This is a genomic window from Paenibacillus sp. LK1, assembly GCF_002750415.1.
Classification (GTDB): domain Bacteria; phylum Bacillota; class Bacilli; order Paenibacillales; family Paenibacillaceae; genus Paenibacillus; species Paenibacillus taichungensis.
The window spans coordinates 57,672-173,014 of the sequence record NZ_PEII01000003.1; the positions used below are offsets into that span (position 1 = coordinate 57,672).

Genomic DNA, 115,343 nt, shown 5'->3' on the forward strand with positions numbered 1-115,343 from the left:
TTCGATCTTTTTGCGCATCTCAACCAGAGGCGCTTCATATGGCAACTCACCCGCCATTTAGACCCCTCCTTTTTCACTATGCATGTCTAGAAGCTTGCCAAGGGTGGCTCGAAGTTCTTTGCGATGGACCACCATGTCCAGCTGGCCGTGCTGCAAATTAAATTCTGCCGTCTGGAAATCATCAGGCAGTTTCTGACGGATTGTCTGCTCAATGACGATTCTACCGGCGAAGCCAAATACAGCTCCCGGCTCAGCAATGATGATATCACCAAGGCTCGCAAAACTGGCCGAAACTCCACCTGTCGTCGGATCGGTGATGACCGAAATATATAACCCACCCTGTTCATCCAAACGGGACAAAGCCGCGCTTGTTTTTGCCATTTGCATAAGGCTAAGAATACTCTCTTGCATCCGGGCACCCCCAGATGTTGAGAAAATGATCAAAGGCAAGCGTTTCTCTGTTGCATGCTCAATCGCACGAGTAATTTTCTCCCCTACTACCGAACCCATACTGCCTGTGAAGAAGTCGAAGCTCATGACAGCAACAACCACAGGCAAACCTTCTATGGTTCCCTCACCCGTAATGACAGCTTCCTTCAGTCCAGACTTCAGGCGCTGTTGTTCCAGTTTGTTGCTATATCCAGGGAAGTCGAGCGGATCAACCGAGATCATATCAGCGTCATGCTCCACAAACCCTTGCTCATCTAGAACCATAGCAATACGTTCCATTGCGTTCAACCGCATATGGTAACCGCAAGCCGGACATACTTTTAAATTTTTTTCCAATTCCTTGCTATATTGAATCGTGCCGCATTTGCTGCACTTGTTCATAAGCCCTTCAGGTATTTCCCGTTTTGGACGTTCTCCAGCTTCCTGACCTTCGCCACGAAGCGCACGCTCGGAAGGTATGGTGGCGTACTTCCGTTTTTTTTGGAATATATCTTTGAACACAACTACACCTCTCCAGCCGTTGATTTGATGGCCGCAACCTGCAGTCCGTTGCATGTAGCAACTTCATCCGCGCGCTGCGGTAAACCGCTTACGACCCATACGCTGCCATGGGCCTTGTCCAGCATTCACAACAAAAAAATCCGCCGGTATAAGGCAAGGATCAGCGGCTTCTGTCAGCACGATTGATGTTACCTGCAATAACCGAAAGATTGTTGCGCCGATGTTTGAATCTGTCTTGGTAGGGTCTCTGGGAGCAATCTGGTCGGTCCTTGTCCTAACAAAAAAAGAAGGAAGGACAGCAGCATACAATACATGCAAGTCGATTCCTCACTCCGCTTACGCGGTCAGTCCCTTATGTACCATTGGTACTTCTTCATCTGCCAAGGCACGTCTGATATCGAATGAATCAGGAATGCAGAATCGAATTCAGCACTTCCTGAACCTCTTCCAATTCCCCTGAAGGGACGCGAATCTCAAATTGCTGCTTGGATAAACTGATGGGACGGGTCTGTACCAGAAAACCTTCTTCCGAAAGCTTGGTCTTAATCTTGTCCGCAACCTTTGCTGTCGGTGCAATGTAAATCACCGTCCACATGCCATGTCCGCCCCCTAAGCTAATGTTCAGAGCCCGTATATTGGACTAATGATAACATACCTCACTTTTTTTCTGCAAGGAAGGGTTCGGGACCTTTGGGGAGAAAACGAGATCTATAGGGACATTTGTCCCGCGAGGATAACCGATATGGTGATGCAATGATCCTAGGACTTTCCTTTTCAAAAAAGGGATTTCAGGCCGCTCAGGGCAGCAACAGCCACCCTGGATGACCTTCCATTGAACAAACAAAAGATACCAAATGAATGAAAACACAAATGAAGAAAATCAGATATCCGATGGATATTTCTTGGCTTTAATATTTTTGTGAGCAATTCGGGCAGAAGCAGCAGCGGCGAGCCCGGCAACCAGGTCGTCCAGAAAAACATGTATAGCTGGTCCTGCTTCATTCAGATCATGAATGACACCAATCTTTTCTTTATCCAGATAACCAAAACTGGTTAAACCGATCATACCATACACATGGGTAATGCCAAGAGCAAGAGTCTCGTCCACTCCATACAGGGATTCATCCGCCTCCATAATTGCCTGCAAAGGTTGCGGCAAAAGGCGTTTCTCAGCAAGCTCGTCGAGGGCTATACCTGTGTATAGCGTATATTGCACCTCACGTTTCTGCAGTACCGATTTTACACTCGTGACACAGTCATCCATAGTCAGTTCCGGGTGGTACCCTTTTTGCAGACGATATACAATTTCCGCGATTGCATCAATCTGTACACCCCGCCGGGCCAGCATGGCTTCTACGATTTCATATGACATATCTCGACCTCCCGCATCGCTCCCCCGAGGACCCCCAGGTCCTTCGGTGTTCTCAAGTGTATGCGGCAAACTCGCAAAATGTTCATAAAAAATGCGAAACGCGCATTCGCTTTAGCAGTCTGCTTATCCTATAAATTATGTAAAAAGATTCACATATTACATGCTTGTGTTCAATATCTCCTTCCCCTTCATTCTCGATGTAATTTGGTAAAATAAATACAAAAACCTGCTCGGCATTTGGCCGAACAGGCTTCATCTTGGGAATAAGAGGGGTTTCTCAAAGTCATGAACATGGCCTGGGATACCTTTTTAGTTTTATTCGATTCGGACCAAACGAAATCAACGCACGCGATTAACTCCAATTTATCACAAAACTGCGGTTTAACAATCACAGAGATGTTTTTTCGTCATTCTATAGGTCGTGCCACAGTTTTGTACCGGAGTGACGTTACTGAAGTTCGTTAAACTTTGCGTTTTACGATCATCCGCCTGTTAAGGCGCGGTAGTTTCGTTAGAGCTTTGAATCAAGAAAACAATTACGTGCATGTAAACCAATTATTTTATTTTGACCGTACCCTCACCCAGCATCTTCTCCATCTCGGAGAACAAAGAGGGCGAAGGTTTGATCCGGTAGGCATCACTCAATGCGAGCAGCTTCTGCTGCTGTTCATAGAAGAGCACCGTCGCAACCGGACCCGAATGCTGCTGAAGCAATAGTTTCAATCGGGCCAGGAGCTCTGGATTCTCCGCCTGCGGAGTGATCTTCACGAACACTCGCTGCTCCATCACTCGCGGCCCACGACTCTGCTCCGTGCCGCCAGCGGCCTCATCAGCCCGGCGAGCCACGGAAGCAGCCCCATTAGCATCGGCCGCTCCAGATCCACCCGCAGCGCTGTGCGACGCTGACGGGCCTTGGCTTCCGCTGCTACGTGCAGCTCCAGCATTCACGCCTGCACTGCTGCGCTGTGCTCCGGCTCCCGCGCCAGCCGCCTGCCGTGGTGGAGCCGCCGGGCGCGAAGCACTGCCGCTGCCGGGCTTACCGCGCCGTTCGCGGCTGCGCAGCTGCTGTTCCAGTGCCGCCGATGACAACGGCGCCACTTCCTCAGCCAGCAGCTTGAACCCTTCGTCCTGCTGCTGCACCTTGGCGCGCACGACGAGCAGTTCACCTTTCCCGACATGCTGCTGGCTGCGCCGCCATACTTCGGGAAAGAGAACCACTTCACAGCGTTCGATCTGGTCTTCCAGCTCCATGAACGCCATAGCCTTGCCCTGTTTCGTCGTAATCGACTTCACAGACACAACCATACCGGCTGCGACGGCCATCGTATCGTCAGCCGCTTCCGTCAGTTCCATAATGCGATCTGCGCCGCTGGATTCAAGCACATCTTCGTAATCATCCAGTGGATGACCAGACAGATACAAACCTAACAGCTCACGCTCCAGCTCCAACTGCTGGCTCCCGGAATAAGGCGGAATTTCGGGATATTCAATCTCCCAGTTCGGCGTCTCGACAAAATCAAACAATTGAATTTGCAGATCCTCGCGTTCCTTGCGCCATTTCAGAGCGGCTTCCACGGTCTCATCCAGCATCGCCAGTAATTGGGCACGGTGCCCAGGCAATGTGTCAAAGGCTCCCGCCTGAATAAGCGATTCAATTACACGTTTGTTGCATACACGCAAATCGACGCGACGACAAAAATCGAGCAGGCTGTCGAACGGTCTTTCCTGCCGTACAATCATGATACTCTCCATCGCCTGGGTACCTACATTTTTCACCGCAGCCAGACCAAAACGTATCGCCCCGGTTGCTGTATCTGCATCAGAGTTCTGATTCGACAATCCATCTTTCTCCTGTACAGCGGACATTCCATGCTGTTCGGAATGCGAGGACTCCTCTTCCCCAGTCCCATGCAGGCGTTCTGCTGTAGAAACAGTCACTACGCCAGAATTATTTCGATCTTCGGACTGCTCTTGCACTGTCGTCGCTGCCTGCCACTCATATGCACCACTACCGTCTTCGTCTGGTTCGGGACCCGGGTCATCCGGCAGAGGTGCTTCACCGTACTCTGCTTGTCCGGAATAATGATCATCATGTACAGCACGTTCCACCGTAGAACCTGCTGTACCGTTCTCACCACTTTCTCCCCCTAAACGTTGGGTTTCTGCCGCTTGTCCAGCCCTAGTTCTGCTAGATGATGCAAGCACAGGTGTAAACAGAATGCCGCTCTCATTCACATCCGGTGGAAGCACTTCAATATTCATGCGTCTGCATTCCACAACGTACTCCGCTACTTTACGGTGACTGCCCATAACGGCTGTTAACATGGATGCCATAAAATGAATGGGATAATGTGCTTTCAGATAAGCCGTCTGGAAAGCAAGCACGCCATACGCAGCGGCATGAGCACGCGGGAAACCATAGTTGGCAAACTTGACGATCATGTCATAGACCAGGTCTGCCTCCGCTTCAGTGTAACCTTGCTTAAGACTGCCCTGAACAAAATGCCCACGTTCGAGATCCAGTACTTCCCGTTTCTTCTTGGAAACCGCTCTACGAAGCAAATCCGCTTCACCAAGAGAGAAGCCTGCCATCCGGGAAGCAATCTGCATAATTTGTTCCTGATATACAATGATGCCATACGTATCCTTGAGAATGGACTCCAAATCCGCATGTGGATAATCCACTTCGATCTGTCCGTGTTTGCCCTGAATGTATTTGGATATGAACTCCATCGGGCCCGGACGATACAAGGCCAGTACGGAAATAATATCTTCAAATACACTCGGCTTCAGCTCCTTCAGGACACGACGCACTCCTGCGGATTCGAGCTGGAATATACCCATCGTGTCACCTCGACCAAGCATCTCATACGTGAGTGCATCATCGTCCGGAATATGACGAAAATCCGGAATTTCGCCATTTTCACCAATCCAGCGCAGACATCGTTCAATAATTGAAAGGGTACGCAGACCGAGGAAGTCCATTTTGAGCAGTCCAATAGACTCCAGGTTTTCCATGGAATATTGCGTTAGGGCCGTTCCCTCACTGCCCTCCTGAAGCGGAACAGCATCCGTCAGCGGATCACGGGAGATGACAACCCCCGCCGCATGCGTGGAAGCATGACGAGGCATGCCTTCCACCTTCATAGCCATATCGAGCAATTCACGTGTTTTCGGCTTGGTCTCATACAAAGCCTTCAGTTCAGGGGTGGCTTCCATTGCCCGCTGAATGTTAATACCAAGCTGCGCAGGAATCAGCTTCGCTGCCTTGTCCACCTCGCCGTAAGGCACATTCAGTGCACGTCCAACGTCCCGAACAGCAGCACGGGCAGCCATCGTACCAAAGGTAATAATTTGGGCGACATGGGCTTTGCCGTATTTTTTCGCAACATACTCAATGACTTCGTCCCGACGTTCATCGCTGAAGTCGATATCAATATCCGGCATGGAGATCCGCTCCGGATTCAAAAACCGCTCGAAGAGCAGGTTATATTTCATGGGATCAACGTCTGTAATACGCAAGGTGTAGGCAACCAGACTACCTGCCGAGGAGCCACGACCCGGTCCGGTGACAATTCCCTGCTGGTGAGAATAGGCGATAAAATCCCATACGATCAGGAAATAATCCGAGAATCCCATACTGTCTATAACCCGGAGCTCATAATCCAGCCGCTGTTCAAGTTCGGCTCTGAGCTCCATATCCGTCCAACGTGATGATTCACTATAGCGCTCTTCCATTCCCTCTTCGCACAGCTGGCGCAGATAGGCAGAAGGAGTTTTCCCTTCAGGAAGCGGTCTATATTCCGGCAAAATGGATTTACCGAACTCCAGCTTCAACTCACACGACTCCGCGATGCGAACCGTATTCGCCAAAGCCTCGGGCACATGGGGGAACAAACGCGCCATTTCTTTTTCACTCTTAAGATAGAGCTGATTGGTTCCGATGCGCAGCCGATTCTCGTCATCTACCGTTTTTCCTGTTCCGATGCAGATCAACACATCCTGAAGCTCGGCGTCCTCTTCGGACAGATAGTGCGCATCATTGGTCGCCACCAGTGGAATATCAAGCTCTGCTGCCAGACGGATCAGTTGGGGGTTCACTCTTTTTTGCTCAGATAGCCCGTGATCCTGCAGTTCCAGATAGAAATCGGCACCAAAAATATGTTTGTAACGTAGCGCCGCACGCTTCGCCTCTTCTTCGCGTCCATGCAGCAAATGCTGGGGAACCTCGCCTCCCAGACAAGCACTTAAACAGATGATACCCTCGTGATGGGCAGCCAGACTCTCCATATCAATACGTGGTTTGTAATGGAAGCCTTCCAAATGACCGATGGAGCATAGTTTCATCAGATTGCGATAACCCGTCATATTTTTGGCCAGTAAAATCAGATGATGGATCGGCTGATCCTTCCGGCTTCCCCGCTCTTTGCGAGACCCGGCAGTCATATAAGCCTCACATCCAATGATCGGCTTAATTCCCCGCTCGATGCATGCTTTATAGAAAGGAATAGCACCATACATTACACCGTGGTCGGTCAATGCCAGCGTAGTCATTCCAAGATCCGCGGCTTTATTCACGAGATCCGGTATACGCGCAGCGCCGTCCAGCAAACTATATTCACTGTGAACGTGCAAATGCACAAAAGAACTCATGTTTTTTTCTTCCTTTCGCCATGGATAGTCGCATCAACCTTCTTGAATCAGGTTACAGCACTATCTTCTTCTATCCGTATTTTTCATCCTTCGGTTCAGACCGAAAGTTGCTTTCTGTTTTCATGTAAAATGCTCTATTAATGAAATGAATGAAAATATAAGGATTCATCCTATTGAAGAGTGTTTTATTATTCTATTTTATCATAACGTTCGGGGGCACGCCCATACAATAGAAGTACAAGCCGCTCCCCCTGTTACGGACCGAAGACAGGAGGTGTGCTGCTGGGTCTGAAAGGGGTGTTGCCGGATGAGCACATTTTTGTCCAAAGCTATTCTTGATTTCTTCATTGCGTTTGGGATCGTGCTGGGCGGCGCGATGATTGGAGGTATTGGAGCGGTGGTCTCTCTCCAGCCTCCGACACAGACGATGCTTGACGTCGCTGGGAAAATAAAAATTTGGGCGCTCGCGGCGGCCGTTGGCGGTACAATCGATCCGATGCGGGTGATCGAAAGCAACGTGCTGGACGGCAATCTGTCTCCGGCAGTCAAACAAATTTTGTATTTAATATCCGCATTTATGGGCGCCCACATGGGCACCGAACTGGTGAAATGGGTATGTGGTGGAGGACGGGGTTAGCATGACTCCAGAACAGCGCCCATGAGAATCCCGCCTTTTGCACGTTACCGCCCGCTTATGCGCATGACTGCTGTCTTTGTTCTGGGAATGATCGCCGGTTGTGTCGTGTACAACGGTGTATTTCACTTGAGTTACAACGAGTTGTGGCTCAACAATCAGGAGTTGCAGCTTCAGCTGCATCAGAATGAGGAGGATATTAAAACGCTGAAAAAATACAGTAAACGCCAAACCGTCATTAAGGAAATCAAGGTCCGTGCAGAAGATTCTGACAAAGGTCCGGACGAGGCCTCCCTGAAAGTGATGTTACAGAAACTGGGCGATGAACTTGAGGTGCTCCGGGGCCGCGACGTATTCAACATCGATGAGTACAGCAAAATGACGCGCATCATGCTGAACCAAAAAGTGTACACGGTCAGAGAAAAGGAATATACCGTTCAGGTGAAAACAATGCTGGTGATGGAAGGTGTGCTGCAAGTTTGGGTACAGATTCGGATGCACGTTCCGGCTTAGAAATAGATGATAGCCCCGGAAAAAAACTGCCCTTGCCCTCTGCCTGCATGGTACAATAAGGGCAGTAAATGCTTTCCAGAAAAGGAGCTGCGTCTTTGTGTTCATCGATGTACTCAAATATGTCCTAATCGCCATCTTTGCCCTGGCCATGGTCTGTTCAGCTCTGAACAGCATTCGTTCGCGCAGAACCACTGATCCCATCGCGACAGGTCTTTATCGCTCATGGACCAACGTCTGGATGGGTAGCATGCTGATTATTCTTTCCCTCATCCTGATGTTTGTGTTTACCGGTTCTACGCTATCCGTCGTTGTGGAAGCGCTATTTCTAATTATGGGAGCGTACAATCTGTTCGCCGGTTTACGTAACCGCAGTTACTATGCCCGCCTTCAGCAGCATGCAGACGGTGGAACTGGCAAGACATCCGGACAATCTGCCTGAGGCATTAGCAGGATCTCATTGCGTTTTGCCAAAAAGAGAGTATCCTCATCTATCGAACAAGCCTGAACCACGTTGATTTCGGGGTACAGTGCGCTATTTCGATAAGAGGATACTCTCTTTTTTCAGAACTTATGATATTTTTCGAATCCAGGATTTCTCGCTTTTCTAGGCATGGTCAATGGATTGCAGGGTCATCACCGCTTTGCATACAACATTCCCATCACGGGAAATGACAATATCCATTTTGCAGGTCCGGCGACTTGTCTCCAGAATAATGGGACGAACCAGAATCTGATCTTCAATCTGTACCGGACGAACAAAATACGTTGTTACATTATCCACCATATGGTCGTTACCTGTAACGTCCCATGCGGCACGCCGTCCCGCCTGTGTCATCACATTCAACAGAACACCTTCCGAGATCGTACCGAGGTCTGTCGCCATCTGTGGAATGATGAATCCGTGGAAAAACAATTCGTTCTGCTCTCCGCGCTCTTCCGCAAACCCGTTCCAGATCAGATGATCAAACGTCTCTCCAAGCTGTGGCTGCTTCTGTGCATCACGCATCGCCTGCAGCACTTCCTTACGTGTGACGGATGCAATCAGTTTACGATTCCGATCCACAATTGGTAGGAAGTCAATACCCTCCCACGTCATGATCTGTGCAGCCGAAGCCAGTGAGGTTTGCAGCGAAGCTGTGATTGGGCGACGTACGACACACTTCTCAATACTCTGATCCTCTTTTAACTCGCTCACATCTTTGAGACTTACGATACCGATAACCCGGTTCCATTCATCTACTACCGGAAAGCGATGCTCTCCCGTTTCGGAGACCAGCAGATGAAAATCCGCGGCTGAACTGGTCACCTTTAGCACCTGAAGACGTGGCTTTTGACCGATAATGTCCTCCACCAACATAATCTTTTTCTTAATCAGTCGATCGAAGATCGCACGGTTAATCATTGAAGCTACTGTAAACGTGTCATGTCTGGAGGAAATGATGGGAAGACCCAACTCATCAGCCATCACTCTCACTTCACGGCTTGTACCGAAGCCACCTGTAATTAATACACCTGCGCCCTGTTCGAGTGCGAGGGAATGTGCATTGTCCCGGTTACCAACAATCAACAGGCTTCCCGCGTCAATGTATCGGGCCATGGCCTGCTCTTTCATCGCACCGATCACGTACTTGTGAAGCGGTTTGGCCAGACCGTCACTTCCACCCAGCACATGACCTTCGACGATGGTTACCACATCGGCAAAAGTCAGCTGCTCGGTCATACCGCGAGGTCTTTTCTCGATCCGCACTGTTCCAATTCGTTCCTTGGTCACGACCAGGCCGAAGTTCTCTGCCTCTTTTACTGCACGATACGCTGTTCCTTCGCTTACGCCCAATTCCCGCGCCAGTCCACGCACCGATATTTTGCTGCCTACCTTCAGTTGTTCAATATGTTGAAGCAATTGTTCGTGCTTCGTCACGTTTTCTTCCTGTCCGTCCATCTGTACCACCCCCGAAGATGCATCTGTACTATTCTGTATCTATTATAACACGACCTTAGGAAAATAACCCCATTCTACGCACCATTCTCCTAAAGATCCGCGCTACATTGATCAGAATAATCGGAACAGCTAATTACGGGTATAAAAAAAGACCGGTCCCTTTCATACCAAAGGGAATCCGGCCTTACTTAGACAGATAGAACCATCTCTATCACCATGTCATCTGTGTTCCAAACCTTATACAGATTTGCTCTGCTCCTGCTTGTCCACCAGTTTCATCTCCCACTGCCGCAGCTTTGCTCGCCGAACAGCTTCCAGTGCACGCTTCTTCTCTTCATCCACACCAAGAATAAAATGTAGATGTGCACCAATGATTAATAAGGAGAACAGCACCCATACGATGCCAAAAATATTAACCCAGTCCATTCCACCAGCAAAGGAAATCCGCGGCAACGCAATGACTAGCATCGACAACGCGATAAGCAGATAGATCACATGTTTTGCTTTCTTCAACCTTTTCACCATTCACAGCTCCTTCGTTCTTGATCGACTCTATATGTCTAGTCTATGAACGATAAGGAGCTAATATGAGAGGTTCAGGCAAAAAAACGGGACAAGGTTTTCGGTTTAGGCTTCAGCGCCACCGTACAGATGACCCAGGCTGTCTGCAATAATTTTGTTCACGTCTTCGATAATAACGCTCAGGCGACGTTCAGCGTCAAACAGACGACGGATATTCAGGTTCAGGCTCAGTACCTCAAACAGTTTCTCCATTTTCTCCATTTCGTCCGGTGCAGGCATATCCCCACTCATCATACGTTGTTGCAATTCCATCTGTTGATCACGAAAATTATCCAGCATAGCCTTTGCTTCTGGGTCTGCTTCAATCAGCTTCATCGCAGAAGTAATTTCTTCCACCTCGCTGCTTTCTCTCAGTGCTTTGGCCAAATCATTGGCTTTGTCATAAATGTTCACTATAATTCCTCCTCAAATTGGGTTGTTCTTCTGTTATCCATTCGTATTCATTCGCATTCTCATCGCAACGTTCACCCGTGTTAATACACGTATTTCACTTCCGTCAAACAAAGATTGCGGAAACATGCCATCCATTACCTATCGGGCATCAAATGCATTTAATCCAAATGGGTCAATCACCAAGGGTTATATGTCCTCATATGATGAAGCACATGCCATGTTCAGATGCCGTTCAACTTCGAGATCAGACATCAAGTTGCCGCCCGGAAGGAGATCCGTGATGTCCACTAAAAAAGTAACGATTCAGGTTACCGGCTCGGGCATCCTGCAGGACGACGTCATCATGCTGGGCGAAGGGGTGCTCAAAGCACTTAAAATCCCTTCAGGCCGACCGCTTCAGTTACAATTCGGCTCTTTCCGCCGTGAGGTCACCGTCATCCCTGTTCCTAGGTATGACGGTCTGCGCATCAATCAGACGGTAGCCAGCAAGACCGGCCTTGTTCCCCGTTCGGTCCTGAGGATATCTTATCGTTCAGCCAGCCGCACGCTGCGCCTCGGACCTTACATCAGTGTATTAGTTAGCCAGGATTACCCCGATCAGCCCGATCGGCCCTTTGGCTCCATCACGATGTTCTGTCAAGAACTGGTGAACGCCTGCCGGAAGCAGGGCGCCTATGTATCCTTTTTCACACCGGAGGATATTGGAGCGGTAACGGGTTATATGAAAGGCTGGGTGTATGATGACGGCTGGAAAAAGACCGTTCTGCCTATAGCAGACGTCGTCAATAACCGGCTGACGTCCCGTAAGCTTGAGAACAAACCTAGCGTACAGCATTTTATGAAAGAAGTAAAATCGCTCTACGGTACACAAACCTTCAATGAAAAGTTTCTGGACAAAAATGAAGTATTCGATGCTTTGAAGTCCATTTCAACACTGAAGAAAGTGCTACCCGAATCCCATTTGCTCAAAGCTTCCGCCACACTCAAAACGATGTGCAATCGATATCCGGTTGTCTTTCTGAAACCGGTTCGTGGGTCGCTTGGCAAAGGTATCATCCGGGTCTCCCGTCAAAGCGACGGCAGCTTCCTCACCCTCGCTACAAGCGTTGGGGGTACCCGAAAACAAACGTATGCTTCACTGGATAAACTGTATGCCAGTCTGTCCGGGAAAATGAAAACAACGCGCTACCAGATCCAACAGGGTCTTTCCCTGATTGATAACAGCGGCAGACCCGTAGACTTCCGTGCGCTTGTGCAAAAAAACCGTACGGGCAAATGGAGTGTCACTTCCATCGTCGCACGTATTGCAGGCGGCAGTCACTATGTATCCAACTTGGCACGAGGTGGAAGTCTCAGCACCGTCAAGGAAGCTGTAGCCAAAACCCAATTGTCCGGATCAGCCAAAGCTTCTGCTTATGCAGGATTGCATACGGCGGCGCTGGATATCGCCAAAGGCATTGAAGGTGCCATCCCCGCTCATTTCGGCGAACTCGGCATCGATTTGGCCTTGGACACCAATGGAAGGGTCTGGCTTCTTGAAGTGAACTCCAAACCATCCAAGAACGATAATACGCCACTTAGCGAGAGTAAAATCCGGCCTTCGGTCAAAGCGATGCTGGAATACTCCACCTATCTGGCCGGATTCTGAAGAGTCATCCATTAGAGGAGGTGCAGCGGAATGTTCCTGCAACATCAGACAAACACAGTTGCTATCCTGGTTCGGGCAACAGAAGGCTCGCCTCCTTTCGTAGATGAACTCTTCTGTCGTCGTCTCAGTTTGGAAAGCCATCGTTACGGCCTAAATATCATTGTGCTGGCCGTATCGAATAACCCTAGCGTGTCTCGTCTCACGCAGGGCTATGTATTCGACAGAGGTGAATGGAACATCGTGCCTCTTCCTGCTGTAGACCTGATCATGGACCGCTGTCTACTGCCACTTCCCAGAACATTCAAACAACAGCTTCAGCAGCTAGCATCCTCAGGAAACGGACACCCTGCCCGTTACTGGTCTGCTTCTTTACCTGGTAAATGGAAGGTATATCGCGCCTTGTCTACTGATATAAGACTTCGTGCTCTTCTTGCTCCTACGACACTTCTTAAGTCGGATACCCTATGGGAGCAATGGCTGGAGCGCTGGCCGAAAGGTATTTTCTTTAAACCTGTATCGGGCACCCATGGTAAGGATACGTTTCGCCTCTATCGTGAAGATTGCCACACCTCCTGGATTATGGAGGGCAGAAATACTCGCAATGAATTGATACACCGTACATTTGAGCATCGCCAGGATGTCTCTGCCTGGCTGGATTCACACAAGGCCAGTAAAAAGATGATCTTACAGCCTTACCTGGAACTAAGTCATCATGAACGACCGTTCGACATTAGGGCCTTGGTGCAAAAAAATGGGCGAGGACACTGGTCTCTAACCGGATGTATGGTACGGGAAGGACCGGCTGGCTCACTCACTTCCAATTTGCATGGAGGGGGAAAAGCATACCCCGTGCATCCTTATCTACTGGAACGATATGGGAGCAAGCAATCCAACGCTCTGCTCGAGACGATCAGGCAGGCTGCTGCCCGCATCCCTACCCTGTTGGAGGGCCGATTTGGCAGACTGGCCGAACTGGGCCTTGATTTTGGAGCAGATGTTGATGGTCGCCTTTGGCTGCTTGAAGTGAACTCCAGGCCGGGACGCTCCTCATTCGCAGAGGCGGGTGACCCCCGTATGCACAGTCTGACCTACGCCCGGCCGCTTGCCTATGCCCGTTATTTGCTGCAACAACATGTTCTCACGGACGTGAAGCGTCCAACGAAAATGCCGAATACATCCAGCACAGCTGGCCTGAAACCCATCCCGATTCACGGCGGTTGAGGCACGCAGCGCCCCGCTTGCCATGGAGCCGAAGGATCTTTTCAGGATAGGAGGATAAATCATGAGTTTGACCTTTTGCAATCTGCATTTCACACAGCAGCCGGATAAAGTGGTTTATGTATCCAACGCATTAATGAAAAGCCTAAATCTATCCGGCAAAAAAACGATTCATCTGCGGTTTGGCCGTGACCGGGTGCCCGCAACCATCAAACCAATCAAAAAGGCTGGCAAACATCTCTATCTCGCTTCGGGCATACGTAATCTGATGAACGTTCCGAAACGGGGTAGCATCTACCTCCGCAACTTGCAGAACGATGAAGTCCAGTTGGGTCCACTGATCGGCGTGCTGTCTGACGGACCTTCGTCTGGCTCCAACCCGTTTGGTTCCCGTACCGGTTTTATCAAACAACTGCTCCGAGAAGGCAGCCGTAAATCCTATATTTATGCGTTCACTCCAAGAGATATCAACTGGCAGAACGAAACAGTGTCCGGTTTTTTCCTTAACGACAATGGAAGCTTCAGCCGCAAAACCGTACCTCTGCCCGATGTCGTGTATAACCGATTACCCAGCCGTCGCTCTGACTTCTCACCGGCGATCAACCAGCTGCGGGAGCGATTTATCCGACGCAAGATCCCTTTCTTCAATTGGAGTTTCTTCAACAAGTCAGATATTTATAAACTGCTGGAGAACGACCCGGCGGCAGGACGTTATATTCCTGAATCCATCACCAACCCGACGGTAGAACAGATGAAAGAAATGCTGGAACGCCATCAGTTTGTCTATTACAAACCAACAGCAGGAAGTCTGGGCAACGGGATCTATCGATTGACCTATTCGCCCAAACGTGGATATTTCGCCCGTTATCGTAAAAAAGGCGGCAACGCCCTGCTTCGTTTTGGTTCATTCAACAGCCTGATGCGCATGCTTCAAGGCAGACACGGCAAACAACTTCGCGGTTATGTCGTTCAACAGGGTATCCGGCTCATTGAGATTGACGAATGTCCGATTGATTTTCGTTTTCACATGCATAAAAATGGAAACAACCAATGGGTCGTCGTTGGCATCGGCGCCAAAAAAGCTGGTCGCGGCAGTGTAACCACCCATATTAAAAACGGCGGCTCCCTGATGACACCCGAGCAGGCTCTCAAGCGGAACTTTGGTGACCGCTCTGGAGAAGTGCTTCAGCATGCCAAATCTGTCGCAATAACACTGGCCCAGGCGATTGAAACCCAGCACCAGCATCTAATTGGTGAGATTGGCTTTGATCTGGGCATTGATCAGGAGGAACATGTATGGATGTTCGAAGCGAACGCCAAACCCGGCCGCTCCATTTTCCGTCACCCTTCGCTGCGGCTGGAAGGAAAATCATCGGTGGAGCACATCCTGGAACATTGCCTGTATTTGAGCAAATTCCGGAAGAAAGACGGCATTTGATGAGCTTGCAGGATGATTTTAGACCCGTTATTGCTGTCTTGACCATGCATGATGATCGTCGGATGTTCAGAGGAAACCAGCAAAACTTCTTAGATATTGTACAAACGGGCGAAAATATGGGATATGTGGTGTACGTCGTGACTGTACGAGATTTAAATGTGAGCGGCCCCACTGTGAAAGGGTACACGTACAACAATGGGATTGGGAGATGGACTTCACAGTCCTTCCCCCTTCCCCATGTACTCTACAATCGGATTCCCAATCGGGAAGATGAACGCAAACCTTCAGTACAGCGAAAAATTGAAGAGTGCATGCATTCCGGAATCGAACTATACAACCCGTTTTTCTTCAATAAATGGAATTTGTTCGAATGGCTCAAGAAATCCAAGTCTACCCAGCAGCTGATTCCCTATACTCGCCGAATGCGAACAGCAACCGCTTTGGGGACGGTCCTTCGATCGTATCCTTATCTGTATCTGAAACCAGAAAGCGGCAAAGCCGGCAAAGGAATCATGATGCTCAAGTTTCAGGAAAAAGAACGTCTCCCTTACCGGCTTAAAATACAGAGTACCCGAAAAAGCACAACGTACAAAGCCGCTACCCTTTCCAAATTATGGGCAAGAATTCGTAAGGAGACCGGACACACGCCTTATATCATGCAACAGGGTATTGAGCTGGCTTCGTCCCGGAAGCGTCCATTCGATCTACGTGTACTTGTGCAGAAAAACGGTAAAGGACAGTGGAGCGTAACAGGGGTCGGGGCCCGGCTCGCCGGCTCTCGAAGCATTACGACCCATGTGCCGCGTGGCGGTAGTGTAGAGGACCCTGAAAAGCTGCTTACCGACCTTTTCGGAGAAGAAATGTCGAATACATTGATGAAGCGGGTGAAATCCACTTCATTGTTGATCGCGCGTCAAGTGGAACGAGGTTCAGGGCATACGCTTGGTGAAATGTCCATGGACCTGGGCATTGACGATCTGGGCGAGATCTGGTTCTTTGAAGCGAATGCGAAGCCGATGAAGTTCGATGAACCGCAGATTCGACGTAGGTCATTGGAACGCATTTTTCAGTACAGCGCCTACCTTGCCCGCCAATCGAAACGATGATGAACAGGAATAACAGCAAAAGAAGGTGATTGTTTGTGTCCTCACCTGTTCTGGGCATTATGACGTTGTACTTAAATGAACATCGCGCTCTGGAAGAACGGAGCATATACCGCAGAATGATCCTTGAAGGGCGCAAGCGGGGACTCGATATCTATGTGTTCACACCTGCCGATGTACACTCAGGAGGCAAACAGATTGAGGCTATGGTCTTTCATTCGGAAAAAGGCTGGTCCCGGGAATGGCGTTCATTCCCGGACATGATCTTCGATCGCTGCCGTATACAGCGCAATCGCAGATTCCAGCAACTGCTTGCCTTTCGGGAAAAGTATGGACATCTGCTTTTTCTAAACCGTCCTCTGCGCAATAAATGGACCATTCATCAAACGCTCTCGGCCAAATCAGCCTTCCGTGAACATCTGCCAGATACCGTTCTGTTTCAGGATATGTCCGATGTGAATCGTATGCTGAAAGCCTCCTCCCTCATCTATCTGAAACCCATCAATGGAACCGGAGGGCGCGGAATTCTTCGCATCGAACGCAGTGGCAGCGAGGCCAATACGGTTCTTGTACAGGGACGGGACCAGAAGCGACGGATCATCACCCCACGCAAAGTCCATCTGTCACGCTTGGGTTCACTGCTACAGCATTGGAATATGAAAGATAAATACCTCGTTCAACAGGGCATTCAGCTTCAGCTTCCGAATGGCCGGGTTCATGATTATCGAATGCTAGTCCAGAAGAATGGTGAAGGGCAGTGGGAATTAACTGGATGCGCTGGACGTATGGGTGCGGAGAAAAGTGTTACCTCTAATCTGCATGGCGGTGGCCAGGCCATTGCGATGCACAAATTGATGAAACAGTGGATTACTGATGAGAAGGAACGGGCTGAGATCAACACCACTGCCGAGAAATTCGGGATTGACGTTGCTTCATTTCTGGAGAGTACCTATGGCACCTTGTGTGAGTTGGCTCTGGATCTGGCGATTGACAAGAGTGGACGTATCTATCTGCTCGAAGTGAATCCAAAACCTGCACGTGAAGTATTTGCCCGCATTGGAGAGAAAGATACTTATTCCAAGGCAATCACTCAACCACTGGAGTACGCTCTATGGGTGTACCACAACCATCCAAGTGCGAATCGTCCCCCTCGTGGCGTAAAGGTAACCAAACCAGTCAAACGCGTAAAAGGTAAGTCTGCCACCCTCAAAAGGACCAGAAGATCCCGGTTATGACCGTCAGACTTCATTAGTAGTGAACCAACTTCTCCTTGAACCAAAAAAATGACCATCCAACATCCGAATGGATTTAGGGTGGTCATTTTTTTCTATTCTGCTTCCCGATATAAACGAAGCAGTTCCGTAAAATCAGAGATTAGTACATCTGATCCTGCAAGTTCTTCATCTCGTCCGAACCCTGCATAAGCACAGCCGATGACGGTCTGTTTGTTCATTTTACCTGCTTCCACATCCGAAGAGCGGTCCCCGACCATCCATGCATCCTGAATCCGATGCTTCTCAAGCAGAATCTGAACCAAGTTAACTTTGGAAGGGGTCTTGTACTGTCCTGCACTATAGACACCTTCAAAGAGCGGCATGATCTCATGGGCAAAGGCCACACCTTTAACATAGTCCTCCAGCCCGTTGCTGGCGACAAACAACCGAACACCTTGTTCTTTCAATGCTTCCAGCGTCTCTTTTACATGTGGGTACAGCTGCGAGCTTCCCCCATCCAGCCCTTCAATCTCCAACTGAAGCAGCAGTTCATCTGCACGTCGATGGGCCGCAACTGAAGCTTCAGGCATAACCACTTTCCATATATCTTCTAGCAACATCCCCAGGCTTCCCAGCATTCGTTCTTCAGGAGGAGTCTCTCCCTCAAAATGCCCTTCAGCCCGCAATGTATCAAACAACTGATGATAGGCTGGCAACAACAGTGTTTCCGTCTGAAACAAAGTACCATCCATATCAAAAATCATTGCTTCCGGTTTACGTAATACCGTCTCTTTTGTCATGTCCAATGTTCCTTTCGGATTGGGATATGTATTCGGAATCGTTCCCCTTCCATGATAAACATAAACGTTTGGCAGTGTAAACCGTGCAATGTAAAACATCTGTGTCATCAACGTTATACAAAATCTACAAACATTATACTTAAATTAAACAAACTATATACAATTTAACTTTCATTAAGTATAATACTGAAAATAGTTCTTTAGACACCACATCTAAAGAACTAAAATAGCTCTCATCCAAGTTTTTTCGACAAATACATATACCCCAAGGAGAGGCATAACAAACATGAAAAAGCACAGAACCTTCAAAATTTTTTATAAGATTGGTTTGGGCTATTTGCTCGTACTCGCTGTTTTGGCGGGTTGCATTCTTTTGATCCAGAACAGTACCAGCAAACTTCAAAGCGAATTGGATTTTCTCGTGGATCACGATATGAATGTACACGCCCTGACTTATGAGATTGAAAAGAACATGGTCGATATGGAAACAGGCCAACGAGGCTACGTTATTACAGGGCAGGAAAATTATCTTGATCCGTATACCCATGGAAAAGAACAGATGGTTGTACTTAAGGATCAACTTGCTACTTTGATCTCGGACAACCCCTCACAGTTGAAGCTATTGGAAGATATACATAAGACCATGGAACACTGGATTCAAATCGCAGGAGAACCGGTTGTTACGCTGCGCCAGGCCAATGACCTACCTTCGATCCGACAATTTTTCACAACAGATCCCGGTAAACAGGATATGGACCAAATTCGGCAATCTCTGATTACATTCCGTACCAATGAACTGGCTCTGACTGAAACCCGTACAGAAGAACTGAAACAGAAAAACAAGGTGCTCAACTGGGAGTTGTACGGAGCATTGGTCCTTGTTGCCTTAATCTCAGTCATCGCTGCCTTAGTCCTGTCCCGGTCCATTGTAAGAAACATCCGTGCAGTTACACATGCACTGAATGATATCGGCTCCTCCAATGGTGATCTGACCTTGCGAATTGCTACTCCGATGAAAGACGAGACACGAGAATTGGCTGAAGCTGCCAATACCATGCTCTTGGGTCTGCAACAAATGATGCTCGACATTCAAAGTAATGCCACCATTCTGAGCACAGCCTCTGATCGACTGGATAAAGGCGTTTCTGACAATCACATCGCAGGAAAAGAAGTGGCCACTGCCATGGAGCGAGTCGCTGAGGGTGCTGATGAACAAGTTGCCCTTACCCAGACCATGGTCGCTGCCATGGAACAATCGCTCATCGGACTTAATCGAGTAGCGGCTTCAACTGCTGACGTGGCTGAACGTGCCGTGCGCACCGAATCCATTGCCGTTGATGGACAACAGCGTATCGATAATGCCGTAGGGAAAATAACGTTCATTGAACAATCCTTCTTGTCTGTGCAGGAAGCGATTAACGAAATCTCCGAAATGTCTGATCAAGTTATTAACATTGCCGATTCCATGTCAGGGATCGCAAGACAAACGAATCTGCTCGCGCTCAATGCAGGAATTGAAGCTGCTCGTGCGGGGGAACATGGACGTGGATTTGCTGTCGTTGCCTCTGAAATCCGTAATCTGGCAGATCAAAGTGCCACATCAGCGAAAGAAATTACAAACATATTGGAAACCGTTGTTTCCGGAGTCCAAAACACAGCGCAGGTTGTGGACGAAAGTACACTCCATGTCAACGAAGGATTACGGACGATTGAAGATGCAGGGCATGCATTCACAAATATTACCCAGCATATTCATGATCTCAGCGGTGAAGTTCAGGACGTATCCGCTGTTGTAGAACAACTGACATCCGGCAGTGAAACGGTGATGAAGTCCATTAACGAAGTATCCGCCGTAGTTGAAGATACCGCATCAGCGACGGAAGAGGTATCCGCTATGACCGAAGAACAACTTGCTTCTCTACAGGAAATGACAGACACCTCCAAGCAGTTAAACGAAATGTCCGATGCGCTTGATCAACTGGTTAACCGATTCAAATTGTCTTGATCTTATGGATAGATCCAGATAACACAAAGAAGCAGGTCCCTACTCTACAGGGATCTGCTTCTTTTATTCAAAAAGAAAGAACATTTAACACGAACCCTCTTCTAGCTCAGTACCTTATTGGATCAGGATTGATCCGAATTACGCAGCGCTTCAAGGACAAGCTGTGCATGATAACCATCGTTGAAATCGTATATTTGGGCAGGTTGGCTTTGAATACGGGCGATGACGTGTTTAAGTACAGGCAACTGGCTTAAGGATTCATTAACTTCGACGGGAACAAGTGGCTCTCCGATGCGTCCATTCCATAGTTGATCCCAGTTTTCCAAGGCAATTGTTCCTTCAGTACCGTAGACCACCATAGATACACGCTCTTCACCTGCAAAATGAGCAATCCCATTTAACTGGATTCGGGTTCCATCCTCCAGCTCCATCGCAGCCTGAACCTCATGTTCACATTCAACTGTATTTTGAGGAAATTGAACCTGACTATTAATCACGCGGATAGCACCAAACACTTTTTGGATCATATGAATCCAGTGAATCCCCACTTCAAGAATAAATCCGCCCTGCTCGCGGCTGGTAATCCAGGTATTTTGCTGCCACGCTCGAGGCCACTGAGGGAATTGCAGGATCAGATCAATTTTGCGAATCTCGCCAATCGTTTCCTGACGAATCAACTCTTGCAGCTTCACCACTGATGGTTCATGCGGCATGGAGAAATGGATTGCATGTACTACACCGGCCTTCTCGGCTGCCTTCAGCATTGCTCTGGCTTCCTCCACGCTGTTTGCCAGTGGTTTCTCACAGAATACATGAATCTTGCGCTTTAGTGCCTCCATAACGACGGCATAGTGATATTTAGGCGGGACCGCAATGTACAGCAGATCAACCGCATGTGTGTCTAGTAATTGCTTGAAATCTGTATACGTCTTCGTCTCTGGATGAGAGGAAGCAAACGAGGTCAAATTTTCCTCACTGGCATCGCATACCGCTACAATCTCTACTATTTCGGATAGTTCTACCTGTGTTGCCTGATGTATCATATGTAATCCCATTTTGCCCAGCCCAATTACAGCCATTTTTATCATTGTCATTCAACTCACTCCCATCGAATTTCAGTATAACAGAAAGCTTAACATTGCCAATCTTTGCACGGATGCGAAATGAAAAGCATATGATCTTCATTGGATACATATAAAACAAATACATCATATTCTACTTTATTTTACATTTTATTCTATAAATCTTGTTCATAGGTAAATTGTTGCAGGAATATATAACCAATTTATTTTCTCTTATAGGGTAAGACATTAAGCGCTTCCAACCTAAGAATCAGGAACTTATACTCATAAAATCGGTTGACAAAAAACCACAAAAAAAGCTACTCTTCCTATTAACAAGGATTTATTTCCTTTTACAACCTTAGACAACGACATACATCCCAAAAATGGAACTTGACCTATGGGTCCAAAAACCTATTTTGTGAAGCGAGGTGTCCCGCATGAGAACAGTTGCGGACTATTTGGCAGAAGCTCTGCGTAATTTAGGCGTTACTCATGTCTTTGGTATTATCGGAAAATCTATATGTCCTGCTGTCCTGAAAATGGTTGATTACGGTTTGGAATTCATTCCAGGTCGCCATGAGTCCAGTTCAGGCTTTGCCGCATCGGGCTATGCCCTCCAAACAGGAAAACTGGGTGTGGCCTTCGCCACTTCTGGTCCAGGCGGAACCAACTTACTCACCGCTGCTGCCCATGCAAAGGCCAATAATTTGCCCGTCCTGTTTATTACAGGTCATCAATCCATTCAGGAATTGGGGCTTCCGCAATGTCAGGACTCCTCTTCCTACTTGGCTGATTTGGCGGAAATGTTTCGTCCTGCCACCCTGTTCAGCAAGCTCGTGGAGCGCGGTGATCATTTCAGCACCATATTGAATCACGCCCTTTCCATTGCACTCGGTCCCAACAAAGGTCCGGTCCATCTCTGTCTTCCGTTTGATGTACAAACTGAACAGCTCGCTGATTTCCGGGTGGTCATCCCGGAGCCAGAACCCCTGATTAGCGTATCCAACCTGAATCGTATCCTTCCCTTACTTCAACAGTCCAGTCATCCTTTAATTATTGCAGGCAAAGGTGTCAGCCGCGCCAGAGCCCATGATGAATTGCTCCATTTTGCTGAACATTTCAATATTCCTGTCATTACTTCTCCAGGAGGAAAAGGTGCCATTGCCTGGGATCATCCCCTATATCATGGGCCCTGCGGTGTTGGCGGCTTCCCTCATGCAGATGAACTGCTGAATCAAAGTGATCTTTATATCGTACTCGGTTCACGTCTGAGTGATATGACAATCTGTAATTTGAAACCTGCAAACCACCCTGCACATCTGATTCAATTCGATGCTGATCCTACATTCGTTGGTAAAATACTTAACGCTCAAACCTTACATATCACCGGCGACCTGAAGGACAACCTGCAGTTTTTGCTAGGCACACTGACAGAACGTCCTGTTGTTCCAAGAGAAACGACCACTGTGGATTACACCGTACCTCTCCCGGATCTGCCGCATCTGTCCTTGGCTTCCATCTTGGAAGAAATGAGTGAACTGCTTCCATATGATCATAAGCTGTTGGTGGATGATGGCAGTCATGGTTTTCATGCGGTTCAACGGTATAAAGTCAAGAAACCCGGCAGCTTTGTGTTTGACGCCTACTTTGCCTGCATGGGCAATGCCATAGGTATGGCTATTGGGGCCAAGACTGCCGCACCGGAAGAAACCATTGTATGCATTACAGGTGACGGATGCTTTATGATGCTTGGAACCGAGATTAACACCGCTGTATGCAACAATCTGCCGGTCATCTTCATCGTTGTAAACAATAAACAGCTGGATATGGCACTGAAAGGCATGGAAAAAACAACAGGTCGAATTGATGGCACTTTATTTGAGGTTCCCGTGGATGCGGCAAAGTTTGCCGAGTCGCTCGGCGCTGTTGCTTTTCGGGCAGAAACACGGGCTGAGTTCACCTCAGCTCTCCAGGCCGCGCAGCAACTGAACCAAGTTACTGTCATTGAGCTTCTTACCGATCGCGACGAGATCCCACCCACGGCTCACCGTACCGTGACTTTGAATTAGGAGGAACATAGCATGAGTGAACAAGTGACTCAAGGATTGGAGCGTTTTGCAAAACTTTCCGGTGAATATGGTGCAAAAGCACTGGCACCGATTAAGGATCAGTTCCCTGAGCTCGCCGAGTTTATTATGGGAACAGCTTACGGGGATATTTTTCAGCGTACAACCATCACCGATCAATGGAAGGAAGTTGCGATTATCTCCTCACTGATCTCACAGGGGCAGTATGAGCAGTTGGGGGTTCATTATACGATGGCGTTAAGTGTCGGTGTAACCGTGGATCAGCTCAAAGGAATTTTGCTGCATCTGGCACCTTGTGTTGGCGCCCCACGAATCATCAGTGCTTTTAATATATTGCTCACTACACTGGATGAAATCCAATAATTCACTCTTCTACATTTTTATACACGATTCGACTTTTTTATTGATCTTATTACATCTCTACCTTTATAATATGGTTAAATTATCCTTCGAATCAGCTACATCTCAGAAGCAGTCAGCGAGGGCCTCAAGGCCTATGTCTTGGTTAGCAGGATAGCCTTAACTCATTTAAAGGAGAGAGAACAATCATGGGAAGTTTTATACTGAAAACTGACGTTCCGAACAAGGTGTTGAACATTGAACTGGAGGGCTCTTTCTCTCAAGAAGACGGTTTACGTTCCATCTCGGCATATCAGGATACGATCGCTCCGATTAACACCAAGGAGTATGAGCTGAATATTGATTGCAAAAAGTTGAATGTTACTGCTCCGGAAATTGTGCCTCTTCTCGAGGGCTGCCTGCAAATGTTCAAAAAAGATGAATATAAAAAAGTGGTGTTGACGCTTGAGAATAATGCCATTCTGAAAATGCAGCTGTCCCGTCTTGGACGGTCTGTCGGATTGGACAATCTTGAGATCATCTCCACGGTAACGACATAATAAACCAGGCGGACATGCTGAGGGTTCACCCATCCGCTCAAGAGGAGAATGAAGATGGCTGGAATTCGTATTGTAGATATCGATATCTATCATCCAACGAACAAGGTGGGCAATAACTTTTATATTGAACATTTTGATGCAAGAGGTGTAGATATTCGGGGATTGTTAAAGGCACTTGGGCGTGATACACGTTACAAAATTGACAACGATGATGAAAACTCACTAAGCATGGCCTTTGAGGCCGCCAGTAATTTGCTCGAAAAGACCGGACTCACCGGTGCAGACATCGATCTCATTGCTTATGCAAGTCAAACGCCGGAATACATCTTTCCTACGAATTCCTTAATGATTCATCGCCTGATTAACGGGGCATCCCATACCATCTGCATTGACAGCAATGCCAACTGTGCGGGCATGACCGCAGCCTTTGAACAAGTTAGCCGTCAGATGCTGGGCAATCCCAGAATTCGTCGTGCTTTGATTATTGGCTCGGATTACATCGCTCCTCACGCCAGTCCAGACGATCCTGTGTACTTCGCGAATTTTGGGGACGCAGCAGCAGCTGTTATTGTTGAACGGGACGAGCAGGCAGTCGGTTTTATTGACTCGATTTACCAGACTGATACCTGTGTGTACGGCAATTCTCTCTTCCCGGCACAAGGTCTTGCAAAACTAGGCCAAACCGGTGTTGACGCAGGTGCCTTCCATGTAAAATTCATACCGTTTGATGATTCCATCTGTGTAGGCGCTGCCTCTGATTCGATTCGAACTTTGCTAAGTCGTAATGAAATCGGTGCAGATGAGATCAAAGCCGCTTGTTTCTCCCAATTATCCATTGGCAATATACGTGCTGTATCCGAGAACATTGGCATTGGCGAAGATATTGCCGTCTACATTGGAGACGAATTCGGATACACCTCAACCAGCAGTCCGTTTATTGCATTGCATCGAGCCATAACATCCGGCCAAATTCAGCGTGGTGATAAAGTGCTGTTCTGGACCGTTGGCGCTGGGTGGCAAAATGTTGCCATGGTCGTTGAATACTGAGAGTTTGACACGGAACCCCAAAAAGCAGGGCAGCCTTTTTTAATAAAAAAGGACGGTCCTGTTTTTTTATTATTTTTTTGAGATGATAACTTTTACTGGATACATCCCATTACCCTTACCTCAAAACCAATGAGGAGCATGATCTGAACAATTCCTTTCATCGCAAAAACCGCTCTCTTGACAGAGAACGGCAATGAGAACAATATGTTGTCCTTTTCAGAAAATCTTCTTCGTCTCCCGATCATCCTTCAGAATCTCGACTGCCTCACGAAAACGCAAGGAATGCACAATCTCCCGTTCCCTCAGAAACTTGAGACTATCCTGTAGATCAACGTCATCCGTAAGATCAATCAACCACTGATATGTAGCCCGTGCCTTCTCTTCCGCTGCAATATCCTCGTACAAATCCGCGATAGGATCTCCCTTCGAGGCAATATAGGCTGCTGTAAATGGCACACCGGAAGAATTCGTATAAAACAGTGCAGAGTCACGCTGTGCGTAGTTTGGACCAAGCCCCGCTGCTTCCAGTTGCTCCACCGATGCATCTTTTGTCAATTTATATATCATCGTTGCAATCATTTCCAAGTGAGCGAATTCCTCGGTTCCTATATCATTCAACAGCCCGATAATCTTGTCCGGAATCGTATACCGCTGGTTCAAATACCGCAGGGCAGCCGCCAGTTCTCCGTCTGCGCCCCCATACTGTTCCGCCAGCAATTTCGCCATATGAGGATCACATTTGCTAACCCGAACGGGATATTGCAATTTTTTCTCATACACCCACATGCAGACGCCTCCTCTATAAAATCATATTCAACCTGTTACGATCCCTCGAGCTCCTAGCCTGGAACGTCTGCAAGGAAACCCGAGGCTGTTATCTCATACTTGCCAAGGCCATGGCGTCTGGGACCATTCCCACGGATATTTGGAGAAAGCATGCCCAAAATTCATCAGAGGTCCGTACAATTGCTGAAACTCATGCGCCACCCTCATCCGCTCCTGGCTGAATTTGTTGTATTGCTCGATGCTTTGATAGTCGCCCGGGTGGGTGTCCAGATACAGATTCAACTCAACCAATACAAAATCGAGTGCCTGAAGTTCCTCCAGCAGCTCATAGTATTTTGCATCACAGGCTTTAGGTGCTTCAGGTTCCATCTACTTCCACCTTCCTTCCCTTCGAGCTCGCAGGTGTATAAGGACTGTATAAAGCAGGCCACAACGTTCCAACTCTTAAGGCTTCTGCGGGACTGAACTGCGGCCAGCCCATCGGCTGAAATGGGATAAACAATTGCGGAGGAACTAGGTACGTCCGAATCGTCTTCGGTGGACATGGATCAAACGGCCCCACAAAAGGGGCGTAAGCACGAAGCTGCGGATCTGACACAGAACAACGCCTCCTCCATCACTGATTTGGTACATTCGACATCGCTTCATTCCAAGCTTTCATTTCCCGTCTCTATAACCATATGTCGCTGTCCCCCAAGTTAATCCCATATTTAGCTGAACGCAAAAAAAGACCTTCGAACGACTTACCCCGCTGGGCAGTGTCCAAAGGTCACTTCATTTGATATGGAGGCTATGTGCCCAATGATTATTTCATCAATACTCAGTCCCTGTCACGTTCACGATCATCCTGCATCGAACCTGGTTCCTGTTCTCCTATTTCGACCTTATTTTCTTCAGGATCAGGTCGCTTATATACCTTCACTCTGGTAATTCGGAGACGGGTGGATTCTTCCACTTCAAAGACATAACCGTTTTGCTCCCGTGTTTTACCTTTGACCACGCTGCCTTCCAATTCCTTGAACAGCCAGCCGCCAATCGTATCGACTTCCTCATCCTCAATGACAGCACCGGTCCATTCATGAACCTCTTCAATCAGGGAGCGACCATCAATGGAAAAGGCTTCTCCACTGCGCTCCATATGCGGACGTTCGTCTTCGAACTCATCATACAGATCGCCAACGATCTCTTCCAAAATCTCTTCAGCAGTCAGCAAGCCGGCTGTACCGCCATATTCGTCGACCACCAGTGTCATCTGGGAGTGCTTTTTCTGCATCAGACGAAGTACATGACTGATCTCCATCGATTCAGGAACATTCAGAATCGGACGAACAAGCGCAGCCAGATCATGCTGCTGGTCAGGTTCAGCAAGAAGCAGATCGGTAATGTGGATAAATCCGATAATCTCATCCTTATCCTCAACAGCCACAGGATAACGGGAATGCTTCGTTGCATTAATGATTTTCAGGTTTTCTTCCAGCGACATATGAGTATACAGACAGTCCATATCCGTACGTGGCAGCATAATTTCACGTGCCAGCATATCCGAGAAATCAAAGATGTTATCCATCAGTTTGATTTCATCCTTATCGATGACGCCACTTTTCGCACTTTGCTTCATCAAAATTCGAAGCTCATCTTCCGAATGGGCCTCTCCTTCGCTGGCGGGTTCAATGCCTGCCAATCGCAGCAGTGCATTGGCTGACGCGTTCAGTACCCAGATGAATGGGAAGAAAATTTTATAAAATAACAGCAACGGTGCCGATAGCAGCAAAGCCACTCCGTCTGTTTTTTGGATTGCCAGAGATTTGGGCGCAAGCTCACCCAGCACAATGTGCAAAAACGTAATGATACAGAAACCGATGATGACCGATACCGTGGATATAAGTCCTGTATCTGCTACACCAAGCTTGAACATCAGAGGCTCGACCAGTAATTCGGAAATGGCCGGTTCACCGAGCCAACCAAGCCCCAGCGATGTCAACGTGATTCCGAACTGGGTTGCCGATAGATAGGCATCCAATTTACCATTCACCTTCAGGGCATAACCAGCCAACTTATTCCCTTCACTCTGTAATTGAGTGAGGCGTGTTTGTCTAACTTTGACCAGAGAAAATTCCGCTGCGACAAATACGCCATTCAAAAATACGAGCAGAAACACACAGACCAGATTAAATACCAACTGCCCAAGATGAAATTCGGTATGAATACCCAAGTCGAAACTCCCCTTTTCTATCTATTTCAGGAATACACCTGGAATATCAACGTGTAATTGCTTTTCTCGATTTGAAATCCACACCTTTATAATACATATCTGCCACTAGCAGATTCGGACCGCAGCAAGAAGCAGCATCACAATGACAGTTCACTGTCTGATTCAAGGGATGTTCAGCTGACCACTCATGGAATACATCATCCAGCTTCCGGTCACGAATGTTGCCAAACGCCGGGATGTCGGCAAAATCGGTCACATACACGTTCCCGGTGAACATGTTGACGTTAACGCGGTTACGACCGTCGGGATCATTACGAACCGTGACTTTAGGCTCGCTATACAGGCGGTTAATCAGTTCACGATCCTGCTCTGCTGCACTGCATGCGAAGAACGGAAGTGTACCAAACAGCATCCACATATCCTTGTCACGCGCATCCAACAAACGATGAATAGCCGCTCTCATATGATCAAGGGAAAGTACCGGCAGCGAAGAAGCAAAATTCGAATTATACATCGGATGCACTTCATGACGGACACAGCCCATCTCACGGATCAATTGATGAATGCCCTCAAGCTTGTCATGGGTACGGAAATTAATCATGGACTCCGCAGAGATAAACATGCCCGCTTCACTGAGTTTACGGGAATTTTCAATCATTTTCTCATACATCTTCACCGCGACTTCCCGCTTTACAGGTCTACCACTGTTGGCAAACCCGACTTGGTGAAAATCATCGGCATTCAGATAATTGAATGAGATATGCATTACGTCCAGATAAGGCAGAAGTTGCTCATAGCGACGGTAATCCAGCGTCAGATTCGAGTTGATCTGGGAACGAATGCCCCGTTCCTTGGCATATTTGAGGAGCGGAATGATCATCTCGTCCACGGTCTTCTGGCTAAAGCTCGGCTCACCACCCGTCAGACTAATCGTCTGTAGGTGCTCAACCTCATCCAGCCTTTTAAGCATCAAAGGCAGCGGAAGCGCAGGTGCTTCGCGCATCGTTAACATATCTCCTACCGCACAATGCTCGCAGCGCATATTGCACAGATGAGTCACGGTCATTTCTACACTGGTCAGCACATGGCGTCCATATGTACGCAAAGAGCCGATCGGATCCCAAGGATCATTAGTCGGCGATAAAGGCATCGGTTCTACCGATCCTGAGTTTAGCATGGTCATTGTTCTTCACCTTATTCCTTTTATTAACCTAAAAAGTTTTATTTACAACATACCCCGTCTTCAACTTTTGGAGTTATCTTTAATCATAGCACAATTTCCTGTGCTCTGGCATGAGCATGCTCTGTCCATTACATGACAAAAAACGCCCGTGTAATATCAGGCCGGCTCGGTCCTGATATTACAATATGAGCGTTACCCATTATCCATTGACGTCAGGTTATCAAAATAATTCGCCACGTACTGAAGCTGGCGTAGCGTCTTCCACACCCTCAACGCCTGTAATCATAACAGACAACGCTGTGGACAGATCGATCTCGTAGGGTGCACTTAATGTCTGGCCGTCCGCATCCTTGAGAACACGAATGCGTGGTCTTTGCGGAACGCGCGTATGGATGTCTGCAACAACCCCGACCTCCCCTGTACTCAGCGTGACGGAGATACCTAAGGGATAAATGGCTACGCAATCACGGAATTTCTCCAGCATTCGCTGTTCATATAAAGTCCCTGAACCCGTGTATAATACTTCCACAGCTTGATGTGGCAGCAAAGCTTGTTTGTATACCCGATTGGTTGTCATCGCATCATACGAGTCGGCAAGGGCCAGCCATTTGGCGTACTCATGAATCTCTTTGTCTTTCAAACCAAAAGGATAGCCGCTACCATCAATCCGTTCATGGTGTTGTAATGCGCAATGGGCAGCAAGGAGCGGTATACCCGGTTCATCTTTGAGAATACGATGTCCATATGTAGTATGCTGCTGTATGATTTTAAATTCCTCATCGCTCAATTTGGCCGGCTTGTGCAGAATTTCTGGAGCAATCTGCGTTTTACCGATATCATGCAACAGAGCTCCTAGTCCAATCTCCATTAACTGCTGCCGAGTATAGCCTGATGCCACACCAAGAACCAGCGTATACACACATACATTAAGAGAATGATTATACAGATCAAAATCACTGGCGTTCATATCCATCAGCATAATCATCGCTTCCTTTTGACTGCCAATGTCCTCCAGAATCGTATTCATTAATCCGCTAAGTGCTTTTCCGAAGTGTGGGATTCGGCTTTTGGTTTTGAGACCCGACATGCTCTGAAACTGCTGTTTGATCTCGACTAGCGCTCTGCGCCTAGTCTCTTCCTGCAGCATATCCGGAATAATGATATCCTCTGTTGCTGCATCCGATATATACACATATCCAATCCCCAGGTCCTTTAGACGTCCAATCAACCGACTGGTCAGCTCTACTCCCTCACTGAGCAGCACCAAACCCTCTTCACTATAAATTCGTTTCCCCAGCTTCATGCCAGGCTGCAATAGGTTTATATGTACTAAACGCACAGCCTATCCTCTCCCGCTCCGTAGATGTAATTTCCACTAGCCGCCGCTTCAGCAGAAGGCAAGTAACTTGTTAGATTTCATGCCAACGGGACCGCAGGCTGTCATCCAGCGCCCCTGGCCTTTTTAGTTCCGATTCGAGCAGATCACGTATGAATTCAGGAAGTCGATACGCTGTATCCGTTCCAAGAGCAAGGGACGTATAACCTACGTTAAACGTAAACATGTCGAGTGTTCCTACCACATATTCTTGTTCATCACGCATCGGCTCGCCCCCAATATATATGCCACGAATTTTCTCGTATGGAGGCGAATGGGGATCATACTCCACATCCATTCCATCCATGCACAATGTTCCTAAAATCTCACCGCGAAATCCAAATCCGATAATCGGTTTACGTGAAAACTCAGACAACAGGGACTGCTCCAGAGCTTCCCGAATTTGAATTCCATTCAAGCATATTGTACAGGCATTAATGGGAGATGGACATAGGGAATGTAACATTCCCTTTGTGATATTCCCCTGCGGAAGATCTCCAAGAAGCTGCCCCGCGTTAACCAGAGACAGCTGTGCTCCAGTGAATTGACGAACTGCTTGGGCAAGCAAAGACGCAAACGGAGACTCATGATCGTAATCAATGGTCAGCGTCCTATCCGTAATAACGGCTGTTTGGCCCAGCGAACGCTCAGCTTCCGTCCGGTGTGTATCTATAGCCAGCGACACGCTTTCTTCGAGCAACATGTTCTGGACTGGAACACAGCCGCTGCTCACCAGTGTAAGTTCATTCGCTTCATACTCCCGCTCCAGTACCACCTTACCCAGCCACTGGCCAAACTTTCCTGCCGCTCCAAGCACCGTCTGACCAATGACTAAAGGTTCTTCCAGTATATGATGTGTATGACCGCCCAGAATGACATTGATGCCCTGAATCTGTTCGGCCAATCTGCGATCTGTGGAAAGCCCCAGATGGGACAAGATAACGACTACATCCACCTGAGAACGTAAAGCTCCAACTTGCTCACGCAGCGTCTCTACTGGGTCCAATACATCCCAACCCAACAATTCATAAAAGGCAGTAAAGGGTGCTGTAGCACCAAGCAAACCGATGCGAAATGGCCCCTTCTCCAATATGTGAGAGGATTTCATCCAGACTGGTGGCAGGCCCGTAGCCTGATCCACAACATTTCCACAAACAACAGGGCACAGAAGTCCAGAATATGACTGCGTCAGTTGTTCGGGTGTAAATGTTAGTCCTTCGTTGTTCCCGATCGTTATCGCATCATAACCTGTCAGATTAATGATATCCACGTTGGACGCCCCTAGGGTTCCCTCCGTCTCAACTGCCATCCGGTCCATATGATCTCCGATATCCACGACCAGAAATTCTCCAGCCTGTTCTTTCTCATGTCCAATCATGGCGGCGATGGAGCTCATGGAGCCAAAATGACTATGGATGTCATTGGTGTGTAGAATCGTTAATGTTTGCGCCTTCTTGGTGCTCATCACACCGCCTCCCTCTTATCGTCGATAACGTACATTCCTCTAATGGATAAGCATAACATTTTCCGCGTCGTTATGATATATTTATAGGGTTTAGAGATTAAAAAGAGGTGAGTAATTTCCATGAAATTAACAATTCAACTATTTGCAGGAATCGCTGAACGTCTGGGCACATCCCTGCTTGAATATGAATACCCCGGAACGGATCCAACTCCTGTGCAATTAAAAGAAAAACTGGGCCTTGCTTATCCTGAAGCGGCAGATCAAATACGTGTTTCTTTTCTGGCAGTAAACCAGCAGTATGCTTCTGCCGATATTATAATCAAGGCTCAGGATGAACTTGCCTTAATTCCCCCTGTGTCGGGAGGAGATGGTACCCATTTGAATGGTGACGGACATCGTTCATCCCATCCTGAGCATCGTACGGATGATGGATTATTCCTGATCACCCAGTCCCCACTGTCCGTGGAAGCTACAACGGAGCTTGTCATCACTGCAAACCATGGAGCAGCCCTTACCTTTGTTGGCACCACCCGTGAAATGACCGGACAGCAACGAACGGTTCATCTTGAATATGAGGCCTATGTACCTATGGCACTTTCTCAGATGGCAGCTATCGGTAATGAAATTACTGAACGCTGGCCAGGCGTAAAATGTGCGATTAGCCATCGGATTGGGAAGGTAGACGTAGCAGAGATCAGCGTCGTTATTGCCGTTTCCTCCCCTCATCGCAGTGACTGTTACGACGCAAGCCGTTACGCGATTGAAAGACTCAAACAGAATGTGCCCATCTGGAAAAAAGAAATATGGGAAGATGGTTCCGAGTGGAAAGGTCATCAATTAGGACCCTGGAACCCCACAGACAATTAATTAACTAGTCATTCGACCTGTCCAAAAGGTGATGAAATTAGTAAATAAGTCGTTGTCAACCCATTTTTTTCTTGTTATTATAATCATATATGTCGATATTAGTCGAGGAAAAGGTGGTTTATACGTGAGAGTGCATGTTACTGATCTTAAAACTGGCGACCTGTTAAAAAATGATGTGTACAACAGTTCGGGTCTCCACATGCTGATGAAAGGTTCCACACTCAGCGACGATGATATTGCCAAGCTGCTGCAGCACGGAATCGATTACGCAGATGTAGAACATACAACATCTGACCTACACTCTGATGCACAAACCTTACCTTCCGATCAAACCCGTCTGTTAACTAACCTGTTTAACGATACGATCAAAGGTACAGAATCTCTATTTGAACAAGCCATGGAGAAGGGTTTTATTGATGAGACTCAGGTCGATGAAATTTTGATAACCTTAACGGGACAACTTGAAAAACAAAAGGACGTTGTCTCCTTGCTGCTGATGCTTGACGGAGATAACGACTACACCTACAACCATTCCTTACAAGTCGGAATGCTCGCTTTTTATATTGCCGGCTGGATGGGATACAATCCTGAGGAGTGCCTAACTGTAGCCAAAGCAGGATATCTTCACGATATTGGCAAGTCCAAGATTCCTTCTGAAATTTTACATAAGCCGGGCAAATTAACGCCCGAAGAATTCGAAGAAATGAAGAAACATACGTTATATGGTTATGAGATTGTTAAAGAGTCCACTCAGGACGAAATCCTTGCAACCGTTGCCCTCCAGCATCATGAGCGCGAGGATGGAAGCGGCTACCCTCATGGACTGAAAGGTGACGAGATACATCCATTTGCCCGTATAACGGCTGTAGCCGATGTTTACAGCGCGATGACGACCACTCGGGTGTATCAGACCAAGCAAGAACTAATCTCCGTGCTATGCGAATTGTACAGCCTCAGTTTCGGTCAGTTGAATGCTGAAGTTACGCAGGAACTCATCAAACATATGCTACCCAATTTTATTGGCAAAAGGGTTCTGCTCACGACCGGCGAAACCGGTCTGATTGTCTTGAACAACCCTGCGGATTACTTCCGCCCACTCGTTCAGACCTCTACAGCCTTCATTGATTTAGCAAAGGAAAGAGATGTAGCTATCGTTGAAATTTATATCCAGTAAGCATTAGCATTCAGTTATGCACAGCAGCAGTTAGATTAATCAAATTCAAGAGAGAACATGTCACGTTTACATGCTTTACATGTAAACAAAGGGAAGCCGTTAAGGCTTCCCTTTGTTTTATTATTAATCTTTCATTCCGATTAAACGCAGAATGCTTTAGTGATGATAACCAACAGAATGAACAGTACCAAAATCGCACCTGTGTTAGTGAACATATTGTATCCGCCTACGCCGCCTACGTTGCCACCACAGCCATATCCAACTTCGCTCATGTGATTGCCTCCTCTTCATCAGGTATACCCTAACATATGACGTTTGCGTATGGATGAACCGGGCGAACTGGCAACATTCAATAAATAGTTATCTGCCTGCTTTGCCTGTTAACTTGAGGAAGCGGAAGAGACCTTAATGCCCTTCTCCTTGCGATACATGATGACAAGCAATCTCCAAAAGTCATAACTACCTGTTTCGTTATTTATATACGATTGGTAATAATGATAAGCTTCCTCAGCCCAGGACGGACAAGCCATACTTGAAATGTTTTTCTGCTGCTGGATCCAGGCCGACTGGGATTCCAGCATCTTCTCCATCGCTGTTAACCGCTCTCTTTCCTCCGTCGTCATTGGGGTTCCCTCCTGTCCTTCAACCGTCGAACTATATTCAGATTGCAAGTAGATTCCTGGATCAACAACACCATTCTCACTAGCCGTGTATCCATACGAAGGGGAGCTCGTTTTGCGTACCTCATAATGCACATGCGGACCCGTGCTTTCACCTGTACTTCCCTGATTGCCAAGAAGCTGCCCTTGTTTTACTTGCTGTCCAACTTTCACTGCAATTCGGGAAAGGTGAGCATAACAATGTAAGTAGCCCCTATGATCCTGTACCGCAACCGTAAGCCCGTAGCCGCCGAATCCTGAGCCTGTAGCACCTTCCGAAGCAAAGCGTACAGTCCCGTCCATAAATGCATGGATGGGGCCATTCCATGGCTCTGTGACGAGATCGATTCCGCGATGAAATGTCTGGCCGCCAGAAATAGGATGGATTCGGTAGCCAAATGAACTTGTAATCCGATATCCCTTAAACGGATTTATGCTCATGTATTCACATCCTTTTCTATCATTAGATGCTTAAATCTAGTAAATGGCTTGTGCTATTGATCCTATTTTATTACAAATAAACCCAGATAGAGCATTCAAGTATGTTTTTTACTGCAATAAAAAAAGATCGAGGGATAAACTCCCTCGATCTTTCTTGATGCTGTATATAGATCACGTGAAACTGATTCAGCATAACTTCGCCACAATCAAAATCGACGTTTTCGAAACGTGCTAGGGCAGGTGGATTAACCAATAGACCCTTCCATTTCAAACTTGATCAATCTGTTCATCTCTACCGCATATTCCATCGGCAGTTCCTTCGTGAACGGTTCAATAAAGCCCATGATGATCATCTGTGTTGCTTCTGCATCAGTCAAACCACGACTCATCAGGTAGAAGAGTTGATCTTCGGACACTTTGGATACCGTAGCTTCATGCTCCAGCATGATGTTATCATTCATGATTTCATTGTAAGGAATGGTATCGGATGTGGACTCATTATCCAGAATGAGTGTATCACATTTGATATTGGATTTTGCACCTTCCGCTTGGCGACCAAAGGAAGCCAGACCACGATAGGTTACTTTACCACCATGTTTACTGATCGACTTGGATACAATTGTTGATGTTGTATCTGGAGCCAAGTGAATCATTTTCGCACCTGCATCCTGATGCTGATTTTTACCAGCTACAGCGATGGACAGAACCGAACCTTTAGCTCCGCGGCCTTTCAGTACAACTGCTGGATATTTCATCGTCAGTTTGGAACCGATGTTGCCATCGACCCATTCCATCGTTGCATTTTCTTCAGCAACGGCACGTTTAGTAACCAGGTTGTAGATGTTTGGTGCCCAGTTTTGAATCGTTGTGTAACGAACACGGGCATTTTTCTTACAGATGATCTCAACAACCGCACTATGCAGTGAGTTCGTGCTGTAGATTGGAGCTGTACAACCCTCTACATAGTGAACGAAGCTGTCTTCGTCCGCAATGATGAGTGTACGCTCGAATTGTCCCATATTTTCGGAGTTAATCCGGAAGTAGGCTTGCAGAGGCACTTCACATTTTACGCCTTTAGGCACGTAGATGAAGCTTCCTCCGGACCATACCGCACTATTCAATGCAGCAAATTTGTTATCTGCTGGTGGAATAACGGTTGCGAAATATTCACGCAGGATTTCCGGATGCTCTCTAAGTGCAGTATCCGTATCCATGAAGATTACGCCCTGATCTTCCAATTCTTTTTGCATGTTATGGTAAACAACTTCGGACTCATATTGAGCCGATACACCTGCGAGGAATTTTTGTTCCGCTTCAGGGATACCCAGTTTATCAAAAGTTTCCTTGATTTCGGAAGGTACCTCTTCCCATGTTTTCCCTTGTTTTTCAGAAGGACGAACATAGTACTGAATATCGTTGAAATCCAATCCGTCGAGATCTCCGCCCCATTTAGGCATCGGCATTTTTTCGAATTGTTTCAGGGATTTCAAACGGAATTCCAACATCCATTCCGGTTCGTTCTTGATTTTGGAAATCTCCGTAACGACTTCTGCAGTCAGACCTTTACCGGTTTGAAAGATGGATTTGTGTTCGTCGCGAAAACCATATTTATACTCTTCCATTTCTGGTGCTTTTTTAGCCATCTTGCTCTACCTCCCTATCGTTATTGTACATTGTCCTCTTCGTCAATTCCTTTGCGTAGTGCATTCCAGGCCAATGTGGCACATTTGATGCGTGCAGGGAACTTGTTCACACCGGATAGGGCTTCGAGATCTTCATAATCGTCGAAATCGACTTCTTCCCCTTTCATCAGTGAGGAGAAACGGTTAGCCATGTCGAGTGCCTGATCCATCGTTTTGCCTTTGACTGCCTCCGTCATCATTGATGCCGAGGACATGCTGATGGAACAACCTTCCCCCGTATACTTGGCTTCCTGAACGATTCCGTCTTTCAGCAAAAGTTGCAGTGAAATCCGGTCGCCGCACGTTGGATTGTTCAAATTCACCGTGACAGCTTCATTATCAAACGTTCCGCGGTTCCGCGGGTTTTTGTAGTGGTCCATTATGACACGCCGGTACAGATCATCAAGTTGCATCGCCAAAATACTCCTTTGTCTGGATTAAGGCGCTGACAAGCCGGTCCACATCTTGTTCGTTATTGTATAGATAGAAACTGGCACGAGCTGTTGAACTGACTTCAAGCCAGCGCATCAGCGGTTGGCAGCAGTGGTGTCCGGCACGAATGGCTACGCCACTCGCATCCAGCACAGTTGCCACATCATGCGGGTGTACATCACCGAGGTTAAATGTAACCACTCCAACATGACGCTTGGCTGGTCCATAAATGGTCAGTCCGTCAATCTCGGCCATACGTTCCGTTGCATAAGCTGCCAGCACACTTTCATGATGAGCAATCTCATCCATGCCAATCTGCTCCAGGAAATCGATAGCAGCGCCCAATCCAACCGCACCTGCGATAATCGGCGTTCCGCCTTCAAATTTCCAAGGAAGCTCTTTCCAATTGGATTCATAGAGACCCACATCATCAATCATTTCACCGCCGAACTCAACCGGCTCCATGGACTCCAGCAGCGCCTTTTTGCCGTAAAGTGCACCGATCCCGGTTGGTCCGCACATTTTATGGCCGGATAATGCGTAGAAATCACAGTCCAGATCCTGCACATCCACCTTCATGTGCGGTGTGCTCTGTGCGCCATCCACAACAATGACAGCACCTTTGCGGTGTGCAATTTCAGCGATTTGTTTTACCGGATGAACAACACCCATAACATTGGATACATAAGCGATTGCTACAATTTTAGTATTGTTCGTAATCGTCTTCTCCACATCAGCCAAATCAATGTTGCCATCCGGCTGAAGCGGAATGTATTTCAGTGTCGCACCTGTTTCTTTGGCTACCTGCTGCCATGGAATCAGATTGCTATGGTGTTCCATCTGCGTAATAACAATTTCGTCGCCTTCTTTGCAAACTGAGCGTCCGTAGGACGAAGCCACCAAATTCAGAGCGGTCGTTGTCCCACGGGTAAAAATAATCTCCTGTGTGCGGCGTGCGTTGATAAACTTGGCAACCTTTTCACGTGCGCCTTCATAAGCATCCGTTGCACGGCTTCCAAGCGTATGAACACCACGATGCACATTGGAGTTCTCATATTCATAATAATGTTTAATCGCTTCGATTACAGCCAGCGGCTTCTGGGAAGTCGCTGCGTTATCTAGGTATACGAGCGGGTGTCCGTTGATTTCCTGGTGGAGGATCGGGAACTGCTCGCGGATAGCCGGGTTCATTGTCCCAGTTTCCGTTCGATGAGAGACTGCAATTGGGTACGCAGTGCTTCCAGAGGAATATCCGCCACCACCGGAGCCAGGAAGCCGTAAATGATCAGGCGTTCCGCATCCGTACGGTTAATCCCGCGCGACATCAAGTAATGAATTTGCTCCACATTGACTTGACCTACAGAAGCCGCGTGACCTGCTGTTACATCATCCTCATCAATGAGAAGGATTGGGTTGGCGTCTCCACGTGCTTTCGGGCTCAGCATCAGTACTTTCTCTGTTTGCTGTCCGTCCGCTTTGGTAGCACCTTTCTCAATCTTCGTGATTCCGTTAATGATCGCAGAAGCCTCTTCACGCATAACTGCACGTGTAATCATCTGACTTGGCGTGTTTTTGCCAAAGTGACGAGCTTCTGTTGTGTAGTTCAGTTTTTGGGAACCGGAACCTACTGCGATCACTTTGGAATCGGAGCTTGAGCCGTTCCCTTTAAGAACCGTCATCGTGTTGCTTGCAGTATCACCGTTGTTCATCTCACCAACAATCCACTCGATCGAACCGTCGTTCTCCACCACTGCACGGCGGAAAGATACGTCAGTAACACTTGTGCTCAGTTGGTGAACTGATGCGAAACGGACTTTGGCACCAGCTTTCACGAATACTTCCACAACACCGTTATGGAACACAGGTGAAGACAGTTCGCCAGATACATAGTTATCCACATAAGTAACGGAGCTGTTGGACTCAGCAACGACAAGCACGTGTGGTGCAAATGTTGCAGTAGCATCATCTGTGAGCAGTACCGCTTGCAGCGGAACTTCAATCTCTACGTTTTTCGGAACATAAAGGAATACCCCACCGTTCCAAAGTGCTGCATGCAGTGCAGCAAGGGAATGCTCATCTGCTTTTACAGCCGTATTCAGATATGGTTTTACCAAATCGCTATGTTCGCGAACTGCTGTAGCCAGATCTGTGAAGATAACTCCTTTTGCTGCAAGATCAGCAGACAACTTGGAATATACCGTACCGGAATTACGCTGGATAACCAGACTGCCTTCCGCTTGGTCCTTAACCAGATCTTTAATGGAAGCTGGTACTTCCTCAAGGGAAGCAATCGCTTCACTAGCTTTGTATGTGCCGTACTCGCTGACATTCCAGCGTTCGATTTTTTGTTTTTCCAGTTTAGGAAGCGCAAGCCCACTTGCTAGCTTAAGGGCTTCGAGACGCTGCTCGGTCAACCAGCCGGGTTCATTGTTGCTTTCCGACAAGGCGCGAAGCGCTTCAGATTCAACCGGAAGAATTGTTTGTGTAGTCATTGATTATCCTCCTCCGTTTTGTCTTTACGCTTGACCTACAGTTTCGTCTGTGATTCCCAGCTCTTCCTTAACCCAGTCATATCCTTCAGCTTCCAGACGGTGTGCCAGTTCAGGTCCGCCAGACTTCACGATACGACCTTGCATCATTACGTGTACATAGTCAGGCGTAATGTAGTTCAACAGGCGTTGGTAGTGAGTGATGATCAGGAAGCCGCGATCTTCGCTCTTCATTGCGTTTACACCGTTTGCCACAATTTTCAGAGCATCGATATCCAGACCGGAGTCAATTTCATCGAGTACTACGATTTTTGGATCAAGCAGCATCATTTGCAGAATCTCGTTCCGTTTTTTCTCACCACCGGAGAAACCTTCATTCAGGTAACGGTGAGCAAATTCAGGATTCATATCAAGTTCTTTCATTTTACCTTCCATTTGGCGAATAAACTTGATCAGGGAGATCTCGTTACCTTCACCACGACGTGCGTTGATTGCGCTACGCAGGAAGTCGGAATTCGTTACACCAGCAATTTCACTCGGGTATTGCATAGCCAGGAACAGACCTGCACGAGCACGCTCGTCTACAGCCATATCCAGTACATCTTCACCGTCAAGTGTAATCGTACCGTCTGTTACTTCATATTTAGGGTGCCCCATAAGTGCTGAAGCCAGTGTTGATTTACCAGTTCCGTTAGGACCCATGATTGCGTGGATTTCTCCACCTTTCATTTCCAGGTTGATGCCTTTCAGGATTTCCTTACCTTCAATCGTCGCTTTCAGACCTTCAATGACGAAATTCGTAGCCATGTGTATTGTTTCCCTCCATTGATTAAATTGATGTTTACTGTCGAAAACGAAAAAGCACCTATTAATATCTGAACAGGGCTTCCCCTGAATTTCTCCTGTACTCCAATCTCCAAAGCAAGAATCACTTTAGAATAATTCTAAACTGATTCTCAATGATTATCAAGTCATTTCCTAAGAACTCTTGTCCCTTACAGGAAACATTATTCTATCTGATTCTATAATAAAAGCCAGATTGAATCAAATGACAAAACTTCTTCGTCATAAATAGACAGTGAGAAAAATCACAGGAATTCAACCTTTTATCAAATCTGCTCCTCTCAATCGAAAAAGGACCTATCCATATCATGGACAAGTCCTTCCGATAAATAACATTACATTTTGAGCGTCTCGTTAATCTTCTGTACCTGTTCGTCAAAATCCGCAACGTCCACCACCGGCGTCATTTCGCGCGGCACCGGACCATTCGGAATGGAAATCCAAGAACGGCATCCGTTGTATTCAGGTAATACGGGAATTTCCATCGGTTCCTTCAAACGGTACACTCGGAGTATCAATACGTGGAGTGGATCTTTGCGTTTCCACTTTAGGCGGTCTTCGGCAAAATCAGCAGTCCACATATGAAAGTCTAGAAGTCGATCCAGCATCTCCTGATCCTTGATCTCCAAATCCTGTGCCACTTCAGCATATGCTGTGAGACGGATCGTAGAGGCTTCAGGCACCCATTCGGCCAATGATTCCTCAACATAGAAATGATCAGAGGACTTTATCAGTTCTTTACGCTGATGTTCATAAGTCGGATACAGATAGAACGCTGGACTTTTCAACTCAAAACGTCGGGTTTCCTCCACAATCCCGCCTTTGCGCATTACCATAATCTGGCGACCCGTTTCCAGCGCTTTGATTGCGGAGGCCCATTCTTTTAATGCCGGTATCGTTGTGCCTATCATAAAGTTCTCCTCCCAAGTCAGTCTTGTCAGCAGTATAGACGCTCGGCGTCGTCCTGACAACGTGAAAGGTAGGATAGAGTAACTTTATGGTTTATAAGCCAACGAACTCGTAAACGAGAATGGAATTAGCCCAAGAAAGAGCGCAACATCCACATATGTTTCTCCAGATCAGCCTTGAAACCTGTCAGCATATCAGAAGTTGGTTGGTCTTCTGCAGCGTCTGCCACTTCAATACCTTCCTGGTACTCGTTCGACAATGTAGCAAAATCCTCGATTAGATTCTGTACCATTGTGTTGGCATCTTCGCCACCAGCAGCCTCTTGAATGGAGGACAGCTCAAGATATTCTTTCATCGTAGCTGCCGGGCTACCTTTCAGGGTTAGAATACGTTCAGCGATTTCATCCATTTGTACAGTCACTTCATTGTAGAATTCTTCGAATTTTACGTGCAGTGTGAAAAAGTTAGGTCCTTTTACATACCAGTGATAATTATGGATTTTAACATACAGGACGTTCAGGTTTGCCACCTGACGATTAAGTACTTGTTCCACCGATTTTGCTTGATCTGTTTTGTTTTTTGTAGCCATCTTAATCCCATCCTTTTATTATAAAATTAGTCTGACATTCACTATAAGCAGGGTATCCTGCCGTAAATGACAGAGATTTAACATTTCGGCACCACCAAGTGGTGGGGAGCCTTGTCGGCGGCATTTCTATCAACCGTCCGGCCTATTTGTTTTTACCCGTACACCGGAAGTTCGAAACAAGACCGGTATAGTTTGTCTCAAAAAAAGGGTACAAAATCACAGTTATTTCCGATATACTGACATATACCAAGCAAAGAAGTGGGTTTTCCTGTTTCTTCATATATATGGAGGTGGCATTCTTGTCCCAATATCACCCTTTTACACCCCAGGATGCAATCGAACTGGCCAAAACTTTACCGGGTACGTTTGCGGCAGATGCGAATCTGGAATGTCGTGAGATCGGTGACGGCAATCTGAATTTGGTCTTCCATATCACGGATCAGAACTCCGATAAAAGTATCATTATCAAACAAGCTCTTCCTTATGCGAAAGTGGTCGGAGAATCATGGCCATTGTCTCTGGTGCGTGCCAGAATTGAACGGGAAATTCTACAGGAAGAGTATCGTCTATGTCCGGGAATGGTACCGGAAGTGTACCATTATGATGATGATCTCGCCTTAACCGTGATGGAAGACTTGAGCGATCATGTGATTATGCGTAAAGGCCTCATCGATGGCGGAACATATCCTCTTTTTGCACAACATATCGGGGAGTTCATGGCAAGAACGCTGTTTTTCACTTCAGATCTTGGTATGAACCAGCAGCTGAAGAAAGAAAAACAGGGAAGATTCGTCAATCCGGATCAATGTAAAATAACCGAAGATCTGATCTTTGATGAACCCTATCGCATTGCGGAGAAAAATAATTATGAGGCTGCCATTGAAGACGAAGCGGAAGCACTTCGTACAGATGGAGAACTCCATCTTGAAGTGGCTTTGCTGCGCGAGAAATTTCTCACCCATGGTCAAGCTCTACTTCATGGTGATTTACACACAGGCAGTATTTTTGTCACAGCTGAATCCACGAAAGTCATTGATCCCGAATTTGCCTATTTCGGTCCAATGGGATTTGATGTAGGAGCCGTGCTTGCCAATCTGCTACTCCACTACGCCTCGCTGCCAGGTCGAATCCAGGATCAGACGGCTCTTCATGAACGTGAAACGATATTGCTGGATATGGTTCGCGACGTATGGACTGAATTCGAATCCCGTTTCCGCAGCCTGTGGGCTTCAGATCTGGTTGATCCTATGGCTAAGGCGCCTGGATACGAAGATCTTTATGTACAACAATTATTCAGAGATTCTGCTGGCTTTGCGGGCGCGAAAATGGTCCGCCGTATTGTCGGACTTGCGCATGTCGCAGATATCGATACGATTGAAGATGCAACACAACGCGAACGTGCTCAGCGCAAAGCGCTGGCAATCGGTAAAGCACTCATCAAGCGTAATCGCAATCTGAATACCATTGGTGAACTTTTAGATACAGTAGCTACTGCGGTTACTTCTATTAAAGCCTAACTCAAAGAATGATACGGCTTAACTCAAGGAACGGAGGAACACCCATGACAACCCCTGAACATCAGCCTCTGTCCTCCCTTATATGGAAACAGGACAAGCTTGAAATGCTTGACCAGCGTCTGCTGCCTGAAACAATTCTGATGCTGAAACTGTACACGCCCGAAGAGGTATGGGAATCCATACACTCGATGAAAGTACGCGGTGCTCCGGCGATCGGGATTGCTGCTGCATTTGGTGTCGTGCTCGGTGCCAAGGCATATGACGGACTTGCCGTACAAGGCTGGCTCGATCATGTAAAATCCATCTGTGCTCATCTTGCCACTTCCCGTCCAACGGCTGTGAACCTGTTCTGGGCATTGGATCGTATGATGCAAAAAGCCAGTGACCTCGCTGAATCCGGTGCAAGCATCGAAGATAGCAATGCTGCTCTAGAAGCGGAAGCACTTTTGATTCAAAAAGAAGACGAAGAAGTGTGCCGCCTTATCGGTGAAAATGCTCTTCCTTTGTTCGCAGACGGTATGGGTGTGCTCACACACTGTAATGCAGGCGGACTTGCAACCGCGAAATACGGAACGGCGACTGCACCGATGTACCTCGCTCATGAGCGTGGCATCAACCTGAAAGTATTCGCAGACGAAACGCGCCCTGTCCTTCAGGGTGCACGCCTTACGGCCTTCGAACTCCAGCAAGCCGGTATTGACGTTACTCTGATCTGCGACAACATGGCTGGCATGGTGATGTCCAAAGGCTGGATTCAGGCAGTTATCGTGGGTACAGACCGCGTCGCTGCCAATGGGGATGTAGCTAATAAAATCGGAACTTACAGCGTAGCGGTCCTGGCCAAAGCGCACAACATTCCTTTCTATGTTGCCAGCCCACTGTCCACCATTGACCTGTCTACGCCATCCGGAGATCTCATTCCGATTGAGGAACGTGCTGCGGAGGAAGTAACCGAAGGATTTGGCAAACGTACGGCACCACAAGGTGTGAAAGTATTCAACCCGGCGTTTGATGTTACACCTAACGAATATGTAACGGCCATTATTACGGAAAAAGGCGTCGTTCGCGCTCCTTTCAAAGAGAATCTGGCTGCCTTGTTCGCCAAGGATGAAGCTTAATTAATAGAAGTAAGTTTGATTGTTTGATATAGGATTGGTACATGTAAATTAAAGAAAGGGCTCCCCAGTAGGGGAGCCTTTTTAATCGTCTAATATTCAGGGATTAGATCATCTTGAGCAATGCTTCTACACCCGTCATGCCAACCGTAATACCCATGGCTTCGGCTTCCGTTGTCACCGACTCCATTGGTGCATGCAGCAGCTGTTCCAATGTGCGCACGCCAACCGCCCGAGCTGCAATAATCTTGCGATCCCCAAGCTTCTCATTAAGTAATCCCACATCGAGTGCTCCGCACATGATATATCCTTTGGATGTATTAATCGTCAATAATGTCGTTTTAGGCAGCTTTACCTCTACCCCGACCAGAACATGTTCTCCAACCACAATCGGCTCCATCGTCACCATAATTTCCCGATACACCTCCTCTTTCACAGGTCACGATAATTGTATGCCTCATTCTGGATAGCCGTGTGGACACCTGCCGTGTTTTGAGAAAATGTAAGTTATTTACGGATGAAATGAGTGTATTGCTTCTACAATGAGTGTTAAACGAGAAACGCAAAAAAAGAGGGCACTAGGCCCTCTTGTTTGACTTTATTTTGATTATAAAATGTAGAAATAAGCTTGATTCCCAGGTCCTTTCACAACCACTGTGGATGTTAAATCACTCGCATCTCGTTTACGAATACTTGTAATCGAACTTAATTCCTCATTCGCAATTACTCTTGGATGGATATAACCAGCCAGATCCGGTTTGGAAACCGTAATTTCATTCTCCATATCAAAGATCTGTCTCACATCAACAGTCGATTGTATGTCCTTCCATTCATACACATAAAGGGTACACTCCAGGTATTCTCTTTCTTTAACGATAATGTGGCCATCCAGAACATCCACATATTTGACCTCAATACTCGAAACCACATCAGGTTTGGAAACAGACAGTTTCCCGGGTTGTTCTTCAAAATTCGGAACTTCAATAATGCTTGCTATACCTGCATTGGCTGAAGCTCTTACGTTGATCTCACTGTTTATATCAGGTGTAGACACGGCTAAATTCGAAATCCAGACTTCTTCATATAACTGTGAAATGGTTAGTTCACTAGCCAGAGTCATCTGTCTATCGACAGTAATCACTGAAGATATTTCAGGATGAGAAACGGTAATTCCCATCTCTTTTTCTTCGTTGCGACTTACTCTAACAGCTACCAAGCTTTCTTTATCTGCGACTGTGCGTATGGCGGTAATGATTTCGGAATTGAGCTCTGGATTCGAAACGGCAACCCATGACTCTTTCTCCTTCACCATATTTTCAGCTACCGAGATCGTCACCATCAGTTCTGCATTCAACCGCTTGGCTACAATCAGGTCTACATCCAGGTTTGGATGACTAACAGATATAACCTCAGGTAAATCATGATGTACATGGTCTTGATATCTGTGAACATACAACTCTGACGTTAGCCACTCAAGGCCAATATCACTGTGTACAGTTAACGTTGAAGCGACTTCTGTCCGACCTGTGCCATAAATAAAAACGTCACTTTCTATTTCGGTTCGACCGATCGAATAGATTTGAGAAGTGATATATTTAATTTGTAAAATCGGTGGTTTGGATGACTCACGAGTGTTGAAATAAATAAGTGTGGCATCACTTGATTGAATAATCAATCCCATATTCGGAACGCTATGCTCTCTCCACATCTTCAGCAATTCCATCATATCAAACTCAACACAACGTTCAGTTGTATTGAGAATATAACTAGATGATAAAAGTTGAGTTGAATGTGGTCTGTTCGCATACGTTATGCCGTATTCAAGCCATAATGTATTAGGCTGATGTAGTTCAATACGTGCATCAGGTGCCAGACTCCCCGTGTAATACAATTTCAACTTGGCTTCTTCAAGATATAATAGATCAGGTATTCTGGCATCCAGATCACCAAAACTTACGAAGGATTCAAACTGCTCTATTTCATCTCTACCAATCATCATACGCTGCGTGTCACCAAAGTTGAGTGTCTGCAAGTGAGGCTGACTTCGCGTTGTCGCATCGGCAATCGGCTCTAGTTTCATTACGACACGCGGTGCTTCCAATAACTCATATTTACCATGTGCACGGTTATGTGGACGAACGGAGAGCATACCTTCAAGATCTATTTTAGATGCTGCTTGGATGGATGAATCCAAATCTCCTTGCCCTCTGTACATGATAGAAAGATAATTGGTCATCTCGTCTGTACGTCTGACGCGGACAGATACGCTTGAAGACACATCAGAAGTTAATCTTGTCGCAGCTGTTAACGATGCAGATAATTCTTCGTCTATCTGATTGTATAGAATATACTTTGCAGCAAAACGATTTTCTGGACTTTTAATATGTATATAACTATCTAATAGAGTCTCCCCGTTTAGAATTTTACTCACTTCCTGTCTCATTGTATTGAGAGCTACACCCGGTCTGCGGTGACCTTCATCTCAAAATTACCATTAGGATTAGGCTTCGCATGGATATCAGTTGCAATTCGAATATAAAAATCAATGCTCTCATCAGGCTGAGTTAGACCGTATATCAGATAGTCGATCGGAAGAAAAGGATTAGCCTGTCTGGATAATTGGACTTCTACACCCTCGGTTTCAAATTTCTTATCCATCTCCAGGTAAACATTATCTACGGCATATCCAAGCAGATTTTTAATTCTAACTTTCTTCGTTAATGTCGTCTGTCCAGCGATGATCACACCATAATCAAGTTGCTTCAAAATACCGCCAAATGTATCGGACAGAAAGTCTCCCGACTCATCCATAAACATTAATCCAGAATATGATCCTATAAATTTGGTTTCCCAATAGTCGATGACGCCCCAGTAATCCTGGAACTCAACCTTCAACGTATTTTCGGCACCAAAATTAACTTTCCTCTCGTCAATGCCAATATCGATATTAAACGGCGAGGACATTAATCGAGTGAAATCCCCTTCCTCTGGATAATATGGTTTACCGTTCAATAACACGCGATATTTGACTTTACCCTGATCTGCATCGTCCAGCACACCCTTTAGCTTGTTACCAGAGAAGATTACGTTGACCGTAGCTGTAGTATTCAGGAGTTGCAGAGACATATCTTTGAACTCGACTCCATTACGGGGCGAGTCCATCACCATCATAACTTCATCCAACGCATAGATATTTTCATAGTGAATACTACTGTCAAAGTAATAGGCAAGTCGAGTTAAACCAGTCAGGTCTTTCTCCGGGATAGAGTTAAGTGTGTCTAGACTCATTCCCTTTCTCATGAACAGGGTTAAGTTCGTAATATCCACATCGAACCACTTATTGAAACGATACGTCTTCCATGTTTGCCCGGAGTCGAACGATGCAGCCATTTTCAATATGCCCTCACCAGAGGTTGGAACTACTTTCGTAGCAATAATTTTTTTATATCTCCATACAAAGCAATATCAGATGGTTGCACAATTAATTGTTCGAAAGGCAACGCATTGTACGTTAACATCATGTCGCTATTTCCTGCAATAACGTCTTCATCATTCGTCCACGTAACCACGTCAAAATCTCCCTCAAGTTCATCCAATGGGGAGTAGTTTGCAGTGATATTTAATTCGGATGATGTTTTGGATGGGTCATCTGTGTAATACAAGACATCGACACTATCCCCTAGTTCGTCATATAGGGTAAAAGGTTCAGTTTCGATTGTGATCGTTGATTCTGTTTGATTGGGATTGTCGGTGTATTCAATGATTTTGATTTCTTTATCTTCCCACTCTTCCGCGAGGGTGAATGGATCGGTTTCAATTGTGACTACTGATTCTCTTGCTGTTGGGTCATCAGTGTAATAAAGCACTTCTATTTCTTTATCTTCCCATTCTTCAGCGAGAGTAAAGGGTTTGGTTTCAATATTGAAGGACATTTCTGTTTTTGTTGGATCGTCATTGTAATAGCAAAATTCAACTTCCCCTTGTAGCTGTGCCCAAGCGGATTCTGGGATAACTGAAATATCATCCATACCATTTTCTAAGTATTCTTTCTCTGTGGGATTTCCCCCTAATATAGCGATCACAATAAATTCACTCCCATTATAACTCTTGAATTTTAGGTTGTTGTAAACAAAATATCTATGGTCATAAACCATACCAAACATCTCCATGTTGTGTATGCCGACATACCCAGTATCTCCGTTATTTTGTGTTATATTGATTCTATATCTTTTATAATAGTTAGAATTCAAGAAAGAAAACTCCCGTTTTATGTTGGCATTCCAACCCGTTTGCGAACTAATAGTGTCAAGAATAATCCAAACACCATTGTCGCTCAAACCCTCAAAAGTCCAACTCCTCGGCGCGCGACTCTCGTACCCTTTATAAATTTCTAATGAATACTTTTGAATAATCATCGGTTCAGAAAATTCATAAGACAACCATCCCTTTACTTGTTGGACTAACCAATGATCCGTTGTAGTTTGATCTGATCTATTAAAAGCTCTATAAGGTTCTCTTTCACTAAAATTCCCACTTGCACTAGCAACACCAGCAGGAGAAGTGTTAGAAGTCATAATTGGTATAATATTTTCTGATTTCAAGTGCATATTTAAGGTCAACTCCTCTTCTCTAAATTCTAGATCAAACATTTCATTTGCTTATGTGATTGATGCTTTCTTGATTGGTATTTTAGCTGTATCTATTTTTTGCTTAAAGACTTTACCTGTTCCGAGTAACTGACTAGTTTGATTTACATAATTTTTAAAAACAGTTTCGTTTTCTAAATCAATCAATTTAGCTTTATTCATACCGAACCTTATAAAAATATCTTCTGTTTTATTAGGTAAGATATTAACTCGATCAAAAAGGTTATGTGTAACTTTTAGATTATTTGAATACACTTCAAACTCGATAAAAGACACATAGTCAACATTGCCTGCATATGCACTCAGTCTTTGTATTTTCACAAATGAAGTTTTTTTAGATGGAAATTGAACACTCGACCAATCCGACTCTGTAGGTACTTTATTATAGTCAACTGAGGCATCGCTTAAAGTCGTTTGAAATGTACTCCCATCGGAGAAAGATAACTCACAATCTTTAATACGAGGAATCACATTGTTGTTATAATTTAATCTATATTGTAGGAATTTCACTTTGTTTATCTCGATAGCATAAGGGAACTCAATCATAAACCATGCTTTGGTATCATTCAAAGCAGAAGACCATCTACTTCCATTTGTATTATCTGTTAATATGAATCCAGAAATTGCGTTCTCCGCAGTGAAATTAATATTAGCAATTGTGCTTGCGCTTGCTTTCATAGTTAATTTTCCAATGGAATATAGGTGATCTCCTGATGAAATCAAGAATTTATCATAATATAATAGTTCAAACATCTCCATCATACCAATAGCTATACGTGCATAACCATTGTTACTTGTCATATTAAGCCGATATATTTTCAATAGCTTAGGTGATGAAATTTCAAACTCATTCGAAGTTGTCCATGTAGTTATGCTACTCCTCGTGTCTAATACAGTCCAGTTAGTACCATCGTTGGAACCTTCGAAAGTCCAAGCTTTTGGCATTCCTGTAGCAGTCCATGCGGTTAATCTATACTTACTTATAGTTTTAGGACTTGGAAATTCATAAGACAACCATCCAGATGTAGTGTTGTTCGTGGCAAAATACGTGCTTGTATTTCTATTAAATGCTCTCCAAGCTTCTGTAGAAGAAGGGTTGTACTCGCTACTCGCACTTGCAATACCGCTAGGTGCAGTAGCAGATGTCATAATAGGTATTGCATTCTCTGTAGATATATATCCCATAATTTATCTCTCCTTTCAAAAACAAATAGAACACACCATATAGATGTGTTCTTGAAGCTAACCCAATATAATCTTATTTGCTCGATGCTTAGACCTGTCTATTTTTTGTTTGAAGACTTTACCTGAACCTATAGTTGTATAATTTTGTTCAACAAAAGCTCTTTTTATCATACTTACAGATAGATCAATTACAGTTGATTTTTCCATTCCATGGCTAATGAAATTTGCTTCTTTTTTCACCGATACCGTTTTTAGTGATTGATTAATTGTTTCATATATTTCAATTTCGCCAATATATAGACTTGCATCACCATTATTATCTGTAACATTCAATCTATAATGTCTGTATGTGACAGGTTTAGATAGTTTAAATGACCTTCTTTCAGCCGCTACCCAACCAGTAACATTAACCTGCGTGTCTAATACAGTCCAGTTAGTACCATCATTAGAACCTTCGAATGTCCAGTTCTTTGCCATTTGACTTGGTATACTAGTTCCCATTTGGTTTCTCACATGAAGTGCATAGTCGGTAACGTATTGAGGAGTTACTAAATCAATAGATATCCACCCGATTTTCCCCCCACTAAGCCAAGAATCAGCTTCATTCGCCGCCGATCCGTAATTACTTGTAAAAGCCTTGTATGCAGAATATGCAATGTGTCCAACAGATGAAGCTTTTGCAATGTATGGTGCAGGAGTAGTGTCTGAGGTCATTTTAGGTGTTTTACTTATAATGGAAGATGGAATAATTCTATTGACTCCATCTTCCGTAGAAATCATGAATTTATCAAAATAAGCGACTCCAAACATTTTCAATTCATTTATCACAACTTGTGGCCCACCATTGTTAGCTGTCCAGTTTAACCTATACATCTTGAATCTTTTAGCTTTGCTGTAATCAATAATATACTCTTTATCTGTGTTTACAGTTGTCCATGTTTGATTGATTTGCGTATCTAATACAGTCCAATTCATTCCGTCATCCGATCCTTCAAATGTCCAATTCTTTGGCATGTGGGGAAAATAAGTTGCAGATAAACTCCTAACAATGTACTTTCCAATCCTAACAGGATTCACAAACTCATATCCAATATGTCCGACACTACCATTTCCACTGACGTAACCATAAACATCAGAGTTATCAAATGCCTTATCTGCATTATTTCCTGAAGTAGCATAACTGCTAGAAAAAGCCCTGCCACTTGGAGTGGTCATTGATGTCATAATTGGAATCAGATTATCGGTATAAGTATACATGCAATCATCTCCTTTCGAAAATAAATAGAACACACCATATAGATGTGTTCTTCGTAAATTTAGCCAAGTGTGATTTTATCTACTCGGCGTTTTGACATATCGATTGTGTGTTCAAAGGTCTTGCTCGACCCTAATGGCAAGTTCATTTTGATTACATCTTTAACCTTATCAACCACTCCATTAAATGATATATCGCCTTTCATGCCATATTGGATAATGTCATTTTCATCGCTTGTATCTATAACATACATTGTCTGATTCTTTTTTTGAAATATTTCCATTTCATTCACGCCGACTGTGGTGGTTAAATTATAAGAACTTAAGATGTTTAGACGATAATACGAATATGCTTTATTACTCTCAAAATCGTAATATATCCTCGTTCCCACATTAGGTTGCGTATTTGTGTATAGCTTCTCATACATAACACCATCATTCGAACCATATAGTTCAAAATCTTTGATAGAATGCTTATCTCCAGTTACAAGCAGTGATGCTAAAGATATTCCTGTAATAACCTTCGGTTTTATAAATTTAACTTGCAACCAATGTCCTCCTGTTGGTGGAGTTGATAAAGTATACCAAAATGGTCTAACTGTCGCATTTACGATCCCATCAAAAGCATACCACGGATAGTCGGAGGCATTAAATGCACTTGCAGTTATCTCTACATTAGCATTTAACGCAGACGTCATAACTGGTACAGCATTTTCTCTACTAACTGTCTTTTCAAGGCGATAGTTTTTCCCACCTGATGAAAGTAAGATTTTATTCTCATAGGATATGTTGTAGGGAGAAAAACCAGCAGGAACAGGGTATTTGAAGTCTCTCGATCCAAAATTAACAGTGAAAGAGATTGGACCGCTTGAAGCTGTCCCAACCGAAGCAAAGAACGGAAACACTTTTCCCAAGTTCAAAATATCTGTGTGAGAAACACCCATGCTAACACCATTTTTATAGAATTCCAACGTTCCATTGTCAAGATCCATTGCAACCCCGATCACGACGCTCCCCCCTGATTCTTTCAATCTAGTTCCGTATGGAGTGTTTTCTGGATACTTGTTCCCATTATAGCCAAAGTATGTCCTAGTGTATGAAGAGTTCACTGGAAGGGAGTTATAAATAGGGAACAATGTTTCGCTTACAATTCCAATGTGGATTCTATAATCATTGGTTGTTGTATGCGTGTATTCCCAATACCATTTTCCACTAGACTTGCCTAAAGTAGTGGTTATTCTTGAAGAGTCCGTTACTGATTTAGCTCCTAAAAGATTGGAGTCTAGAGTATGAGTTCCATATTTATTGTTTGGATCTAAGGTGACATTTAATATATCCACTTTTCCATCTCCTTTCTAAAAAGATTATTATTTTAGAAACAAAAAGAAGTAGAGCGTTCAGCTCTACTTCACACTTATACTTGTTATTTCAAAATACTTTTTCAAATCAATACTATCCTTGAATATCTTACCTGATCCTAACGAACCACTGGCAGACATACTCGCAACGAAAGCTTTGTTTTTCCTATCTAATACAGAAAGATCATCCATTCCGTCATTAATAAAAGTGTCTTCCGAAGGCAAAGTTGCGGATATTGTCTTCCACATTCCAGTAAGAGTGTCGATTTTTTTATATGATCCATCGTGATTAATGAATGTTCTATTTAGCGGTAATATTTCAACCTCCAAGACAGGTCTATAACCAGTCACAGTTGAGCTTGTATTCGTTGTTATACTTCCATTATTATTTTGGATGAAAGCATCTGCTGTTGTGCCACCTCTTTGAACCCTTTTATCTGAGTAGGAGGGATAGGTGGTTGAAGTCCAACTTCTAACTACTCCAGACCAATTCCATACATTGTTATCGCCAGCGGTTATTTTTCCATTCAATGTAGAGTTAACAATATATTTATCCCATTCATTGTCTTTATTTATTGAATCGATACCACCTGAGATGACCCTTAAAACAAATTTAAACCTACTGTTATCATCTAGATTTTTTTGAACACCAAAAATCAAACCCTCACCATTAAGTGCATCCCAAGAAATAGATGCCTGAATGTTCCTGTCGGCTACAAGTACCTTTTTCCCATTATATTCGTCGACCATAATAAAATAAAAATCTACGTTAGGAATATTTGTTGGTGTGGATACCATACTGGAAATCTCTTTGCCTAAGTTACCGAGTGTGCCAGATTTACCAGAAGTAGCTACAACATAGTTACATCTGATACGTTTTCCGATTTCAAGGTCTGTAATATTTGTTACTTCATCTGGATGGAGCAATCGTCCTGTAGAGTCAATGTCGATAGCGTCTAAGTCAAAGCTACCTGTCACAAAACTCAGTTCAACAGTGTGTTCTTCATCCGATAAATTAAATTTTTCATAACCTAATATCTGAAATTGAGAAACGCCATTTTGACTGAAAACCTCTTCTGCTCCATCTATCTTAATCTTAACATTCCCTCTTGCGGGATCACGATAACCGATGATTCTTAGTTTGGTTCCTACAAAATTAAACGAAGCCTTAGCATTTACATCACTGCTGTAAATGTTCGTTCCGCTATAGTAAGATGCATTCGATGTACTTAGCCAAGTGCCAATAAACTTGACCTGACTGCTCTGACCATCATACCTTTTCCATCCTGTTTCTGGCACTGATAATTGATCTCCTATTACTGCCATACATTACACCTCCCTATATTCAAATACTGGTCTAAATCCTATATAGTTTTGCGTTGACGAAGATAATGTAAAAGCCACATCTCTATTGTCCGATCTTGTCTCATACCCTCTCACAATTCTCATGGAACTGGTTGCACTTAATGATGTTCCAGCATTTGTAGTCCATGTGCCAATAGCTGGTGTTTCTTTGGTCCATGAAAAAACATTAAGATGATGCCAAACATTATCGTCATTGAGCTTTACCTTTCCACCCAATCGACCGTTTTTAATATACTTATCCCACTCATTGATTATAGGGAATGCTTCCAATCCTAAGTCTTTCATACTCAGTTTTCCATCCTTGTCTGCATATCCTATTCCACCAGATATACTACGGACGATTCCTGAGACACCACCAAAGGTTTTAGGCAACCCTTCAATAATCTTATTTGCATTCATTGAATCCCAAGTGACAGTATGACGCCTAACACGATCAGAGATTAAAAGACCTTTGTCTACTTTAATAGCGTACCAGTAGTAGTTGTTTAAACTTGTAGTACCAACCAACCCATTTACAGGTATTTCGTTTGTTCCAAGTGTGCCATCTATAAACTGATTTCCAGAAGAATCGTAACGCCATACAATGTAATCTCCAATCTTCATATATTCGATCTCAACTGTCCTGTCGTTGCTGGTGCCGGCATCTCTTTACCCCCTTCCCACTCTAATCGCATCCATCTTTTTGAACTTGGTTCTTTTAATCTTTTTTGAAACAATGAGACCACCCGGGGGGCTCGATACCATATCCATCTTATCTCTGTATGTTCTCTTTAAAGACAGGAAGCCAGCTTCACTTTCAACAAACTCATTATTGTATTTCCCTGGAACTTTATAATCATCTATGTAAAAATTAGAGTCTTTCTTCTCAGCGAAAATCTCAATCTTAATTCTTGCGTACTTTGCAGGAGCATTATGAATACTGCCATCTGTAAGCGCTTCTTCATATGTACTCCAATTAAAACCATCCTCAGATGTACTCACATACTGCTTGTACGTGGCTCCACCAGAAACATCAATAGTACCAGCAATACCTTTAAATGAAGCTATCTTGTCCTGAATCAGAATTGGCATAGACTCCCACAATCCAAAGGCAGGATATATTGGATTTCCATCTGCGTCTTGCCCTAGCTTCCTTAACTTTAATTTCTGATCTTGGAAAACTGTATCTTGGAATACACCCACTGATAAATCGATATTTAATGCTATTTCCTGAATTGTCATTCTCTCACCACCTTCATAATATCGAATTCAAATCAGGGAATATCCCAGTTGATGATTCCAGCATGGTTAGCCTTCAAAGGGGCTTCTATCTGATCTATTACAAATCCGTTCTTACGAATAACTAATCGCCCAGGCAAATCCTGATTGGAAGAAATTTTAATCTGAAAGTACACATGATCCTTTAATGGCAGGGAACACACGCATTGAAAATTAATCTGAACGTCGTTCAAACTCATCGATTTTTTGTAACCAAAGTTAAAACATTCGATCGTGTTTCTGAACGTTCCCGAATTCCCAGTCCCTGAATATCCACTCATATTAGCTTCTGAAGACCCATTTTTGAATTGAATGATGTCATTATATAGAAAAGTTCTTCCGGTTAACGGATACTCTTGATCGTCACATACGAATGATACGGAGTAACGATCGGCATTAATGTGAAAGACACCATTGGCAACGTTATAGTACACTTGAGAGCCTTGACCTAATAATCCGAAAGAAACCAGCTTGTCTTTGTTAATCTCATAGAAACTATGCGATTCTTTTGTTTGTAAATCGAACTCACTTAGATATGTTCCATCATAATAATCAGCAACCCATACATAAGCTTGGGATACAAGTGAGTGAGTATACTGCGTATTACCTAGAATCAAAATGTTCCCCCCTTATATTAAAAAGAACAGGCTGATTTAGCCTGTCCTCATAAGTGTTTCTTTCTTACACATACCGATAGGAAATACGTTTCTTAAACTGTTGCTTGCCACTTCTTGCATTTAACGGTACTTCACATTGGATGGAGAGTGTCACGTAGTTTCCCGCTGCTTCTTGGGGGTTCCCATTGTTACTCACACCCAGAATTTCTTTTACTCCTGGTGCCATTGGTGTTTCGTATGCTTTTCCGGTATAATCCTTGGTTGTTTTACCAGTAGTTCCAATGGGTTTGGAAAAGGTTTTACCTACTCGGGAACTTTCTTGATCCAGGTCTGTCTCACCCAAGGAATCGACCTGAACATGGAACCAGTTATTTTTAACAACTTCAACTTCATTGCCAACGGTATCCCCTGTACCACCACTCATGTCCCGAGTCGTAAATGTGCAATCTTCCATTTTGGATACGTCGGTTGCACCGTTTCTGTTATTCCACACGTTAAAAATATGAATGGAACTCTTGGTATCTGCGTCAATAACACCGTAATCAAAAGGTGCTGTAATCTCCTTGCTGTGTGTAGCATTCATCCATGTAATGATAGGTTGTGTCATCGTAACTATCTCCCTTTTTATGTTCTGACCGTTAATTGAATCGTAAGATGTTGAATGTTTATGCCTGCTTTGGGGATGTTGACTCTGAAGACGTCTCCAGCCTCCACTTTTTTCACTCTAAATGTTGCATTACCGTTATCACGCTGCTGATTTGCCTCGAACAGTAATGGACTTTCCATTACATCATCCCAGTGTACGAGATTACTAGATCTTTCAATTCTTATTTCCGTTTCCGTATCTCCAGCTACTCCGCTGTACCCCTTCACACTCAAGATCTCACCATTAAACGGAAAGGGAGCAAGAGTTCCTACGATCTCAGGAAATACATGTGAATCTATACAAAATACAATAACCCGATCCTGAACTTCGAGCGGAATATCGCTTAATTTCACATGTTCAGCGGCACTCATGAGTCCATCCTGATCTGAATTAACGGGTTGCAAATTCTGACCAAACACATCAATTTCGACCCAAGTATTTCCATCATAACGATATCGCTTTCCATTCTTATACGTCTGCACAGTCCAGCCCATGTCCGGGGAAGGGTAAAGCGTGTGCAGCTCCTGCCAATCAGAAACCGGTTTCTTATACACTAGCTGGGTTGTCTGATAAGCTTCTTTTGCCTTTTCAGCAGCCTTTAAGGCATCATCAGCAGCCTGAAGTGCACGCTTAATGGCGAGTTCAGTCGCCCCATTCCCTCCACCAGGTTGTCCCGTGCCAGTATGGTCTAGAGCCTCCCTAATTACTGCCTCTACATACGCTACAGTTATTCCATTTGCCATAGTTCACCTACCTTTGTGTTAAATTCCATTATTTTGTTGAACCTGTTATGTACAAATCTTTGTTCATCTAGATTCAATACCTCAATGACTCTTTCAAAATCTACCGTCCTTTAAATCTCTTCTTGAATGGTTATGACAAACACCCCCTTTAAATTGCCCCAACACCTAAACCTGCCCCTGGCTTATCATTAAACAATTTCTTGATAAACGGAGCAAAGCATTGTCCCATCTAGGTTTACAGCGATTTTCTAACGAGGTTAAGTTATAAAAATCAAAAAAAAGAAATCATGTCTTCTGCACCCATGACTTCTTTCCTTAAAATCCAGTTTATAAGCGACGTACTCATTCATTCGAAAGGGTATAACCGGCTCTCTTACATTCCCTGCAATATTTCATTCGGTTTGATCTCGCCAACATTCGTCTCCCGCATACAGTACAATTTTTAATATTTTCTCCTTTCCAACGCAAATACTCCAATACAAAGTCATCAAACCTAACCAGTTTGAAAGCAACTTCATCCTCCTCAACGGCAAACAGCACTTGTACGTTGGTTGAATCAATGTACCTGCTCTCTTTGAGATACCCTAGTTGAATGAGCTTGTGCACGAGTAAGCCTTGATCCTTTTTACTTACTGCCATTTGACTATCACTATAGATCTCTTTTAAATCGTTGTTGATCCAATACGTATCGTTTTCGTTGATCAAATTATTAATTTTACTATATACCAGCAAAACAAAGGCTAGTTTCTCTAAACGTTTACTTTTAAGTTGTTTGATCTTTTGAAGTTCACTATACGTAATGGACACGCTATCGATCTCAATCAGTTTGCTCTTATGCGCTTCTTCCCTAGATTTGATGTACTTTTGAGACTGCTTAATTACACGGGTCAAAAATGTATCCCAATGGACCGTATTATAGTGTGGATAATACTCGGTCATGAAGTTATTTAATAAATCGTAGGTATTATCAGCACTATTGCCTTGCTCAAGCCCATATTTAGCTAAACACCCTAATGTCTTCGTAGGTTTCCTATCCATTTCCCCATACTGTAGTGCCCGCTCGGCATGGCGTCGCTCATTCAGAATGATTTTCACTGTAAAGATCCTCCAGCTTCAATGCATTCATTTTAAACGTTTTCCCACCAAATTCAATATCTCCCTCCGAGTCAATGACTGGATAACCAACCATTTGATCATTAGCATTCAATAAATTACGGATAATCTGATCCCCAGATACGTCCCATACAAATTGCTTTGATTTCTCAACATTCTTATAACATAACGACACAATCATATTGCACAAATCTTCCTCGTTATTGCAAATGCCCAGTGCCTGCTCTTTAAAGCGTGAAACAAACAGTTGCCATTGGGCTGATCGTTCATCTTTTTTTACTTTATTCTTGCGTATGTTCGTCATATAGCTACGTAATTCTTCATTATGAACCTGATACAACTGTTGAATTTCTTTGTATCTGGCTTGTGAATACTTATTGGGGCTCATCAGAATGTTATGGTCAAAGGCTGTATTTGCCTGTTTCAACTTTAATCCCTCAAACACTTTCTCCACCTGGTGGCATAGTCGGTTCATTACAGAGGGTGCCATCGACACAGGCAATCTCTGTTCAAACTGAGTAAGAAACTGTACTTCATCCGTAGATATTTCATTCTTTGAGCGCAATTTATCCATCGTCATACCAAACCGTTGTAAGCACTTCTGACTGGTCTTTTCCACGTACGTTGTATAATCCCGTTTCTGTTCCGGATCGTTGTATATGAAAAAGTACGGTTTTTTATGGGCTACGATGTTCATATCCAATTCGTTCTTTGCAGCAACCCGAATATCATACCAATGTTTAGGCATTCTTTTACACTCGATCCCTTTTGCCTGATCAATGGCATTTTGTTGATAATGCTGACCGCATTGAATCCGATACATCAGTTCCTGATATTCTGCACTCTCCTCTTCATAATTGGCTAGCACATCAAACATTGAAGTAATCTTATTAGTGGTAAAACCGATCAAGTCTCCAAAGCTGTCTTTATTGGCTTGAATCAAATCTTTCTCGTCTGGAATTTTAGGAGCAGAGGTCTTCTGAACACACACAATCGCATCCAGTTCTTGGATCGCATCTAGAACGACTTTATTATCTGTAGTCAGAACCTGATCACTATCCATATCTGCGCCATTCAGAGAATGAGTTGTTGTATCCCATGAATTCAATATGGTGACTGTATTCATATATCGGTACCAATGTCGTATTTCATCCGTATCAATAAAACGAAGCACTTTGATGTTGTTATGACAAGTCATCGGAGCTCTGAAACAAGCCACACGGTTAACATCACGCTCAATCCAATACCTTGAATAAAACTCTCCGGACTTTAACAATCCTGTCAGTGTCATTCCAAATATACTTTGGCACAACGTAAACGGATCACCGGATATGATGCTGAAATTGCCTCTAACTCTCAAAACGCCTATTTTAGCTTCGTTCATACGCTTGCGAATCTGTTTATATATTTTATTTCTTACAAAAGGATCATTGATAAGACGCTGATCAACCATTAACCCTTTGATATAATCGTTTGGACTGTTTTTGAAATGCTGTTCGTTTATATGAATACCCTTGAGAAATAACAATGCCTTGCGATAATCCTCGCCAAGTACATCTTTAATGGAATCTACCGTTGGACGTATGAGTTCACTAATCTGAGCATCATTCAGTTTAAGGGATTGGATAAATTGATAATTCAGATGACGTTCATCCTCCAGCTGCTCAGGTGTGATTTTCGTAACGCTGAATGTGTAACCATAATAACCACAACATAGTAGGTAATCATCAACACTGTTGTATGATCTCCAAAGTTTGAGCATGGATGTCGTTATAATCAAATCCACCTCACGGATATCTATTGAATTACCCCATGCATCATCAACCATGTATTTACACACAACTTTATCTGCAAACTCATGAAAATCAAACGTGAATACCATACCTTTACAAAAGCTATTGCGGATACAAAAACCACTTGGAATATATTCTTGCCCCATCTCTTTGGCCCATCGTTCACTTAATTCAGGAGAAATAAGACCAAACCCATCACTCATATTCATTTGAATAGGCGCATTTCTTTTGCTTTCAATTTGAGGATATTCCGATTCAGTGTCATCAATTTGAATGATATTGGCTTCAAATTCAGTTATACAATCACGTACTACTAACACACGTTCAGGATGTGACACAGGTATGCTTGTACTACAAGCCAATGCCTTGTATGCCTCCAGTTTAGCCGGGATCATCTCCATATTCGGGTTTCTGCCATTGTTCAGTCTTTTCTCCAGAAGCGGGTGAATGTCTTCACTTACATAAATGACCGTTGAACTTTTGGCGCCTCCTGTCGTTGCCAATAAGCGTTTATATTTCTTACCATTAACTTTGAATCCTTTAGAGGAATTTAGTCGGTCATAATCTTTATTGTTTTCAATGACAATCAGCAAGTAATCGCTAACGAATTTCAGTTGATTTAATTCTTCATGTAATCTTTTAATCGTCCTTTTATTTTGCACATTCGTCTTCAATGCTTTTAATTGATGGATCTCTCCCTCGATTTTGGCGATGTCGACATCTCTTTTTTTATATTTTCGAATCGTATCGATGAAACGTAATACCTGGTTATTTCCAATAGATGCCAGTTCTCCATTAACTGTAGCTTCATGATAAGTAAGCTGAAGATCGTATTCCAATTTTCGAATTCTAGAAGATGTAATTTTATACACATACCTCAAGCGATCCTGATATGAACGTCCCATACATGATACCTCCTGTTGCATCCTAGCAATGATTAACTAAATTATATATACAACCAGAATTAATGAAGCCGGAATACAGGACGATCATGGGACGAAAAAAGAAGAGTTTTGGATTCATTCCATTGAGAAAAGGGCGATGATAGGGGATCTTAATCGTACATAAGCTGCTCATTTTCTATGTCTCCAGTACTATGATTATTGCCTTTTTAATGATATAGTGTATTGAAGCATGTTTTTGCTGACATATCTTTTAACGGGGCTGGGATCAATGAAAGAAACCTTATCCAACGAAGAAGAAATCGGCTTTTTATTCAATGTCGATATTCTTATTAAGAGCCGCTCGAATGCATTGGCACTGCAGTCCCTGTTGGAGTTCATAAACAAAGAGGAACAAATTGCGGACTTCCGGATTCAATCCGGCATAGAGCTTGGCAAAATTATTGAAGTGACACTGCAGTCCAAAAAGGACTCATTCGCCTTTCTTCATAAAGAAAGAAAAAAATCACAATCCAATGCAAGACAGAAGAACTCTTCACCAAATCAAGCGACGGCTTCAACCGTTCCAGTCAAACCACCAAGTGAAATCGAAACACCTGATTCCCAGATAGCTCCTTCAACCGAAGCATCCAACACTACCAACGGAAATTCATTCGATGTATGGATTGATACCCTTATCAAAGAAAACCGTCTTACTCGGATCGTTGTGAACAACAAGAACGGCCGGCATCAGAGCATTCCATGCCGAATCTTGAATTTTGATCGGGATACCAGCATTGTAAGCGTCTACCATGTGGATGAAAAACAAGTGTATACGTTCCGAACCAATGAAATTGATGAGTTTCTCTAACTCAATGTGTATTCAATCAAAAAGCAACTTACAGGGGAATTCCACAACATTTCCCAGGCAAGTTGCTTTTTTAGGTAATCATTCATGTAACAATGAACTGCTACATCATAAGTTCTCCATAACTACGCCCAGCTATTGTAAATCCGTCATCATGAGCGATCTTTTCCCCGCTGCCATACATCTATTGCTAATAACAACCATCCGACAATAAAGGCTACCCCGCCGATTGGCGTGATGGCTCCCAATATTTTAATACCCGAAATACTCAGTACATACAGACTGCCCGAGAATATGATAATTCCAATAAACAGCAGGCGTGCTGCCCACTTGAGCTTGGTGGACGGACCAAGCTGGCCCGCTGTAAGACCAATAATCAGCAGTGCGATTGCATGTATCATGTGGTACTGCACTCCGGTTTCATACACGGCTATGGCGTCTGCACCAATTTTTTCCTTTAGCATATGTGCACCAAACGCACCAATAGCTACCGAAAGCATTGTCATTACAGCACCAAGCATCATCCATTTCCGTTGCATTTAACTTCTCTCCCTTAATTCATCTCTCAACTATTATTTTAGCGAATCCTTGCAGTGTTTACCAGCCAGCTACGATGCGAAGGCATTTATATGTCTGGTTATATATACTTTACTTCGCTTTTGCCTCCAAATCGACGAAAACTGGCGTTAAACCTTGATTTTTATCGATTTTTATGGAAAAGTAAAAAGGAATGCCTTCATCCTCTTGATGAGAATCATAATACCCGGATTAGGTTAATTACACTCATGACCACGATTAAGGGAGGGATAACCCATTTATGGATAATCAAAATAACAAGACTAACCATCATCCTTACCAATCCAGTTCCGCTGCGGATTATTCAGATCCCAATCATGATAATCTGTTTACACCTTACCCCTCCGACCTTGAAGATCCATCCATGGGTCGATTGAAACATTCCGGGCCTGGTATTGCAAGTTTTGTGATTGGATTGGTCTCGATCATTGGTTACATGCTGACTTTAGGTATTGCCACAATGGCTATCAACAGTACAATTGGCGTCGTAACTACACCGATCCAAGTGGAAGAGATCGCATTACATCCAGCAGTTGTTCTGGCTTCTCTGGCTGTTCTGGTTTGTCTGATTCTTAATCTGGCTGGACTCATTCTCGGTGTGATCGGGCTCATTCTCAAAAATCGCAAAAAAGTCTTTGCTATCATCGGAACCATTCTCAGTGGAGTCATGATCTTGGCGTTTGCAGGGCTTATAATTGCAGGGATCTATATGATGTAAAAGCATAACTCCGCTTCATTCTCATTCTTCAAAAATGTTAACACTGATCCATCTTATCTTGATCCATATGATCTATTCTATTGCCAAATTTTCGTATCCAAAGGAGATTGACATGTCACGAATCAAAATTTTCACGGACAGCACAAGTGATCTGGCCCCAGCATGGATCCAGCAGCACGATATCGGTATAATCCCTTTATATGTCGTGTTCGGTGAGGAATCACTGAAGGACGGTGCTGAAATTAAGCCGGAGCAGCTCTATGAACGTGTAAGCAGGGATGGGCGTCTGCCCAAAACGGCAGCACCTTCACCTGCTGATTTCATGACGGCATTTCAACCTTACATAGAACAAGGGTATGATATCTTATATATCAGCTTGTCCTCTGAACTTTCATCAACTTACCAAAATGCAAGATTGGCCAGTTCCGAATTTCCAGAAGGTCGCATCTCTGTCGTGGATTCTCTGAATCTTTCTTCCGGGATTGGCCTGATGGTCATGAAGGCAGTTCATGCAGCAGAAAAAGGGCAAAGCCTGATGGAAATTACACATCTCGTTGAAGCCATCAAGCCAAATGTGCGAACGGAGTTTGTCATCGATACGTTGGAGTATCTCTATAAAGGTGGACGCTGCTCTGGCATGCAAAACCTGATTGGTAGTCTGCTGAAAATTCGCCCCGTCATTCGAGTAGCCGATGGCAAGATGTCTCCTGCCTACAAAGTCCGTGGCAAACGGGAAAAGGCGCTGGAACAAATGCTGCAAAACACACTTAACCATAAGGAACAGATCGATCGTGATCTCGTTATCGTCGTGCATACCATGGCCGAAGAAGACGCGCTTGATTTGCAAAAGTCTCTGCAGGAGCAGACTGGAGCACGAGTGGAATTAACTACAGCTGGTTGCGTTATATGTAGTCATTGTGGTCCCAAAACGATCGGTATCATTTATAACACAGTTCTATAAAAGGGCTCAAAGACAAGCCAGAAAGGGCATCCCAAGCTACCGTAGCTCAGGATGCCTTTTTTTTATTGTAAACATGTAACATTAATAACTTTTTGTTTTCAGGTCATTTAAACTTTTGAACGCATATCCTTGCTTACGTGCCTCATCAATGATGGAAGCAAGCGCCTCCGTGTTATCCTTCGACACAGAGTGAAGCAGAATGACTGCTCCTGGATGAAGCTGTTTCAGGACTTGCTGACGTGCATACTCTGTCCCACGCTGCACTTTGGTATCCCAATCTTTATAAGCAACAGACCAAAACACATTAACGTAACCTTGGGCGTGGCTCTCTGCAAGCGTCCGGTTGTTAAAAATGCCACGTGGTGGCCGCAAGAAGGTCGCTTGCTGTCCAGTCAACCGATTGACCTCAGATCGTACCTGATCAAGCTCTGTTCTTATTTTTTCATTGGAAACTCGGGTCATATCGGGATGGCTCCAGGAGTGGTTACCCACTATATGGCCTTCTGCCGACATTCGCTTCACCAATTCAGGCTGGTCTTTCAAATAATGTCCGGTGACAAAAAAAGCAGCTGGCACTTTTTTGTCGCGCAGAACATCCAATATAGCTGGCGTAAACCCATTTTCATAACCGTTATCAAACGTAAGATACAGCTCTTTCTGTTTTGTATCCCCCAGGAAAATGGCATCGTTATGCTGCAATATCTCCTTAAATCCTTCCTGATCAATGGAAGGCAACTGGCCGTTTTGGCTCTTTTTGAAGCCAAAATGATAAGCTCCATTTATTGGCGATGCTTCAGTATGTGCCGGTAATATACCGAACGTCAATACAGCCAGCAGCATGTAAAGAACCATTCGCTTCATTGCTATCCGCTCCTGTTCCTGAAAAATTCGGTTTGTCGTTTCCTATCACGAACACCTTCAGGTAATATGCCACAGGAACAGCTAATGTATGTAAATTTCGATTACAGATCGCTTCACATACTTATACATCATGGAGCCCAGTTCTCATTTCTCCGTTCAAAACCGTTTATTGTCTCGCTCGGGATGATGAAACAATTCAAGTAAGGTCTGAGGTTTTCCACTGGAAGCCAACCATTCTCTAACCATCTCTATTGCACGTGTCTGACCATCACCACTATCCCGCCAGGTGAGCAGCTCAATGACTTTAATAATCAGGGCAGACATATTATGATTATCATGCTCAGAGCGATCTGCGCGCAATTTATGATATAAAGCCTCCTGCTCCCAATCAAGCAAAATCTCGTCACCAATGGTAGGCTTCATCAAGGTATATGCCCTGCCACACTCTGAACAGCGAACCGCACTGACCTGCTCTTGAGCAAAGATTGCCCGAATATCCTGATCACAATCCGCGCACTGAAAATATACCTGTATGTTGTGTATGTTATTGTTCATCTTGGTCTTCCTCCTGCTATGTATGTACTACATCTATACCCGAATTGTCGTTGATTCACGCTAAATTCCGCCAAATTCAGAAGGTGCTATAATCTTGTAAATATGTTAAAATATTATACATATCATAAGTAGGAAGAGGCGGATACCCATGTCAAAGGAAGAGCGTAACATTACCTGGCAGCAATCCAGCTTAAACAGGCAGGACAGGGAAAAACATAATGGTCATCGCAGTCGAGCCTTATGGTTCACCGGCCTATCCGGTGCAGGAAAATCCTCGCTTGCATTTGCCCTGGAGCAGTACCTGTATGAAAAAGGGGTTCATTGTTACGTACTTGATGGGGATAACGTACGTCATGGACTGAATCGGGATCTTGGGTTCACGGCCGAGGATCGGCAAGAAAATCTGCGACGGATTGGTGAAGTATCCAAGCTGATGGTAGATGCCGGGTTATTTGTTCTTTCCGCCTTTATCTCGCCAGATGCACAAGACCGGAATATGGTTAAACAGCTCTTTGAAGCTGATGATTTCATTGAAATTTATGTTCGTTGTTCGATCGAAGAATGCGAACGCCGTGATCCGAAGGGACTTTACAAAAAGGCACGCAGCGGTGTTATTCCACATTTCACAGGCATTTCTGCCCCTTACGATATTCCAGAAGATCCTACACTGATTATTGATACCGAAGAGCTGTCCATCGAAGAGGCCGTGCATGAAATTGTGCAGCATCTGGAACGTGTTGGTGCTTTTCAGCTGCCGCAACCTGTTAGCAATGCCATCGTTCACTAACTGCAAATGGCGATCAGATTGAATTACTTTCCTACTACACATACTTCAAAGGCGCTGCCTTTAATGGCGCGCCTTTTTTCTTTGTTCATTTCCGGGTTTACAGAGAGAATTATTGCCCCACGACACCTGCCTGCATATTCAACAGTTTGCTGAACGTGCCCACCGGATCAGTAGACAATTGCTGATAACCCCCTTGTTGGATAACCCGGCCCTCATCCAATACAATCACTCGATCCGCTGTTCGAATAGTGGATAGTCGGTGTGCGATAACAATTACGGTAACATGCCCTTTCAGGCGTTCAAGAGCCTCATGAATATGCTGTTCGTTCTCACTATCCAGCGCACTTGTCGCCTCATCCAATACCAATACAGAAGGGTTCCGAAGCATGGCGCGGGCAAGCACCAAACGCTGACGTTCACCACCAGACAGGCGGATGCCCCGATCACCGATAATGGTATCCAGTCCTTGTGGAAGTTTGCGGACAAACGCTGCAGACGAAGAAAACTGTAATGCATGCCACATCTGTTCTTCACTGGCATTTGGATCAACCAGGCGCAAATTTTCACGAATACTCGTATGGAACAAAAAAGGGTCCTGAGAGACATATCCGATTGAACTTCTCCAGGCTAACAATCGATTCTCGGTTAACGGCACCCCATCCACCAAAATCTGACCACTCTCCGGACGTATGAGTCCCATAATCAGATCAATCATCGTGCTCTTCCCGGCTCCCGACTTGCCTACAATGGCCGTCATGCCTTTCGCAGGGATGGATGCATTCGCTTCGAGTAACGAGTAGGTATCACTGCCTTCGTAGCGATAATTCACATGCTGACACTCGATGGATTCCTGAAGTACCAAGGGTTCAATAATACGCACAGCGTCATCTTCCTGCTCAGTCGGCTTGACCTGGGCCTTCATTCTAACGGAACGTGGACCGGGAACCGTTAACTCCTCATCATATGGTTCACCAGCATTACCCGTTTTTTCGCTAATCTCACGACTTTTCTCGGTTTCTGTCTGTAACTCTCTCACAATCTGAAACGCGGGCAGCATCGAACTCATATACTCCAGATTAGATTGAATGGACGTGAAACGTGGCCACAACCGTGAAAAGATCAGAATGATGAGCAACAAACTTGCCGGAGGGACAGCGAGCACATGCAGGGATAAATAGATAAAAGCAGCAATAATGACAGCTGCGGATATTCGATGAATCAATTGTGTGCCGCTGTTCAACTGGCTGAACTGAATCACGTTACGTTCAATTCGCCCACACATACGTTCAAACCAGCTAATATGTGATTTTTCGAGCATATTGCTCTTAATATCCTTGATACCGTTAAAGTGCTCTGTAATACCGTTATAATAGCTCTGGGAATATTCCGATGTTTGATCCCCGATCTGTTTTGCCCGTTTCACGAATTTTCTTAAGACAATAAACAATACCAATCCGCAGACCAGGACAAGGGCGGTTAATTTGGCAGACAACCAGAATGCCAGGCCGATTTGAATGCCGGTGAAGATCAAGGAAGCCGCCATTTGCAGCATAATATTCGTTCCCTGACTGACACGAGCGAGTTCGGTCGTTAATATATGATTAAAATCGGATTTTCGTTTTTGGAGAAAAAAAGACCACTGCGCCATAATGATGGCACGATAGGTTTCCATGCGCAGCGTTCGAACAAATTGCTGCTGAATTCGAGTGTTGCGAATCGTCTGAAGACGTTGTAGCCACGCCTGTCCAGAGACAATGAGGACAAAGGTCAACAATACCAGCAGCAGCCGGCCATTTTCCGGAAAACGATTTAAAAATTCTGAAATCCAGGGTAAGTGTAGACCTGTTGAACCCATTTCAAAAATACCAATAAGACTTAACATCGGAACGAGCATATATATGCCGATTCCTTCCATCAGACTGATACAGATCATGCCCAGCAGGTTCCAATACAACACTGGGCCCGTTACACGATGCAATTTCCGCATAAAAAATTGTAGTTCCGAAATCATACGTTATCCCCTCTCCGTCATCGTGTTCCTTTTGATTCGCCGCCAGAACCAGAGAAACGGACGTAACGGAAAATACAAAAAATGCAGTGAACGCGGAAGTGGTAGTTGGTCTACATCCCAGGTACTTGGATACAAACGTTCGATAAAGAAAAACAGCTTCTGCCTTGTGCTTCGCAGTGCGAACAGATAGGAACGATAACTTTTTACATCTGCCGGGCTCTCAATCATCTCATTCATAAACACTATGCCGCGTCTGGCTAATTTCTCTCCAACACGTTCGTGAGAAGACAACAAAGCAAGATAATTGGCATCCAACGGGGTGTCCAGTAATACCGAAGCCAGATGAAGAGCTTGTGATCCGATAGATAATCTGCCTTCTGCTTTCAGGCGTCGCTCCACTTTTTTGACATCCAGTGGCATATTGCGAATCATCTGGTCGATATCCAGTAACCAGCGCAGTCTGAACCACCCGTGTCTTGCGCCGTGCGTCACCAAATATGCCCACAGATCCTCCCTTTCCAGCATACGGACAGGCGTCTGGGTATAGGTGCTGAATCGGCTGCGTTTCCACAATAATTCAAAATCGGTTTCTCTTCCGGAGTCCGGGTTAAGCCGCCAATGGATCTCGACTTGGGTTCTTTTGACCGGGTGTTTGTAACAGATATGATGTTCCCGCCATTTCCAGCTGGAAACAGTTGGTGTTCTCTTACCTTCCTTCGATTCATAACCAAGCGATTCAAGAATCTCTTCCGCGAACTCCACATCATCAAAGGGAATGAGAATGTCCAGATCTTTAGAGGTCCGCAAAGAAATATCTCCGTATAGATCATGTGCCAGCGCAGGCCCTTTGAGCGTAATATTCCGTATGCCTCGTTCACGAAAAGCACCACATACCTGCTCCATCTCGGCTGTCAGATGTAACATGCGGAACGTATTAGTTGTATATTGCTGCCTCAGGTTTTCCACTACAAAAGCGGGAATAACCGCTGAATACAACTCTTTTATTTTCAGATATAGAACAGAGTACAGTCGATGATGATGGGCGAGCTGCAAAAAGAGCTGCCAGTCCATGTCCTTCATCCGTATTTGGGCGTCCTCAGAGGTTATTGCTGTTAGATCGCCTTTAATCATGCTCAAAATCAGCTTAAGCTCCTGCGGAAAATCCGCTGTATATTGTTCCCACTCATGTATCGTAGACAATCTCCCCAGCTCCCTTCTCAGGACACCGTTTGCCAAACACGCCGACAACCGTATATTGGTCCATTGTATCTGCTCCAGTCACAATCAATTTCCCACTTCGCAGCCATGCATGAGCCATCATTTGGCCTTGTTTATTACGTGCAGTACCCATATATAGAGTACTCTCCATTTTACGGCGTTCCAGCATCTTCATCGCTGCGATTGCCATGACAAGGCAACGACTCTCCCATAATGTATGCCTGCTAGCAATGAGTATAGCTTTAGAAATATTTCGTATTGTCGTCACATCACTTCGATTGAGTCCCTTCATCGGCGTTTCGTACATGGGTGTACCGAGACCAGGAGCAATCTTGGCAAAAGGCATCGCCTTTAGTATTCGTGCCCATCCAAGGTGGACATAAGCTTCCCATACCAATCCACGAATTTCACGCGGCAATGAACGATATGCTTTTATTTTTCGCAACATGGTCTACTCTCCGCGGGTAACGTCAATTAATCCTTCATGCGTCAAATGCTCTAGAAATTGTACAACCTGCTCACGGCATATGTCTGGTTCAATCTCATATTCTGAAGCTAACACTTCAACCAATTCAGTCAATGTTCGTTCTTGGCTGATTAGATCCCAGATTCGTCCACCTGTGCTGCCCAGATTATAGTACTTGCCGTTATGGATGCTCATCATGACTTTTTCCCCGCCCATGTCACTGACAAGATTGCCTTCCTTACGCAACACACGGTCTTCCCCATTCATTGGCTTCGTTGCTGTCATTGTCCCGTATACACTCCTTTGCGTGCATATTCTGTAATTCGGTCAGCCATCTCAAATGCCGTAAAATCAGAGCCTGACCTCGTGATTCTAAAAACTTCAATACCGGCAGACAGCCGTGAGACCGTCTCGAACAGCCATTGTGCCAGACCCTGTCTGGAAACAAGTCCACTACGAAATGTATGAGAGCACAACATGTGAAGGCGTTCCAATCCGGCAACTTCCTTCAGTTGTACGGGTTTAAGCATCTCTTCCGGCTTCGGATCAAGTTCAAAAACAGCGGCAAGCGGAACAGGTCTATCATGAAAATAGTGCTGAACCGGTATCGCGTATTTCGTAATTTCCGCATGAACCGTTGCGTAATCCTGTTCCTTCATGCCGAATCCGTCTAGACTAGGCTGCCATAACTTTTGCTGCGGATAACCCGGTGATACGATTGCTCTTCCTCCTGCATCCCATGTCAGTGCCACGACATCATCCGTTAAGAGCGGAAAGCCGCGTGAGGCAAGTGCAGCTGATAACGTAGATTTGCCTGCACCCGAGTGTCCAACAAAGGCATAAGCCCAACCATCAATGACCACCGCACTTCCGTGCAGCGGAAGAATGCCGCGCTGCATCATAATGACGGCCATACATGTGCCCAGCACAAATAACCTAACCTTTTTGTCATCAGCTCCCGTTTGAGGGGATACCACGATGCGGCGTCCTTGTTCCATAAGAAACAGACCCGTATCCTCGATCCGAAAAAAAAGACTGCCATTTCGGGATACAAAGTTATCGCTCCCCACATCCCACGCTTCCCACTGTGCCGCCAAATCAGCTATTTCAATGTGTACATCCGTATGGGCAGTTAGAGAATCTGTACTGCTCTGTACGATTTGGAGTTCAGGCATTGGGAATTGGCTCAACCAACGCAAGCCATACGCTTCATACTGCACAGGCAACAATGAATGACTCCTCCTTCGCAATTCTGCTTGTAAGTAAAAAAGCCCTTATATTCGCATTGCTCAATATAAGGGCGGAGGCGAAAAGTTGGAATATTGCCCTTTCCGCCCTTCTAAGTATGATGGCACATGTTAAAACTAAACAACTTAGGAAGTTGGATCGTAGAGATCAGCATCGTGGACAGTAATCCAGTCGATCTGTCTGTAACCTACTCCTGCCATCGTTTGGTTCACTTCCAATACTTCCAGTGCTGGTGCTTGCCATTCCTTTTTTTCCATTTGCATCGTGTTCACCTCCTCTCATGTGTTAACTGATCAATGAACCTGTAGCCTAGTTCATATCGCTACATCCATTAGCTACATCAGAACTTTCGAATGAATCGATACACGATCAGGCTATGCATCATCAACCGCAAGTCCGGGTGGGAAGCAAGCTCCGGCCGAGGGTTTGGAAAATTAGCAAGTGCGGACTTGATTCGCTCTGTGTTCAATATGCCAGCGACCCGGCTGTCAGAACATAACGCACGCAATTCGGCAGTAAAATCGCCCCAATTTGGAATCATGCGGTGCAACCAATCCGCGGGCTGAACACCACGCACTCGCTGGTTTAACCTAACTTTGTCAGGCAACTCAGGTGATGTAGCCCGCCGAATCAAAGCACGATCCGTCCCTTGATTAACATATTGTTCAATCGGGACTGACAGACAGAAACGGATCACTCTAGCGTCACTCGTAGGATCACGCTCCCACGCCCGATAACGTAGAGAGCATTTGGTGGCGACAGCACCATTTTTGTTCGCAATGGCCAGATTGTTGAACTTCTCTGCCCGTACTTTGAGCGCATCTGCCTGAGCACCACCTTGCAGAACAATAATAGATTTGAGCCGTTCCAATACGCCTGTTCGTCTAGCAAACTCCGGATGGATTAATTGCACCGACGCAGCTTGGGCAGCCCCCTTTGCCATGGATTTGAACAATTCCGGATACGCTTTACGACCCGTAATTTTGGCAATTCGTGAGAACTTCATCCCGGTACGTTCACTGTACTGCTGCATTTCCCGGAGCCACCGGAACCAACGTCCGCTTTTTAGCAAACTGGCGTAATAATCTAGTGCTGGGCCCCAGGAGACCGTGAAGTTGCCCCGCGCTCCAGTCAATAGAATGCCTGCATCCTGCTGGCTCGCTTTTTCATAAAAACCCCGAATCCAGAATGAATTCTCAAAGTATTTATAAGGCATTTCCATAATATCAAGCCAGGTGTCCACTTCACTAAGTGGGCTTCTACCCTCAAAATCAAGATAATTCTCCTTGATATTACCGACATGATTAACCGTAGACTGGATAAACGGGCGTTCATCTGCTAACAGTGTTTTCGATGTGTAATCCGTAAAATCAGACACCGGAACGTAGCTGTAGGCATTTAATGTTTTCCCTTGACTCCGCAGAGTTCCTGATGCATATCCAACCACAGCCCCAGAATCCAGTCCTCCGCTTAAAGCAGCAGCCACCTGTCGATGCGTTCGCAAACGCGATCCAACAGCTTGACCAAATACCTCACGGAATGCTTCTACATATTCCCCGTCGGACTTGAGCCGTAGAGGCTCCACTTCGTCCCAGCGATGATATTGTTTCTGTTCCAGCCTGCCATCCCTAAAGCTAAGCGTATGGGCAGGGGGCAGCTGGCTCACTCCCCGATAGACGGTCGAATGGATATCTGCTGAGTCATGCATGTCGGGAATGGCAAGAAATTCGGACAACCAGATTTCGTCCAGTTCTTTATGTACACCTTCCAATTGCAGCAGCGGATTCATTAAGGTACAGAAGGCAAACCGCTCACCATCATGCCGAAAATAAAAGGATCTCATGCCCGTAATATCTCTGGCAGCGAAGAGTCTACGCTTGCGATCATCCCAGATTGCGAAAGCGAAATCGCCAAGCAGTTTCTCTGCCATATGTTCATCCCACCGCTGATAAGCTCGCAAGATCAGTTCACTATCCGACAATCCGGCTAACTCCGCCCTCGATATGGACAGTTGATCTGCCAGCTGCTCCCGATTATCCAAAATGGCATCCGCCGTGATAGTCAGACCACTCACTTCATCATATAAGGGCAATTGCTCGTTGACCGACTCCGGCGTAATCCACTGGGCGTGGCAGCTTAGAAAAGCTTCATTGCCTTTCCATACTCCCGTTGTATCCGCCGGAACGTGGCCCAGACTGGCATATAAGCGCCAGCTGTCCTCCCATAACGCTTGCTGACCATCGGTGTGAACAATTCCTGCTATAGCGCTCATGACTTTCCTCCCCGGAGTATCTTGCGCTGTGAAGCCCAGGCGCTTATCTGGTTCCCAAACGGAATCAAGGATTTGATACGCTGAATCTTGCTGTGAGCAGACGCAAGCTGTACCTTCAACCGTTCCCGCTCATTGTACCCTCGCTCCAGCCGATTATCGGCTGCACGTAATGCGGCTTCCAACTGCCTGATCGTTGCCAGTGCGGCCAGTGTCGGGTCAATTGCATCGGGTTCATTCGCTGCCTGATTATCCTTGTTTCCATCTGGAGTGTTGCTCGCTAGGTCTACAGGCTGCATCCGGTAACCTTGCTGCCAGCTGCTGCCCGTTGCTTCTGAGAATTGACGCGTTAACTTGGAGATGACTTCCTCATCCGGGCCAGCTTCGTAACGTACACCCGTCCATTGCTCGGCTTCTTCGAGCTGTTCACTGTAGCCCATCCGATGGAATAGATCTGTGCCTATCACCCGGCAATAGAATTCAACTTCCTGTGGATCGAGTATTTTTTTCCAGTTGTTAACAGAATCTTTATGAGCTTCCTGATGCGAGGATAGAAACGGATCACCGACACCCATACTATAGAACATATTGGACTTTGTACTGTCCACAAAGCGTCCATATTGCTCTATTCCCTCTTCATATCCGATGCCAAGAAAACCGCATAACTTTTCCATTTCGTCCCGAGGGTTGGAGACAAGTTGTTCATATTGAACTTCATAGGCATTCGTGTGTTTGTCCGCAAAATAATCATTTAAACGGAGCATGCCCAGTGTGAGATCAACTGCTTTCATATTAAGGTTCGGACTCTGCAAGCTGCGAATCAGTTCGAATCCTTCTCCGGTATGGCGGTTTACCTTTTTGTAGGAAGCAGCTATGGCAAGGGGGTTACGCTGGAGATGAATGCGCTTGGACTGTGGAAACAGGCGATCAAGCCATTCCAGCATATAATAGTAACGAGGAGATTTATCTACGATGAAGTCTGCCCCGCTCCCCTCCAGAAATCCGTTATAGATTTCAAGAGCAAAGCTTCTGCACGCCTTCTCAAAACCTTCGTCTGAAACCATAGCGCTGTAAAACTGACGGATAATGGCACTTCCACCATAGGGGCGGGAATCAGCCTTCTGCAAATCTACAAGATTCATCAGAAACCACATCTCCTGTGTGGCAAATACACGGCTGTGATTTTGCAGCATCACGGTGGATAGCGAACTTCCACTGCGAGGTACACATAGTAGTAAGACAAGTCCGTTACCATGAACATCTACCAATGGCAGCCTCTCCTCTGTAAAATTAAAATAAGCATGCAGTTGGTATAGCTCTTTATATCAATATCCGCTAATATTCCCATACGGGAATAGGTAAAATGGATGATGTACTTTCGACAATCTTTAGATACGATATGTATTCATGCTTTTACTCTATGATACAAAATGTATCATGTCAATCTTTTATTTTCACCTTTTCATAATATCTTTCTATCCACTCTATTCTGTTTTCTGTCGTTTAAGCACTTATACTTATTCTATGACCCTCATCATTTGTAACTATTGCATGAACATGAAAAAGCTCCAGAGCAGTTTACGAATAAACATGCCCATGGAGCTACTATTATTAATGATGAACATTAGCTATAAAACGTTAATAACCACTTATCCAGTCGATCTTTCCTCTGAGCTTTTTCCCGAAATGGGATGATGCATCCAGCCCTGCCCTTCTTCCTGATCCGCCTGAATCGCATCCGACATCCCCTGCTGCACTTTCACAGTCACCAGCACTGCAATCCCCGCAGCGAAAAAGAAAATTAAAGACAGAATCCCCCAACGGGTTGACCCTGTTAATTGGCCCACCCAACCAAATACAAACGGCCCAAAAATAGAAGAAAATTTTCCTGTAATATTCACAAATCCAAAATACTCTCCAGTTCTACCAGCAGGTATCAAATTACTGAACAAGGAACGCGCTGTCGATTGACTTACGCCCTGCACTACACCAACCAGCCCAGCGAGCAGATAAAAATGGATGGCTGACGTCATGAAATACCCTAAGATAACGATGCATATGTAAATAGACAAGCTTACCATCAACACCTGCTTTGCGCCCCAACGCTGTGCCCATGCCCCCAGCAACAATGTGCAAGGAAACCCGATAAACTGGGTCAGTAACAAAGCAAGCATCAGATCTGCTGTTCCGATCCCAATGCTTGTTCCATAGATCGTTGCCATCAAGATAATCGTGTTAATGCCGTCATTGAAAAACCAGAAAGCAACCAGCATGCGCATCAGCTGCGGAAAACGCCGTATCTGGCGAAAAGTTTGGCCAAGTCTGCGTACACCCACTCCTGCATACCCTTTCCATGACTTGGGCATATCCGGTGCAGTAGGTCGACGCGGGGCATGGCGGAATAAAGGAATGGAAAATACCAACCACCACAACGCTACGGAAATAAAAGCAAGTCTTGTTCCCGCAAGTGTGCTCGCCATCCCAAACCACCCTGGCTGCTGAATCATGAGCATATTGATCGCAAGCAACAATCCTCCACCAATATAACCATAAGCATAGCCTTTGGAGGAGATCATATCTCTTCGATCGGCAGACACCAGATCAGGTAGCATTGCATCATAGAATGTATTTCCACCTGCAAATCCGATCGTCGAAATGACCAGCAGTGCAGAAGCGAGCAGCCAGTCTCCCTCCCCAATGAAACTGAAACCGAGTGTTGCTACGATGCCAATAATTGAGAATACACGCAGAAAATCACCTTTGCGTCCCGATAAATCCGCTAATGTCCCCAGCAAAGGGGTTAACAGTGCTACACATAACATACCGATGGAATGGGTGTATGCCAGATAAGATGCTGCGGTATCTGCATCGAGTGTAGCTGCAGCCACGGAAGCGTAGAAGACGGGGAGAACGGCAGCAAGTACCGTCGTCGCATAGGCCGAGTTGGCCCAATCATACATAATCCATGCCTTAACTGCCCTTTTATCCAAATGGTATCCTTCCTTTACACACATCCCTCTGAGGGATGCCAAGTAAACACCTGTCCCTATTGTAAAGGAAGTTCGTCACACTTGTTCATCGTTTCTGTAAAAAAGTTCCGGACGATCTGTACAATTTTAGATGATCCCGTAAGGCAAACTCGCGTAATTGTATCATTTTATCTACTCACGCATCACATATCGTCCCCGCCCGTGAATATACTTAATTACCGACAGGCCAAACTGTGCCGCGTAATCAATGGGGGGTGCCTACATGTCAAATTCACACCAGCCTTACTCGTTCGTCGTATCCCGGGAAGATTGGTCGCTTCACCGCAAAGGGTACCAGGACCAGCAACGCCATCAGCAAAAGGTTAAAGATGTCATCAAGCAGAATCTGCCTGATTTGATTACTGAAGAGAACATCATTATGTCCGATGGACAACAAATCATCAAGGTACCAATCCGCAGCCTGGATGAGTACCGTTTTGTGTATAACTACCAAAAGCAAAAACATGTGGGGCAGGGAGATGGTGACAGTCAGGTCGGGGATGTCATCGGTCGTGATCCCGCTTCGAAGAAACCAGGCAAAGGTGAGAAGGCCGGAGATCAACCCGGGCATGACATTGTTGAAGCCGAGGTGAGCATCGAGGAATTGGAAGATATGCTTTTTGCGGAACTGGAGCTTCCGGATCTGAAGCAAAAAGATAAGGATCAGATTGAGACACATACAGTGGTATTCAACGATATTCGCAAAAAAGGCATGCAGTCCAATATTGACAAGAAACGCACCATATTGGAGAACCTGCGTCGCAACGCCACTACCGGCAATCCGGGTATTCACCATATCAGTCCGGATGATCTGCGTTACAAGACGTGGGAAGACAAAATCATTCCACAGTCCAATGCAGTCATTATCGCCATGATGGACACATCCGGGTCCATGGGCTCCTTTGAGAAATATTGCGCTCGGAGCTTTTTCTTCTGGATGACCCGCTTCCTCCGCCGTCAGTATGAGAAGGTCGAGATTGTTTTCCTCGCCCATCATACCGAAGCCAAGGAAGTGACCGAGGAAGAATTCTTCACACGAGGGGAAAGTGGAGGCACCATCTGCTCCTCTGTATATATGAAGGCACTGGAAATTATCGATAGCCGTTATCCACCTTCCAGCTACAATATCTACCCTTTCCATTTCTCGGACGGAGATAACCTGACCTCGGATAATGAGCGGTGTGTCAAACTGATTGGGGAATTGATGAAGCGCAGCAATATGTTTGGATATGGCGAGGTGAACCAGTACAACCGCAGCAGCACACTCATGTCCGCCTATCGTCATATCAAGATCGACCAGTTCATGTATTATGTGATCAAAGAAAAAGGCGAAGTGTACAAAGCTTTGCGCAGCTTTTTCCAGAAACGGGAAGGAGGCAGCGTAAGATGACAGATGAAATCCGCGACCTTGAATACGCCATTGCCGAGATTATGGAGATTGCCGATGGATTCGGCCTGGATTATTATCCGATGCGTTATGAAATATGCCCTGCCGATATCATCTATACCTTTGGAGCGTATGGTATGCCGACCCGGTTCAGTCATTGGAGCTTCGGGAAGACTTTTCATAAAATGAAGATGCAATATGATTTTGGACTCAGTAAAATTTATGAGCTCGTCATCAATTCCAACCCTTGTTACGCCTTCCTACTGGATGGCAACTCGCTGATCCAGAACAAGCTGATCGTCGCACACGTGCTGGCTCACTGCGATTTCTTCAAAAACAACGCCCGCTTCTCCAAGTCGAATCGTAATATGGTGGAGAGCATGGCAGCGACGGCTGATCGGATCAGCAACTATGAGATGGAATATGGTACAGAGGCCGTTGAAGCGTTCATTGATGCCGTTATAGCGATTCAGGAACATGTCGATCCACAGTTGATCAAACCCCGCCACTTGGACAAACAACGTTATATGGAGATGAAAATGCGGGAGCAGCGTGGGGAGAAAACGCCAAGGCCGGAAGGTCGCTATGATGACTTGTGGTCCCTTGATGATACCCAGATCGAGGAAACACCTGCGGAAGGAATACAAGTGCATCACTTTCCACCAGAACCGGAAAAGGATGTTATGTGGTTTATCCAGGAATTTTCTGAAGTGTTGACGGATTGGCAGCGGGATATTATGAGTATGATGCGTGAGGAAATGCTCTATTTCTGGCCGCAGATGGAAACGAAAATTATGAATGAAGGCTGGGCCTCCTACTGGCATCAACGTATTATACGGGAGCTCGACCTGAACAGTGAGGATACGATTGAATTTGCCAAACTAAACTCTTCCGTCGTGCAGCCATCCAAGCAAAGTTTGAATCCCTACTATTTGGGGCTGAAAATATTCGAGGATATTGAACGTCGCTGGGATAACCCGTCCAAAGAAGAACGAGAACGTTTTGGACGTCAACCCGGGCAAGGTCGTACCAAAATGTTTGAGGTACGTGAATTCGATTCCGATACTTCATTTATCCGCAATTACATGACCAAGCAATTAACCGAAGACCTCGACCTCTATGTATTCGAGAAAAAGGGCCCGGACTGGAAAATTACCGACAAGTCCTGGCAAAACATACGGGATCAGCTTGTATTTTCACGCATCAACGGTGGTTCTCCGTATCTCGTCGTTCAGGACGCCGATTATCTGCGAACAGGAGAACTCGTGCTCAAGCATCAATACGAGGGCATCGAGCTGGATCTGAAATATATGGAACGGACCCTTCCTTATCTGTACCGTCTCTGGGGGCGTACCGTCCATGTAGAAACACGGGTGGAAGATAAACCGATCTGGTTCACATATGATGGCAAGAAGCATCACCGCAAGTTTTTATCATAAGAACACAAAAAAGCGGCAAGTCCCTGGCATATGGCGGGGACTTGCCGCTTGGCAATTAAGTGAATAGTAGTTTGCAAATCAATAGAATCAGGCACGTGTTAAAATCAATATTTAAAATTGCGTTTCATTGCACCGTGCTTCAATGAAGTTATCACATAGCGCTCACCTTTGTCCAACACTTTGTAAGATACAACGTATTGATCCACGATACAGTAATATGTGTTTCGATACTCACGTGACGGCATTAATGTGCCCATGGTGACCACTTTCTGTTCCACTCGGCGAATGAGATTCATTTTATATTCCATTGTTTCTTGATCTGTAAAATGTTCGCTCTTGATCTGGCGAAGTCGGTTCATCGCCGTGGCGGTCCATTGAACCATCAATTACAACTCACCACGCTTCACCAGTTCAATGAGGTCATCTGTCGAATACAACTTGCCTTGCTTGATGTCTTTCTCGGATGCTTCAATCATTTGTCGTAATTCCGGATCAGAATCCAGCTCATCCACCGGGTTATACACTTCATATTCCAAGCCGGCAATACGAATGAATTCCTTATGATCTTTCTCATAGGATTCAATGACGGTGCCATCAGGAGCTTTCAGACTAAAATTCATCCCTTGCAACCTCCTTCGATGATATCGCTAAACCTGCTGATGAGAACCTTAATCTGAATTATAGCATACAACCGTGTTGCAACTCAGCCATGAAATAATAACATTATAACCGCCTACAGCCCCGTGCCTAACTATTCCCATCATCTCCAACGCTTCAGCATTTCAATCCATTTTTCTGTTGTCAGTATTGGACTTAGAGAATTGTTGGAGCTCCATGCAGCCGCAGCGGCACAAAAAAGTCATGCTCCACTTCACTTGCCGGTAATGGACGGCTGAAATAATATCCCTGAATTTCGCGGCAATCATTTTGCATCAGAATATCCAACTGTCCTTTCGTTTCGATCCCTTCCGCGATCACTTCCATCTTCAGATTCTGTGCCATTGATATGATTGTGGCCACAATCGCCTGGTCACTTCGGCTCTCCGTAATATCCGTCACGAAGGAACGGTCAATCTTCAGTTTATGAATTGGAAAATGCTTCAAATAACTCAGCGAGCTATATCCTGTTCCGAAATCATCCAGGCTGATTTTGACTCCAAGCACTGTGAGTTCATTCAGAATACCTGTAGATACGGATGCATCCATCATCATACTCTCTGTAATTTCCAATTCAAGATAACGGGCATCAAGGCCCGTCTCCGTGAGTGCATTTTTGACCTGCTCCACCAGATTGGATTGATGAAACTGCTGACTAGACAAGTTAACAGATACCGGAATGAGCGGCCCGCCACTCGCATGCCAAAGTTTCATCTGTCTGCACGCTTCGCGCAGTGTCCAGTTCCCGATCTCATAGATCAAGCCGGTCTCTTCTGCCAGTGGAATGAAGACATTCGGAGACAGAATACCCTTGTCTGGATGATTCCAGCGAATCAAAGCCTCTACGCCAATCATACGGCTGTCTTCTGTACGTATCTGAGGTTGATAATACAGGACCAGCTCGTCCCGTTCCAGTGCTTTGCGCAAATACCCTTCCAGTTCAATTCGTTCATATAGCTCCGAATCAAGCTGGGCCGTGTAAAACTGAAAACCATTCTTGCCATTTTTCTTGACCTCATACATGGCAGAGTCTGCATGCTTCAACAACGCATCCGCTCCTGTTCCATGATACGGATACATTGCAATTCCAATGCTGGCTGTAACGTAAAAGTCATTTTCCTTTAATCGATAAGGTAGCTGAATCGCTCGAACAATCCGTTCTGCCAGATCAGCCACCCGTTCCTCATTTCCCTGCTCATTCGTAACAACCAGTGTGAATTCATCGCCCCCCATACGGGCAAGCATGACATTATCCGTCGCGTTCGGGTCTGAATCCTGGATTGCACTCATGATTCTGCTGCTCACTTCTCGAAGAAACACATCTCCAATGGAATGTCCCAGAGAGTCATTAATCATTTTGAAACGATCGATATCCATCACCATAACCGCAAATGAACTTCCTGTTGCCCCAGATGTCGTGATCGTGCTCTCCAGCACATCATCCAGCTTGCGTCGATTGGGAAGCCCGGTCAGCGGATCATGCAGAGCCTGATAGCGGATGCTTTCCTGAGCCTGTTTCTCCTCGGTGATATCTTTGATCAGAATGTGGCTTCCCTGGTGTTTACCATCAATCAGTACAGGCACTACAGCGATACTTAGATCAATCAGGTTTCCATGAACGTTTTTCATATTCCCCATGAAATGCTGCTGCTCACGGCTATCATCATCCCATTCCACATGATGCATTTCACTTGCCCAATGAATGTCAACATGATTTGAAATCTCATCAATAGAATGATGAATGATCTCTCTTTCTTGATACCCTGTAATACGTGTGACTGCAGCATTAATCCCCTTGATAGCCCCTTGTTTATCCACCGAAATAATGGCATCTGAATGGTTTTCGTACAGGGCTTGATACCACTGTTCATTTTCATGAATCCGTCGATCCTTCTGAGTTAGACGTTGATTAATAAAGATACCGAACAAGGTCAACCCCAAGGCAATAAAAGTACCCGCAGCGATCAGATATGCGAGAAGTGAAGGTTCAATCTGCATCCCCGAACCAGCCATTGCATCATGTGCATGATGAAACTGTGCAGCTGACATCCCTGTATAATGCATGCCCGAGATGCCCAGCCCCATAATGAGTCCGCTGCCCATCTTGTACACCCATGTATAACGTGACTGATGCTGCCGGAAGAAAAACATGAGCCACAAGGCAGCAAATGAAGCTAAAGCTGCGATCAGGATGGATAATAACACTATGCCTGGTTCATAAGTAATGGTAACCGACATGGCAGCCATTCCAATATAATGCATGCTGCTAATGCCTGCGGTCATGAGCACTCCTGCAATCAGGAGTTTGCTTATTTTACCTGACTGCTGACCTGCAATATTTAACGCTACACCAGATGCAATAATTGCAAGCAGAACGGATAGAAAGACCTCACCTGTGGAATACGACACATGCATAGGAAGAACAAAAGCTAGCATGCCCACAAAATGCATGGACCAGATTCCCAAACCCATTGAGACTGCCCCGCAGGTAAGCCAGATATTTCGGGACATGCCTTTAGCCAGACTTACCCGGCCCGCAAGGTCAAGCGCTGCATAAGAAGCCAACGCTGCAATAATGTAAGATAAAATAACCAGTTCTAAGTTGTACGTTCCATGTAGGTGCTCCACTCACTTTGTCCTTTCAACCGGGAAATGCCTTGTATGTATGCAAAATGTAAAAAAAAGCGAGTGCGCTGTCTGGATGACAGGCACTCCCTCCACATCATTTGTCTGGAGACCACCGACTTGTTATAAAGCCAAAGTCATACATCTCTAACCCGTTAATATTGATGTATATAGTCTAAACGTCCCAGACGTGAAAATCAACACTTTTTTCCAGATAAAACGAATGTTTAATATTGTCGAATTCCCATTCACCACGCGCCTTGCAGGCGTTTATCCCTCCGCGCCATCCTTTCCTCGCCACCTTATTCACCTTGGACCAATTTTGCCTTCTTGCGAACTTCTTCGGTCATCGTCTGTTCATAGTCCTTCACATCAAGCTTGTTGAATTCCTTCACATATTCATCCCAGAGTTTGTTAAAGTCAGACGGACTGGAGAGGACTAGTTTGGGTACATATTTCTTTTGCAAATCTGTACGTTTCTGTCCATAGATATGGGTTGGGGAACCTTGATCAAAAGCAATGCTCCAAGCCGGGTACCATGGACGTTCATCTGGCGCAGCAAACAATTGGGAGAACGTCTCCACGCCATACTTCTCCAGAATGAGCTTATCTCCATCCGTATAGGAGAATTGGGCAACTTCGGGTTGTCGTTCTACACCGACAGAATTACCGTCAGGCAGAGTCGAACCATTACCGTAACGCGGCCAACTGTACTCAAAATATTTGAATCCGAACGATTCACGGAACTCATCTGAATCTGTTTTCTGGATCATTTCCGCAGAGCGCGTAAATCGCCCCTTGTCATCCACTTCGTAGGTCTCTCCTTCGATCCCCCAGTTGGACAGAATTTGATTCTCATCCGTTAATAGGTTATCGAAGAATTGGATGATACGGACAGGATCTTCTGCGCTTACGGTAATGCCAATCCCCCGGTTATTAACAAAGCTCGGCGGATCAGTATATTGATCCTTGGTGTTTGCGTCGTACACAATCGGCAGTGCCATATAACGCAAATCGTCATTACCGGCTTCCTTCAGATTGTTCATTTCCTGCCCTACCTGCCAGGCATAATCAAAGAATCCAAGCACTTTCCCACTGGTCACTTTCGCAAGATACTGGTCATAGTTATCGACAAAGGAGGACTTATCAAATAGCCCTAATGAATTCATTTCATTCAACTTCTGCATCCAGCGTTTGGTCTCTTCGGTAAGCCCATAGTCCTTGGCTTCCTGTGTCTGCATATCCACCATAATGGCTCCATCATTCGGATAACCTGCAAGATGCATGGCCGGGTTAGTGATCGTAAAAAATTTATCATCATACGTCAATGACAGGAATCCAGTCAATCCTTCATCTTTGTATTTGTCAGCGTATTGTTTAATCAGATCCATATATTCATCCAGTGTGGTGATCTTTGGATATCCAGTCTCCTTTAATACACGCCGCTGTATCCAGAATGCACCTTGATCCACATTCGGATTAGGCAGATAGTCTCCAACCACTGCGCTCATGGGCAGAAAATAAATGTTGCCATCTTCCTCTTTCATCAGGTTGTAGTACGACTCATACACCCGTTTAATGTTGGGGCCATACTGATCAATCAGATCGTTGAGAGGAATAAATGCACCCGCATCCACAATTTTGTCAATAGCCCCGTCCGGGACCATCACATCGGGGTACTTATTACTTGCAATCATCGTTCCGATTTTGGTATTAATATCACCTACAAGGTATTCAATTTTGAAATTAACCCCCGTTTGTTCCTCCAGCTTTTTGCCGATTGTAGTTTCGTTTGTATTGATGTCCTTGCCGGAACCCGCTTTAAAATAGGTGAATGTCACTTTCTCTGTGCTTTCTTTACCGTCTCGCACTGCTCCGGATTCCGGATTAATCTCGCTTCTTCCCCAGGAACAAGCCGTCATCATGGTTAAAGCTAATACTGCCGGTAGCCAGCGATTCAGCATATGGTTAACCAATATGAACGCCCCCTCTTTCTACCCCACTGATGTAAGCACTCTCATTATAAGGTTGATGACAAACTTTGTTTACCCGATAAACTATATATTATTGCCTTATAATCTTTAATACTTTAACGTATTTGGTTAATCTTCGAGGGGTAAACCAATCTCGACACGTGTGCCAGTCCTAGGAGCGCTATCGATCTGAATATGGAACCGACTATCGTAGATCAGCTTCAGACGATAGATGACATTCTGTACTCCTACGCGATCACCCATTGAATCTTCCGTTTCCACGTAAGAAAGTAGCTGCTTTCTTTTGTCCTCTGTCATACCTGCCCCGGAATCCTCCACCACACAGATTAGTTCTGTACCTGTTCGCCGAATACAAAGCCGAATCTCCCCACCTTCCTTCAGTGGTTCGATCCCATGAATGCTGGCATTTTCAACAAAAGGTAACAATGTCATCTTGGGAATGGAACAATCTGCAGCCTCTGGGTCCAAATCAATCCTATAATTCAACTTGTGACCGAAACGATATTTCTGGATTTCAAGAAAACAGGTCACATACTCCAATTCTTCCTGAATGCTGACTTTATCCCGATTCCAGGTTAGGGCATTCCGAAAAATTTTAGCCATATGATAAATAATTCGTGCCGTCTCATCCTCATCTTTCATGAGACTGCGCATGCGGATGGTCTCCAGCGCATTGAATAAAAAGTGTGGATTAATCTGGCTCTGTAATGCGTTTAATTGGGCATGCCGCCGCTGTAACTCCAAATTTTTATGTTGAATGTCTGCCACGTAGACGTCGTTAATCAAACGATGGATCGTCATCGTCATGCGATTGAATTCGGCTGTAAGCTGCCCAATTTCGTCCGACGATTCCGGCTGTCTGATCGGTTCAAATCGCTGATGCTTCACTTTTTCCATGTGTTTCAATATTCGTGCCAGCCTCACGTGGATTGTACGTGTCATCCAGATAATGATCCAGGTTGGCAGAATCAGATTGATACAGGCCAGTACAACGACAAGGTGACTGGGTTTGCCCAATTCCTTATAAATTTCGGATTCATCGAACACTCCGTTGATTTTCCATCCCTCCATTTCACCGGACAATGGATAGGCCATTTCGAACTCTTTCTTACTTTGTTGATCCATGACATCGCCATAATTCAAGAGTTGACTGGTCCATGGGATACCAGAATCCGTCGAGTAGTCTATTTGTCCAGCCGGATTAATCAGATACAGGCTGCCCTGAACGTTAAGGTTGGTGAAAATTTGGCGAATCGTCGACGGCTTCAGATCCAGTCGTACGAACTTTTCCTTCCATCCGGGAAGAGCATCATAATAATTGAGTTTGCGTAAAATGCTGAACGTCTGCCGATTCCCTTCAGGACCGGATCTCATCAGAATGGGTGCGGAGTGTTCACTGTTTGCCAGCAGCCTGTATGGCTCGGACTGTCGAACCTCTTCAGTCAGAAACTCAACTCCCCCGGAAGGCAGTACACTTTTGTTATCCACATATATCGTCAAGCCTTGGAGGGAGCGGTAGCCGGAGTAATAGGTATTCAGGATTTTGCGAAGATAAGAATCGTAGGCTTCGATATACTGAACCGGATTTGTATAATTCACATCCAGCATGTCATTTAATATACTGTCCGTATAAAAGCTTGAGGAAAAATCGGCCGCATTGCGAATCTCCCCCATAAATTGACTTCGAATCTGTTCCATTCCTTTGGAGAGGTCTGCCATTCGCTGGGATTTCACGTTCGCTATGGTCACCTGATAGAAAATAACATTCGTCAGGATAACGGGTACGAGTACAAAGAAAAGATACAAAATCAGCATTTTATCCCGTAGGCGGATATTATTAAAAAAGTTGAGCTTCACGGTGTCATCTCCCTACCCTTCATCCAGGATGCGATTTCGATATTCCGTAGGGGAACATGATTCCTTTTTCTCAAATTGAGTCGCGAAATAGTCACTGCTTCCGAACCCAACCCTCTCGGCAATTTCATATACTCGCATATCCGTCTGACGCAGCAGCTTCTTGGCTTCCTCCATCCGAAGCTGAAGCAGGAAGTCATTGAAATACACACCATACACCTTGCGGAAGCGTTGACCCAAATAGACCGGGTTCATGTAAAATTCGGAGGCAATACTTCTCAAACTAATATTGCTGCTGTAGTTGGCTTCAATATAATGTTTGATTTTAGTCATGGCTCCCCTGTGATTGTACTGACGCTGTTCCGCCAGTTTACGTGCTGAATCCAGCATAAAAACCGTCAACAACCGTTTAGCTTCAGCCAACGTTCCCCGATCTGCTTGCCATGCCAAAATCAGCTTGAACGAAGGTATCTCTTTCACATTCGCCTCAGCGGATTTCAGAATGGATAGAACCGCTGAGATCAATTGGTGAATTGCTGACGTCACGGCAACAGGAGCGTAATTGGCCGTTCTCATTCCGTTGAACCATTCACCCACTGCATTCTCCAACGCCTCAACCCGTTGTTCCTCCATAAGTGTCAGGAGTTCCTGCTCCATTTCATGATCGGTATGCACCCACTGTACAGGTTCATGCTGCATGTCATCATACAGGACGATCCCACTCTTCTCTGAAATGAATTTATAGGAAATAGCCTTGAGTGCGGTCTGATAGGCATGTCCAATAAGTAAAGGTTCATAACAAACTTTTCCGATATATATGCTTACAGAGTCATGACCCATTTCGGCGAAGCAAGATTGCATTTGCCTGGCAACCTCATGAAGATTCATTGAATAGGGGTGCAGATGTTCCGCAGTTAAGAGAACTCCGATACGTTCGCCATGCTCTTTTACATGAAGATACGAGCGATTTGCATACATCTTTCCAAGAACAGACTGCACAATCCGGCCAAAATTCTCTCCGTTCCTGGCTCCCGGCTCCTCTTCTTGAGCATTATCCGAAACCCGGAAATGTGGCGTGTTATTCTCAAACAGCAGATATGCCAGTGCGTCGCCAGCACATGTACCCGTCAGTTCAGTCCACTGTTCAAGCGTTCCCGATTCCGATTCGCCATAGATAAACTGATCAAGTAGTCTGACGTATTCCTGCTCACGTCTGGTTTGTTCAGCATGTTTGTGACGATTCAACTCCTCCGCTAGCTTGCGTAAAGTCCCTTCCAGTTCAATTTCATCAATTGGCTTCAAAATATAATCCTGCACCCCATACCTTACAGCCTGCTGGGCATAAGCAAAATCATTATATCCACTCACGATGATAAAATAGGGCTGTTTGCGCATGGTTAGAACCTGCTCATCACGCTCAACCGTACGCCGGATCAATTCCAGTCCATCCGTCTCCGGCATACGTATGTCCGTAATGACAACGTCTGGCTGCAGCTCTTCAATCCGGGTACAAGCCTCATCCCCATCATTCGCCTCTCCAGCCACCTCGAACCCGCATGCTTCCCAGCGGATTAGTTTTCGAAGTCCTTTGCGAGCATATACTTCATCATCAACCAGCAGTACCCGATGCATGACCATCACCCTTCCCATTGAATGACAATTGCAGTTTCCCTATATCCATCAGCAAAAGTAAGCGATTACATTAGTTTTTGTATTATTCTGCCTTTTATTGTTAGGGTCTGTGTGGCAAAAAGTCAACAGCTTTTCTTACCAGCTTTGCTCAGTAACTTCTGAACCCCGTTATTTCTTAAAATGAAACGACATACCAAAAAAGCACAGCCCATAGGCTGTGCTGGTTGGAAGATCTTTACGCTTGCGCAGGTGCAGTCGTTTGACGAATCACCAGATTGGATGGCTCCGTAATAACTGGTGGCGTATAAGCAGGATTTTCAATCATGGCGATCAGATATTCAATCGATTTGATCCCAATGGAATGAATATTTTGATTAATCGTGGTCAACCCTGGTTTGAACACTTCCGCATAGTATGTGTTATCAAATCCGACAACAGATACATCCTCGGGCACCCGTAAACCATGCTTCTCAATTTCGTGGATCGCACCAAAAGCAGACATATCTGAAGCACAGACAATCCCCGTAGGCTGGTCCTTCAATGCAAGCAATCGGCGAGCTGCCTTACTGCCCCCATCGAAAGAATAGTCACAAACCTCCAGGTACACCGTAGAATATGGAATGCCGCAGACACGTAAGCCTTCCCGATATCCATCCAGTCGAAGATTCGCTACAGCAGGCCCAAGTGTACCTGAAATATAAGCAATTTTCTGGTGACCCAGTTCATGCAAATGCTTCACACTCATGGCAATGGCATTTGCATTATCCGTAGTTATGTATCCTGCCCGCTTGCCAAACAAGTCGGTATCAATGAACATCGTCGGAATCTCCGCAGTAACCAATTCCTGAAGACTCTTGTTGTCTCTTCCTTCCCCGAATACAACGACGCCATCCACATTTCGGCTGCGGCAATGTTTAATAAACGAGTATGCTGGATCATCAAAACGTGTAGATAAGCGAACAAGATCGTATCCACTGTTTTCCAGCGCTGTTTTGATTCCTTCAAGCAGCTCCGATACAAACGGATTGGTAAAAGGAACCGTCAACAATACACCTACCGTCCAAGAACGGCGTTTTACAAGTCCACGTGCAACCACATTTGGTTGATATTTCAATAGTTCGATGGCTATATTGACTTTTTTGCGAGTTTTGTCACTTACATCGGGATAATCGTTCAGCACTTTGGAAACGGTTGCAACAGATACGCCCGCCTCTTTGGCCACATCATGGATAGAAGCCACCTGATCACCTCAACCTCTTTCAAATCCCCTGTCTCCGGCTGCATTCACTATAACATCGGCAGGTTTGTCTACCCATTATAGCTTAAAACAGCCAGAAACGGTATCACAGCTTCCAGCCAGTATTACCGCCTATTCCTGATGATCCAATTTCCTGAGATCAAGTGCCAGTTTCTCCATAGTGGTAGCAAAAACCGCAAGCTCTTCTGAACGGGATGCCTGACGCCTTGCTCCCGAAGCAGTGTGCTCCGACTCCTGTTGAACACTACCTAGCTTCTTCATGATCTGTGCCAAGTTCGACTGAATTTTCCCTTGAGCCTCTCGGGAACTAGCCGCAAGCTTGCGAACCTCACTGGCAACCACCTCGAATCCCCGGCCAAATTCTCCTGCATGTGCAGCTTCAATGGCGGCATTCAAACCCACGAGATGACTCTGATCCGAGATTTCACGAATGATCTCACCCATTTTGCCAATCTGATGAATTTCCTTAGTCAGCTCTTCCAACAATCCATTTGCCTGATCCTGAGAGGCAGCCGTTTCTCTGGCCACATCAGAGATCGCCTGAGCATTTTCATTCAATTCACTAATCATGCCCGTCAACTGCTGGGTAATCTCCGTGATGGCCAGCAACGTATGCTGCTGATCTTCAGCGAGTTGATTTAATTTTTCCTTTTCTTTCTTCTCGTAAGCCTCCAATACAAGCTGTGAATCGAGATTGAACATTTTACTAAGAGCCTGGATGACCAGATGCCAGTGTTCGGGGATGACTTGCTGGAATATACTTGTTGCAATATCGAGGTAAACCATATACGTGCCCAGATAATAATCTTCGGACAAACCAATGCGGGAATGGACCAGTCCGATTGCAATGCGCTGTTCAATGTATGCATCATCAACTACACCATCGGTCATGGATAACCAGTATAGCTTTTGTGTTTCCTTCAAACGGTCAATGGACGAGAAGCGGGCAATCAGATCGACCAAATTCGGATAATTGCCTACATGATTGTAGAAATGGTCCACCACTTCGTCCACGACTTTCTCAAAAGCAGGTCGATGATCCGCAAGCAATTGTAGATCTCCGGCGGTCAACCCAATATAATCAAGTTGTTGTTGTCTTGCTATAGTAATACTCATAACTAGTTCTGTCAGCTCCTTAATAACCACAAAAAATATTAAATTGTAAATATCTGTTTACCGATTATAGACTAAATGACCTAATTTTACATATACCATTAGAACTAATTTGTCATGGAATTGACCTTCTCTGTCATTTTACTAGTCATAATTGTACAAATACCTATATAAAAAGACCCCTGACCCTGCTGTGAAGGAGCCTCACAGCAGGCGTCAGGAGCCTGATCCGGAATGGTTCGTTGCAGATTAGCGATTCAACAGACTACCCACATAACGGAGCAGTTCATTCGCACTAGCTGCGGTATATCCATGTTCTTCAATCAACCGTTTAATCACTTCATTCATTCGTTTCAGTTGAGTGGCATCTGGTGTCTTGGTTGAAGTTGTGATCTTCACAATATCCTTCAAGTCAGTGAACAGTTTCTTTTCAATCGCTTCACGCAAACGATCATGGCTGCTGTATTCGAATTTCCGTTCCTTCCGGGAATAAGCCGAGATGCGGATCAATATCTCTTCCCTGAAAGCTTTTTTAGCATTTTCGGAAATACCGATCTGTTCTTCTATCGAACGCATCAAACGCTCATCCGGGTCCATCTCCTCATCCGTCAGTGGATCACGAATTTTGGACCAGTTGCAGAATGCCTCGATATTATCGAGGTAATTTTCGAACAGCGTTCTGGCCGATTCTTCGAACGAGTAGACAAATGCTTTCTGTACTTCCTTCTTCGCCAGCTCATCATACTCTTTCCGAGCCAGGGCAATAAAGTTCAGGTAACGCTCGCGTTCCTCTTTTGTAATCGAAGCATGCTGATCCAGACCATCCTTGATCGCCCGGAGAATATCCAACGCGTTAATGCACTGAAGGTTTTGCTTAATCAAAGCACTGGATATCCGGTTGATGACATAACGTGGATCAATGCCCGACATGCCCTCATCCAAATATTCATTTTGCATCTCGCGCAGATCAGCTTCTTTGTACCCTTCGACTTCTTCACCGTCATACATCCGCATTTTTTTGACCAGATCCATGCCTTGTTTCTTCGTTTCTTTCAAGCGGGTAAGTATGGAGAAAATGGCTGCAGTCCGCAGGGCATGCGGTGCAATATGGACATGCTTCATATCACTTTGCTGAATGAGCTTGCCGTAAATCTTCTCTTCCTCGGAGACCTTCAGGTTGTAGGGAATCGGCATGACGATCATCCGGGATTGCAAGGCTTCATTCTTTTTGTTGGAAATAAATGATTTGTACTCGGATTCATTCGTATGCGCCACAATCATTTCATCCGCACTGATCAAGGCAAATCGGCCTGCTTTAAAATTACCTTCCTGCGTCAGCGATAACAGGTTCCACAGAAACTTCTCATCACATTTCAGCATCTCCTGAAATTCCATCAATCCACGGTTGGCCTTGTTCAATTCACCGTCAAAACGATAGGCGCGCGGATCAGACTCAGAGCCGAATTCGGTAATGGTTGAGAAGTCGATACTTCCTGTCAGATCGGCAATATCTTGGGATTTGGGATCGGATGGACTGAATGTTCCGATTCCCACCCGGTTATCCTCGGAAATGATGACCCGTTCTACCCGCACCTTACTGATATCACCCCCATATTCCGTCCGAAGACGCATCTGGCAGGATGGGCAGAGATTGCCCTCAATGCGGACACCGATCTCCTTTTCCACTTCGGGACGAAGCTCCAGCGGAATCAGATGCAGAGGCTCCTCATGCATTGGGCATCCTTCAATGGCGTATACAGCACCCTTCTCTGTGCGGGAGAATTGTTCAAGGCCACGTTTCAGCAGCGTTACCAGTGTTGACTTACCTCCGCTGACTGGGCCCATCAGCAGCAGAATACGTTTACGAACATCCAGACGACGTGCTGCCGAGTGGAAATATTCTTCCACCAGCTTTTCAATGGAACGATCCAGCCCAAAAATCTCCTGTTCAAAAAACTTGTACCGTTTGTGCCCCCCAACTTCTTCCACGCCAAACGATTCAATCATCTGGTACACTCGTGCGTGAGCCGTCATTGCCGGAGTCGGGTCCTCTCTCAGCAGTGCAATATAATCTTCAAATGTCCCGTTCCATGATAAACGGTCACTCTCTGCCCGATGTTCCGCAACGCGTTCAAAAATATTCATGCTTGGTACCTCCCATGGCTCCTTTAGTGTGATTGTCAACCATTCCGAATGGTATGAAGAAATCAATAGAATTACGGCTTGTGCTTGAATACCAATCTTGCGGTCCGGATTAGTCCCGCCACCCTCTGTCCAAACATCATGTATTGTTGTGAAAAGTGTATTACATACCTATGCGGCAAATCGGATAAGTTGACCTCTTTTTTTCAATCCGCGGGTCTTAATTTGAGGCTTTCCCTGTTCTATCAGACATCTTGTGCACTCAGAAAAAAAAGAACGGATATGATATAATGAAGGTTCTAAATTCAAAAAACGGGACAATAGATGGCCAGAGACGAGCCACTTCAGGAAAGGAGCAGAAACGATGGCAGTAAAGTACGAAACCGAGTTATATTCACCTGTAAAGGCTTTTTTCGAACGACGCGGCTACGACGTGAAGGCTGAAGTCAAACATTGTGACCTGGTTGGGGTCAAATCGGATCAAAGTGAACCACTCATTGTGGAGATGAAAAAAACATTTAATCTGTCTCTGCTGCTACAGGGAATGCAGCGCCTGAAGCTCAGCCCCTTCGTGTATCTGGCTGTTGAGCGGAATCGTAGCAAGCGTGGTGCTGTGAACCAGCGTTGGGGCGAATTGACAGCACTATGCAGACAACTTGGGCTGGGCCTTATCACCGTTACGTTCTACAAAACCAAATCACCTCTGATTGATGTGCTGTGCGAACCTGCTGTCCAATCTCTTATACCTGGTAGCGGCACCGTTGTCCGTAAAGGTGGTATCCGGAGGCAGCGACTGCTGAAGGAATTCGACGAGCGCAGTGGCGACTACAACACGGGAGGAAGCACACGCAGGCAGCTGGTCACCGCTTACAGAGAAAAGGCATTACGTGTAGCTTCCGCCCTTCGCGATCAGGGAGAAGCCTCCCCAGCCTCGATCAGCAAACAGACAAGTGTGGGTTCCGCTGCGGCCATTTTGCAAAAAAACTATTATGGCTGGTTCGAGCGGCTATCCCGTGGACGATATGTGCTGACGGTTAAGGGTGTGCAGGCACTAACCGAGCATGCTCACATGCTTGAGGATAATGATATGATTGAACGGAGTATAAATGAACTAGAAATAGATTTTTCCTTGAATCAACATGAAGACAGTGAGCTGGAACATATTGCGGAAGTAGCGGAGCCCTACCTGATCCATGGAAGGGATGACTGAGGCAACAGGCAGTGTAGCTCCATGCAAAATGCAGATGCAAAAAAAGCCCATCATCTCCAACGGAGATAATGGGCTTTTTCGTGTTTCTATATATAAGCTATTAGAAGCTTGCTGCTACTTCGGAAGCCAATTTCAGACCTGCTGCTACGATCTCTTGGGAACGGTCAGGTGAAGCATTGTGGCCTTCAACGATAACCAGTTCAGGGTTTTGAATACCCCAGAAGTTCAGTACATTTGTTACATATTTAACGGACATTTCAGCGGATGCCATTGGCTCAACGGAGTAAACTCCGCCACGCGCGTTCAACAATGCCACTTTTTTGTCGCCTACCAGACCTACAGGGCCTTCAGCAGTGTATTTGAACATTTTTCCAGCTTGGCTCAGGTAGGAAATGTAGTTTACCAGTGGTGCTGGAACAGTGAAGTTCCACAGTGGGAATGCAAATACTACTTTGTCTGCTGCCAAGAATTGATCTTGCAATTGTGCTGCCAGTGCAGCTGCTTTTTGCTCTTCAGCAGTTGCTTCGATACCATTAGCGGCTTTGTATCCACCTGTAATTACAGTGTTGCCGTAGTAAGGAATATCTGTATTGTAGAGATCCAGTTCGGTAACTGTGTCACCTGGGTGGGATTCTTTGTATGCGCTCAAAAATGCATCGTACAATTGTACGCTGACTGCTTGATCTGCAGGACGGTCGTTTGCTTTGACAAATAAAATGTTAGACATGTTCGTTCCCCCGTTAGTTAAAATATATGAGTGCTTCTCCTGAACTTGCAATGAATGCAGCTTATATAAAGAAAACAACAACTCATTAATACATATTATATATAAAAATGTTAGTGGATGCAATAACGTAATTACTTTGGGGGTAACTTATTTGCTTCCAAATCCAATGCCTGGAACTTCTGCCGTCACAGGTTCCAGGCATGAATTTGACCCTACATTCTTTCTTTTCTATATCCGGATTAGCTCCGGGCTGTAAACTCTGTTATGGACTCACTGATCAGATTCATACCAAGCAGCAACTCATCCCGGCCGGGATGGCTGAAGTTCAATCGGATGTACCGATGATCCTGTTCACCCGTGGAGCATAGGGAACCTGGAAGAAAAGATACTCCTTTTAACAACGCTGCCTTGAGCAGAGCTCCGCTGTCCAATCCATCCGGCAACTGTACCCACAGATACATTCCCCCTTCAGGAATGCTGTACTGGCTCCCTTTCCATCCCGGACGCTTCAATAATTCGAGCATAAGCTTGAGCCTAGTCTTATACTCCCGGTTCAGCATGGAGAGATGATCACTCCACTTAAAAGGAGAATGGGCAAGCAATTGATACAATAACCTCTGATTCATGGGACTGGACTGTCCGTCTGCTATCCGTTTCACCGAGGCCATAGCCTGGATCAAGGCCGGATGCCCGGCAGCCCAACCTGTACGCAGGGCAGGTGCTACAGTTTTGCTAAACGAACCAATGTAGAGAACATGTCCACCCTGATCCGCTGTATCCAGCGCAAAGAGGGAAGGATACTTCCGGTAGAAGTCTCCCGGCTCCAATCCATCGAAATGAAGTTCGCCATAGGAATCATCCTCCACGAGCAGCACGCCGTAGCGTGAACACAGATCAAGCACTGCCTCACGCCGTTTCATACTCCACAGCACGCCGGTTGGATTGGAAAAACTGGGTGCAGCAAAAAGCAGCTTCGGTCTCACCTGCTGCATGTGATGCTCCAAAAGGTCAGGCAAAATGCCATCCCCATCGCCTGTGACGGGCACGATTTTGGCACCTTGCATCTCCAAAACCTCGAGACAGCCTGGAGAAGTAGGATGCTCGACCAACACGGAATCTCCAGGCTCAAGCAGCAAACGCATCACAAGATCGATCGCCTGCTGGGTCCCTGTAGTCAATAGAATCTGCTCCGGGACTGTCCGTATGCCCTTGCGAGCATTCCAATCGTTGTCCAGCCATTCTCTCAACGGTCTATACCCTGCCGGTTCACCATACTGCAATGCGGAGGGTCCGGAACTAAATACAGACACCGCTGCTTCTTCCAGCAATTTGAATGGAAACAGCTCCTCCGCAGGCAGTTCTTCTGCCAGAGAAATGAAATAATCCCGACCAGACATCTCACGTATGTCCCTCAGCGGTGATGTCAAAAGCCTGTTTGTACGGGAGGCGAAGAAATATTTCATCGGTCCGTTCCCCTTTCATCCCTAATCCGAACTGTGCTCGCAGTCCGTAGCCCCTACAACCTATTCTTGTTGGACACTAAATATGACCAGACCGGACACTTGACGAGCATTCGTACATAGGGATTCATGGAGCGATGCTCGTCAGGATACGGTTTTGGTCTGCCTCGCATATAAAGCGTACCGTTCAATCGCCTGTGCCCTGCTGCTTACATCCAGCTTGACGTATATTTTACGCAGGTAATTATCAATCGAACGTCTGCTAACGTTAATCTCACTGGCTATTTTATCATAGGTTACGCCCTGAACAATTCTTTCCATGATAAAAGTTTCGGTTTCTGTTAATTCAACAATAAGTTCTTCTGCCGGAGATTCGACGGGTTGGGCCCATTCCGAACTGGCTAACCAGGATAATGGGATGGATACACATCCCTCACGCAGCCCGGATATCAGATGAATCAGCTGGCTAGGGGAAGCCTGTTTGGACAGCATGCCACTTGCACCTAGACTGATCAGATGACGAAATAATTTTACATTATCCTCGTCCGTTAGAATAATGATGTGACTATGAGCCGACAGATTTTTCATTTGGGATATATACTGATCTGCCTGGCCCTCAGGAAGCCGATAATCCATCAAAATCAGATCGGGCTGGTGAATGTTCACCAGTTCAAGACCTTCGGACCCAGTCGAAGTCATCCCCCGTACCAACAGATCCTGCTGTTCTTCCAAAATCAATTTCGTACCCAGCATGCTGGTGGGGTGGATATCTACGATGACCACCTGCCATACTTTTTTCATTGTTGTTCCCCCTGTTATGTATTGTACAAATTCCTTTTCCACCATCAGCCATGATGATGCCTCTACCCTTGCGACAGTCCGTGTATAGAAGAAGTAAAAGTCGGATAATGTCGAAAAATAGAAAAACACTTGATACAGCTGTAAGAACAGCTCTATTTCTACTGTATTTTGCTGTCATCACATCAGGACTTTTGTCTTCCCAAGTGAAGAAAGATCAAAATATAGTATAAATTTCCTGCATTTCTATCTAAAAAAGTCGAAAAACTTGCCCAAAGTTCCTACTTATTGCATCTATAAGAAATTGTATCCTAGGACTTCCTTCCGATGCAATCTCTTTTTATCCTATTACTCAAAGAATTTCATTTTTGCGTAATCAATAGTGGCGTGATAGAATGAGGACTGGAAAATTTTTTGTACCTATAAATAACCAGGAGTGATGATATGAAACCTTCTGTCCAACCCTCTGACATCCATCACACCCGGAGCGCCAAAGGTAAGGCCGGATCTTCAGTCAAGCTGTTTCTGGTCATGTGGATTGTTCTCATTGCACTTGGAGTACTCGGAACCTACTATTATAGTAACCACCTCCAGCAACAGATGATTAATCAGCTTCAGACCCATAATCAACAGCAGATTGCAGCGCTCAAAGCCGACTACGAAAAGCAGCTAACAACGATATCCAAGGAAGTAGCGGACCTGCAGGGCCAGGTGCAGTCCTTTAATGAATTACTGACTTTCACCAAGGATAATGCAAACGATAAAACCGACAACAGCAACAAATTGTATACTCAGCTGAGCGAAGTCAAAAAACAACTGGAGACACTCCAGAAAAAGATGGACCTGCTCAAATGATTACACCCGTAAAAAAGGTTAATCGTTTATTTATGCTTGCACTTGCTCCTTTTGTTGGATTGATATTATGCATGCTGCTGATTCGTCCTCCGCTTGACCCCGGAGATTTCATTCATTCCGGTCTGGCTGAAGAGAATGTTACACCCCGGACCCAGGCAATTAGTCAGGAGCTTGCAGGGGCAAAAGAAGCTGCTGTTCAGACTTCTTCTTCTATTAAAAGAACAACACAGCTGTACAATCAGACAACAAGTACGATGTCGACGCTTGTACAGAAGGCTACGGTTCAAGCCGCTCGCCCGGAAACGATCTATAATCAACGGATCTCATCCAAGCTGGGCGTTCCATTTGAACGGATAGACAGTGATCGACTTACGATTGAACTCTATAGAGTCAATCCAGGCCCCTATAAAGGCTATGCGATGAAAATCAAGCTAAAAGATCCCACGGCCATGAAGATGGCTCTGGACAGCGAGCCAGGCCGATCTGAGACAACCATGCAGGCGGTCAAGCGCAGCGGTGCCATTGCCGGAATTAATGCCGGCGGGTTTGCCGACAGTGGCGGTAAACGGTATCCGCTGAGTACAACAGTTATGGATGGCAAGTATGTGAATGGTTTTCAGGCCAGCTTTAAGGATCTGTTTTTTGTAGGTCTTGATGATGCCGGTAAGCTGGTAGGCGGTAAATTTTTCGACAAAAGTTCCCTGGATCGCCTACAACCACAATTTGGTGCCACATTTGTACCCGTGCTTTTGCAGAATGGACAAAAAACGGTCATTCCCGCCAAATGGAAAGTGTCACCCAAGCGGGCTCCACGCACCGTAATCGGCAATTACAAGGACGATCAATTGTTGATTATCGTTGTTGACGGGTATAACGAAGGTGGAAGCTCAGGAGCCACCTTGGAAGAACTGCAAGGACGTTTGTACAAGCTTGGCGTCGTGGACGCCTATAATCTGGATGGCGGCGGATCGTCCTCACTCATCGTGAACAACCGGGTTGTGAATAACCCCTCGGACGGGAGCCTCCGACCTGTACCTACTCACTTTTTATTTTACAAATGATGGAGTGAAGCATTTCTTTTCTTCCTATAATGGTTATAATAGAAGTAAAGATTTTGCAGGAGGTGCTATGGTATGTCATTTTCACTGACATTTTGGATTATTGCAATTGTATTGGCTCTCTTCCTTACAGGCATTCTCACTTCATCCTACAACAATGACAAAACCAAGGGCCTTTAAGGGCCAAGCCTCTCCTGGTGAGAGGTTTTTTCATTTTATAATGGGTCAAATAAAGAAGCTAAACAAGAGACAAGGCTTAAAAGAATGCTTCAATTCTTCTAAGCCTTGTCTCTTGCTGTACAGTCGTCGTTCAACACAACATGCATGAAATGAAGAAGGGGCAGCGTTGTCAATAGCTAACCGCCTTTTCACCTTGGGCTTGTGCAAGATATTCTGACTGAACCTTGCTGTTTACCGACCCGCCCTCCACCAGTGTCACGTAGATGCGTTCATGATCAACAGGCTCTCCGGCAATAATCTTGATTAATTGTTCGGCTGCGAGTGCGCCCCATTTTCGTTTGGAATAATCAATTGTGACCAGTCTTGGCTGCACATATTTGCTAAGTTCAATATTATCGAATCCAATAATATCAATCTCCTGTCCTATGTTTAACTCGCTATCAGCAAGCCGGTCACACATCCCAATCGCCATCTCGTCATTGAGACAAAACACCCCAACTGGTTGAGTATATTCCTGAATAATACGTTCCGCTGCCCGTTCACCGCCACTCTTCTCGAAATCTCCGGTGATCTCAATCCATTCCACGTTCGCTTCCCGCTCCGATACTTGCCTTACAGCCTTCAACCGCTGAGCTGAGTCAAATGAACCTTCAGGACCTGTCACGACATAGATCTTCGTGTGTCCCTGTTCAATCAAATGCTCCATCGCAAGGGTTGCTCCTGCCTTGTTATCCAGCAGAACCTGATTAATATTGGGGTGATCCAGTTCCCGGTCAAGAACGACAATCTTGTGTCCTCTGTCTGCATATTGCATTAGTTCCTTGCTCGCAAATGTATGATCCAGAATGACAGCACCATCAATCATTCGCTCCGGAAGCATTCGATGAGATTGTTTCCCGCTGCACACAATTAGGTCGTACCCTTGCGCGTTACATACAGATTTCATACCACTAAGCAAGTCTCCATATACATCCCCGCTAAAATCCGTCAGAAATACACCCAGAATTTTGGATTCTCTCTTCTTCAATGTTCTGGCAGCAGCATTGGGAACATAGTTCAGCTCTTTGGCGATAGCCAAAATTTTGGAACGGGTCTCATCTGTCACTTTGTTGCTACCATTCAGAGCATATGACACGGTAGAGATCGAAACTCCCGCCTGTTTGGCGATATCCTTGATACTGACCACATTCTTCGCTCCCCTGTTATGTTCATCAGGCCCTTCGAAATCGAAGGACCTGACATCTAAAATATTTATACTTGATAAAATGGGCTAACGTTTACACCATTAACTGTAAATCTCAATCACGTTATTCTCGCTCAGGCTCTGCTCAAGAGCCGTGCGTGAAATACGCAGTCCACCAAGACGATAAGGTTGTTGCAGCCTAGTCGTATCCAGCTCCTTGCCATTCAGCACAATACGTTGTACGGCCTCTCCACTGAGATGATAAACGAAGGTTACTTTTTTGCCGGCAAATTGGAAATCAAAATGCAAACCATCCAAGCTGACAGGTAACACAGGGTCCAGAATCAGATCTTCTTCCTCCTGACGAATACCCAGAGCGTTCGAAATGAGCTGATTCATGTAGATTCCCGGTCCACTGGAGTAGATTCTCCAGCCGCCCTTCACCTGCACATCTCCCGTGCGAAGCTTATCGAACTGCTCCTGCGCTGCATAACGGTTGTTGAATTTCCCGTCAGAGCTGCTGAAATAGGCATTACTTTGACGCAAATCTGCGTTAGGAACAGCTTCCTGAATACCCACTGGATTGATAATGCCAAGGCCGTTCCAGACTTCATCCGGGTTGCCCAGCTTCGCCATGGCTTCAATATAACGGATGTGAGCATGAACATATTGCAAGCCCACTTCACGTCCGAAGTTGGATGCCTGCTCTGCACGTTTGAAATGAGTGCTGACGCCGCCATCATACTGTGCTGGACGATTCATCAATCTGACACCATCCGGGCAGTACAGCTTGTCCTTGATCAGTTCATAATGGGATTGCGCTTGCTCAGGCTCCAGCAGCTCGGCAATCATGCTGCGTGTCATCGGCAGCAAACGGTACTGAATACCTGTCTCGCTGTCATCCGGATGCAGCATGCGTTTTGCTTGTGCCGGGTCTTCCATATATACAAATCCTGGAATCACATCGGTATCCAGCATATACTTGCTGAAGTCTCTTTTCACACCCGCTGCCATGTCACTTAACTCGGAAGAAAGCTCCGGTTTCACAGGGGCAAGCGCTCTGGATAGCTGCTTCAACGTTTGATAGGTGAGCGCCACAGTCCAGCTGCTGACCATATATTGCTTCAATTGAGCATTGGCAGGCTGTAATGTATCGTCCCAGTCCCCGTCACCATATGAAGAGAGGAATGTATCATGCAGGAAATGGCTGCGGATATACTCCAGCTCTTTCTGGGCATGCTCCAGCACGCTGGCTGTCTGATCAGTAAAATCAAAACCATGTTTTACGGTATAAGGTACTTCCTCATTCAGAATCGAATAATCCTTGGTAGCAATCAGATAATCACTTAGCACTTTAAGAGGCCAAACAATAATGTCACCATGGCTTTCTTCCTGCTGAACTTTGAAATAACGATCGAACATAAACCATTGCGGCCAGTTGCCGTCATCCTCATACTGATGCGAGTAAACTGTCTTCAGAATATCGCGAACCTGCTCATACTTTTGTGTAGCCATAAAGTATTCGACCGGCCCCTGGCAGACATCCCGTGTTCCCCAAGCTGCACCGCCATATTGCTCCAGTCCGTGAGGAACAGAGTAATGCACCAGCATATTGTGGGTGTACCACCATGCAAGAGCATTCACTTTGAACAACTCGTCCGCTCCTTGCTTCTGAGGTTGGGACAAATGGAATCCATTCATTACTTCTGCATAGAAGGTACGATAAGCTGACACTTCCTCTTCGAAGCTGCGCGTCGAGGATGCAGTCTGTCCTCCTTCCAACAGACCTTGAATGGTCAATGTCCATTCAGCGCTGCTGTCCAGACGTAAAGTCGTCAGTGAGTCGTCGCCTGCGTTTACTCCACTAGCCAGCTCAGTCTCATCGCCAACCTTCACTCCTGCTCCGCTTACCCGCATGCGGTACTCCAGATTCGGATATACTTCCGCACTGAGGGAGCTGTGATCTGCCTTGAAGCTCAGTTCACCATTCTGCTCGGAAACATGAACAGGAAGTTCATATTCATTTACATTCATCGTAATCTGATTGGTGATTAGGTATCGATAAGCTATTCCTTTTTCCGACTTCACATGAAGATGTACTTCAGGAGTATCCAAAGTTGTATAATTTGTGATGATCAGCGTATCCTCAGCTGTTTTGTAATACCAGCGAACATAGTTGAAGCCCATTTCAAACAGGGAAGGCATCGTGAGTAGGTGGAAGATTCCCTCCATCTCAACGTAGATCCGCTGACCGGATGTTTTCGGTATGTTGAGTGCACTACGTGCGTTGCTCATCATTTTATTGAAGTTCGTATTTCCTACAACCACATGGGAATTGAAAATACCATACATATAGGAAGACGTAGTGATTACGTTCTGACCCAGCTTCACATTGTTGCCACTCATCAGAATGTGTCCATGTGGACGTTCCACACGCATTTCCTTTTCCTTCAGTACAATATGCTCATACGTATCTGTAAAGAACGCCAGCAATTCGCCATCCGCACGCTCTTCCTGATGTCTCTTCGAAGCCGGGAAGCGGGAATTCACTTCTTCTTCAGTCATCGATAAAGTAGGCAAGGGTTCACCCATTACCGGGTGGAGAGATACTTTTGGGAATACGTTGGTTACTGCCTGTACCGTGCTTGTATTCTCTTGACGCTTCGCTTCATACTCGTCCCAAGCCTGTTGTACAACATCCTGGTATTCAAGTTCCTTCACCGCTTCAGGATGGTTGGCCTGAAAGAGTCCATAGAACACAAAGCGAGCTTCGCCACTCAACACCACTTTTTCGGACTGTAGGGCTGTGTATGCAAATTCATACTGATACACTTCATTTGCAAGTGTTGGCTTGCTCAGACTTTCAGGGACATTCGTTTCCTTGTAACTCAAGCCAAAGAACTGAAATCCATCTGTGGAGTAACCTGTTGCACGGGTTAATGAACCCTGTTGAAGATAAGGAAAAGCCCCGCCTTGTGGCTGATTCTGCCGTGAGGCTACGATATATCCCAGCTTCGTATCCTCAAATACGGCATGGTCAATGTATTGCGACAAATAAGCCTCATTGCTACGTACCGCACCTGGATCGGCATTGCCGACATCCTGGCCATAGACCACGTCGACCTCTTCTCCATTACCGTTTACGGTTACATCCCAGAACCATACACCTCGGGTTGTTGGAGCAAATACAACCTGATAGCCTACGCCCTCAGCGGTACCTGTCCATACCATACGGCTACCGTCGGTGCTCACCTGGCTGTCGGAATGAATGCCAAGCATTGGCACAAACCGAATGGCAGATTCACTGTGAAAACGCAAGTACAGATTGTTCATGGAGCCGTCCACTGGACTAGCCATCCACTGATTAATCATCGTTGTTCCACTTACAGCCTTGAACAAATCACCGCTTTCCCAGAACGTAAAGCACAGATCGCCGGATTGTACGTTGATTTGAGATTTATTCATGGTCTTCATATATCTATTCATATCCTCCTATCCTGCCTTGTTCCCCGCTGCTGAACAGAAGAGAAGAAGGCAGTGCAGTTTTGCTGCTTTTGTATGATGAGTTCAATCATTCATCGATATGAGGTGTATCCCATTACACCAGCTTGAACGTACTCTCCAATGTATCGCGGCTATTCGGCCCTACGAAAATGTGGAATGTTCCTTTATCACTACGATGACTCAAATCGGAATGATGATAACGAAGCTGTTCTTCGTTTAATGTAAATGTAGCCGTACCACTTTCACCCGGTGCGAGTGACAGCTTAACATACCCTTTCAGCTCACGCATTGGACGCACAACTTCACCAGTGACATCACGTACGTACAACTGAACCGTCTCCACACCAGCACGCTCGCCAGCATTGGTTACACGCACTTGGATCGTCAGAGGTTGATCAGCAGTCATTTCATTGCTCGAAACTTCCAGGTCACCATACTCAAACGAGGTGTATGACAAGCCGTAGCCAAACGGAAGCAGTGGATCATTCGGACTATCAATATATTTGGAAACATAACGCTCTTCCGTCTTTTGCGGATTGAGTGGACGTCCTGTATTAAAATGATTGTAATATACCGGTATCTGACCTACAGATTGCGGGAAGGACATTGTCAGACGCGCAGATGGATTCACCACACCTGTCAATACATCGGCAATGGCCGCTCCACCCTCACTGCCCGGGAACCACGCTTCAAGCACAGCATCGGATTCTTCAAATACACCATGTAAGTCCAGAGGACGACCGTTGAAAATAACGCTGGCGATTGGTTTACCCGCTGCTTTGAGCTGTTTAACCAATTCCAGTTGAGCTGCTGGCAAACGAATATCCGTACGCGATCCACCTTCACCACTCATTTCGGAATCTTCACCAAGTGCAAGCACGATCAGATCAGCTTTGCTTGCTATTTCAAGTGCTTCAGCAATCTGTTCAGCGGTGATCGTGTGAACGTTGCTGCCTTGAGCCATATGAACTTTTCCTGCAGTAAGACGTTCCTGCAAAGCAGTTCCGAGTTTAACGGCATCCTCTTTGACACCTTCACAGGACCACCATCCGAGAATGTCTTCACTTTGAGCAAAAGGTCCAATTAACGCTACATTAGCTTCTGGCTTCAGCGGAAGAACGTCATTATCATTTTTCAACAATACAGCGGATTTGGTTGCAAGCTCATACGATACCTGACGATGTTCTTTTGAGAAGACAATCTCACGCTCACGCTCCGGATCAGCTGCACGCAGTGGATTATCGAACAATCCCAGCTTTTCTTTCAGTTGCAGAATACGCAGCACCGCTTCATCAATGAGCGTTTCTTCCACTTCTCCGTTATTGATCAACTCTGGCAGATGATGGACATAACAAGGTGTCATCATCTCGATATCCACTCCTGCACGAATGGCGCGGTACGCGGCTTCACGATCATCTTCAGCAGCGCCATGAGCAATCATCTCGCGAATGGAAGCCCAATCGGAGATCAATACACCATCAAAGCCCCACTCGTCACGCAAAATGTCACGCATAAGCTTCTCATTTCCGCTCGCTGGAATACCCTCTACGGTATTGAATGAAGCCATAACCATTTCTACGCCTGCATCCAGTGCTGCCTTGTAAGCCGGTAAATAGTACTCACGCAAGTTGCGTTCAGACATGTCGACCGTGTTGTAATCACGACCACCTTCTGCTGCCCCATATGCTGCAAAGTGTTTTACACAAGCCGCCAGACGATCCGGCTCATCCTTCAAATTGTCGCCCTGATATCCACGTACAAATGCCGCAGAGAACAGACTGTTCAAATAAGGATCTTCGCCTGTTGTCTCCATTACACGACCCCAGCGCGGATCACGAACAAGATCGACCATCGGTGCAAAAGTAACATGGAGGCCAGATACGGCGGATTCACGTGCTGCAATCTCAGCACTTTTCTCTGCCAATTCAGTGTCCCATGAACAGCCAATGGCTAGTGGGATGGGGAAAATAGTTTTAAAACCATGCACAACGTCCGCCATGAACAAGAGCGGAATGCCGAGACGGCTTTTTTTCAGGTATGCTTTTTGTACATCAATAATGGCCTGTGCACCGGACAATCCCAGAATGGAGCCACTGGCATCCACGGACTGCTCCGTGATTCCCATCTCTTCCATTGGACCTGTGATCTGACCTTCAACACTGGTTCCTTCATAAAAGTTAGCGGTCAGCTGAAGCAGCTGGGCCGTTTTTTCTTCCAAGGTCATTTGTTTTACAAGGTCTAGCAACTGCTCGTTATTCATAGACATTATCCTCCACTACATGTTGTAGAAATAAAGAACCCGGCTGCGTTCGGGGAGAGACCGCGCACCGGGTTCGATTGGATGGGACAGACAGAACACACCTGTCATATCCCATCTTGCTAATTACTGAATGATTACTTGAATTCTTTGTTCAGTTCATCCAGGTAAGGTTGAACCAGGGACATTTTGCTGTTTACCCATTCTTTCCAGTTCGCTTCCAGATCTCCATTTTTGAGGATCAAGTTGGCATATTCATTCTGGTAGTCGAATGAAGCCTGACTTTTAGCTTTGGAATCGTACAGGTTGACATCCCAGTCGTATGTTGCGAGTGATTGACCTTCTGTACCGAGTTTTGCTTTTTCCTCGAACAGTTTCACAGCTCTATCACGATAATCCTTTTTAATTGCAGGGTTTACAACACTGAAGTCGTCACCCAGAAGATACAGACCTTCGAAACGTGCTGGGTATTTGTCTTCCAGAACAGTACCTTCTGGCAGCAAGCTAACCAGTTCTTTGTTTTCATCATATTTCCAATCTGTTCCTTCGAAGCCCATGTTGATGAGCAGTTGTCCTTCTTTGGTAGTCGAGTAGTCGATCAGATCCATGATCCGTTCGAATTTCTCGTCGCTGATGTCTGGATTGAAGATCAATGCAGACCAGAAGTTAGCTTGCTCCATGTTACGGTATTTTCCATCGTCGCCCACTACGATTGCTGTGTGTACCAGTTCATCACTATCTACACCCAGATTCTTTCTCATATCAGAATCCAGACCTTGTCTGTACGAAGCCAGTCCGCCCAGACTTGTTACTGCAGCTGTACCTGTTACTTTGAAGTTGTTTTGACCTTCATTGTTTTTCCATGTGTAGAATTCAGGATTGAGCAAACCATCTTTGTAGGCTTTTTGCATCAATTTAAGTCCTGTCAGAGTTTCAGGATCTGCTGGTCCCCAGTGGAACTGACCATCTTCACCTTTGTAGAACGGCGTGTCGGTCATGGCATGCACACTGTTCGGCATAATGATATTCGTCATAGCATCTGCCGCATTGTAGGACAGAGGTACAAGTTTGTTGCCCACTTTGCCTGGATCTTTTTCTTTTACAAGCTCAGCGTATTCATTCAATTCAGTTGTTGTATATGCATCTTTCAGTTCGAAACCAACCGCTTCAGCCCAGTCTTTACGAAGTGCAATGACACCAATTTGGTTCGTCAATGGGTCAGCAGGTTTGTTCTCGAAATAGATTGGTCTTGGCAGGACGTATGTTCCACCCGTCAGTTCTTCCAGCTTGTCACCAAGACCGGTCAACTTGTAGGCTGCTGCCACGTTAGGCCAGCGTTCTTTCCAGTCATCCGGGAATTTGTAGAACAGGCCTTGATCAATACTGTTCATGGCATCGCCATGCACATAGTTCCATACTGCTACATCCGGCAAATCGCCAGAGTTGATCCATAGACGAAGCTTCTCGCCCCATGAATCCCAATCGATATAGTTGTAATCCCATGTTACATTGAACTTGTCTGTCCAGAACTTGTGGAAGTCATTATCCAAGTTCCCGTTTTTAATTTCTGTCAGGTTAGCTACAGAGATGGTCAGGTTATCTTTGTAATTTCCCTCTGCATCTTTTTCGTTACCACCTGAAGCTCCTTGGCTGGAACAAGCGGTCACCATCAGCATAACTACACTAAGCGTGATGGCAAAGAGAGCTCTTACTGACAACTTTTTGTTCGTTTTCATGTTTTACCCCCATGTTTTTTAGTAGAATTTTAATGCAAAATCCTATACGTATAATCAGGTCTTGATAGCCCCTGTTAATACCCCTTTGGCAAAGTGTTTTTGCAGCATTGGGAAGAAACACATAATTGGTACCATGGTGACAAATACTGCCGCCATCTTCATACCCATTGAGAAATTGCTTGCTTGGGCAGCATCCACACTGGATGCATTAGATGCGTTCGTCTGGGATGTGACGATAATGTTTCTGAGAACATTCTGGAGCGGCAACTGATCCGCTTTTCGCAGGAATATCATCGCGTCGTACCAACTGTTCCAGTACGCCACACCGTAGAACAACGTGATTGTAGCCATAATTGGTGTAGCCAGCGGAAGAACAACAGAGAACAGAATTCTCCACTCTCCTGCTCCATCCAATCTCGCCGATTCCATAAGCGACTCAGGCAAGGTATAGAAGTAGTTCATCATCAGAATCATGTTGAACGCACTGAAGCTTCCCGCCAGGATAACGGACCACAGCGTACCTGTAAGGTGAAGTGATTTCATGATCAGGTACAGCGGTACAATACCACCATTAAAGATCATGGTGAACAGTACTAGGAAAAAGAGAAATTTCTTGAACGGAAATTTATTGCGACTAAGGCCATATGCCATGCTTGTTGTCAGGAACAAGCTAAGTGGCAAACCGATAACTAGCAAAATAATTGTATTTTTGTACCCCGACAGAATCGTTCCGTCAGCGAACAACGCCTTATAGGAATCCAATGTCCATTCTTTAGGGAACATCAAAAATGGATTGTCAGCATATTCTTTTTGTGTTGCGAACGAGATCATGATGACATTCCAGAACGGAATCAGAATCATCAGAGCAAGCACAAGTAAAATGGCGAAAATAATGTAATCGAGAAATGTCATTTTTTCTGTACCAATTCTCGGCTTTTTGTTAGCTTTCTTACTCATTTCATTTTTCCTCCTCTCTTATCGGAACAAACCGTCTCCGCCAAGCCACTTGGCAAATCTGTCTGCGAGAAGCAGCAAGACCATATTCACGAGGGAACGGAACAAGCTGACCGCTGTCGAGAATGAGAAGTCCGTTGAGGACTGGAACGTAATCCGATAGATATATACATCCAATACTTCCGATACATTTTTAGTTGCGGCATTTGCCAAGTTGAAGATCTGGTCGAAACCGGAAGACATCAATCCACCAACCGACAGGATGAACATGACGGTGATTGTAGGAAGAATGTTTGGCAATGTGATGCGGAACATCTGTTGCATACGGGATGCTCCGTCAATCTGTGCTGATTCATACTGATCCTGATCGATACCAGAAATGGCAGCCAGGAAGATAATCGCACCCCATCCACTTGATTTCCAGATGTCCGTCAACAGCAGCATCGGTACAAAGTTGGACTCGGAACCCAGGAAGTTAATGGTTGGCAATCCAAGCAAACCAAGTGCACTGTTTACCAGTCCGTCATAAGCCAGGACGTTGATGACTACCCCGGATACGATGATCCATGAAAGGAAGTGAGGGAACGTAAGAACTGTCTGGAACCACTTTTTCCCTCTGCGCATCCGCAATTCATTCAGCAACAGGGCCAGAATAATCGGGAACGGGAACTGAATAATCAGTTTTAGAATGTTGATGTACAGCGTCCGCCATACGGCGTCAATAAAGGTTGGATCCCGGAAAACGTATTTGAAATTCTCAAATCCGCTCCATGGGCTTCCCCAGATCCCCAGGTTTGCCTTGTAGTCTTTAAACGCAAGAGACAGGCCACCCATTGGCATGTAGGCAAACAGGATCAGCCAGACGAGCCCTGGAATAAGCAGGGTGTACGTCATTCTGTGCTTCCAGATTTCACTCCAGAGCGAATTGCCTTTCAAGTTTCCCTTCAGCTTTTTGCTAGGTCCTTCGGCTGCAGGTTTCAAATTGCATCTCCTCACTCTACTTTGGTCTTGTCGTTATACAGAAAATCAAACATTGTTCTCAGGTGTTGCTCCCAGAATCTCCATTCATGGGTACCCGGCGTCTCCACATACTGAAACTCAAAATCCGTTTCCTGCATGTATTCCGCGAATTTGCGATTCATATCCACAAACGGATCAATATCACCACAACAACTCAGAATATCCGGTAAATCTCCACCTTGCTTCAACAGCTTGGCAGACAGTGCGTACAGGTCCTGATCAGGTTTTACCTGTAACCGTTCTCCAAAAACCGCTTTCATTTCCTTGATCATGCCTGATGGCATTTCCGGATCGTGAAGCCGGGTCTGAATATCAGTTACACCTGATAAGGACACCGCCTTGCGGTACCTCTCGGGATATGTCAGTGCACATTTCAATGCACCATACCCACCCATGGATAGACCGGCGACGAAGTTCTTTGCCGGGTCTGTATTGAGATTGAGCTGGCGCCTGCAGAATTCAGGCAGCTCCTGAGTGATGTAATGGAAGTAATTCAGGCCGTATTCCATATCGGTGTAATAGCTTCGGTTCGCTTCCGGCATAATGATGGTACAGCCATATTGTTGCGCGTACATTTCAATTGTAGTCAAACGTTGCCATGTACTTGCATTATCGCCTGCCCCATGCAGCAAATATAGCGTACCGCCTGAAGTGTCTCCGGAGTCACTGGACACTACATGTATGCTTGTGTTCATGCATAACGTAGGCGATCCGGTTTCGATCGTTATATGCGCCATAAGTAACCCCTTTCATCGTCGGCTGCTGTCTGTAAACTTCTGTTTCTCTGCCTTTTTGTTGCAAATTCCAGTGATTCCCCCGTATTTCGCTCGGTTATCGAAACGATTTTCTCGAATCGTTTCAAAACATAGCCAACGTTGATTTACTTGGACTTGATTACAACACTTTTTATGTGGAAGCGATTTCTTCGAATCGTTTCGAATAAATCATAATCCCGAAGTACAAACCCTGTCAATAACCTTTTTACAAATTTCGCGCTTTTTTCTCAAAAAACTGATTTTTCGCGATAAAATTTGCGTCAAAAGGCACTTTTAAAGTAAAACATTTTCCTTTAAGTAACCGTTTGCACCTATTCATTGACATTGAACCTCGTTTGTAATAACATAAGTTCTAATTTTTGATCCAGATTGCGGAAACGTTTCACCAAGAGTTAAAATTCTTCTTTTTTTAGAAAGGATGTTAAGATGTCGAGTATTATTAATTCTTTTGTTCATCATATAGATGAGCAGCAGTTAAACGTTCATTCTGTTCGGGTATTGCAGAAAGGGGTTACAATCGGAGCGTGGGATCGCACCGGCGATATGCGCCGCTTACAACACTCTGTCAGCAAATCGTTCACCTGTATGGCGATTGGACTGGCTTTGGATGAGGGCACACTTACACTTGAATCCAAACTAGGGGACTACTTCACTTCACCAACACCTGCTTCCCATTTAACAGCCTACCCTCCTGCGGACCTCACCCTGTACGATTTGCTGCGAATGTCATCGGGGCATGACGTACCTGTGTTATGGGCAGAAGAGCGAGCCACCCTGCCTGAGAAAGATTGGGCAAAATATTACATGTCCCTTCCTTTGGATAGAGTTCCTGGTGAAACGTTTACATACAGCAGTGCAGATACGTTTATGATCTCCGCCATGTTTCAGGCGGCCACCGGTCAAACCGTTAAGAACTATCTGATTCCCCGGCTATTTGAACCACTGGGCATTACGAATGTAGAGTGGGAGACTTCTCCCTTGGGCATTACATTGGGCTGTGCGGGCCTGCAGCTCACCAACGAGGAATTAGGTAGATTCGGTCAACTGTTGCTTCAGGAGGGCCACTGGAATGGCAAGCAGCTCATTCCTGCGGAATGGATCCGATTAGCGACAACACAACAGATCCCTACACCAGGAGACGGCGACTGGGGACAAGGTTATGGATATCAATTCTGGAGATGTTCCCATAACGCTTACCGTGCTGATGGCGCCAATGGTCAACTATGCGTTGTCCTACCGGAGCTGGAGTCCGTCGTTGCCATCAATAGTGATGAACAAAATATGCAAGCCATTCTTGACAATGTATGGTCGGATATACTGCCTATTCTGGAGGGGAACATTTGATTATACGGCCAGCCACTGAGGCAGATTATGCGGAGTTGAGAAACATTTATCTGGAGTCGCGACGTGCCCGATTCCACTGGGCTAAGTCGGAAGAACTGTCTCTGCAGGATTTTGATACAGATACCGTGGATGAGCATATCCTTGTGGCTGAAAATGAAGATGGACCGCTTCTCGGCTTCGCTTCGCTGTACCTTCCCGAGAACTTTATCCACCTTCTGTTTATTCATCCCGGTTTTATCGGCGGGGGTACAGGTTCACGCTTACTTGATGCGTCAGTTTCACTCATGCAGCAGCCTGTTCGATTGAAATGTGTATCTGATAATCATAAAGCAATAGGCTTTTACGAACGACAGGGTTGGAAAAAAGTCATTGAAGAAGGTACACCCGGGGAGAAATATTGGGTGATGGAATACAACACGAATAGCTGAATCCATTCGTTTGATCCCGGTAAATTGGAAGTGGACATGATTTTTCCACACAAAAAAAGTATCATGACCTTTAGAGGCCATGATACTTTTTATTTTACCCGTGCTGTGGAAGCTGGGTCATTTCATCTAAACATTGTGCGCATATGTAACGCTCTTTGAACTCATTGACTTCTTCCATCGATCCACAAAAAATACATTTTGGACGGTATCTCTCCAGAATGATATGGTCCCCTTGTACTAAGATCTCTACAGGATCTCCCTCATTCATTTGATACCTTTTACGCAAAGATTTAGGCAATACGATCCTACCCAATTGGTCAACTTTGCGAACGACTCCAGCTGGCTTCATAGCTACGGCACACCTCTCCTATCTTACTCTAAATTTCTAGGTACATTTGTACTATGTTTATTAATTCGCCAAGATTTTGTCGAATCCTGCTGGAAATAAACATTTTTTGTCCTTTTTTTTGAAAAATGTTTTTTTAGCGAATTCTAACCGTCACTTAAACGCGAATTAGACTAATCCAGACCCGGGAAATTAAGTTGACGCAACGCCTCATACACAATGATTGCTGCTGAGTTTGACAAGTTCAATGATCTGACATCACCTGTCATTGGCATCTTCATACAAGTATCTGGATTAGCAGCAATTAATTCTGGAGGAAGGCCTTTCGTCTCCTTACCGAACACTAGAAAATCTCCATCCTGAAAATTAAAATCGCTATAACGGTTCTTCGCCTTCGTGGTTGCGTAGAAGAAACGCCCTTCAGGGTACTGTTCTTGAACCTCAGCAAACGAATCATGATATTCAATATGAACGGCATGCCAGTAATCCAGACCCGCGCGTTTCAGTGTGGCATCATCCGTACGGAATCCGAGTGGACGCACGAGATGCAAATGTGTACCGGTAGCCGCACATGTACGGGAAATATTTCCTGTATTTGCCGGAATCTCCGGTTCAACCAGAACGATATGTAAAGCCATATGTGTTCAATCTCCTTTTCATTTCATGTAAAAACAATTCTCTAATCTTAAAGAAAAGCCCTCCACACGTCAATGTGGAAGGCTCTGGTAAAGCACAAGTGTGAATGCTTGAATTCACAACTCGCTGCCAGGTTGTTTAACCATTTGTCTTCTGGAAGTGGCTCATGAAGTCCGTAAGTGCCTTAACACTTTCATATGGAGCAGCATTGTAAATGGAAGCACGCAGGCCACCAACACTCCGATGCCCTTTCAGACCAACAAATCCTTCTTGCTCTGAAGCCTTGATAAACTGTTTCTCCAGCTCCTCGTTAGCCAGGCGGAAGGTCACATTCATCAGGGAACGATCTGCCGGATCTACACAACCACGGTAGAAGTCTCCGGATGAATCGATCGCATTATAGAGCAAATCAGCTTTCTTCATGTTCTTCTGTTCAATTCCAGCCAATCCACCTTGTTCTTCGATCCATTTCAGAACCTCATTCACCATGTATACGGAGAAGGACGGTGGTGTATTATAGAGAGAATTGTTATCCACATGTGTACTATATCGAAGCATCGTCGGAATCGTTTTAGGAGATTCACTAACCAGTTCTTCGCGAGCAATAACAACCGTAATTCCTGATGGGCCTAGGTTCTTCTGTGCACCTGCATAGATCATGCCGAATTGATTAAGATCAAACGGTTTGCAGAAGATGTCACTCGACATGTCGGCAATAAGTGGAACTGAACCGGTATCCGGGAATGACTTGAATTGAGTTCCCTCAATTGTTTCATTAGACGTCAAATGAACATAAGCTGTGCGATCCGGGAAGCTAAGATTCGACACATCCGGCAATTTCATATATTTATCCGCTTCGGAAGATGCAGCGACCTGCGTCTCCCCAATCAGTTTCGCCTCAGACAGTGCCTTCTTGGCCCAGCTGCCTGTCATGACGTAACTGGCTGTCTGCCCTTCCCCGAGCAGGTTCATCGGCAGCATGGCGAACTGAGTGCTGGCTCCGCCTTGCAGGAAGAGGACCTTATATCCTTTTGGATTGCCTAGCAG

The 115,343-nt window shown here is 45.4% G+C and carries 103 protein-coding genes (2 of these 103 cut by a window edge); 28 read left to right on the forward strand and 75 right to left on the reverse strand.

Features of this window, described 5'->3' with window-relative positions; all coding sequences use genetic code 11:
- The 5 genes from CS562_RS07235 to CS562_RS07255 all read right to left on the reverse strand — a co-directional run.
- On the reverse strand, positions 1 to 57 hold the start of the coding sequence (locus tag CS562_RS07235) for an acetyl-CoA carboxylase carboxyltransferase subunit alpha (protein WP_099854728.1). The gene continues 975 nt to the left of window position 1, outside the view; the window shows 57 of its 1,032 coding nt (coding positions 1–57); it begins with the start codon at positions 55 to 57; its stop codon lies beyond the left edge, outside the window.
- Complete coding sequence (gene accD, locus CS562_RS07240; protein ID WP_053783533.1) at positions 58 to 951, reverse strand: acetyl-CoA carboxylase, carboxyltransferase subunit beta; 894 nt, start codon at positions 949 to 951, stop codon at positions 58 to 60.
- 406 nt (positions 952 to 1,357) lie between these two features.
- Complete coding sequence (locus CS562_RS07245) at positions 1,358 to 1,546, reverse strand: hypothetical protein (RefSeq protein WP_017689496.1); 189 nt, start codon at positions 1,544 to 1,546, stop codon at positions 1,358 to 1,360.
- A gap of 285 nt (positions 1,547 to 1,831) precedes the next feature.
- Positions 1,832 to 2,323, reverse strand: a complete 492-nt coding sequence (locus tag CS562_RS07250; RefSeq protein ID WP_024629130.1) for a phosphatidylglycerophosphatase A family protein — start codon at positions 2,321 to 2,323, stop codon at positions 1,832 to 1,834.
- Positions 2,324 to 2,878: 555 nt separating this feature from the next.
- Positions 2,879 to 6,976 carry a DNA polymerase III subunit alpha gene (locus CS562_RS07255; RefSeq protein ID WP_099854731.1) on the reverse strand — a complete coding sequence of 1,366 codons (4,098 nt, stop codon included), beginning with the start codon at positions 6,974 to 6,976 and terminating at the stop codon, positions 2,879 to 2,881.
- 307 nt (positions 6,977 to 7,283) lie between these two features.
- Here CS562_RS07255 and CS562_RS07260 point away from each other — a divergent pair, with 307 nt between their 5' ends.
- From CS562_RS07260 to CS562_RS07270, 3 genes are all read left to right on the forward strand, one after another.
- Positions 7,284 to 7,613 carry a YtrH family sporulation protein gene (locus CS562_RS07260; protein ID WP_024629128.1) on the forward strand — a complete coding sequence of 110 codons (330 nt, stop codon included), beginning with the start codon at positions 7,284 to 7,286 and terminating at the stop codon, positions 7,611 to 7,613.
- Positions 7,614 to 7,634: 21 nt separating this feature from the next.
- Complete coding sequence (locus CS562_RS07265; protein WP_076289791.1) at positions 7,635 to 8,123, forward strand: sporulation membrane protein YtrI; 489 nt, start codon at positions 7,635 to 7,637, stop codon at positions 8,121 to 8,123.
- A 97-nt stretch (positions 8,124 to 8,220) separates the two neighbouring features.
- Entirely contained in the window at positions 8,221 to 8,562 is a 342-nt protein-coding gene (locus CS562_RS07270) for a YtpI family protein (RefSeq protein ID WP_180287066.1), read from the forward strand.
- A gap of 165 nt (positions 8,563 to 8,727) precedes the next feature.
- On the opposite strand, the gene CS562_RS07275 is transcribed toward CS562_RS07270, so the two are convergent.
- The 3 genes from CS562_RS07275 to CS562_RS07285 form a co-directional block, all read right to left on the reverse strand.
- Complete coding sequence (locus CS562_RS07275; RefSeq protein WP_099854734.1) at positions 8,728 to 10,062, reverse strand: DRTGG domain-containing protein; 1,335 nt, start codon at positions 10,060 to 10,062, stop codon at positions 8,728 to 8,730.
- A gap of 237 nt (positions 10,063 to 10,299) precedes the next feature.
- On the reverse strand, positions 10,300 to 10,587 hold the full coding sequence (locus tag CS562_RS07280) for a hypothetical protein (protein WP_076289792.1): 288 nt from the start codon (positions 10,585 to 10,587) through the stop codon (positions 10,300 to 10,302).
- A gap of 102 nt (positions 10,588 to 10,689) precedes the next feature.
- Positions 10,690 to 11,037: a YlbF/YmcA family competence regulator gene (locus CS562_RS07285; protein ID WP_076289793.1), complete on the reverse strand. Its 348-nt coding sequence runs from the start codon at positions 11,035 to 11,037 to the stop codon at positions 10,690 to 10,692.
- 280 nt (positions 11,038 to 11,317) lie between these two features.
- On the opposite strand from CS562_RS07285, the gene CS562_RS07290 reads away from it, so the two are divergent.
- The 5 genes from CS562_RS07290 (at position 11,318) to CS562_RS07310 (ending at position 17,679) form a co-directional block, all read left to right on the forward strand.
- Entirely contained in the window at positions 11,318 to 12,685 is a 1,368-nt protein-coding gene (locus CS562_RS07290) for a YheC/YheD family endospore coat-associated protein (RefSeq protein WP_099854736.1), read from the forward strand.
- Positions 12,686 to 12,715: 30 nt separating this feature from the next.
- On the forward strand, positions 12,716 to 13,906 hold the full coding sequence (locus tag CS562_RS07295; RefSeq protein WP_099854737.1) for a YheC/YheD family endospore coat-associated protein: 1,191 nt from the start codon (positions 12,716 to 12,718) through the stop codon (positions 13,904 to 13,906).
- Positions 13,907 to 13,967: 61 nt separating this feature from the next.
- Complete coding sequence (locus CS562_RS07300; protein WP_064639328.1) at positions 13,968 to 15,341, forward strand: YheC/YheD family endospore coat-associated protein; 1,374 nt, start codon at positions 13,968 to 13,970, stop codon at positions 15,339 to 15,341.
- On the forward strand, positions 15,341 to 16,447 hold the full coding sequence (locus tag CS562_RS07305; protein WP_076289796.1) for a YheC/YheD family endospore coat-associated protein: 1,107 nt from the start codon (positions 15,341 to 15,343) through the stop codon (positions 16,445 to 16,447). The genes CS562_RS07300 and CS562_RS07305 overlap by 1 nt, the downstream gene beginning before the upstream one ends.
- Before the next feature lie 35 nt (positions 16,448 to 16,482).
- Positions 16,483 to 17,679 carry a YheC/YheD family endospore coat-associated protein gene (locus tag CS562_RS07310; RefSeq protein ID WP_076289797.1) on the forward strand — a complete coding sequence of 399 codons (1,197 nt, stop codon included), beginning with the start codon at positions 16,483 to 16,485 and terminating at the stop codon, positions 17,677 to 17,679.
- A gap of 92 nt (positions 17,680 to 17,771) precedes the next feature.
- Here CS562_RS07310 and CS562_RS07315 read toward each other — a convergent pair whose 3' ends face one another.
- Positions 17,772 to 18,458, reverse strand: a complete 687-nt coding sequence (locus tag CS562_RS07315) for an HAD hydrolase-like protein (RefSeq protein ID WP_076290130.1) — start codon at positions 18,456 to 18,458, stop codon at positions 17,772 to 17,774.
- Between the two features lie 286 nt (positions 18,459 to 18,744).
- On the opposite strand from CS562_RS07315, the gene CS562_RS07320 reads away from it, so the two are divergent.
- Positions 18,745 to 20,463 carry a methyl-accepting chemotaxis protein gene (locus tag CS562_RS07320; protein WP_076289798.1) on the forward strand — a complete coding sequence of 573 codons (1,719 nt, stop codon included), beginning with the start codon at positions 18,745 to 18,747 and terminating at the stop codon, positions 20,461 to 20,463.
- A 122-nt stretch (positions 20,464 to 20,585) separates the two neighbouring features.
- Here CS562_RS07320 and CS562_RS07325 read toward each other — a convergent pair whose 3' ends face one another.
- Complete coding sequence (locus CS562_RS07325; RefSeq protein WP_099854739.1) at positions 20,586 to 21,557, reverse strand: Gfo/Idh/MocA family protein; 972 nt, start codon at positions 21,555 to 21,557, stop codon at positions 20,586 to 20,588.
- Positions 21,558 to 21,964: 407 nt separating this feature from the next.
- On the opposite strand from CS562_RS07325, the gene CS562_RS07330 reads away from it, so the two are divergent.
- From CS562_RS07330 to CS562_RS07345, 4 genes are all read left to right on the forward strand, one after another.
- Positions 21,965 to 23,596 carry a thiamine pyrophosphate-binding protein gene (locus CS562_RS07330; RefSeq protein ID WP_076289800.1) on the forward strand — a complete coding sequence of 544 codons (1,632 nt, stop codon included), beginning with the start codon at positions 21,965 to 21,967 and terminating at the stop codon, positions 23,594 to 23,596.
- A 12-nt stretch (positions 23,597 to 23,608) separates the two neighbouring features.
- Positions 23,609 to 23,977, forward strand: a complete 369-nt coding sequence (locus CS562_RS07335) for a carboxymuconolactone decarboxylase family protein (RefSeq protein ID WP_076289801.1) — start codon at positions 23,609 to 23,611, stop codon at positions 23,975 to 23,977.
- Between the two features lie 185 nt (positions 23,978 to 24,162).
- Positions 24,163 to 24,513: a hypothetical protein gene (locus CS562_RS07340; RefSeq protein ID WP_076289802.1), complete on the forward strand. Its 351-nt coding sequence runs from the start codon at positions 24,163 to 24,165 to the stop codon at positions 24,511 to 24,513.
- 54 nt (positions 24,514 to 24,567) lie between these two features.
- Positions 24,568 to 25,560, forward strand: a complete 993-nt coding sequence (locus CS562_RS07345; protein WP_099854741.1) for a 3-oxoacyl-[acyl-carrier-protein] synthase III C-terminal domain-containing protein — start codon at positions 24,568 to 24,570, stop codon at positions 25,558 to 25,560.
- Between the two features lie 216 nt (positions 25,561 to 25,776).
- Here the strand turns inward: CS562_RS07345 and CS562_RS07350 are convergent, their stop codons facing one another.
- From CS562_RS07350 to CS562_RS07380, 7 genes are all read right to left on the reverse strand, one after another.
- Positions 25,777 to 26,346: a manganese catalase family protein gene (locus CS562_RS07350; protein ID WP_099854743.1), complete on the reverse strand. Its 570-nt coding sequence runs from the start codon at positions 26,344 to 26,346 to the stop codon at positions 25,777 to 25,779.
- Positions 26,347 to 26,439: 93 nt separating this feature from the next.
- Positions 26,440 to 26,715 carry a spore coat protein CotJB gene (locus CS562_RS07355; RefSeq protein WP_063564297.1) on the reverse strand — a complete coding sequence of 92 codons (276 nt, stop codon included), beginning with the start codon at positions 26,713 to 26,715 and terminating at the stop codon, positions 26,440 to 26,442.
- On the reverse strand, positions 26,705 to 26,944 hold the full coding sequence (locus CS562_RS07360) for a spore coat associated protein CotJA (protein ID WP_099854745.1): 240 nt from the start codon (positions 26,942 to 26,944) through the stop codon (positions 26,705 to 26,707). Before CS562_RS07360 ends, CS562_RS07355 begins: the two co-directional genes overlap by 11 nt.
- A 222-nt stretch (positions 26,945 to 27,166) precedes the next feature.
- A complete protein-coding gene (locus CS562_RS07365) occupies positions 27,167 to 28,552 on the reverse strand; it encodes a hemolysin family protein (protein WP_373561707.1) in 1,386 nt (461 codons plus the stop codon).
- A gap of 52 nt (positions 28,553 to 28,604) precedes the next feature.
- Entirely contained in the window at positions 28,605 to 29,741 is a 1,137-nt protein-coding gene (yfkAB, locus tag CS562_RS07370; protein WP_099854749.1) for a radical SAM/CxCxxxxC motif protein YfkAB, read from the reverse strand.
- Between the two features lie 220 nt (positions 29,742 to 29,961).
- A complete protein-coding gene (locus CS562_RS07375) occupies positions 29,962 to 31,080 on the reverse strand; it encodes an HD-GYP domain-containing protein (RefSeq protein WP_099854750.1) in 1,119 nt (372 codons plus the stop codon).
- Positions 31,081 to 31,150: 70 nt separating this feature from the next.
- Positions 31,151 to 32,581, reverse strand: coding sequence for a bifunctional metallophosphatase/5'-nucleotidase (locus CS562_RS07380; RefSeq protein ID WP_099854752.1), 1,431 nt, complete (start codon positions 32,579 to 32,581; stop codon positions 31,151 to 31,153).
- Positions 32,582 to 32,701: 120 nt separating this feature from the next.
- Here CS562_RS07380 and CS562_RS33695 point away from each other — a divergent pair, with 120 nt between their 5' ends.
- Positions 32,702 to 33,448 carry a molybdenum cofactor biosynthesis protein gene (locus CS562_RS33695; protein WP_099854754.1) on the forward strand — a complete coding sequence of 249 codons (747 nt, stop codon included), beginning with the start codon at positions 32,702 to 32,704 and terminating at the stop codon, positions 33,446 to 33,448.
- A gap of 124 nt (positions 33,449 to 33,572) precedes the next feature.
- Positions 33,573 to 34,622 (forward strand): HD-GYP domain-containing protein, encoded by a 1,050-nt coding sequence (locus CS562_RS07390; protein ID WP_076289852.1) that lies wholly within the window; start codon positions 33,573 to 33,575, stop codon positions 34,620 to 34,622.
- A gap of 140 nt (positions 34,623 to 34,762) precedes the next feature.
- Here the strand turns inward: CS562_RS07390 and CS562_RS33170 are convergent, their stop codons facing one another.
- From CS562_RS33170 to CS562_RS07430, 9 genes are all read right to left on the reverse strand, one after another.
- Positions 34,763 to 34,894, reverse strand: a complete 132-nt coding sequence (locus CS562_RS33170) for a YjcZ family sporulation protein (protein ID WP_208642727.1) — start codon at positions 34,892 to 34,894, stop codon at positions 34,763 to 34,765.
- A 108-nt stretch (positions 34,895 to 35,002) separates the two neighbouring features.
- Positions 35,003 to 35,722 carry a M23 family metallopeptidase gene (locus tag CS562_RS33700; protein ID WP_099854756.1) on the reverse strand — a complete coding sequence of 240 codons (720 nt, stop codon included), beginning with the start codon at positions 35,720 to 35,722 and terminating at the stop codon, positions 35,003 to 35,005.
- A 245-nt stretch (positions 35,723 to 35,967) separates the two neighbouring features.
- A complete protein-coding gene (gene sufB, locus CS562_RS07400; RefSeq protein WP_062319997.1) occupies positions 35,968 to 37,365 on the reverse strand; it encodes a Fe-S cluster assembly protein SufB in 1,398 nt (465 codons plus the stop codon).
- 20 nt (positions 37,366 to 37,385) lie between these two features.
- On the reverse strand, positions 37,386 to 37,817 hold the full coding sequence (gene sufU / locus CS562_RS07405; RefSeq protein ID WP_063564289.1) for a Fe-S cluster assembly sulfur transfer protein SufU: 432 nt from the start codon (positions 37,815 to 37,817) through the stop codon (positions 37,386 to 37,388).
- Positions 37,807 to 39,027, reverse strand: coding sequence for a cysteine desulfurase (locus CS562_RS07410; protein WP_099854758.1), 1,221 nt, complete (start codon positions 39,025 to 39,027; stop codon positions 37,807 to 37,809). The genes sufU and CS562_RS07410 overlap by 11 nt, the downstream gene beginning before the upstream one ends.
- Complete coding sequence (gene sufD, locus CS562_RS07415; RefSeq protein ID WP_099854760.1) at positions 39,024 to 40,328, reverse strand: Fe-S cluster assembly protein SufD; 1,305 nt, start codon at positions 40,326 to 40,328, stop codon at positions 39,024 to 39,026. Before sufD ends, CS562_RS07410 begins: the two co-directional genes overlap by 4 nt.
- Positions 40,329 to 40,352: 24 nt before the next feature.
- Positions 40,353 to 41,132, reverse strand: coding sequence for a Fe-S cluster assembly ATPase SufC (gene sufC, locus CS562_RS07420; protein WP_062320002.1), 780 nt, complete (start codon positions 41,130 to 41,132; stop codon positions 40,353 to 40,355).
- Positions 41,133 to 41,503: 371 nt separating this feature from the next.
- On the reverse strand, positions 41,504 to 42,079 hold the full coding sequence (locus tag CS562_RS07425; RefSeq protein WP_099854762.1) for a DUF1802 family protein: 576 nt from the start codon (positions 42,077 to 42,079) through the stop codon (positions 41,504 to 41,506).
- A 125-nt stretch (positions 42,080 to 42,204) separates the two neighbouring features.
- Positions 42,205 to 42,666, reverse strand: a complete 462-nt coding sequence (locus tag CS562_RS07430; protein WP_053780517.1) for a Dps family protein — start codon at positions 42,664 to 42,666, stop codon at positions 42,205 to 42,207.
- A gap of 299 nt (positions 42,667 to 42,965) precedes the next feature.
- Between CS562_RS07430 and mtnK the strand changes: the two genes are divergently transcribed.
- Together mtnK and mtnA are read left to right on the forward strand one after the other, a co-directional pair.
- A complete protein-coding gene (mtnK, locus tag CS562_RS07435) occupies positions 42,966 to 44,183 on the forward strand; it encodes an S-methyl-5-thioribose kinase (protein ID WP_099854764.1) in 1,218 nt (405 codons plus the stop codon).
- Between the two features lie 44 nt (positions 44,184 to 44,227).
- Positions 44,228 to 45,301, forward strand: coding sequence for an S-methyl-5-thioribose-1-phosphate isomerase (mtnA, locus tag CS562_RS07440; protein WP_099854766.1), 1,074 nt, complete (start codon positions 44,228 to 44,230; stop codon positions 45,299 to 45,301).
- Between the two features lie 103 nt (positions 45,302 to 45,404).
- Here mtnA and CS562_RS07445 read toward each other — a convergent pair whose 3' ends face one another.
- The 15 genes from CS562_RS07445 to CS562_RS07515 all read right to left on the reverse strand — a co-directional run bounded on the left by CS562_RS07445 (position 45,405) and on the right by CS562_RS07515 (position 62,180).
- Positions 45,405 to 45,707, reverse strand: a complete 303-nt coding sequence (locus tag CS562_RS07445) for a YunC family protein (protein WP_017689545.1) — start codon at positions 45,705 to 45,707, stop codon at positions 45,405 to 45,407.
- A 198-nt stretch (positions 45,708 to 45,905) separates the two neighbouring features.
- Positions 45,906 to 47,729, reverse strand: a complete 1,824-nt coding sequence (locus tag CS562_RS07450; RefSeq protein WP_180287067.1) for a DNRLRE domain-containing protein — start codon at positions 47,727 to 47,729, stop codon at positions 45,906 to 45,908.
- Between the two features lie 23 nt (positions 47,730 to 47,752).
- Positions 47,753 to 48,688 carry a hypothetical protein gene (locus CS562_RS07455; RefSeq protein WP_099854770.1) on the reverse strand — a complete coding sequence of 312 codons (936 nt, stop codon included), beginning with the start codon at positions 48,686 to 48,688 and terminating at the stop codon, positions 47,753 to 47,755.
- Positions 48,689 to 48,717: 29 nt separating this feature from the next.
- Positions 48,718 to 49,905 (reverse strand): discoidin/SUN/FTP domain-containing protein, encoded by a 1,188-nt coding sequence (locus CS562_RS07460; RefSeq protein ID WP_180287068.1) that lies wholly within the window; start codon positions 49,903 to 49,905, stop codon positions 48,718 to 48,720.
- A gap of 51 nt (positions 49,906 to 49,956) precedes the next feature.
- The gene (locus tag CS562_RS07465) at positions 49,957 to 51,129 is read right to left on the reverse strand and encodes a discoidin domain-containing protein (protein WP_099854774.1); all 1,173 of its coding nucleotides are present in this window, start codon (positions 51,127 to 51,129) and stop codon (positions 49,957 to 49,959) included.
- 57 nt (positions 51,130 to 51,186) lie between these two features.
- Positions 51,187 to 52,386, reverse strand: coding sequence for a discoidin domain-containing protein (locus tag CS562_RS07470; protein WP_099854776.1), 1,200 nt, complete (start codon positions 52,384 to 52,386; stop codon positions 51,187 to 51,189).
- A gap of 59 nt (positions 52,387 to 52,445) precedes the next feature.
- On the reverse strand, positions 52,446 to 53,723 hold the full coding sequence (locus tag CS562_RS07475; protein WP_099854778.1) for an SPRY domain-containing protein: 1,278 nt from the start codon (positions 53,721 to 53,723) through the stop codon (positions 52,446 to 52,448).
- Between the two features lie 63 nt (positions 53,724 to 53,786).
- Entirely contained in the window at positions 53,787 to 55,067 is a 1,281-nt protein-coding gene (locus CS562_RS07480; protein ID WP_099854780.1) for a hypothetical protein, read from the reverse strand.
- Between the two features lie 3 nt (positions 55,068 to 55,070).
- Positions 55,071 to 55,709, reverse strand: a complete 639-nt coding sequence (locus CS562_RS07485) for a hypothetical protein (RefSeq protein ID WP_099854783.1) — start codon at positions 55,707 to 55,709, stop codon at positions 55,071 to 55,073.
- A gap of 45 nt (positions 55,710 to 55,754) precedes the next feature.
- Entirely contained in the window at positions 55,755 to 56,327 is a 573-nt protein-coding gene (locus CS562_RS07490) for a hypothetical protein (RefSeq protein WP_099854784.1), read from the reverse strand.
- Between the two features lie 32 nt (positions 56,328 to 56,359).
- Positions 56,360 to 56,980, reverse strand: coding sequence for a hypothetical protein (locus tag CS562_RS07495; RefSeq protein ID WP_257219417.1), 621 nt, complete (start codon positions 56,978 to 56,980; stop codon positions 56,360 to 56,362).
- Between the two features lie 64 nt (positions 56,981 to 57,044).
- Positions 57,045 to 57,587 (reverse strand): hypothetical protein, encoded by a 543-nt coding sequence (locus tag CS562_RS07500; RefSeq protein ID WP_099854786.1) that lies wholly within the window; start codon positions 57,585 to 57,587, stop codon positions 57,045 to 57,047.
- A 17-nt stretch (positions 57,588 to 57,604) separates the two neighbouring features.
- Positions 57,605 to 58,369, reverse strand: a complete 765-nt coding sequence (locus tag CS562_RS07505) for a hypothetical protein (protein ID WP_099854788.1) — start codon at positions 58,367 to 58,369, stop codon at positions 57,605 to 57,607.
- Positions 58,370 to 58,711: 342 nt separating this feature from the next.
- Complete coding sequence (locus tag CS562_RS07510) at positions 58,712 to 59,464, reverse strand: hypothetical protein (RefSeq protein ID WP_099854790.1); 753 nt, start codon at positions 59,462 to 59,464, stop codon at positions 58,712 to 58,714.
- Positions 59,445 to 62,180, reverse strand: a complete 2,736-nt coding sequence (locus CS562_RS07515; RefSeq protein WP_180287069.1) for an RNA dependent RNA polymerase — start codon at positions 62,178 to 62,180, stop codon at positions 59,445 to 59,447. Before CS562_RS07515 ends, CS562_RS07510 begins: the two co-directional genes overlap by 20 nt.
- A gap of 268 nt (positions 62,181 to 62,448) precedes the next feature.
- Here CS562_RS07515 and CS562_RS07520 point away from each other — a divergent pair, with 268 nt between their 5' ends.
- Positions 62,449 to 63,027, forward strand: coding sequence for a hypothetical protein (locus CS562_RS07520; RefSeq protein WP_076289860.1), 579 nt, complete (start codon positions 62,449 to 62,451; stop codon positions 63,025 to 63,027).
- A 149-nt stretch (positions 63,028 to 63,176) separates the two neighbouring features.
- On the opposite strand, the gene CS562_RS07525 is transcribed toward CS562_RS07520, so the two are convergent.
- Entirely contained in the window at positions 63,177 to 63,563 is a 387-nt protein-coding gene (locus CS562_RS07525) for a DUF423 domain-containing protein (protein WP_099854794.1), read from the reverse strand.
- 278 nt (positions 63,564 to 63,841) lie between these two features.
- Here CS562_RS07525 and CS562_RS07530 point away from each other — a divergent pair, with 278 nt between their 5' ends.
- Positions 63,842 to 64,318 carry a hypothetical protein gene (locus tag CS562_RS07530; RefSeq protein WP_083678944.1) on the forward strand — a complete coding sequence of 159 codons (477 nt, stop codon included), beginning with the start codon at positions 63,842 to 63,844 and terminating at the stop codon, positions 64,316 to 64,318.
- Between the two features lie 112 nt (positions 64,319 to 64,430).
- Positions 64,431 to 65,279 carry a DegV family protein gene (locus tag CS562_RS07535; protein WP_076289862.1) on the forward strand — a complete coding sequence of 283 codons (849 nt, stop codon included), beginning with the start codon at positions 64,431 to 64,433 and terminating at the stop codon, positions 65,277 to 65,279.
- An 81-nt stretch (positions 65,280 to 65,360) separates the two neighbouring features.
- Here the strand turns inward: CS562_RS07535 and pdaA are convergent, their stop codons facing one another.
- Together pdaA and CS562_RS07545 are read right to left on the reverse strand one after the other, a co-directional pair.
- Positions 65,361 to 66,140: a delta-lactam-biosynthetic de-N-acetylase gene (pdaA, locus tag CS562_RS07540; RefSeq protein ID WP_076289863.1), complete on the reverse strand. Its 780-nt coding sequence runs from the start codon at positions 66,138 to 66,140 to the stop codon at positions 65,361 to 65,363.
- Between the two features lie 156 nt (positions 66,141 to 66,296).
- On the reverse strand, positions 66,297 to 66,695 hold the full coding sequence (locus CS562_RS07545) for a hypothetical protein (RefSeq protein WP_053780509.1): 399 nt from the start codon (positions 66,693 to 66,695) through the stop codon (positions 66,297 to 66,299).
- A gap of 148 nt (positions 66,696 to 66,843) precedes the next feature.
- Between CS562_RS07545 and cysC the strand changes: the two genes are divergently transcribed.
- A complete protein-coding gene (cysC, locus tag CS562_RS07550; RefSeq protein ID WP_099854795.1) occupies positions 66,844 to 67,482 on the forward strand; it encodes an adenylyl-sulfate kinase in 639 nt (212 codons plus the stop codon).
- 109 nt (positions 67,483 to 67,591) lie between these two features.
- Here cysC and CS562_RS07555 read toward each other — a convergent pair whose 3' ends face one another.
- The 9 genes from CS562_RS07555 to CS562_RS07590 form a co-directional block, all read right to left on the reverse strand.
- Positions 67,592 to 69,490, reverse strand: coding sequence for an ABC transporter ATP-binding protein (locus CS562_RS07555; protein WP_180287084.1), 1,899 nt, complete (start codon positions 69,488 to 69,490; stop codon positions 67,592 to 67,594).
- 6 nt (positions 69,491 to 69,496) lie between these two features.
- Complete coding sequence (locus tag CS562_RS07560) at positions 69,497 to 70,693, reverse strand: nucleotidyltransferase domain-containing protein (RefSeq protein WP_099854799.1); 1,197 nt, start codon at positions 70,691 to 70,693, stop codon at positions 69,497 to 69,499.
- Positions 70,677 to 71,159 carry a lasso peptide biosynthesis B2 protein gene (locus CS562_RS07565; RefSeq protein ID WP_099854801.1) on the reverse strand — a complete coding sequence of 161 codons (483 nt, stop codon included), beginning with the start codon at positions 71,157 to 71,159 and terminating at the stop codon, positions 70,677 to 70,679. Before CS562_RS07565 ends, CS562_RS07560 begins: the two co-directional genes overlap by 17 nt.
- 3 nt (positions 71,160 to 71,162) lie before the next feature.
- Positions 71,163 to 71,462 carry a lasso peptide biosynthesis PqqD family chaperone gene (locus CS562_RS07570; protein WP_063564273.1) on the reverse strand — a complete coding sequence of 100 codons (300 nt, stop codon included), beginning with the start codon at positions 71,460 to 71,462 and terminating at the stop codon, positions 71,163 to 71,165.
- Positions 71,459 to 72,406, reverse strand: a complete 948-nt coding sequence (locus CS562_RS07575; protein WP_099854803.1) for an aldolase — start codon at positions 72,404 to 72,406, stop codon at positions 71,459 to 71,461. Before CS562_RS07575 ends, CS562_RS07570 begins: the two co-directional genes overlap by 4 nt.
- A 144-nt stretch (positions 72,407 to 72,550) precedes the next feature.
- Positions 72,551 to 72,688: a paeninodin family lasso peptide gene (locus tag CS562_RS32555; protein ID WP_175383968.1), complete on the reverse strand. Its 138-nt coding sequence runs from the start codon at positions 72,686 to 72,688 to the stop codon at positions 72,551 to 72,553.
- 77 nt (positions 72,689 to 72,765) lie between these two features.
- Entirely contained in the window at positions 72,766 to 74,697 is a 1,932-nt protein-coding gene (locus CS562_RS07580) for an asparagine synthase-related protein (protein ID WP_099854805.1), read from the reverse strand.
- Positions 74,694 to 75,962 carry a sulfotransferase family protein gene (locus CS562_RS07585; RefSeq protein WP_099854807.1) on the reverse strand — a complete coding sequence of 423 codons (1,269 nt, stop codon included), beginning with the start codon at positions 75,960 to 75,962 and terminating at the stop codon, positions 74,694 to 74,696. The genes CS562_RS07580 and CS562_RS07585 overlap by 4 nt, the downstream gene beginning before the upstream one ends.
- 381 nt (positions 75,963 to 76,343) lie before the next feature.
- Entirely contained in the window at positions 76,344 to 77,684 is a 1,341-nt protein-coding gene (locus tag CS562_RS07590) for an MFS transporter (RefSeq protein ID WP_099854809.1), read from the reverse strand.
- 262 nt (positions 77,685 to 77,946) lie between these two features.
- Between CS562_RS07590 and yhbH the strand changes: the two genes are divergently transcribed.
- Together yhbH and CS562_RS07600 are read left to right on the forward strand one after the other, a co-directional pair.
- The gene (yhbH, locus tag CS562_RS07595; protein WP_053780501.1) at positions 77,947 to 79,113 is read left to right on the forward strand and encodes a sporulation protein YhbH; all 1,167 of its coding nucleotides are present in this window, start codon (positions 77,947 to 77,949) and stop codon (positions 79,111 to 79,113) included.
- Positions 79,110 to 80,549, forward strand: a complete 1,440-nt coding sequence (locus CS562_RS07600) for a SpoVR family protein (RefSeq protein ID WP_076289870.1) — start codon at positions 79,110 to 79,112, stop codon at positions 80,547 to 80,549. Before yhbH ends, CS562_RS07600 begins: the two co-directional genes overlap by 4 nt.
- A 104-nt stretch (positions 80,550 to 80,653) precedes the next feature.
- Here CS562_RS07600 and CS562_RS07605 read toward each other — a convergent pair whose 3' ends face one another.
- From CS562_RS07605 to CS562_RS07645, 9 genes are all read right to left on the reverse strand, one after another.
- Entirely contained in the window at positions 80,654 to 80,932 is a 279-nt protein-coding gene (locus tag CS562_RS07605; RefSeq protein WP_125477248.1) for a hypothetical protein, read from the reverse strand.
- A gap of 3 nt (positions 80,933 to 80,935) precedes the next feature.
- On the reverse strand, positions 80,936 to 81,169 hold the full coding sequence (locus CS562_RS07610) for a hypothetical protein (protein ID WP_099854811.1): 234 nt from the start codon (positions 81,167 to 81,169) through the stop codon (positions 80,936 to 80,938).
- A 193-nt stretch (positions 81,170 to 81,362) separates the two neighbouring features.
- Positions 81,363 to 83,834, reverse strand: coding sequence for a bifunctional diguanylate cyclase/phosphodiesterase (locus CS562_RS07615; RefSeq protein ID WP_099854813.1), 2,472 nt, complete (start codon positions 83,832 to 83,834; stop codon positions 81,363 to 81,365).
- 299 nt (positions 83,835 to 84,133) lie between these two features.
- On the reverse strand, positions 84,134 to 85,795 hold the full coding sequence (locus tag CS562_RS07620; protein WP_099855303.1) for an ABC transporter substrate-binding protein: 1,662 nt from the start codon (positions 85,793 to 85,795) through the stop codon (positions 84,134 to 84,136).
- 138 nt (positions 85,796 to 85,933) lie between these two features.
- On the reverse strand, positions 85,934 to 87,682 hold the full coding sequence (locus CS562_RS07625; protein WP_306553813.1) for a sensor histidine kinase: 1,749 nt from the start codon (positions 87,680 to 87,682) through the stop codon (positions 85,934 to 85,936).
- Between the two features lie 12 nt (positions 87,683 to 87,694).
- Positions 87,695 to 89,311: a response regulator gene (locus tag CS562_RS07630; protein WP_180287070.1), complete on the reverse strand. Its 1,617-nt coding sequence runs from the start codon at positions 89,309 to 89,311 to the stop codon at positions 87,695 to 87,697.
- Positions 89,312 to 89,546: 235 nt separating this feature from the next.
- Complete coding sequence (locus CS562_RS07635; RefSeq protein ID WP_099854816.1) at positions 89,547 to 90,551, reverse strand: LacI family DNA-binding transcriptional regulator; 1,005 nt, start codon at positions 90,549 to 90,551, stop codon at positions 89,547 to 89,549.
- Between the two features lie 129 nt (positions 90,552 to 90,680).
- On the reverse strand, positions 90,681 to 91,685 hold the full coding sequence (locus tag CS562_RS07640; RefSeq protein ID WP_076289876.1) for a globin-coupled sensor protein: 1,005 nt from the start codon (positions 91,683 to 91,685) through the stop codon (positions 90,681 to 90,683).
- A 246-nt stretch (positions 91,686 to 91,931) separates the two neighbouring features.
- Positions 91,932 to 93,827, reverse strand: coding sequence for a PrkA family serine protein kinase (locus CS562_RS07645; RefSeq protein ID WP_076289877.1), 1,896 nt, complete (start codon positions 93,825 to 93,827; stop codon positions 91,932 to 91,934).
- A gap of 361 nt (positions 93,828 to 94,188) precedes the next feature.
- On the opposite strand from CS562_RS07645, the gene CS562_RS07650 reads away from it, so the two are divergent.
- Positions 94,189 to 95,034 carry a DUF2161 domain-containing phosphodiesterase gene (locus CS562_RS07650; protein WP_099854818.1) on the forward strand — a complete coding sequence of 282 codons (846 nt, stop codon included), beginning with the start codon at positions 94,189 to 94,191 and terminating at the stop codon, positions 95,032 to 95,034.
- A gap of 100 nt (positions 95,035 to 95,134) precedes the next feature.
- Here CS562_RS07650 and CS562_RS07655 read toward each other — a convergent pair whose 3' ends face one another.
- The 3 genes from CS562_RS07655 to CS562_RS07665 all read right to left on the reverse strand — a co-directional run bounded on the left by CS562_RS07655 (position 95,135) and on the right by CS562_RS07665 (position 98,022).
- A complete protein-coding gene (locus CS562_RS07655; RefSeq protein ID WP_063564259.1) occupies positions 95,135 to 95,761 on the reverse strand; it encodes an FMN-dependent NADH-azoreductase in 627 nt (208 codons plus the stop codon).
- Between the two features lie 239 nt (positions 95,762 to 96,000).
- Entirely contained in the window at positions 96,001 to 97,224 is a 1,224-nt protein-coding gene (locus CS562_RS07660) for an aminotransferase-like domain-containing protein (RefSeq protein WP_099854820.1), read from the reverse strand.
- Positions 97,225 to 97,365: 141 nt separating this feature from the next.
- Positions 97,366 to 98,022: a response regulator transcription factor gene (locus CS562_RS07665; RefSeq protein WP_090895259.1), complete on the reverse strand. Its 657-nt coding sequence runs from the start codon at positions 98,020 to 98,022 to the stop codon at positions 97,366 to 97,368.
- Positions 98,023 to 98,463: 441 nt separating this feature from the next.
- On the opposite strand from CS562_RS07665, the gene CS562_RS07670 reads away from it, so the two are divergent.
- Positions 98,464 to 98,874 (forward strand): hypothetical protein, encoded by a 411-nt coding sequence (locus CS562_RS07670; RefSeq protein ID WP_063564256.1) that lies wholly within the window; start codon positions 98,464 to 98,466, stop codon positions 98,872 to 98,874.
- Positions 98,871 to 99,935, forward strand: coding sequence for a phosphodiester glycosidase family protein (locus tag CS562_RS07675; RefSeq protein WP_076289881.1), 1,065 nt, complete (start codon positions 98,871 to 98,873; stop codon positions 99,933 to 99,935). Before CS562_RS07670 ends, CS562_RS07675 begins: the two co-directional genes overlap by 4 nt.
- A gap of 346 nt (positions 99,936 to 100,281) precedes the next feature.
- Here the strand turns inward: CS562_RS07675 and CS562_RS07680 are convergent, their stop codons facing one another.
- The 7 genes from CS562_RS07680 to CS562_RS07710 form a co-directional block, all read right to left on the reverse strand.
- Positions 100,282 to 101,298, reverse strand: a complete 1,017-nt coding sequence (locus CS562_RS07680) for a LacI family DNA-binding transcriptional regulator (RefSeq protein ID WP_076289882.1) — start codon at positions 101,296 to 101,298, stop codon at positions 100,282 to 100,284.
- Between the two features lie 99 nt (positions 101,299 to 101,397).
- Entirely contained in the window at positions 101,398 to 104,769 is a 3,372-nt protein-coding gene (locus CS562_RS07685; RefSeq protein ID WP_099854822.1) for a GH36-type glycosyl hydrolase domain-containing protein, read from the reverse strand.
- Between the two features lie 124 nt (positions 104,770 to 104,893).
- The gene (locus CS562_RS07690; protein WP_099854824.1) at positions 104,894 to 107,059 is read right to left on the reverse strand and encodes a glycoside hydrolase family 3 N-terminal domain-containing protein; all 2,166 of its coding nucleotides are present in this window, start codon (positions 107,057 to 107,059) and stop codon (positions 104,894 to 104,896) included.
- 134 nt (positions 107,060 to 107,193) lie between these two features.
- Positions 107,194 to 108,792, reverse strand: a complete 1,599-nt coding sequence (locus CS562_RS07695) for a type 2 periplasmic-binding domain-containing protein (RefSeq protein WP_076289885.1) — start codon at positions 108,790 to 108,792, stop codon at positions 107,194 to 107,196.
- A 54-nt stretch (positions 108,793 to 108,846) separates the two neighbouring features.
- A complete protein-coding gene (locus CS562_RS07700; protein ID WP_076289886.1) occupies positions 108,847 to 109,749 on the reverse strand; it encodes a carbohydrate ABC transporter permease in 903 nt (300 codons plus the stop codon).
- An 18-nt stretch (positions 109,750 to 109,767) separates the two neighbouring features.
- On the reverse strand, positions 109,768 to 110,727 hold the full coding sequence (locus CS562_RS07705) for an ABC transporter permease (RefSeq protein WP_062320079.1): 960 nt from the start codon (positions 110,725 to 110,727) through the stop codon (positions 109,768 to 109,770).
- An 11-nt stretch (positions 110,728 to 110,738) separates the two neighbouring features.
- On the reverse strand, positions 110,739 to 111,503 hold the full coding sequence (locus CS562_RS07710; protein ID WP_076289887.1) for an alpha/beta hydrolase: 765 nt from the start codon (positions 111,501 to 111,503) through the stop codon (positions 110,739 to 110,741).
- A 465-nt stretch (positions 111,504 to 111,968) separates the two neighbouring features.
- Between CS562_RS07710 and CS562_RS07715 the strand changes: the two genes are divergently transcribed.
- Entirely contained in the window at positions 111,969 to 112,886 is a 918-nt protein-coding gene (locus tag CS562_RS07715) for a serine hydrolase domain-containing protein (RefSeq protein WP_076289888.1), read from the forward strand.
- Positions 112,883 to 113,314 (forward strand): GNAT family N-acetyltransferase, encoded by a 432-nt coding sequence (locus tag CS562_RS07720; RefSeq protein WP_099854826.1) that lies wholly within the window; start codon positions 112,883 to 112,885, stop codon positions 113,312 to 113,314. Before CS562_RS07715 ends, CS562_RS07720 begins: the two co-directional genes overlap by 4 nt.
- A 94-nt stretch (positions 113,315 to 113,408) precedes the next feature.
- Here CS562_RS07720 and CS562_RS07725 read toward each other — a convergent pair whose 3' ends face one another.
- The 3 genes from CS562_RS07725 to serC all read right to left on the reverse strand — a co-directional run.
- On the reverse strand, positions 113,409 to 113,663 hold the full coding sequence (locus tag CS562_RS07725) for an AbrB/MazE/SpoVT family DNA-binding domain-containing protein (protein ID WP_024629045.1): 255 nt from the start codon (positions 113,661 to 113,663) through the stop codon (positions 113,409 to 113,411).
- A 170-nt stretch (positions 113,664 to 113,833) separates the two neighbouring features.
- Positions 113,834 to 114,298: a tRNA (uridine(34)/cytosine(34)/5-carboxymethylaminomethyluridine(34)-2'-O)-methyltransferase TrmL gene (trmL, locus tag CS562_RS07730; protein ID WP_053780483.1), complete on the reverse strand. Its 465-nt coding sequence runs from the start codon at positions 114,296 to 114,298 to the stop codon at positions 113,834 to 113,836.
- Positions 114,299 to 114,434: 136 nt separating this feature from the next.
- Positions 114,435 to 115,343, reverse strand: partial view of a 3-phosphoserine/phosphohydroxythreonine transaminase gene (serC, locus tag CS562_RS07735; protein ID WP_099854828.1) — the 3' portion only. 180 nt of this gene lie beyond the right edge of the window; only the last 909 of its 1,089 coding nucleotides appear in the window; its start codon lies off the right edge, out of view; its stop codon occupies positions 114,435 to 114,437.

Coding starts and splice junctions, on each gene's coding strand:
- CS562_RS07610 (WP_099854811.1), bottom strand. CDS start 81,169: ATGAATTTTAGTCTGAAAGCTCCTGATGGCACCGTCATTGAATCCTAT.
- sufU (WP_063564289.1), bottom strand. CDS start 37,817: ATGCAACTTGATGATCTGTACCGGCGTGTCATAATGGACCACTACAAA.
- CS562_RS07630 (WP_180287070.1), bottom strand. CDS start 89,311: ATGCATCGGGTACTGCTGGTTGATGATGAAGTATATGCTCGCAAAGGA.
- CS562_RS07515 (WP_180287069.1), bottom strand. CDS start 62,180: ATGGGACGTTCATATCAGGATCGCTTGAGGTATGTGTATAAAATTACA.
- CS562_RS07640 (WP_076289876.1), bottom strand. CDS start 91,685: ATGAGTATTACTATAGCAAGACAACAACAACTTGATTATATTGGGTTG.
- CS562_RS07535 (WP_076289862.1), top strand. CDS start 64,431: ATGTCACGAATCAAAATTTTCACGGACAGCACAAGTGATCTGGCCCCA.
- CS562_RS07250 (WP_024629130.1), bottom strand. CDS start 2,323: ATGTCATATGAAATCGTAGAAGCCATGCTGGCCCGGCGGGGTGTACAG.
- CS562_RS07710 (WP_076289887.1), bottom strand. CDS start 111,503: ATGGCGCATATAACGATCGAAACCGGATCGCCTACGTTATGCATGAAC.
- CS562_RS07700 (WP_076289886.1), bottom strand. CDS start 109,749: ATGAGTAAGAAAGCTAACAAAAAGCCGAGAATTGGTACAGAAAAAATG.
- CS562_RS07470 (WP_099854776.1), bottom strand. CDS start 52,386: ATGTATACTTATACCGATAATCTGATTCCAATTATGACATCAATGACC.
- mtnA (WP_099854766.1), top strand. CDS start 44,228: ATGACAACCCCTGAACATCAGCCTCTGTCCTCCCTTATATGGAAACAG.
- CS562_RS07255 (WP_099854731.1), bottom strand. CDS start 6,976: ATGAGTTCTTTTGTGCATTTGCACGTTCACAGTGAATATAGTTTGCTG.
- CS562_RS07675 (WP_076289881.1), top strand. CDS start 98,871: ATGATTACACCCGTAAAAAAGGTTAATCGTTTATTTATGCTTGCACTT.
- CS562_RS07425 (WP_099854762.1), bottom strand. CDS start 42,079: ATGATAGGCACAACGATACCGGCATTAAAAGAATGGGCCTCCGCAATC.
- CS562_RS07685 (WP_099854822.1), bottom strand. CDS start 104,769: ATGAAGACCATGAATAAATCTCAAATCAACGTACAATCCGGCGATCTG.
- sufB (WP_062319997.1), bottom strand. CDS start 37,365: ATGGCTAAAAAAGCACCAGAAATGGAAGAGTATAAATATGGTTTTCGC.
- CS562_RS07280 (WP_076289792.1), bottom strand. CDS start 10,587: ATGGTGAAAAGGTTGAAGAAAGCAAAACATGTGATCTATCTGCTTATC.
- CS562_RS07380 (WP_099854752.1), bottom strand. CDS start 32,581: ATGAGCACCAAGAAGGCGCAAACATTAACGATTCTACACACCAATGAC.
- CS562_RS07295 (WP_099854737.1), top strand. CDS start 12,716: ATGTTCCTGCAACATCAGACAAACACAGTTGCTATCCTGGTTCGGGCA.
- CS562_RS07660 (WP_099854820.1), bottom strand. CDS start 97,224: ATGAAATATTTCTTCGCCTCCCGTACAAACAGGCTTTTGACATCACCG.
- CS562_RS07690 (WP_099854824.1), bottom strand. CDS start 107,059: ATGAATAACGAGCAGTTGCTAGACCTTGTAAAACAAATGACCTTGGAA.
- CS562_RS07300 (WP_064639328.1), top strand. CDS start 13,968: ATGAGTTTGACCTTTTGCAATCTGCATTTCACACAGCAGCCGGATAAA.
- CS562_RS07725 (WP_024629045.1), bottom strand. CDS start 113,663: ATGAAGCCAGCTGGAGTCGTTCGCAAAGTTGACCAATTGGGTAGGATC.
- CS562_RS07335 (WP_076289801.1), top strand. CDS start 23,609: ATGAGTGAACAAGTGACTCAAGGATTGGAGCGTTTTGCAAAACTTTCC.
- CS562_RS07410 (WP_099854758.1), bottom strand. CDS start 39,027: ATGAACCCGGCTATCCGCGAGCAGTTCCCGATCCTCCACCAGGAAATC.
- CS562_RS07655 (WP_063564259.1), bottom strand. CDS start 95,761: ATGTCTAACATTTTATTTGTCAAAGCAAACGACCGTCCTGCAGATCAA.
- CS562_RS07490 (WP_099854784.1), bottom strand. CDS start 56,327: ATGACAATTCAGGAAATAGCATTAAATATCGATTTATCAGTGGGTGTA.
- CS562_RS07340 (WP_076289802.1), top strand. CDS start 24,163: ATGGGAAGTTTTATACTGAAAACTGACGTTCCGAACAAGGTGTTGAAC.
- CS562_RS07325 (WP_099854739.1), bottom strand. CDS start 21,557: ATGACAATGATAAAAATGGCTGTAATTGGGCTGGGCAAAATGGGATTA.
- CS562_RS07545 (WP_053780509.1), bottom strand. CDS start 66,695: ATGAACAATAACATACACAACATACAGGTATATTTTCAGTGCGCGGAT.
- cysC (WP_099854795.1), top strand. CDS start 66,844: ATGTCAAAGGAAGAGCGTAACATTACCTGGCAGCAATCCAGCTTAAAC.
- CS562_RS07345 (WP_099854741.1), top strand. CDS start 24,568: ATGGCTGGAATTCGTATTGTAGATATCGATATCTATCATCCAACGAAC.
- CS562_RS07670 (WP_063564256.1), top strand. CDS start 98,464: ATGAAACCTTCTGTCCAACCCTCTGACATCCATCACACCCGGAGCGCC.
- CS562_RS07460 (WP_180287068.1), bottom strand. CDS start 49,905: ATGCACTTGAAATCAGAAAATATTATACCAATTATGACTTCTAACACT.
- CS562_RS07500 (WP_099854786.1), bottom strand. CDS start 57,587: ATGACACAACCTATCATTACATGGATGAATGCTACACACAGCAAGGAG.
- CS562_RS07600 (WP_076289870.1), top strand. CDS start 79,110: ATGACAGATGAAATCCGCGACCTTGAATACGCCATTGCCGAGATTATG.
- pdaA (WP_076289863.1), bottom strand. CDS start 66,140: ATGAAGCGAATGGTTCTTTACATGCTGCTGGCTGTATTGACGTTCGGT.
- yfkAB (WP_099854749.1), bottom strand. CDS start 29,741: ATGACCATGCTAAACTCAGGATCGGTAGAACCGATGCCTTTATCGCCG.
- CS562_RS07320 (WP_076289798.1), top strand. CDS start 18,745: ATGAAAAAGCACAGAACCTTCAAAATTTTTTATAAGATTGGTTTGGGC.
- CS562_RS07650 (WP_099854818.1), top strand. CDS start 94,189: ATGGCAGTAAAGTACGAAACCGAGTTATATTCACCTGTAAAGGCTTTT.
- CS562_RS07330 (WP_076289800.1), top strand. CDS start 21,965: ATGAGAACAGTTGCGGACTATTTGGCAGAAGCTCTGCGTAATTTAGGC.
- yhbH (WP_053780501.1), top strand. CDS start 77,947: ATGTCAAATTCACACCAGCCTTACTCGTTCGTCGTATCCCGGGAAGAT.
- CS562_RS07645 (WP_076289877.1), bottom strand. CDS start 93,827: ATGAATATTTTTGAACGCGTTGCGGAACATCGGGCAGAGAGTGACCGT.
- CS562_RS07580 (WP_099854805.1), bottom strand. CDS start 74,697: ATGAGCGCTATAGCAGGAATTGTTCACACCGATGGTCAGCAAGCGTTA.
- CS562_RS07430 (WP_053780517.1), bottom strand. CDS start 42,666: ATGGCTACAAAAAACAAAACAGATCAAGCAAAATCGGTGGAACAAGTA.
- sufD (WP_099854760.1), bottom strand. CDS start 40,328: ATGACTACACAAACAATTCTTCCGGTTGAATCTGAAGCGCTTCGCGCC.
- CS562_RS33170 (WP_208642727.1), bottom strand. CDS start 34,894: ATGAGCGAAGTTGGATATGGCTGTGGTGGCAACGTAGGCGGCGTAGGC.
- CS562_RS07445 (WP_017689545.1), bottom strand. CDS start 45,707: ATGGTGACGATGGAGCCGATTGTGGTTGGAGAACATGTTCTGGTCGGG.
- CS562_RS07260 (WP_024629128.1), top strand. CDS start 7,284: ATGAGCACATTTTTGTCCAAAGCTATTCTTGATTTCTTCATTGCGTTT.
- CS562_RS07275 (WP_099854734.1), bottom strand. CDS start 10,062: ATGGACGGACAGGAAGAAAACGTGACGAAGCACGAACAATTGCTTCAA.
- CS562_RS07530 (WP_083678944.1), top strand. CDS start 63,842: ATGGATAATCAAAATAACAAGACTAACCATCATCCTTACCAATCCAGT.
- CS562_RS07315 (WP_076290130.1), bottom strand. CDS start 18,458: ATGACAAAAGAGACGGTATTACGTAAACCGGAAGCAATGATTTTTGAT.
- CS562_RS07455 (WP_099854770.1), bottom strand. CDS start 48,688: ATGGCTGCATCGTTCGACTCCGGGCAAACATGGAAGACGTATCGTTTC.
- trmL (WP_053780483.1), bottom strand. CDS start 114,298: ATGGCTTTACATATCGTTCTGGTTGAACCGGAGATTCCGGCAAATACA.
- CS562_RS07570 (WP_063564273.1), bottom strand. CDS start 71,462: ATGACAGCAACGAAGCCAATGAATGGGGAAGACCGTGTGTTGCGTAAG.
- CS562_RS07715 (WP_076289888.1), top strand. CDS start 111,969: ATGTCGAGTATTATTAATTCTTTTGTTCATCATATAGATGAGCAGCAG.
- CS562_RS07245 (WP_017689496.1), bottom strand. CDS start 1,546: ATGTGGACGGTGATTTACATTGCACCGACAGCAAAGGTTGCGGACAAG.
- CS562_RS07605 (WP_125477248.1), bottom strand. CDS start 80,932: ATGGTTCAATGGACCGCCACGGCGATGAACCGACTTCGCCAGATCAAG.
- CS562_RS07520 (WP_076289860.1), top strand. CDS start 62,449: ATGAAAGAAACCTTATCCAACGAAGAAGAAATCGGCTTTTTATTCAAT.
- CS562_RS32555 (WP_175383968.1), bottom strand. CDS start 72,688: ATGCAAATGGAAAAAAAGGAATGGCAAGCACCAGCACTGGAAGTATTG.
- CS562_RS07290 (WP_099854736.1), top strand. CDS start 11,318: ATGTCCACTAAAAAAGTAACGATTCAGGTTACCGGCTCGGGCATCCTG.
- CS562_RS07465 (WP_099854774.1), bottom strand. CDS start 51,129: ATGGGATATATATCTACAGAGAATGCAATACCTATTATGACATCTGCT.
- CS562_RS33695 (WP_099854754.1), top strand. CDS start 32,702: ATGAAATTAACAATTCAACTATTTGCAGGAATCGCTGAACGTCTGGGC.
- CS562_RS07525 (WP_099854794.1), bottom strand. CDS start 63,563: ATGCAACGGAAATGGATGATGCTTGGTGCTGTAATGACAATGCTTTCG.
- CS562_RS07485 (WP_099854783.1), bottom strand. CDS start 55,709: ATGAAGATTGGAGATTACATTGTATGGCGTTACGATTCTTCTGGAAAT.
- CS562_RS07305 (WP_076289796.1), top strand. CDS start 15,341: ATGAGCTTGCAGGATGATTTTAGACCCGTTATTGCTGTCTTGACCATG.
- CS562_RS33700 (WP_099854756.1), bottom strand. CDS start 35,722: ATGAGCATAAATCCGTTTAAGGGATATCGGATTACAAGTTCATTTGGC.
- CS562_RS07265 (WP_076289791.1), top strand. CDS start 7,635: ATGAGAATCCCGCCTTTTGCACGTTACCGCCCGCTTATGCGCATGACT.
- CS562_RS07620 (WP_099855303.1), bottom strand. CDS start 85,795: ATGCTGAATCGCTGGCTACCGGCAGTATTAGCTTTAACCATGATGACG.
- CS562_RS07480 (WP_099854780.1), bottom strand. CDS start 55,067: ATGGCAGTAATAGGAGATCAATTATCAGTGCCAGAAACAGGATGGAAA.
- CS562_RS07350 (WP_099854743.1), bottom strand. CDS start 26,346: ATGTGGGTGTATGAGAAAAAATTGCAATATCCCGTTCGGGTTAGCAAA.
- CS562_RS07565 (WP_099854801.1), bottom strand. CDS start 71,159: ATGTTGCGAAAAATAAAAGCATATCGTTCATTGCCGCGTGAAATTCGT.
- sufC (WP_062320002.1), bottom strand. CDS start 41,132: ATGGCTACGAATTTCGTCATTGAAGGTCTGAAAGCGACGATTGAAGGT.
- CS562_RS07355 (WP_063564297.1), bottom strand. CDS start 26,715: ATGGAACCTGAAGCACCTAAAGCCTGTGATGCAAAATACTATGAGCTG.
- CS562_RS07505 (WP_099854788.1), bottom strand. CDS start 58,369: ATGGCAAATGGAATAACTGTAGCGTATGTAGAGGCAGTAATTAGGGAG.
- CS562_RS07695 (WP_076289885.1), bottom strand. CDS start 108,792: ATGAAAACGAACAAAAAGTTGTCAGTAAGAGCTCTCTTTGCCATCACG.
- CS562_RS07665 (WP_090895259.1), bottom strand. CDS start 98,022: ATGAAAAAAGTATGGCAGGTGGTCATCGTAGATATCCACCCCACCAGC.